Annotated in this window: 104 protein-coding genes, 2 tRNA genes and 1 pseudogene (1 of these 107 running past the window's edge); 46 read left to right on the top strand and 61 right to left on the bottom strand. The window is 63.4% G+C overall.

Annotated elements, in window-relative coordinates:
* The 14 genes from lepA to ACE3UG_RS15615 form a co-directional block, all read right to left on the bottom strand.
* A protein-coding gene (lepA, locus tag ACE3UG_RS15680) for a translation elongation factor 4 (protein ID WP_374625463.1) crosses the window boundary here: on the bottom strand, positions 1-1654 show its 5' portion. 152 nt of this gene lie to the left of the window's left edge; the window shows 1654 of its 1806 coding nt (coding positions 1-1654); the start codon lies at positions 1652-1654; its stop codon lies off the left edge, out of view.
* A 215-nt stretch (positions 1655-1869) separates the two neighbouring features.
* Positions 1870-2115: a glutaredoxin family protein gene (locus ACE3UG_RS15675; RefSeq protein ID WP_374625461.1), complete on the bottom strand. Its 246-nt coding sequence runs from the start codon at positions 2113-2115 to the stop codon at positions 1870-1872.
* 12 nt (positions 2116-2127) lie between these two features.
* Positions 2128-3639 (bottom strand): DegQ family serine endoprotease, encoded by a 1512-nt coding sequence (locus tag ACE3UG_RS15670; protein ID WP_374625459.1) that lies wholly within the window; start codon positions 3637-3639, stop codon positions 2128-2130.
* A 129-nt stretch (positions 3640-3768) separates the two neighbouring features.
* Positions 3769-4827, bottom strand: a complete 1059-nt coding sequence (locus tag ACE3UG_RS15665; RefSeq protein WP_374625457.1) for a MucB/RseB C-terminal domain-containing protein — start codon at positions 4825-4827, stop codon at positions 3769-3771.
* The gene (locus ACE3UG_RS15660) at positions 4828-5523 is read right to left on the bottom strand and encodes a sigma-E factor negative regulatory protein (protein ID WP_374625455.1); all 696 of its coding nucleotides are present in this window, start codon (positions 5521-5523) and stop codon (positions 4828-4830) included.
* Between the two features lie 38 nt (positions 5524-5561).
* Positions 5562-6161 (bottom strand): RNA polymerase sigma factor RpoE, encoded by a 600-nt coding sequence (rpoE, locus tag ACE3UG_RS15655; RefSeq protein WP_374625453.1) that lies wholly within the window; start codon positions 6159-6161, stop codon positions 5562-5564.
* A gap of 167 nt (positions 6162-6328) precedes the next feature.
* A complete protein-coding gene (gene fabF, locus ACE3UG_RS15650; protein WP_374625451.1) occupies positions 6329-7567 on the bottom strand; it encodes a beta-ketoacyl-ACP synthase II in 1239 nt (412 codons plus the stop codon).
* A gap of 144 nt (positions 7568-7711) precedes the next feature.
* Positions 7712-7951, bottom strand: a complete 240-nt coding sequence (acpP, locus tag ACE3UG_RS15645) for an acyl carrier protein (RefSeq protein WP_374625449.1) — start codon at positions 7949-7951, stop codon at positions 7712-7714.
* A gap of 136 nt (positions 7952-8087) precedes the next feature.
* On the bottom strand, positions 8088-8837 hold the full coding sequence (gene fabG / locus ACE3UG_RS15640) for a 3-oxoacyl-ACP reductase FabG (RefSeq protein ID WP_374625447.1): 750 nt from the start codon (positions 8835-8837) through the stop codon (positions 8088-8090).
* A gap of 24 nt (positions 8838-8861) precedes the next feature.
* Positions 8862-9791 (bottom strand): ACP S-malonyltransferase, encoded by a 930-nt coding sequence (gene fabD / locus ACE3UG_RS15635; protein ID WP_374625445.1) that lies wholly within the window; start codon positions 9789-9791, stop codon positions 8862-8864.
* A 139-nt stretch (positions 9792-9930) separates the two neighbouring features.
* On the bottom strand, positions 9931-10920 hold the full coding sequence (locus ACE3UG_RS15630) for a beta-ketoacyl-ACP synthase III (RefSeq protein ID WP_374625443.1): 990 nt from the start codon (positions 10918-10920) through the stop codon (positions 9931-9933).
* Positions 10921-10959: 39 nt separating this feature from the next.
* A complete protein-coding gene (plsX, locus tag ACE3UG_RS15625) occupies positions 10960-12012 on the bottom strand; it encodes a phosphate acyltransferase PlsX (RefSeq protein WP_374625441.1) in 1053 nt (350 codons plus the stop codon).
* A 118-nt stretch (positions 12013-12130) separates the two neighbouring features.
* Positions 12131-12310: a 50S ribosomal protein L32 gene (rpmF, locus tag ACE3UG_RS15620; RefSeq protein WP_374625439.1), complete on the bottom strand. Its 180-nt coding sequence runs from the start codon at positions 12308-12310 to the stop codon at positions 12131-12133.
* Between the two features lie 128 nt (positions 12311-12438).
* A complete protein-coding gene (locus ACE3UG_RS15615) occupies positions 12439-13041 on the bottom strand; it encodes a DUF177 domain-containing protein (RefSeq protein ID WP_374625437.1) in 603 nt (200 codons plus the stop codon).
* A 177-nt stretch (positions 13042-13218) separates the two neighbouring features.
* On the opposite strand from ACE3UG_RS15615, the gene ACE3UG_RS15610 reads away from it, so the two are divergent.
* Positions 13219-13839 (top strand): Maf family nucleotide pyrophosphatase, encoded by a 621-nt coding sequence (locus ACE3UG_RS15610; RefSeq protein ID WP_374625435.1) that lies wholly within the window; start codon positions 13219-13221, stop codon positions 13837-13839.
* Positions 13836-14552, top strand: a complete 717-nt coding sequence (locus tag ACE3UG_RS15605; RefSeq protein ID WP_374625433.1) for an SAM-dependent methyltransferase — start codon at positions 13836-13838, stop codon at positions 14550-14552. Before ACE3UG_RS15610 ends, ACE3UG_RS15605 begins: the two co-directional genes overlap by 4 nt.
* Positions 14553-14682: 130 nt before the next feature.
* On the opposite strand, the gene ACE3UG_RS15600 is transcribed toward ACE3UG_RS15605, so the two are convergent.
* The 4 genes from ACE3UG_RS15600 to ACE3UG_RS15585 are packed head-to-tail and all read right to left on the bottom strand — an operon-like array spanning position 14683 to position 17871.
* The gene (locus ACE3UG_RS15600; RefSeq protein ID WP_374625431.1) at positions 14683-15738 is read right to left on the bottom strand and encodes a S49 family peptidase; all 1056 of its coding nucleotides are present in this window, start codon (positions 15736-15738) and stop codon (positions 14683-14685) included.
* Between the two features lie 39 nt (positions 15739-15777).
* Positions 15778-16221, bottom strand: a complete 444-nt coding sequence (locus ACE3UG_RS15595) for a Rieske (2Fe-2S) protein (RefSeq protein ID WP_374625429.1) — start codon at positions 16219-16221, stop codon at positions 15778-15780.
* On the bottom strand, positions 16218-16880 hold the full coding sequence (locus ACE3UG_RS15590) for an HAD family hydrolase (protein WP_374625427.1): 663 nt from the start codon (positions 16878-16880) through the stop codon (positions 16218-16220). The genes ACE3UG_RS15595 and ACE3UG_RS15590 overlap by 4 nt, the downstream gene beginning before the upstream one ends.
* The gene (locus ACE3UG_RS15585; RefSeq protein WP_374625499.1) at positions 16867-17871 is read right to left on the bottom strand and encodes an RluA family pseudouridine synthase; all 1005 of its coding nucleotides are present in this window, start codon (positions 17869-17871) and stop codon (positions 16867-16869) included. The genes ACE3UG_RS15590 and ACE3UG_RS15585 overlap by 14 nt, the downstream gene beginning before the upstream one ends.
* A 622-nt stretch (positions 17872-18493) precedes the next feature.
* Between ACE3UG_RS15585 and ACE3UG_RS15580 the strand changes: the two genes are divergently transcribed.
* From ACE3UG_RS15580 to ACE3UG_RS15550, 7 genes are all read left to right on the top strand, one after another.
* The gene (locus ACE3UG_RS15580) at positions 18494-21826 is read left to right on the top strand and encodes an Rne/Rng family ribonuclease (RefSeq protein ID WP_374625425.1); all 3333 of its coding nucleotides are present in this window, start codon (positions 18494-18496) and stop codon (positions 21824-21826) included.
* 294 nt (positions 21827-22120) lie between these two features.
* Positions 22121-23248: a GTP 3',8-cyclase MoaA gene (gene moaA, locus ACE3UG_RS15575; protein ID WP_374625423.1), complete on the top strand. Its 1128-nt coding sequence runs from the start codon at positions 22121-22123 to the stop codon at positions 23246-23248.
* Between the two features lie 182 nt (positions 23249-23430).
* Entirely contained in the window at positions 23431-24204 is a 774-nt protein-coding gene (locus tag ACE3UG_RS15570; protein ID WP_374625421.1) for a hypothetical protein, read from the top strand.
* A 40-nt stretch (positions 24205-24244) separates the two neighbouring features.
* Positions 24245-24865, top strand: coding sequence for a molybdenum cofactor guanylyltransferase MobA (mobA, locus tag ACE3UG_RS15565; RefSeq protein WP_374625419.1), 621 nt, complete (start codon positions 24245-24247; stop codon positions 24863-24865).
* A gap of 98 nt (positions 24866-24963) precedes the next feature.
* Entirely contained in the window at positions 24964-26247 is a 1284-nt protein-coding gene (gene glp, locus ACE3UG_RS15560) for a gephyrin-like molybdotransferase Glp (protein WP_374625417.1), read from the top strand.
* A 111-nt stretch (positions 26248-26358) separates the two neighbouring features.
* On the top strand, positions 26359-26646 hold the full coding sequence (locus tag ACE3UG_RS15555) for a hypothetical protein (protein WP_374625415.1): 288 nt from the start codon (positions 26359-26361) through the stop codon (positions 26644-26646).
* 71 nt (positions 26647-26717) lie between these two features.
* Complete coding sequence (locus ACE3UG_RS15550) at positions 26718-27233, top strand: N-acetyltransferase family protein (protein WP_374625413.1); 516 nt, start codon at positions 26718-26720, stop codon at positions 27231-27233.
* 35 nt (positions 27234-27268) lie between these two features.
* On the opposite strand, the gene ACE3UG_RS15545 is transcribed toward ACE3UG_RS15550, so the two are convergent.
* The 5 genes from ACE3UG_RS15545 to pncB form a co-directional block, all read right to left on the bottom strand.
* Positions 27269-28729, bottom strand: a complete 1461-nt coding sequence (locus ACE3UG_RS15545; protein ID WP_374625411.1) for a DNA recombination protein RmuC — start codon at positions 28727-28729, stop codon at positions 27269-27271.
* 74 nt (positions 28730-28803) lie between these two features.
* A complete protein-coding gene (locus ACE3UG_RS15540; protein ID WP_374625497.1) occupies positions 28804-29796 on the bottom strand; it encodes a 2-hydroxyacid dehydrogenase in 993 nt (330 codons plus the stop codon).
* A 38-nt stretch (positions 29797-29834) separates the two neighbouring features.
* Positions 29835-31253, bottom strand: coding sequence for a sodium:proton antiporter (locus ACE3UG_RS15535; RefSeq protein WP_374625409.1), 1419 nt, complete (start codon positions 31251-31253; stop codon positions 29835-29837).
* A 255-nt stretch (positions 31254-31508) separates the two neighbouring features.
* Positions 31509-32171 (bottom strand): lactate utilization protein C, encoded by a 663-nt coding sequence (locus tag ACE3UG_RS15530; RefSeq protein WP_374625407.1) that lies wholly within the window; start codon positions 32169-32171, stop codon positions 31509-31511.
* A 198-nt stretch (positions 32172-32369) separates the two neighbouring features.
* Complete coding sequence (gene pncB, locus ACE3UG_RS15525; RefSeq protein WP_374625405.1) at positions 32370-33563, bottom strand: nicotinate phosphoribosyltransferase; 1194 nt, start codon at positions 33561-33563, stop codon at positions 32370-32372.
* 260 nt (positions 33564-33823) lie between these two features.
* On the opposite strand from pncB, the gene fdxA reads away from it, so the two are divergent.
* The 3 genes from fdxA to ACE3UG_RS15510 all read left to right on the top strand — a co-directional run bounded on the left by fdxA (position 33824) and on the right by ACE3UG_RS15510 (position 34488).
* Entirely contained in the window at positions 33824-34147 is a 324-nt protein-coding gene (gene fdxA, locus ACE3UG_RS15520; protein WP_150587742.1) for a ferredoxin FdxA, read from the top strand.
* Positions 34148-34248: 101 nt separating this feature from the next.
* A tRNA-Asn gene (locus tag ACE3UG_RS15515) sits at positions 34249-34324 on the top strand.
* A gap of 88 nt (positions 34325-34412) precedes the next feature.
* Positions 34413-34488, top strand: a tRNA-Asn gene (locus ACE3UG_RS15510).
* 165 nt (positions 34489-34653) lie between these two features.
* Here the strand turns inward: ACE3UG_RS15510 and oxlT are convergent.
* Positions 34654-35973: an oxalate/formate MFS antiporter gene (oxlT, locus tag ACE3UG_RS15505; protein WP_374625402.1), complete on the bottom strand. Its 1320-nt coding sequence runs from the start codon at positions 35971-35973 to the stop codon at positions 34654-34656.
* 1000 nt (positions 35974-36973) lie between these two features.
* Complete coding sequence (locus ACE3UG_RS15500; RefSeq protein WP_374625400.1) at positions 36974-37780, bottom strand: FadR/GntR family transcriptional regulator; 807 nt, start codon at positions 37778-37780, stop codon at positions 36974-36976.
* A 327-nt stretch (positions 37781-38107) separates the two neighbouring features.
* Here ACE3UG_RS15500 and ACE3UG_RS15495 point away from each other — a divergent pair, with 327 nt between their 5' ends.
* The 7 genes from ACE3UG_RS15495 (at position 38108) to ACE3UG_RS15465 (ending at position 46017) form a co-directional block, all read left to right on the top strand.
* Positions 38108-39655, top strand: coding sequence for an FAD-linked oxidase C-terminal domain-containing protein (locus ACE3UG_RS15495; protein WP_374625495.1), 1548 nt, complete (start codon positions 38108-38110; stop codon positions 39653-39655).
* Positions 39655-40779: a glycolate oxidase subunit GlcE gene (gene glcE / locus ACE3UG_RS15490; RefSeq protein WP_374625398.1), complete on the top strand. Its 1125-nt coding sequence runs from the start codon at positions 39655-39657 to the stop codon at positions 40777-40779. Before ACE3UG_RS15495 ends, glcE begins: the two co-directional genes overlap by 1 nt.
* An 8-nt stretch (positions 40780-40787) precedes the next feature.
* Positions 40788-42038 (top strand): glycolate oxidase subunit GlcF, encoded by a 1251-nt coding sequence (gene glcF, locus ACE3UG_RS15485; protein WP_374625396.1) that lies wholly within the window; start codon positions 40788-40790, stop codon positions 42036-42038.
* A 177-nt stretch (positions 42039-42215) separates the two neighbouring features.
* Complete coding sequence (locus ACE3UG_RS15480; RefSeq protein ID WP_374625394.1) at positions 42216-42620, top strand: DoxX family protein; 405 nt, start codon at positions 42216-42218, stop codon at positions 42618-42620.
* 46 nt (positions 42621-42666) lie between these two features.
* Positions 42667-43494, top strand: coding sequence for a dioxygenase (locus ACE3UG_RS15475; RefSeq protein ID WP_374625392.1), 828 nt, complete (start codon positions 42667-42669; stop codon positions 43492-43494).
* 116 nt (positions 43495-43610) lie between these two features.
* On the top strand, positions 43611-44531 hold the full coding sequence (locus ACE3UG_RS15470; RefSeq protein WP_374625390.1) for a LysR substrate-binding domain-containing protein: 921 nt from the start codon (positions 43611-43613) through the stop codon (positions 44529-44531).
* 136 nt (positions 44532-44667) lie between these two features.
* On the top strand, positions 44668-46017 hold the full coding sequence (locus ACE3UG_RS15465; RefSeq protein ID WP_374625388.1) for a hemolysin family protein: 1350 nt from the start codon (positions 44668-44670) through the stop codon (positions 46015-46017).
* A gap of 189 nt (positions 46018-46206) precedes the next feature.
* On the opposite strand, the gene ACE3UG_RS15460 is transcribed toward ACE3UG_RS15465, so the two are convergent.
* The 3 genes from ACE3UG_RS15460 to ACE3UG_RS15450 all read right to left on the bottom strand — a co-directional run bounded on the left by ACE3UG_RS15460 (position 46207) and on the right by ACE3UG_RS15450 (position 48295).
* A complete protein-coding gene (locus ACE3UG_RS15460) occupies positions 46207-46974 on the bottom strand; it encodes a flagellar brake protein (RefSeq protein WP_374625386.1) in 768 nt (255 codons plus the stop codon).
* 270 nt (positions 46975-47244) lie between these two features.
* Positions 47245-47883 (bottom strand): LysE family translocator, encoded by a 639-nt coding sequence (locus ACE3UG_RS15455; RefSeq protein ID WP_374625384.1) that lies wholly within the window; start codon positions 47881-47883, stop codon positions 47245-47247.
* A gap of 208 nt (positions 47884-48091) precedes the next feature.
* Positions 48092-48295 (bottom strand): cold-shock protein, encoded by a 204-nt coding sequence (locus ACE3UG_RS15450; RefSeq protein ID WP_010805153.1) that lies wholly within the window; start codon positions 48293-48295, stop codon positions 48092-48094.
* Between the two features lie 498 nt (positions 48296-48793).
* On the opposite strand from ACE3UG_RS15450, the gene ACE3UG_RS15445 reads away from it, so the two are divergent.
* Positions 48794-49576, top strand: coding sequence for a peptidoglycan DD-metalloendopeptidase family protein (locus ACE3UG_RS15445; protein WP_374625381.1), 783 nt, complete (start codon positions 48794-48796; stop codon positions 49574-49576).
* 140 nt (positions 49577-49716) lie between these two features.
* Here the strand turns inward: ACE3UG_RS15445 and mdoH are convergent, their stop codons facing one another.
* The 7 genes from mdoH to ACE3UG_RS15410 all read right to left on the bottom strand — a co-directional run bounded on the left by mdoH (position 49717) and on the right by ACE3UG_RS15410 (position 59966).
* Positions 49717-52275 carry a glucans biosynthesis glucosyltransferase MdoH gene (gene mdoH, locus ACE3UG_RS15440; protein WP_374625493.1) on the bottom strand — a complete coding sequence of 853 codons (2559 nt, stop codon included), beginning with the start codon at positions 52273-52275 and terminating at the stop codon, positions 49717-49719.
* A 74-nt stretch (positions 52276-52349) separates the two neighbouring features.
* Positions 52350-53873: a glucan biosynthesis protein G gene (locus ACE3UG_RS15435; protein ID WP_374625379.1), complete on the bottom strand. Its 1524-nt coding sequence runs from the start codon at positions 53871-53873 to the stop codon at positions 52350-52352.
* Positions 53874-54514: 641 nt separating this feature from the next.
* On the bottom strand, positions 54515-55465 hold the full coding sequence (locus tag ACE3UG_RS15430; RefSeq protein ID WP_374625377.1) for an alpha/beta hydrolase family protein: 951 nt from the start codon (positions 55463-55465) through the stop codon (positions 54515-54517).
* Between the two features lie 240 nt (positions 55466-55705).
* Positions 55706-56956 carry an MFS transporter gene (locus tag ACE3UG_RS15425; RefSeq protein ID WP_374625375.1) on the bottom strand — a complete coding sequence of 417 codons (1251 nt, stop codon included), beginning with the start codon at positions 56954-56956 and terminating at the stop codon, positions 55706-55708.
* Entirely contained in the window at positions 56953-58143 is a 1191-nt protein-coding gene (locus tag ACE3UG_RS15420) for an amidohydrolase family protein (protein ID WP_374625373.1), read from the bottom strand. The genes ACE3UG_RS15425 and ACE3UG_RS15420 overlap by 4 nt, the downstream gene beginning before the upstream one ends.
* 105 nt (positions 58144-58248) lie before the next feature.
* Positions 58249-59724: a sodium:solute symporter gene (locus ACE3UG_RS15415; protein WP_374625371.1), complete on the bottom strand. Its 1476-nt coding sequence runs from the start codon at positions 59722-59724 to the stop codon at positions 58249-58251.
* Entirely contained in the window at positions 59721-59966 is a 246-nt protein-coding gene (locus ACE3UG_RS15410; RefSeq protein WP_374625369.1) for a DUF3311 domain-containing protein, read from the bottom strand. The genes ACE3UG_RS15415 and ACE3UG_RS15410 overlap by 4 nt, the downstream gene beginning before the upstream one ends.
* Positions 59967-60279: 313 nt before the next feature.
* On the opposite strand from ACE3UG_RS15410, the gene ACE3UG_RS15405 reads away from it, so the two are divergent.
* Positions 60280-61086 (top strand): GntR family transcriptional regulator, encoded by an 807-nt coding sequence (locus ACE3UG_RS15405; RefSeq protein WP_374625367.1) that lies wholly within the window; start codon positions 60280-60282, stop codon positions 61084-61086.
* A gap of 213 nt (positions 61087-61299) precedes the next feature.
* Positions 61300-62601, top strand: a complete 1302-nt coding sequence (locus ACE3UG_RS15400; RefSeq protein ID WP_374625365.1) for a UDP-N-acetylglucosamine 1-carboxyvinyltransferase — start codon at positions 61300-61302, stop codon at positions 62599-62601.
* A gap of 85 nt (positions 62602-62686) precedes the next feature.
* Here ACE3UG_RS15400 and ACE3UG_RS15395 read toward each other — a convergent pair whose 3' ends face one another.
* From ACE3UG_RS15395 to ACE3UG_RS15385, 3 genes are all read right to left on the bottom strand, one after another.
* Positions 62687-64018, bottom strand: coding sequence for an MFS transporter (locus tag ACE3UG_RS15395; protein ID WP_374625363.1), 1332 nt, complete (start codon positions 64016-64018; stop codon positions 62687-62689).
* A 66-nt stretch (positions 64019-64084) separates the two neighbouring features.
* On the bottom strand, positions 64085-64738 hold the full coding sequence (locus ACE3UG_RS15390) for a hypothetical protein (protein ID WP_374625361.1): 654 nt from the start codon (positions 64736-64738) through the stop codon (positions 64085-64087).
* A 222-nt stretch (positions 64739-64960) separates the two neighbouring features.
* Positions 64961-65914: a LysR family transcriptional regulator gene (locus ACE3UG_RS15385; RefSeq protein WP_374625491.1), complete on the bottom strand. Its 954-nt coding sequence runs from the start codon at positions 65912-65914 to the stop codon at positions 64961-64963.
* Between the two features lie 302 nt (positions 65915-66216).
* Between ACE3UG_RS15385 and ACE3UG_RS15380 the strand changes: the two genes are divergently transcribed.
* The 4 genes from ACE3UG_RS15380 to ACE3UG_RS15365 all read left to right on the top strand — a co-directional run bounded on the left by ACE3UG_RS15380 (position 66217) and on the right by ACE3UG_RS15365 (position 69192).
* Complete coding sequence (locus tag ACE3UG_RS15380) at positions 66217-66429, top strand: hypothetical protein (protein ID WP_374625359.1); 213 nt, start codon at positions 66217-66219, stop codon at positions 66427-66429.
* Positions 66430-66487: 58 nt separating this feature from the next.
* A complete protein-coding gene (locus ACE3UG_RS15375) occupies positions 66488-66835 on the top strand; it encodes a hypothetical protein (protein WP_374625357.1) in 348 nt (115 codons plus the stop codon).
* Between the two features lie 342 nt (positions 66836-67177).
* Positions 67178-68284, top strand: a complete 1107-nt coding sequence (locus ACE3UG_RS15370) for an O-antigen ligase family protein (RefSeq protein ID WP_374625355.1) — start codon at positions 67178-67180, stop codon at positions 68282-68284.
* Between the two features lie 14 nt (positions 68285-68298).
* Positions 68299-69192, top strand: a complete 894-nt coding sequence (locus ACE3UG_RS15365) for a glycosyltransferase family 2 protein (RefSeq protein WP_374625353.1) — start codon at positions 68299-68301, stop codon at positions 69190-69192.
* A gap of 84 nt (positions 69193-69276) precedes the next feature.
* Here the strand turns inward: ACE3UG_RS15365 and ACE3UG_RS15360 are convergent, their stop codons facing one another.
* On the bottom strand, positions 69277-69447 hold the full coding sequence (locus ACE3UG_RS15360; protein WP_374625351.1) for a hypothetical protein: 171 nt from the start codon (positions 69445-69447) through the stop codon (positions 69277-69279).
* A gap of 121 nt (positions 69448-69568) precedes the next feature.
* Positions 69569-70621, bottom strand: coding sequence for a YeiH family protein (locus ACE3UG_RS15355; RefSeq protein ID WP_374625349.1), 1053 nt, complete (start codon positions 70619-70621; stop codon positions 69569-69571).
* Positions 70622-70870: 249 nt separating this feature from the next.
* Here ACE3UG_RS15355 and ACE3UG_RS15350 point away from each other — a divergent pair, with 249 nt between their 5' ends.
* The gene (locus ACE3UG_RS15350) at positions 70871-71533 is read left to right on the top strand and encodes a 2-hydroxychromene-2-carboxylate isomerase (RefSeq protein ID WP_374625347.1); all 663 of its coding nucleotides are present in this window, start codon (positions 70871-70873) and stop codon (positions 71531-71533) included.
* 44 nt (positions 71534-71577) lie between these two features.
* On the opposite strand, the gene ACE3UG_RS15345 is transcribed toward ACE3UG_RS15350, so the two are convergent.
* From ACE3UG_RS15345 to ACE3UG_RS15330, 4 genes are all read right to left on the bottom strand, one after another.
* Positions 71578-72885 carry an SGNH/GDSL hydrolase family protein gene (locus ACE3UG_RS15345; RefSeq protein ID WP_374625345.1) on the bottom strand — a complete coding sequence of 436 codons (1308 nt, stop codon included), beginning with the start codon at positions 72883-72885 and terminating at the stop codon, positions 71578-71580.
* A gap of 161 nt (positions 72886-73046) precedes the next feature.
* On the bottom strand, positions 73047-73532 hold the full coding sequence (locus ACE3UG_RS15340; protein WP_374625343.1) for an OmpA family protein: 486 nt from the start codon (positions 73530-73532) through the stop codon (positions 73047-73049).
* Between the two features lie 174 nt (positions 73533-73706).
* Positions 73707-74909, bottom strand: coding sequence for a diguanylate cyclase domain-containing protein (locus ACE3UG_RS15335; RefSeq protein ID WP_374625489.1), 1203 nt, complete (start codon positions 74907-74909; stop codon positions 73707-73709).
* Between the two features lie 176 nt (positions 74910-75085).
* On the bottom strand, positions 75086-75760 hold the full coding sequence (locus ACE3UG_RS15330) for a YfiR family protein (RefSeq protein WP_374625341.1): 675 nt from the start codon (positions 75758-75760) through the stop codon (positions 75086-75088).
* 454 nt (positions 75761-76214) lie between these two features.
* Between ACE3UG_RS15330 and ACE3UG_RS15325 the strand changes: the two genes are divergently transcribed.
* The 3 genes from ACE3UG_RS15325 to ACE3UG_RS15315 all read left to right on the top strand — a co-directional run bounded on the left by ACE3UG_RS15325 (position 76215) and on the right by ACE3UG_RS15315 (position 80224).
* Positions 76215-77936 (top strand): putative bifunctional diguanylate cyclase/phosphodiesterase, encoded by a 1722-nt coding sequence (locus ACE3UG_RS15325; protein WP_374625339.1) that lies wholly within the window; start codon positions 76215-76217, stop codon positions 77934-77936.
* A gap of 316 nt (positions 77937-78252) precedes the next feature.
* Positions 78253-79359, top strand: coding sequence for an S-(hydroxymethyl)glutathione dehydrogenase/class III alcohol dehydrogenase (locus ACE3UG_RS15320; RefSeq protein ID WP_374625337.1), 1107 nt, complete (start codon positions 78253-78255; stop codon positions 79357-79359).
* 172 nt (positions 79360-79531) lie between these two features.
* Positions 79532-80224: an SH3 domain-containing protein gene (locus tag ACE3UG_RS15315; RefSeq protein ID WP_374625335.1), complete on the top strand. Its 693-nt coding sequence runs from the start codon at positions 79532-79534 to the stop codon at positions 80222-80224.
* Between the two features lie 152 nt (positions 80225-80376).
* Here ACE3UG_RS15315 and ACE3UG_RS15310 read toward each other — a convergent pair whose 3' ends face one another.
* Positions 80377-80679 (bottom strand): hypothetical protein, encoded by a 303-nt coding sequence (locus ACE3UG_RS15310; RefSeq protein ID WP_374625333.1) that lies wholly within the window; start codon positions 80677-80679, stop codon positions 80377-80379.
* A 219-nt stretch (positions 80680-80898) separates the two neighbouring features.
* Between ACE3UG_RS15310 and ACE3UG_RS15305 the strand changes: the two genes are divergently transcribed.
* Both ACE3UG_RS15305 and kefC read left to right on the top strand, forming a co-directional pair.
* Entirely contained in the window at positions 80899-81639 is a 741-nt protein-coding gene (locus tag ACE3UG_RS15305; protein ID WP_374625331.1) for an NAD(P)H-dependent oxidoreductase, read from the top strand.
* Positions 81639-83552: a glutathione-regulated potassium-efflux system protein KefC gene (gene kefC, locus ACE3UG_RS15300; RefSeq protein ID WP_374625329.1), complete on the top strand. Its 1914-nt coding sequence runs from the start codon at positions 81639-81641 to the stop codon at positions 83550-83552. Before ACE3UG_RS15305 ends, kefC begins: the two co-directional genes overlap by 1 nt.
* A 14-nt stretch (positions 83553-83566) precedes the next feature.
* Here the strand turns inward: kefC and ACE3UG_RS15295 are convergent, their stop codons facing one another.
* From ACE3UG_RS15295 to ACE3UG_RS15260, 8 genes are all read right to left on the bottom strand, one after another.
* Entirely contained in the window at positions 83567-83992 is a 426-nt protein-coding gene (locus ACE3UG_RS15295; protein WP_374625327.1) for a hypothetical protein, read from the bottom strand.
* 288 nt (positions 83993-84280) lie between these two features.
* Positions 84281-84688, bottom strand: coding sequence for a DUF4148 domain-containing protein (locus tag ACE3UG_RS15290; RefSeq protein WP_374625325.1), 408 nt, complete (start codon positions 84686-84688; stop codon positions 84281-84283).
* Positions 84689-84922: 234 nt separating this feature from the next.
* Positions 84923-85870 carry an SRPBCC family protein gene (locus tag ACE3UG_RS15285; RefSeq protein ID WP_374625323.1) on the bottom strand — a complete coding sequence of 316 codons (948 nt, stop codon included), beginning with the start codon at positions 85868-85870 and terminating at the stop codon, positions 84923-84925.
* A complete protein-coding gene (locus ACE3UG_RS15280) occupies positions 85854-86210 on the bottom strand; it encodes an ArsR/SmtB family transcription factor (RefSeq protein WP_374625321.1) in 357 nt (118 codons plus the stop codon). Before ACE3UG_RS15280 ends, ACE3UG_RS15285 begins: the two co-directional genes overlap by 17 nt.
* 54 nt (positions 86211-86264) lie before the next feature.
* Positions 86265-87176 carry a bestrophin family protein gene (locus ACE3UG_RS15275; protein WP_374625319.1) on the bottom strand — a complete coding sequence of 304 codons (912 nt, stop codon included), beginning with the start codon at positions 87174-87176 and terminating at the stop codon, positions 86265-86267.
* A 204-nt stretch (positions 87177-87380) separates the two neighbouring features.
* A complete protein-coding gene (gene mmsB, locus ACE3UG_RS15270; RefSeq protein ID WP_374625317.1) occupies positions 87381-88310 on the bottom strand; it encodes a 3-hydroxyisobutyrate dehydrogenase in 930 nt (309 codons plus the stop codon).
* A gap of 32 nt (positions 88311-88342) precedes the next feature.
* Positions 88343-89842: a CoA-acylating methylmalonate-semialdehyde dehydrogenase gene (locus ACE3UG_RS15265; RefSeq protein WP_374625315.1), complete on the bottom strand. Its 1500-nt coding sequence runs from the start codon at positions 89840-89842 to the stop codon at positions 88343-88345.
* 166 nt (positions 89843-90008) lie between these two features.
* Positions 90009-91247, bottom strand: coding sequence for an ABC transporter substrate-binding protein (locus ACE3UG_RS15260; RefSeq protein WP_374625313.1), 1239 nt, complete (start codon positions 91245-91247; stop codon positions 90009-90011).
* Positions 91248-91388: 141 nt separating this feature from the next.
* On the opposite strand from ACE3UG_RS15260, the gene ACE3UG_RS15255 reads away from it, so the two are divergent.
* The gene (locus tag ACE3UG_RS15255) at positions 91389-92366 is read left to right on the top strand and encodes a LysR family transcriptional regulator (RefSeq protein WP_374625311.1); all 978 of its coding nucleotides are present in this window, start codon (positions 91389-91391) and stop codon (positions 92364-92366) included.
* On the opposite strand, the gene ACE3UG_RS15250 is transcribed toward ACE3UG_RS15255, so the two are convergent.
* Positions 92367-93347 (bottom strand): LysR family transcriptional regulator, encoded by a 981-nt coding sequence (locus tag ACE3UG_RS15250; protein ID WP_374625309.1) that lies wholly within the window; start codon positions 93345-93347, stop codon positions 92367-92369.
* A 98-nt stretch (positions 93348-93445) separates the two neighbouring features.
* Between ACE3UG_RS15250 and ACE3UG_RS15245 the strand changes: the two genes are divergently transcribed.
* Positions 93446-94702, top strand: a complete 1257-nt coding sequence (locus tag ACE3UG_RS15245; RefSeq protein ID WP_374625307.1) for an MFS transporter — start codon at positions 93446-93448, stop codon at positions 94700-94702.
* A gap of 69 nt (positions 94703-94771) precedes the next feature.
* Here the strand turns inward: ACE3UG_RS15245 and ACE3UG_RS15240 are convergent, their stop codons facing one another.
* The gene (locus ACE3UG_RS15240; RefSeq protein WP_374625304.1) at positions 94772-95635 is read right to left on the bottom strand and encodes an arylamine N-acetyltransferase; all 864 of its coding nucleotides are present in this window, start codon (positions 95633-95635) and stop codon (positions 94772-94774) included.
* Positions 95636-95939: 304 nt separating this feature from the next.
* Positions 95940-96848: a LysR family transcriptional regulator gene (locus ACE3UG_RS15235; protein WP_374625302.1), complete on the bottom strand. Its 909-nt coding sequence runs from the start codon at positions 96846-96848 to the stop codon at positions 95940-95942.
* Positions 96849-96938: 90 nt separating this feature from the next.
* Here ACE3UG_RS15235 and ACE3UG_RS15230 point away from each other — a divergent pair, with 90 nt between their 5' ends.
* From ACE3UG_RS15230 to ACE3UG_RS15205, 6 genes are all read left to right on the top strand, one after another.
* Positions 96939-97736: an NAD(P)H-dependent oxidoreductase gene (locus tag ACE3UG_RS15230; protein WP_374625300.1), complete on the top strand. Its 798-nt coding sequence runs from the start codon at positions 96939-96941 to the stop codon at positions 97734-97736.
* 393 nt (positions 97737-98129) lie between these two features.
* Positions 98130-98411: a hypothetical protein gene (locus ACE3UG_RS15225; protein WP_374625298.1), complete on the top strand. Its 282-nt coding sequence runs from the start codon at positions 98130-98132 to the stop codon at positions 98409-98411.
* Between the two features lie 399 nt (positions 98412-98810).
* Positions 98811-99005, top strand: coding sequence for a hypothetical protein (locus ACE3UG_RS15220; protein WP_374625296.1), 195 nt, complete (start codon positions 98811-98813; stop codon positions 99003-99005).
* 3 nt (positions 99006-99008) lie between these two features.
* Positions 99009-99188: a hypothetical protein gene (locus ACE3UG_RS15215; protein WP_374625294.1), complete on the top strand. Its 180-nt coding sequence runs from the start codon at positions 99009-99011 to the stop codon at positions 99186-99188.
* Between the two features lie 5 nt (positions 99189-99193).
* Positions 99194-99511 carry a hypothetical protein gene (locus tag ACE3UG_RS15210; protein ID WP_374625292.1) on the top strand — a complete coding sequence of 106 codons (318 nt, stop codon included), beginning with the start codon at positions 99194-99196 and terminating at the stop codon, positions 99509-99511.
* 392 nt (positions 99512-99903) lie between these two features.
* The gene (locus ACE3UG_RS15205; protein ID WP_374625290.1) at positions 99904-100911 is read left to right on the top strand and encodes a serine hydrolase; all 1008 of its coding nucleotides are present in this window, start codon (positions 99904-99906) and stop codon (positions 100909-100911) included.
* A 125-nt stretch (positions 100912-101036) separates the two neighbouring features.
* Here ACE3UG_RS15205 and ACE3UG_RS15200 read toward each other — a convergent pair whose 3' ends face one another.
* Positions 101037-107129 carry an autotransporter outer membrane beta-barrel domain-containing protein gene (locus tag ACE3UG_RS15200; RefSeq protein WP_374625288.1) on the bottom strand — a complete coding sequence of 2031 codons (6093 nt, stop codon included), beginning with the start codon at positions 107127-107129 and terminating at the stop codon, positions 101037-101039.
* Positions 107130-107434: 305 nt separating this feature from the next.
* Between ACE3UG_RS15200 and ACE3UG_RS15195 the strand changes: the two genes are divergently transcribed.
* The 4 genes from ACE3UG_RS15195 to ACE3UG_RS15180 all read left to right on the top strand — a co-directional run bounded on the left by ACE3UG_RS15195 (position 107435) and on the right by ACE3UG_RS15180 (position 111286).
* Positions 107435-108160 carry a response regulator gene (locus ACE3UG_RS15195; protein WP_374625286.1) on the top strand — a complete coding sequence of 242 codons (726 nt, stop codon included), beginning with the start codon at positions 107435-107437 and terminating at the stop codon, positions 108158-108160.
* A 131-nt stretch (positions 108161-108291) separates the two neighbouring features.
* Positions 108292-110112 carry a 7TM diverse intracellular signaling domain-containing protein gene (locus ACE3UG_RS15190; protein ID WP_374625284.1) on the top strand — a complete coding sequence of 607 codons (1821 nt, stop codon included), beginning with the start codon at positions 108292-108294 and terminating at the stop codon, positions 110110-110112.
* 541 nt (positions 110113-110653) lie between these two features.
* On the top strand, positions 110654-110857 hold the full coding sequence (locus ACE3UG_RS15185) for a cold-shock protein (RefSeq protein ID WP_374625282.1): 204 nt from the start codon (positions 110654-110656) through the stop codon (positions 110855-110857).
* 198 nt (positions 110858-111055) lie between these two features.
* Complete coding sequence (locus ACE3UG_RS15180) at positions 111056-111286, top strand: hypothetical protein (protein WP_374625280.1); 231 nt, start codon at positions 111056-111058, stop codon at positions 111284-111286.
* 185 nt (positions 111287-111471) lie between these two features.
* Here the strand turns inward: ACE3UG_RS15180 and ACE3UG_RS15175 are convergent.
* The 3 genes and pseudogenes from ACE3UG_RS15175 to ACE3UG_RS15165 all read right to left on the bottom strand — a co-directional run.
* Positions 111472-111687, bottom strand: a pseudogene (locus tag ACE3UG_RS15175) (recombinase family protein); the annotation flags it as partial.
* Between the two features lie 16 nt (positions 111688-111703).
* Positions 111704-111799: a T6SS immunity protein Tli4 family protein gene (locus tag ACE3UG_RS15170; protein ID WP_374625278.1), complete on the bottom strand. Its 96-nt coding sequence runs from the start codon at positions 111797-111799 to the stop codon at positions 111704-111706.
* Positions 111800-111974: 175 nt separating this feature from the next.
* The gene (locus ACE3UG_RS15165; RefSeq protein WP_374625276.1) at positions 111975-112670 is read right to left on the bottom strand and encodes a hypothetical protein; all 696 of its coding nucleotides are present in this window, start codon (positions 112668-112670) and stop codon (positions 111975-111977) included.
* A 302-nt stretch (positions 112671-112972) separates the two neighbouring features.
* On the opposite strand from ACE3UG_RS15165, the gene ACE3UG_RS15160 reads away from it, so the two are divergent.
* Positions 112973-113215, top strand: coding sequence for a helix-turn-helix domain-containing protein (locus ACE3UG_RS15160; RefSeq protein ID WP_374625274.1), 243 nt, complete (start codon positions 112973-112975; stop codon positions 113213-113215).
* Positions 113216-113219: 4 nt separating this feature from the next.
* Here ACE3UG_RS15160 and ACE3UG_RS15155 read toward each other — a convergent pair whose 3' ends face one another.
* Positions 113220-113924, bottom strand: a complete 705-nt coding sequence (locus ACE3UG_RS15155) for a lysozyme inhibitor LprI family protein (protein WP_374625272.1) — start codon at positions 113922-113924, stop codon at positions 113220-113222.
* Between the two features lie 395 nt (positions 113925-114319).
* Between ACE3UG_RS15155 and ACE3UG_RS15150 the strand changes: the two genes are divergently transcribed.
* Entirely contained in the window at positions 114320-115195 is an 876-nt protein-coding gene (locus ACE3UG_RS15150) for a hypothetical protein (protein WP_374625270.1), read from the top strand.
* The last annotated feature ends 148 nt before the right edge of the window (positions 115196-115343 follow it).

The raw sequence follows: 115343 nt of genomic DNA, 5'->3' as shown, positions 1-115343 counted from the left end.
TCTTGCGCAATGCCTTGATGTTCTCACGGGCAATGATGTTCGCGCCGATGGCCGCCTGAATCGCAACATCGTACATCTGACGCGGAATGATTTCGCGCATCTTCGATGCCACCTGCGCGCCTCGACGGCGGCTCTCCGAACGGTGCACGATGATCGACAGCGCATCGACCTTGTCGCCGTTGATGAGCATATCGACCTTGACCACGTCCGACGTGCGGTATTCCTTGAACTCGTAGTCCATCGATGCATAACCGCGCGACACCGACTTCAGCCGATCGAAGAAATCGAGCACGATCTCGGCCATCGGAATTTCGTAAATCAAGCGCACCTGACGACCGTGGTATTGCATGTCGATCTGCATGCCGCGCTTTTGTTGACAGAGCGTGACCACGGCGCCGACGTATTCCTGCGGCATATACAGGTTGACCGTGACAATCGGCTCACGAACTTCTTCGATGCGGCCCGGATCGGGCATCTTCGACGGGTTTTCCACCGAGATCAGCGTGCCGTCTCGCTCGACCACCTCATAGATCACGGTCGGCGCCGTGGTGATGAGGTCCATGTCGAACTCGCGCTCCAGGCGCTCCTGCACGATTTCCATGTGCAGCAAGCCCAGAAAGCCGCAGCGGAAACCGAAGCCCAGCGCCTGCGAGACTTCCGGTTCGTATTGCAGCGAGGCGTCGTTGAGCTTGAGCTTCTCGAGCGATTCGCGCAGCGCATCGTACTGGTTCGCCTCGACCGGGTAGAGGCCGGCGAACACCTGTGGCTTGACTTCCTTGAAGCCCGGTAGCGGCGCGGGGGCCGGCTTGGTCGTGGTCGTCAACGCGTGCGTGACCGTATCGCCCACCTTCGCGGCGCCCAGTTCCTTGATGCCAGAGATAATGAAGCCCACTTGACCGGCCGACAGCGACGGGCGTTGCTGCGATTTCGGCGTGAAGACCCCCACTTGCTCGACCGGATAAGTCGCACCCGTGGCCATCAACTGAATCTTGTCCTTCGGCTTGAGCGTGCCGTTGACAATCCGCACGAGCATGACCACGCCCACGTAGTTGTCGAACCACGAGTCGATGATCAACGCTTGCAGCAGCCCGTTGGCATCGCCCTTGGGCGGCGGTACCTTGGCGATGATTGCCTCGAGCACGTCCTCCACACCGACGCCGGTCTTGGCCGAGCACCGCACGGCATCCGTCGCCTCGATACCGATGACGTCCTCGATCTCCTGGATCGCGTTCTCCGGCTCGGCCGACGGCAGATCGATCTTGTTGAGCACCGGCACGACTTCCACGCCCAGTTCGATCGCCGTATAGCAGTTCGCCACGGTCTGGGCTTCCACGCCTTGCGACGCGTCGACCACCAGCAGTGCGCCCTCGCACGCGGACAGCGAACGGCTCACCTCGTATGAGAAGTCGACGTGTCCCGGCGTATCGATGAGGTTCAGGTTGTAGACCTTGCCGTCGCGCGCCTTGTATTGCAGCGCGGCCGTCTGTGCCTTGATGGTGATGCCCCGCTCACGCTCGAGATCCATCGAGTCGAGGACCCGGGATTCCATTTCACGATCGGACAGACCGCCGCTCAACTGGATGATGCGATCGGCCAGGGTTGATTTCCCGTGGTCGATGTGGGCGATGATCGAAAAATTGCGAATAAGGTCCATTAGGCGGGCTGTAGAAAAGTCGGTGCCATCGGATTCGGCTCGGCAGCGACTTTCGAGAGAATCGGCAAACATGACATTTTAGCCGAAAGCGCGCCGATTCCGTCCGGAATCGCGCGCATCGCGGCACTGGCTCTGTCGTGGCGGGAAGGTTCTGGCGTCGCTCAAGGAATGCGGCGGGGCATAAGGCGACCCGCAGCACCCCGAGGCAGCCCGAGTCAAGCCGATTGCAGCGCGGCAACGACTGCCGCCGCGTCGAAACGGTACCGGCACAACTCGTGATCGCCCAGCGCAAGCACCGGCACGATCTCGTCGTATTGCGCTTCGAGCGCGGGGTCGCTGTCGACGTCGACGACCGTCACCGAAAAATCCCACGTCGGGCGCATCGCTTCAAGCGCCGCAAGCATGTCATCGCATAGATGACACCACTTGCGGCCGTAAAGCGTCAGCGCCGGTGCGCTCATGAGCCGGCGACGTTACTTGCCGGGTGCGCGCGGGCGCAGCGGCACAAATTGCGTAGCGTCGCCCCGACGCACGAGAATCGGCACCAGACGCTTCGTATCGAGCCCCTTGACCACCTCCTCGAACTGCTTCGCGCTGACGATATCGGCGTCGCCCACCCGCAGGATGATGTCACCCTGCTGCAGACCTGCCCGGCCCGCCGGGCCTTCCGCCAGTTCGACCTGCACGCCGCCGCGCAGCTTCATATCCTTCTTCTGCGATTCGGTCAGGTCGGAGACCACCAGGCCGAGCGCGTTCGGGTGCGGCGTATCGGCGCTTCCGCTCTGTGCCTTGGATGCCTTCGGCGCGTCGGTATCGGCTTCCGCAACGGTCACGCGCAGGTCCTGATTCTTCCCCTTGCGCAGCACCTGCAGCGTCGCCGTCGACCCTGGCTTCGTCTCGCCGACCATACGCGGCAGGTCGGTCGCGTGATCGACGGTACGGCCTTCGAATTTCATGATGATGTCGCCCGGCTGCACGCCCGCCTTCTCGGCTGGGCTGCCCGGCTCGATGCTGCGCACGAGCGCGCCCTGCGCACGCGGCAGGCCAAGTGAGTCGGCGACGTCCTTGCTGACTTCGCTGATCGCCACCCCGATCCGGCCACGCACCACCTTGCCGCTCTTCTTGAGCTGATCGGCCACGCGCATGACTTCGTCGATCGGAATGGCAAACGAAATCCCCATGAAGCCGCCGGTCTGGCTGTAGATCATCGAGTTGATGCCGACTACCTCGCCGCGCATATTGATGAGCGGTCCGCCCGAATTGCCCGGGTTCACGGCAACGTCCGTCTGAATGAACGGCAAGTAATCGCCGGTATCGCGGCCTTTGGCCGACACGATGCCCGCCGTCACCGTGTTATCGAGGCCGAACGGCGAACCGATCGCCACCACCCATTCGCCGACACGCAGTTTGTTCGAGTCGCCCACGGGTACGGTGGGCAAGTCCTTGGCGTCGACTTTGACCACGGCGACGTCGGTACGCTTGTCTGCGCCGACGAGCTTCGCCTTGAACTCACGTTTGTCGTTAAGGGTAACGTAGATGCTGTCGGCCCCGTCAACGACGTGCGCATTGGTCAGAATGTAGCCGTCGGCCGAGACAATGAAGCCCGAGCCAACGCCACTGCTCTGCTCTTCATCCGGCTGGGGTTGGCCGCGCCGCGGGGCGCCCCCCTTAGGGTCGGGCTGCGGCAGCGGCACGCCGAAGAAACGGCGGAAAAGTTCGGCCATGTCGCCGTCCATACCGGGTGGCAGGCCACGCTGAGCGCGGCTGACGCGCTCCGTTGTCCGGATGTTCACGACGGCCGGCCCGACGCGATCGACAAGCTGGGTGAAATCGGGAAGATTGGTGACGAGCGGTGCGGGCGACGCCGTCGATCCGCTGCCCGACGTCGACGCCGAGGCCGGTGCGGCAAATGCGGCGGGAGCTCCCGCCAATTGAGCGGCAATGGCGCCGCCTACGATGACACGAAGCAGGAGAGTCTTCTTCATTGGAAGATCGTGATGCGAGAAAATCTCGGAATTCCTGAGGACAGCCCCGCACCCGACGCGGTTTCACGTCGACAGGCGCCTGGCTGCCCGGAGCGCGCCGTCACCGGTCGCGATCCACCCGACAGCCGGTCACTTCGCCGGCTGTTTGTACTCGACGCTGGAAGCAAACTGCTGCAACGTCGCCTGCGGCACTTCGCCAAGCAAGGTCAGCCAATAGTCACCGTGGCGCTTGATGAGGATATTCGTCGCCCCAGCGCTGCCGTGACCTTCCTTGCGGTCGCGTATGGCCGGCTCGATGAACACCGAAAGCCCCGCCATGCCGTCGGAATATACCACCTGCTGGACTTCCAGGGGTTTGCCGTCGGCCGTCGAGCGCATCGTGCGGCGGACTTCACGCACCGCCTTGAATCCCGGCACCTTCTTGTCGACATCGATGCGCCAACCTGCGTCGGACAGGTGCATCGGAACGATTTGCGGCTTGATGACGTGCCAACCGTGCGTTGCCTGGATAGCGTGCAAGATGCGCGCCTTCTCGCTCGGCACCCCGATCGAGATCTGCGAGAACGCCGCCTGCTCGAGCAGATGACCTTCGGCATCGATGGTTTGCGCACGCAGGAGTAGTCCGGTGTTGCGATCCGCCCAGAGCCGATAGCCGAAACGATATTCGTCCTTCGGGGTGAGCTCGATCACCATGCAGTCGAAGCCTGCCATCCGCTCGTTGGGCAGCAGTTTCGGCGCGTAGTAATCCAGCACATCGCGATTGGGCGTGGCGAGCAATGCAGGGAACGAATCCTTGCTCTCGCGCTTTTCCAGGAAGACGGTCTTGCGCTCGGGAATCAGCGTGTACACATCGTCATTCTTGCGAAGAATGCGCCGCTGACGCCCGTCCAGCGTCTCAAGCTCCTCGTACTCGTTACCCTTCTCGGCGAAGTGACTGATCTTCGACGAGCGCATGGTCGAACCACGCTGATAAACGAAGGTACCGATGTAGTTTTGCGTCTGTGCAGCGCGATGGATCTTGTTGAGCCATGCGCCGACCTCGCGCCGCTCGATCAATGGATCGGCAGACGGCGCGGAAGCCTGTGCCCACGCGTGCGATTGCAACGTGGTCGCCAACAGGAAAGCGAACAGGAAGAAGGTGCGCCCGATGGGCGCACGCGGCAAGGATTCGATACTCAGGCGCTGCATTTATTCGTCCGCTTGCGCCGAGGCTCGCATGTAAGGGGATACGCTCTGGCCGATCGGCGTCGGTGCATATTGCTGGTGCGCCGCCAGATACTGGTCGAGACGCGCATCGCGCAACACGATCAGATCGTTCGGTGCTCCAGCACTCGCACCGTTCGCCGCCACAGCGGCTTGCGGCTGCTGAGAAAGCGTGACACGCGTGAGGTTGGCGCCACCAGCGGCCGGCGCTGCGGCCTGGGCCAGTACTTGCGGTTGTGCGCCCCCCGCCGGATGATCCTGCAGACGCGGCACCACGACCCATGACAGCGCGGCAACCGCTGCGGCGGCGGCCGCCGTCGGCAGCACGCGGCGTACCCGCAGGAACGGATTGATGCGCGTGACTCGCGAGCCTGCGGACTTGACGCCCAGGGCAGCGCTTGCCTGAGCGTCTGCCAGTGCGGCCGGCGCGAGCAGGTGCGGCTCGGCATCGAGGCGCGCCGTGAAGGCCGCCATGAAGGCCGACGCCGAACGCGGCAGCGCCAGTTCATCGGATCGCAAAGCGTCTCCGATCAGATGGTAATCGTCCCACAGAGGCCGGCCAGAGGTGTCAGCCTCATCCAGCAGGGCCGCCAGCTCGTCCGAATCGAATTCCCCGTCCATCAACGCGGAAATCCGCTCGGCTTGCAGCCCCCGCTGCGTTTGCACCGTCGCTGATCCCATGATATCCCCCAACGAAATTAACTTCCCCGGCGGCGCGCTCACCAGCGCTTGCCGTCAGGCGTGTCCAGCAGTGGCCTGAGCCGGCTGGCAATCGCTTCACGCGCCCGGAAAATTCGCGAACGGACCGTTCCGATCGGGCACCCCATGGCTTCGGCGATCTCTTCGTAGCTCAACCCCTCGATTTCTCGCAGGGTAATGGCCGTTCGAAGCTCATCGGGCAAAGCCTCCATCGCTGAGTTGACCGTTTGAGCAATCTGCTTGCTCATCAGCATCGACTCAGGCGTGTTGATATCCCTTAGTTGATCGGCCTCGGCAAAAGTTTCCGCTTCTTCAGCGTTCGCTTCAGTCGAAGTCGGTGCACGGCGCCCCTGGGTAGCCAAGTGGTTCTTCGCCGTGTTGACAGCAATACGATACAGCCAGGTATAGAACGCCGACTCGCCGCGAAATTGCGGCAAGGCACGGTAGGCCTTGATAAAGGCCTCCTGCGTCACATCCTCAACCTCGGCGGAATCACGCACGAGCCGCGATACGAGGCGGATGATCTTGCGGTGATATTTCGCGACCAACAGCTCGAAGGCGGCTTTGTCGCCTTTCTGCACGCGCTCGACGAGCGCCTGGTCGATTTCTCGTTCACTCACCTGATATGGATCCGTATTTTCTCTGGCTGCCAGGCCCCGGTCGGGCCCGATGGCTCCGCGGCAGCGCATGCCGCCGCAGATGGAAGTGTCTGTGACGCCGCACGCCCGGGCACACCTACCGGAGCGTGGGTCAGCGGGTCGGGACGCCTGCGCGGCGTCCCGCGTTCTTAGACGCGCTGGAAGACCAGCGTGCCATTAGTCCCGCCGAATCCGAAAGAGTTCTTCAGTGCGACATCGATTTTCATGTCACGTGCCACGTTTGCGCAGTAATCCAGGTCGCAAGCGGGGTCCTGATTGAAAATGTTGATGGTCGGCGGCGACTTCTGATGATGCACGGCCAGCACCGTGAAGACCGACTCGAGGCCGCCGGCGCCACCCAACAAGTGACCGGTCATCGACTTGGTCGAGTTCACCACGACGCTCTTGGCCGCATCGCCCATCAGGCGCTTGACCGCGATCGTCTCGGCGATATCGCCCAACGGCGTCGACGTGCCGTGCGCGTTCACATAGTTCACGGCGTCGGCATTGAGACCGGCATCGCGCAGCGCGTTGGTCATGGCGCGCAGCGCGCCGTCGCCGTCTTCGCACGGTGCGGTCATGTGGTGCGCATCGGCGCTCATGCCGAAGCCCGTCAACTCGGCGTAAATCTTCGCGCCGCGGGCCTTGGCATGCTCATACTCCTCGACCATCATCACACCGGCACCCTCGCCCAGCACGAAGCCGTCGCGGTCCCTGTCCCACGGACGGCTCGCTGTCGCCGGATCGTCGTTGCGCGTGGAGAGCGCCGTCATCGCGGCAAAACCGCCAATGCCCAGCGGCGACACCGTCGATTCGGCGCCACCGGCCAGTACCGCGTCTGCGTCGCCGTACTGAATCATGCGCGCGGCCTGACCAATACAGTGCAAACCGGTCGTGCAGGCCGTGACGATCGCCAGGTTCGGGCCCTTCAGGCCATACTTGATCGACAAGTGGCCCGAGATCATGTTGATGATCGAGCCCGGCACGAAGAAAGGAGAGATCTTGCGCGGACCGCCATTGAGCAAATCGGTCTGCGTATCTTCGATCATCGGCAAACCGCCGATACCCGATCCGACCAGCACACCAATGCGCTCAGCATTTTCCGCAGTGACTTCCAGGCCACTGTCCACAAAGGCCTGAATGCCGGCAGCCAGGCCGAAATGGATGAACGTATCCATGCGGCGCGCTTCCTTGGCCGACAGATACTTCTCGGTCTCGAAGTTTTTGACTTCGCCTGCGAAGCGAACCTTATGCTCGCTTGCATCGAACTTCGTGATGTTGGCGATGCCCGAACGGCCTGCGACAAGATTCTCCCAACCCTCGGCAACATTGTTGCCGACCGGCGAGATCAAGCCCAGACCGGTAATGACGACGCGACGACGACTCACGATACTCCCCTTCTTCTGCTGGGTCATACAAAACAAAAGCCACAGAGGCGACAGGGTCCGCCCCTGTGCTCCCTGCGGCTGACAGGCATGCCCGGCGCCAGGAACCGGTCGGCACCCCGGCCGGCCAGGCGATCCGCCGGCCTCTTAGTCCTTGGAATGGCTTTGAACGTAATCGATGGCCTGCTGCACGGTCGTGATCTTCTCAGCGTCTTCGTCCGGAATTTCCGTTTCGAATTCTTCTTCCAGTGCCATCACCAGCTCAACCGTGTCGAGCGAGTCGGCGCCGAGATCGTTCACAAAGCTGGATTCGTTCTTGACGTCAGCTTCATTCACGCCAAGTTGTTCCGCGACGATCTTCTTGACGCGTTGCTCAAAGTTATCCATTCAAACCCTCCGGGGTAGTTAGTTCAGACAATTGCGCGCATTTTAACAGGTTTGCCAAGCAAAGTTAGCGTGCGCCAAATAATGTTCAACATCGCCTAAAATTGTGCAAATTCAGCACAATTTTCACGAACACCACTCAATTCATGTACATGCCGCCGTTCACGTGGAGCGTGGTGCCCGTGATGTAACCGGCCTGCGGGGAGGCAAGGAACGCCACCGCATTGGCAATGTCCTCCGGTGCGCCGAGGCGACCCAGCGGAATTCGCGCCTTGAGCGACGCTTGCTGTGCATCTCCCAGCGCCTTGGTCATATCGGTGTCGATGAAGCCTGGGGCGACGCAATTGACGGTGATGCCGCGGCTACCGATCTCCGCAGCCAGCGAACGGGTCAGCCCGGCAACGCCGGCCTTGGCGGCTGCGTAGTTGGCTTGCCCTGGGTTGCCCGCCGAGCCGACGACGGAAGTCACGCTGATGATTCGGCCGCTGCGCGCTTTCATCATCGGTTTGATGACCGCACGCGACAGGCGGAAGATGGCCTTGAGGTTCGTGTCGATCACGTCGTCCCACTCGTCGTCCTTCATCCGCATGGCAAGATTGTCGCGCGTGATGCCTGCGTTGTTGACGAGGATATCGAGCTTGCCATACTGCTTGAGGATGTCGTCGAGGGCTGCCGCAACGCCTTGTGCGTCGGTCACATTCAGGACGATACCCTTGCCGGCCAGGCCGGCCTCGGCGAAATAGGCGCCAATGCCTTGCGCACCGGCTTCGCTGGTGGCGGTGCCCACGACCGTCGCCCCTTGACGAGCGAGTTCGAGTGCGATGGCACGACCGATACCGCGCGAGGCGCCGGTCACCAGCGCCACGAGGTTGTCGAGTTGCTTGCTCATGAGAGAAATACCCTTGACTGTGACTTACGAGAGTTGCGCGCGCACGTCCGCGAGCGATGCCGGATCGGTCACCGCCAGCCCCGTGAGACTGCCGTCGATGCGCTTGGTCAGGCCGGTCAGCACCTTGCCCGGACCGCATTCGACGACTTGCGTCACGCCCTGTGCCGCAAGCCACTTCACCGACTCGACCCAGCGCACCGGCGCCGCTGCCTGACGTACCAATGCGTCCTTGATGCGAGCCACGTCGGTCTCGACGGCAACGTCGACGTTGTTGACGAGCGGAATCTGCGGTGCATTGAATGTGACGTTCGCCAGATAATCGCGCAGTCGATCCGACGCCGGCTTGAGCAGCGACGAGTGGAACGGCGCCGAAACCGGCAGCACCAGCGCACGCTTTGCCCCGGCGGCTTTCGCCAGTTCGCATGCCTTTTCCACGCCAGCCTTGGCACCGGCGATCACGACTTGTGCAGGCGCATTGAAGTTGACGGCCTCCACAACCCCCTCCGCCGACGCTTGCGCACACACATTGCGCACAACGTCGTCGTCCAACCCCAAAATGGCGGCCATGCCGCCTTGCCCGACCGGCACGGCGTCCTGCATGGCTTGCGCGCGAAAACGCACGAGCGGCACGGCATCCTTGAACGCGATCACGCCGGCGGCGACAAGCGCCGTGTATTCACCGAGGCTGTGACCCGCGACGAAAGCCGGTTTGGCACCGCCCTCGGCCAGCCATGCGCGGTACATCGCGTAAGCGGCAGTGAGCATGACCGGCTGGGTGTTGGTCGTGAGGTTGAGCTCTTCGGCCGGCCCAGCGGCGATCAGCTTGGCCATATCTTGCCCGAGGGCGTCCGAAGCCTCGGCGAGGGTCTCGCGCACAGCCGCATTGTCTGCGAACACGTCGAGCATGCCCACCGATTGGGATCCTTGTCCCGGGAAAACGAAAGCGAATGTCATAGCGCCTGGTTTTGCAGTCAAATTCAGAAACATTGCGGCGCATCGTCGCGCGCCGGCAAGACACACGCGGGAGCGTGACCACGCGCGGCGCCCCGAAGGCACGCCGTCAGGTACGCGCGGCGCCCCAGCGCCGGGGCGCTTACATGCGGAACAGCACCGCGCCCCAGGTAAAGCCTCCCCCCACACCTTCGATCATCACGTTCTGCCCCGGCTTGATACGTCCGTCGCGAACGGCAACGTCGAGCGCGAGCGGAATCGATGCGGCAGACGTATTGCCATGCTGATCGACGGTCACGATCATCTTTTCTTCCGGGAGCCCCAACTTGCGGGCCGTGCTCGACATGATGCGCAGATTGGCCTGATGCGGAATCAGCCAGTCGATCGCCGACGGCGCCAGCCCGGCCTTGTCGAGCGCCTCGTGGGCGACCTTTTCCAGCACCTTCACCGCGAGCTTGAACACGGCCTGGCCATCCATATAGAGGAACGCCTCGCCCTGCACCGCACCGCCGCTCACATGACCCGGCACGCACAGGATGTTCGCGTGGCTGCCGTCCGCATGCAGCGCGCTCGACAGAATGCCGGGCTCGCTCGAGGCCTGCAACACCACGGCACCCGCGCCGTCGCCAAACAGCACGCACGTCGTGCGGTCGGTGAAATCGAGAATACGCGAGAATGTCTCGGCACCGATCACAAGAACGTTGCGATACGCGCCGGAGCGAATGAAGTGATCTGCCGTCGCCATTGCGTAGGCAAAGCCCGAGCAGACCGCCTGAATGTCGAAGGCTGCGCAGCCGTTATCGATGCCGAGCTTGTTCTGCACGAGGCAAGCCGTACTCGGAAACACGAAATCCGGTGTCGACGTGGCCACCAGAATCAGATCGAGCTGATCGGCGCTCAAACCGGCCATATCGAGCGCGCGCCGCGCCGCCTCCACGGCCATGTCGCTGCTCGTCTGCTCGGGGGCGGCGAAATGGCGGGCCTTGATACCGGTACGCGCGACGATCCACTCGTCGCTTGTCTCGATGCCACGGATGGCCAACTCGTCGGCCAACTGCTGATTGGTCACGCGTCGCGCCGGCAGGTAGCTGCCGGTACCGACGACGCGGGAATAAATCGCGGACTGGGTCATCTTATGATCGGTTAGAGCGCCGGAGCGAGGCCCCCGGCGTCAAAGCGCTGGAATGGCGCTCACCGGCTTGTTGTCCTGGAGCTGGGTCTGATTCTCTTGCATGGCGTGCGACAAACGGTCGAGCACACCGTTGCGAACTGCATCATAGCCGCGTTTGATAGCCCATTCAAACGAATAGGCGTCGGCTGAACCGTGACTCTTGATAACGAGTGCACGCAAGCCGAGCAACGCAGCGCCGTTGTAACGGCGATGATCGACGCGGTTTTTGAAGCGGGTGAGAATCGGTAGCGCAACGACAGCGATCACCTTCGTCCACCACGTGCGGGTGAATTCCTCGCGGATCATGTCGCCGAGCATTTGCGCCAGGCCTTCGGAAGTCTTGAGCGCCACGTTGCCGACAAATCCGTCGCACACGACGATATCGGTCGTCCCACGGTAGATGTCGTTGCCCTCTACGTTGCCGTAGAAATTCAGCGTGGAGCCACGCAGCAACTCGCCTGCCTGCCGGATGACGTCGTTGCCCTTGATGACTTCTTCGCCAATGTTGAGCAGGCCGATCGACGGACGGTCCTTACCATCGACCGCCGCAACGAGTGCGTGCCCCATTTCGGCGAATTGCAGCAAGTGCGTTGGTTCGCAGTCCACGTTCGCGCCCAAATCGAGCATCGTGGTGTAGCCGCCCTTCTGATTCGGCAGCACCGTGGCAATCGCCGGACGCTCGATGCCGGGCAGCGTCTTCAACACATAGCGCGAGACGGCCATCAGCGCGCCGGTATTGCCGGCGGACACGCACGCCTGCGCACGCCCCTCCTTAACCAGGTTGAGGGCCACACGCATCGACGAGTCTTTCTTCCTGCGCAGGGCGGTCTCGACGGAATCGTCCATCGCAACGACTTCGGTCGCATTGACCACGGACAGGCGTGGGTGGTCCTTCACACGCAACTTCGCGAGCTGCGCGTTGATGACCTCCTGCTGTCCGACCAGCACAAGTTCGACATCGTCGGTAGATTGCACGAAGCGAACCGCGGCGGGCACCGTCACCGATGGGCCGTGATCTCCGCCCATACAATCGATCGTCAGGGTGACTGTCATGTCGACGTGATTGGCTTGCGGTACAGGTAACAAAAAAAGCGGCAGGATGAGTGCCGCTTTTGCCACATCGGACGATCAAACTGCGCCATGATGGGCGCGAATCGTCTGGAGGGCCGAATTAGTCGTTCTTGGTCTTGATGACCTTGCGACCACGGTAGAAACCATTCGGCGAGATGTGGTGACGCAGGTGCGTCTCACCCGACGTCGGCTCGACGGCGGTCGACGGTGCGCTCAGGAAATCGTGCGAACGATGCATGCCGCGCTTCGACGGCGACTTCTTGTTCTGTTGAACGGCCATGATAACTCCTCAAAATATCGCGAAATTTTAACACAGTTCGAGCGCCGCCCTACGGTGTCGGCCTGTCGGCCCGCCCTGTGCGACTAACGCAAACCTGTACTTTGATGCGCCGCAAGTCCGGCGGCACTTTACTTTCCGTCTTTATCCGGCGAGCGCTTGAGCGCTGCCAGCGCCGCGAACGGAGACGGCTTATCCTCTTCTTCGGGCACCGGGGCAGGTTCTGCCAACCCGTCGCCGCCCGTGGCCAAGCTATCGTGCACACTCGGACAAACCTCATGTTTGGGCACAATCGGCAAAGCCAACAGCAATTCTTCCTCGATCAGCTCGCGCAAATCGAAATGTTTGGAGCCGACCAGCGCCTCGAGTTCGTCGTCGTCGAGCGGGCGGGCTTCCGCCGCCGCCTCGTCGCGCACGACTTCGAAGGTCGTCTCCGAGTCGAGCGGCGCCAGGTAAGGCGTGAGACAGCGCTGACATTCGAGCCACATCGGACCTTCGACCGATAACGTCAGCAACTGCGCCACCACGGGCTTGCCATCGGCGCGCAGCACCTGCTTCTCGACGCCTTCGGCACGCCAGTGGAACACGCTTTGTTCGCGCGCCGACGCCGAGACTTCCACAGGCACTTCGGTTACCATGCGCGGCAATGCGGCAAGTTGCACGTCACCTTCCACCACTCGGCCGGTACGCGCGAATTCGAACAGATCGACAACGTATTCGCTCATCACGCTCATCCTTGCCTTGGCGCATCCCAGCGCATTATCAACGCCCCTGCCACGCGCAGCGCCTTGATCCGACGCCGTTTCCCGGCGTTTGAACCCGCGTCGCGCAGACTGGCGGGACCGAGCGCCAGATTGCAAAAGCCGTGAATTTTAATTAGTTTTTCGTTTCTCGTCAAACACTTAAACCCGATGACCGCACACTCCCCGCCGCCGCTGATCCTGGCCTCCGGATCGCGCTATCGCCGTGACCTGCTCGAGCGCCTGCGCCTGCCGTTCACGGTCGACATCCCGGACGTCGACGAGACGCCCGCCCCCGGTGAAACGCCGCACGACACCTCGCTGCGCCTGGCTTGCCAGAAGGCACAGGCGGTCGCCGCCCGTCAACCGGGCGCCATCGTCATCGGCGCCGATCAAGTGGCGACCTTCGAAGGCCGCCAAATCGGCAAACCCGGGAATTTCGAGAACGCCATGACGCAGTTGCGCGATATGCGCGGCAAGGTCGTCGAGTTTCACTCCGCACTGTGCGTTCACGACGCCCGCAATGGCCAGAGCCAAGCCAGAGACGTTGTCACGCGAGTGAAGTTCCGCGATCTGCCCGATGCCGTGCTTGCCGCCTATCTTCGCGCCGAAATGCCCTACGACTGCGCCGGCAGCGCCAAATCCGAAGGGCTCGGCATCATGCTGCTCGAAACCATCGAGAACGACGATCCGACCGCGCTCATCGGCCTGCCGCTGATCGCGCTCACGACGATGCTGATCGCAGCGGGCATCGCCCTGCCGGGCCCTGGCGCAGCGAGGGCCGCAGCATGAGCGGCACACTCTATCTGATCCCCAATACGCTTGGCGCAAACACCCGCGGCGGTCTGCCAGCGGTGCTGCCCGAAGACGTGCGCACCGTGACAGCCGGTCTGACGTATTTCGTCGGAGAACAAGCCAAGAGCACTCGGGCATTTCTGAAACTGGTCGGTGTGAGTGCGCCGATTCAGGAAATCGATATCCGCGAGTTGAACGTCAACACGCCGGAAACGGCCATCGATGCGCTCCTCGCCCCGATTCTTGCGGGCGCAGATGGCGGCCTCGTATCGGAGGCGGGCTGCCCGGCCGTGGCGGACCCAGGCGCCCTGTTGGTGCGCCGCGCCCATGAAAAAGGCGTACGCGTAGTGCCGTTCGTCGGCCCGAGTTCGATTCTTCTCGCCCTGATGGCCAGCGGCCTGAACGGGCAGAGCTTCGCCTTCCAGGGTTACCTGCCGACGGACGCAGCGGAGCGCGCCAAGCGGCTGCGAGAGCTCGAACAGCGCTCTCGCAAGGAGAAGCAAACGCAAATCTTCATCGAAACGCCCTATCGCAACAAGGCCATGCTCGACGCATTACTGCAGAACTGCGACGCCGCCACACTGCTTTGCGTGGCCGTCGACGTCACGCAAGCGGACGAGCAAATCGTCACCCACCCCATCAAGGGATGGCCGCAGGCGCGCATCGAGTTGCACAAGCGGCCCGCAATTTTCCTGTTTTTGGGCCAGTAAGCCCCCCAATACACCGCCTCTACACACCACCTCTACACACCGCCTCGACGCACCGCCTCGACACAAGCAACGAAAACGCCACGGAATCACGCACTTCCGTGGCGTTTCGTTGTCCCGCGGCGTGCCCGGATTACTTCAGCGACAGCATGGAGCCCATCATCATCGTCTTCATCGCCGCCGTGCCGACGGCCGCGCCGAAACGCCGCGCCACGCGCTCGGGCAGGTTTTCCTTCACCGTGTAGTCGACGAGGTCCGGCGCCTTGAGTACGTCGCGCGCGACCGAGTCGACCGTCCCGAGGCCGTCCGCCAATCCCAGCTCAATCGAACGCTGACCGGTCCAGAACAGGCCGCTGAACAGGTCCGGGTCATCTTTCAAGCGATTGCCCCGCCCCTTTTTGACGGCGCCGATGAACTGTTGATGCACCTGTTCGAGCATATCGAGGGCATACGCCTTCTGCTGATCGGTCTGCGGTGAGAACGGGTCCAGGAATCCTTTATTTCGGCCAGCCGTCAGCAGCCGCCGCTCGATACCGAGCTTGTCCATCAGGCCGGTGAAGCCGAAGCCGTCCATCAATACGCCGATCGAGCCGACGATGCTCGCCTTGTCGACGTAGATCTTGTCGGCCGCCGCTGCGACGTAATACCCCCCCGACGCGCAAATTTCCTCGACCACGACATACAGCGGCTTCTTCGGGTACTTGGCCCGCAAACGCGTGATGTCGTCGTAGATCATGCCGGCCTGCACCGGACTGCCGCCCGGACTGTTGATGCGCAGAATCACGCCCGCAGCGGACGAGTCTGCGAATGCCGACTCGAGCGCAGCATTGATCTTCCGAGCACTGGCCTGACTGTCGGGCGAGATCTCGCCGCTCAACGTGACCAGCGCGGTGTGCTTGCCGGTGCCGGCCCCGACCGATGTCGTGCCGCCATCAAGATCGGCGATCGACCAGACGAACAGCGCAACGATCGCCAGCGCCAGCAGTCGGAAAAATATCTTCCAGCGGCGCGCAGTGCGTTGCTCACGAATGCCGGCCATCAGCACCTTTTCCAGCATTTCGCGCTCCCAGGGCTTCACCGCACCGGGATCGCGGCCCGCGCCACCTCCCTCCGCCGAGGATGAACGCCCACCGGGCGATGGGAAACCGGGTTCAGTGCGAGGCGAATCGGGCGGCAGGGAATCGGCCATACGTTATCCAGAGAACTTTGGGAAAAAGGGCGAAAGATGTCATCGCGATTGGGGATCGGCGCACTGTCGGAGCGCCGCAGTTGCGGGCGCCTCGATATACGCATCGGGCCACCAGACGACGGTCGTACGAGCGTCGTCGCACCCCTTCGGGTTGACCGGCTGCTCCTCGACGCGTACGGCCTGCAAGGCACCACCGCGGCAGGGCCCACCGACGCAGCGCCCGGTGTCGGGCTCATAGGTCGCGCCGTGCGTTGCGCACATCAAGTATAAGCCGGACGTCTCGAAGAACTGACCTTCCGACCAGTCGAGCTCCATCGGCACGTGCGCACATTGATTGAGATAAGCGTAGACATGCCCGCCGTAGCGAATCACGAACGCCGGGGTGCGGCGCCCCCCTACGAGCACCTCGAAACGAACGCCGCGCCCACCGTCCTCGAGCGCATCGCCCGAACAGATCGGCAGCGGCACGGCGGACTCGCTCACACGCGCTCCAGCAGCCAATCGCGCAACTCGGCCACGCTTCCCGCGCAGTAGGCAGGGTCCAGCGCCACCAGTTGTTCGCGCGGGTGTGCGCCGCCGTAAGCGACGGCCACGCCGGCGGTACCGGCGCTGCGCGCCATTTGCAAGTCGTGCGTGGTGTCGCCGATCATGACCGTACGGCGCAACGACTGGCCGAGTTCGCGCGTCAACTCCTGCAGCATCGCAGGATGTGGCTTCGAGAATGTCTCATCGGCGCAACGGGTCGCGTCGAACATTCGCATCAAACCAGCCGCTTCGAGTGCGCGATTCAGGCCGACACGCGACTTGCCCGTCGCCACGGCGAGAAAACGCCCGCGCGCGCGCAATTCCTCCAACAGCTCACGGACCCCGGCAAACAACACCGTGTCCTTGTCGCCGATCAAATAGTGAAACCGATAGCGCTCCGACAAACGCGGATAGTGCGCAGGATCGAGGGACGGCACGGCCATTTGAAGGGCATCGCGCAGTCCGAGACCGATAACGTGACTCGCCATTTCATCGGGTGGCACGGGCAACCCAAGGTCGCGGCACGCTGCCTGTATACAACGGGTAATGGTGGGCGTCGAGTCCATCAACGTCCCGTCCCAGTCGAAGACGACCAGGTCGAACTCAGGGCTTTGCATCGGCGGAAACGCCTCGAAGTTGATTCAGGAATTGCTCACATTCTGGCGGCAACGCTGCTTGCAACGCAATCGGCGTATCCAAGACCGGGTGGGTGAACTTCAGTCTCCATGCGTGGAGGAACATCCGTTTGATACCCGGACGGCTACCAGGACGGGCAAGCGACTTATTCAGCGTGAAATCGCCATATTTATCGTCGCCGACGATGGGGGTGCCGCAGTGCGCCAGATGAACGCGGATTTGATGGGTTCGCCCCGTTTTCAGTTCCGCTTCGAGCAACGTATAGGGCGGCAACGATTCCACCATACGAAATACGGTGTGCGATGCCTGACCGTCCTCTTGTACACGCACGCGACGCTCCCCTTCCGCGGTAACGTACTTATATAGCGGCGCCTTGACCGCACGCTGTCGATCGTGCCACTCGCCGGTCACGCAGGCCAGATAGCGCTTGTCCATCCGGTTGTTGCGAATCTGCTCGTGCATGCCGATGAGCGCCGCGCGTTTTTTCGCGAGCAGCAAAATGCCCGACGTCTCGCGGTCCAGGCGATGTACCAGCTCCAGAAACTTCAACTGCGGCATGGCGCGACGCAACTGCTCGATGACACCGAACGAGACCCCACTGCCGCCGTGCACGGCGACCCCGGCCGGCTTATCGATCGCCATCAGGTAATCGTCCTCGAACAGCACCGGGAATGTCGCGGCGGGTACGTGAGCCGGTGCGCCAGCAGCGGGTGCGGCCACGCGAACCGGCGGAATTCGAACAATATCACCAAGAACGAGTCGATAGGCAGCGTCTATTCTGCCTTTGTTTACGCGGACTTCACCGCTACGCAGAATGCGGTAAATGTGACTTTTTGGGACGCCTTTGCACTCGCGCAAGAGGAAATTGTCGATACGCTGGCCGGCCGAACCGTCGTCAACCTCGACGAGACGGACCTGCGGTGTGGATGCCGTCGAAACCATTTTCGGCCGACTTTTGCCTAACTCATTCATTATGAATATAATTTGACCAACAGAGATGGCGGTAGCGGGAATCATGCCAAATCCCCACCTCTGTCGGTGCTTACCCCAAAACGGTATTTTACTTGCACCCCGGACAGGCTGCTCGTCCGGTGACCCTGGAGCAGCAAGCGCACGCACATCACGCAGCGTCGGCAGGAAGTGGGCCCATAGGCCGCTTCGGTCGCAGCGCGCGGGATGCGGATAGAGTTGGTGGTTATAGAATTTTTTGGCGATCAGCCCGGGTTCCATTGCCTGAGCTGATCGCTTTGTGAATATCGTTCGCGCACAAAGTCGTAGTGAGGCGCCGTCACAAGAAGAATAAGTGTCGGCAGGCGCCCCGAGAAAATGCTGATGAACTTTCTCGTCCAGTTTCTCTTGGTATGGACTGGCAAGCCCGAAGTGATTCTCGCCGGGCCGGAATTTTCCGGTGCCTCGGCGAGTCCGGGTGAGCGCGATAACGTATTTGCAGGCGCCTTTGCGTCCGTGGGCCTCATCGCCCGGACCCCCCGGCAATTCTTCCACTCCCGGCTCGAACCTCGCGTGTTGGATAACTCGAGTGATACGTGCCCGACGCACTGCGCATTGGCAACTGCGGCGGGTGGGAGTCGTTTTCATGAAACGCATGTTGTTCAACGCCACGCAGCAGGAAGAACTGCGCGTGGCAATCGTCGATGGGCAGAAACTCATCGACATCGATATCGAGACGGCCGGCCGCGAACAGCGTAAAGGCAATATCTACAAGGGTATTATTACCCGTATCGAACCCTCTCTCGAAGCCTGCTTCGTCAACTACGGCGAAGGCCGCCATGGCTTCCTGCCGTTCAAGGAAGTCGCCCGCGCGTACTTCCGCGACGGCGCCGATGTCCGCAACGCGCGCATCCAGGACGCCCTCTCGGAAGGTCAGGAACTCATCGTTCAGGTCGAAAAGGAAGAGCGCGGCAACAAGGGCGCAGCCCTCACCACGTTCATTTCGCTGGCCGGCCGTTACCTCGTGCTGATGCCGAACAACCCGCGTGGCGGTGGCGTGTCGCGCCGCATCGAGGGCGAAGACCGTCAGGAACTGCGCGAGACGATGGGTCAGCTCGAACTGCCGGAAGGCATGAGCATCATCGCCCGCACCGCAGGCATCGGCCGCTCGGCCGAAGAGCTGCAATGGGACCTGAACTACCTGCTGCAACTCTGGCACGCCGTCGAAAGCGCCGCCGCCAACATCGAACTGCCCCGCGACTCGGCGCTGATCTATCTCGAGTCGAGCCTCGTCATTCGCGCCATCCGCGACTATTTCCAGCCCGATATCGGTGAAATTCTCATCGATACGGAAGAAATTTCCGAGCAGGCACGTAATTTCATGCAGGTGGTCATGCCCGATCACCTCAATCGCGTGAAGCAATATCGCGACGACGTGCCGCTGTTCTCGCGTTTCCAGATCGAACATCAGATCGAAACGGCGTATTCGCGTCAGGTGCCGCTGCCCTCGGGCGGCGCGATCGTGATCGATCACACCGAAGCGCTGGTGTCGATCGACGTCAACTCGGCGCGCTCCACCAAGGGTGCGGACATCGAGGAGACCGCCCTTCGCACCAACCTGGAAGCCGCCGACGAAGTCGCGCGCCAGTTGCGTCTGCGTGACCTGGGTGGCCTGATCGTGATCGACTTCATCGACATGGAGTCGGCCAAGAGCCAGCGCGAAGTCGAACAACGGGTGAAGGACGCGCTCAAGCACGACCGCGCCCGTGTCCAGATGGGCAAGATCTCGCGTTTCGGCCTGATGGAGCTGTCGCGTCAGCGCCTGCGTCCGTCGTTGTCGGAAGGCACGCACGTGACCTGCCCGCGCTGCAACGGCACCGGCCACATCCGCGACGCCGAATCGTCGGCCCTGCAAGTCCTGCGCATCATCCAGGAAGAGGCGATGAAGGAGCATACGGCCGCCATTCACTGCCAGGTGCCGGTGGAAGTCTCTGCGTTCCTGCTCAACGAAAAGCGTCAGGAAATCAACAAGATCGAGGCTCGCTTCAAGGTTGGCGTACTGCTGATCCCGAACAAGCACCTCGAAACGCCGCATTACAAGCTCGAGCGCCTGCGCTTCGACGATCCGCGCCTGGATACGCCGAGGGCCAGCTACGCCCTGGCCGAAGAGGCCGCACGTGCGCTGGAAGACGACCCGGCCGCGTACAGCAAGAAGAAGGAAGACGTACGTCCGCGCCAAGAGGCGGCCGTCAAGGGCATTACGCCGGAGCAACCGGCACCGGCTGCGCAACCGCGTCCGGAACCTGTCGTTGCCACGGCCCCGGTCGCCGCAGCACCTGCGCGCAGCGGCGGCTTCATCGGTTTCGTGAAGCGCCTGCTGGGTCTCGAACCCGCCGCACCGGCGCCGGTCAAGGTCGAAGAACCGGCCAAGCCGGTCGCGCGCCCGCCGCGTGAGCGCCACGAACGTCCGCATCAGCAGAACCGCAGCCGCCGTGGCAATGCCCGCGACGAGAACAAGGCGGGTAAGGACACTGCCGCTCAGCCGGCGCGTGAAGGACGTGAAGGACGTGAAGGACGCGAAGGGCGTGAAGGGCGCGAAGGACGCGCCCCCCGTCCGGAACGTGCGGAACGAGGCGATCGCAATGAGCGCAATGAGCGTGGCGACCGTACAGAGCGTCAGGAGGGTCGTGACAAACGTGATCGCGACGCCTCCCAGCGTCAGCCGGCACAGGAAGACGTGCGTGCCGAGGAAGGTCGCGAGCCGCGCGAAGGCCGCGAACGCGGTCATCGTCGCGACCGCAATGAGCGTCGTGAGCGTCGTCAGACCGAAGGGGCCGAAGGCCAGCAAGTGCAAGTGGCACCGCAACGCGCTCCGCAAGTCGCCACACCGCTCGTTACCGAACCTGAGGATCTCGAGCAGGATCGTCTGACGGCACAAGTCGACGGCGCGCCGGTCAACGCGGGCGAGGACGGCGAGCAAAGCGGTGAAGAACGCCGCCGCAGCCGTCGCCGCGGTCGCCGCGGTGGCCGTCGCGAGCGCGAAGCCGGTGAACAGCAACTGCACGTCGACGGCGATCTCGCCGAAGGCGTAACCTTGGCTGAAGGCGACACCACGCACACCTCGGCATCGGCGGACGACGCCGTCGAGAACGACGTCACCAATGCGCCGGTTCGCGCGGTAGCACCGGAAGTCCCGGTCACCGTCGCCGCCACGGATGCCCCGGCCCCGGCCGTGTCAGTCGAGCCGGCTCCGGCTCACGCAGGGCAAGTGGAAACCTCGGCCAGCACAGCGCCGATCGCACACGTGAGCGAAGCAGCGCCGGTCGCCACGCCGGAAATGCCGTCGCACGCGATTGCCGAGCCGGTTGCCCAGGTGACCCCGGTCGTTCCGGTGACTCCGGTCGTTGTCGCGCCTTTGCCTGTGGCAGACGTTGCCGCCGCGCCGGTGATGCCGCCGGTCAGCGCGCCGTTGCCTGCCGCCACGCCGATCCCGGCACAACCCACGGTTCCCGCCGAGGCCCTTGCCGAGATCTCAGCCACAGCAGCCAGCGCCAGCGCCCCGGCAGATGTCAACCCCGCGCCGACGGCGCCTGTCGTTCCGACGCCCTCGACCGAGCGGGTCGAAACGGTCGCCAAGCCGATGCAAATGCCGGAGCCAGCACCGGCACCGGCGGTTACGTCGGAAGCCGCGCCGATCGCACCGGTAGCGGTCGCCACGGCGACGGAAGTCGTGACGCAGCAGCGTGCGCCGGCAACCGTTGCTGCGGCACCGGACAACAGCGCGCTGGAATCGACGCTGGCAAGCGCGGGTCTGGTCTGGGTCCATACGGACGCGGACAAGCACCGCACCGCCAAGGAGGCCGCCGCGCAGGCCGCACCGGCGCCGCATGTGCCGCGCGAGCGCCGTCCGGCAGCGCCGGTCAGCAGTGGTCCGATGGAGCAAGTGGAAACGCGTGGCTCGTCGAATCACGTCGCATAACCGATGTCGCCCGCGACGCTCGGGCGGATCCCAGCCTGGCTGGCGATCCATCCGATTGACGTAAAGTGATGCAAAAAAGGAGGCTCCGGCCTCCTTTTTTGCTGTTGGAGACAGCCGTTCCCCCTCGCGTTGTCCCGACTTGCGGCCGTTCATGCCAGTCCGTATCTTCTGACGTCGTCAGGGCCTGACGTCTCGCAACGAATGCGTTGGTACCGAAATCCGATGCCTGTTTCGCCGGCTTCGGCGTCCAACCGCCCAATTCGTTAGAATGGAGACGCAAGCTAAGGCCCCACCATGACCGAAACGATCATCCGACTCACCGATCTGCGCGGCGACGCACGTTATGCGACGCATTCCCCGCAGATTCCCGCACAAGTGCGCCCCCCCACCGGACATCTCGACGATGTGCTGGGGCGGCCGTTGCACGACCTGCGGATCTCGGTGACGGATCGCTGCAACTTCCGCTGCGTCTATTGCATGCCGAAGGATGTGTTCGACAAGGACTACACCTTCCTGCCGCAAACTTCCCTGCTGACTTTCGAAGAAATCGAGCGGGCTGCCCGCCTCTTCGTCGAGCATGGCGTAGAGAAGCTGCGTCTGACGGGCGGCGAGCCGCTGCTGCGCAAGCACATCGAGCGACTGATCGAGATGCTCGCCCGTCTGCATACACCATCGGGCAAACCGCTCGACATCACGCTGACGACCAACGGATCGTTGCTGGCGCGCCGGGCGCAATCGCTCAAGGACGCGGGCCTCACGCGCGTGACGGTCAGCCTGGACAGCCTCGACGATGCGATCTTTCGGCAAATGAACGACGTCGATTTCCCGGTCGCCAACGTACTCGAGGGGATTGCGCAGGCACAACTCGTCGGCCTGGGCCCGGTGAAGGTCAACATGGTTGTCAAACGCGGCACCAACGATGGCGACATCGTGCCGATGGCGCGGCATTTCCACGGTAGCGGCGTGGTGCTGCGGTTCATCGAGTACATGGACGTCGGCACGTCGAATGGCTGGCGTATGGACGAAGTCCTGCCATCGGCCGATGTCATCGCCCGTTTGAATGAGGCCCTTCCGGTCGAGCCGCTCGAACCGAACTATCCCGGCGAGACGGCGCAGCGCTGGCGGTATCGCGACGGCGGCGGTGAAGTCGGCGTCATTTCGTCGGTCACGCGCGCTTTTTGCGGCACCTGCTCGCGGGCCCGTCTGTCGACGGAAGGCAAGTTGTATCTATGTCTATTCGCGAGCGCCGGTCACGACTTGCGCACGCTACTGCGCAACGGCGCGAGCGATACTCAGATCTCGACCGTCATCGGCGATATCTGGCGCGGCCGGACCGACCGATACTCGGCATTGCGCACAGCGGCCACGGGCCTGCCCGAAGACGCCCCTCCGAAAGTGGAGATGTCCTACATCGGCGGTTGAACGTGCCGGGCGCCGCCGGCCCGCTCGTCCACACGCTTTCGAACTATCGAATTTCTTCTAGACCCATGATTTCTGCCGCCCCGGACGCCCGTCGCGCCCGAGACTCCCTGACGGTGCCCTGGCGCGCCCCATGCGCCCCACGCGCCCCACGCGCGCGCGCGCGTCGCCTCCTAGCAGCCAGCGTGAGCGCCGCGATGTTGCTGTGCGCCGCCCTCGGGCCGATGACCGCACACGCGAATTGCGACCCGTCCGAGCGCGACATCGCGAACCATTTGATGACCTACAGCGGCCAGCTCGGCAAGCGCAACCCCTTGCGGCTCGTGTTGCGCCCGTCCTCAGGCGGCAAGCTCGAAGGCCGCTATGCCAATGCTTCGTCGCTAAGCGATACCCACCTCACGGGCAAACTGGAGAACAAGTCACGGCTGCAACTGACCGAGGTTGACGCAGGCGGCATGCCGCGCGCCACGTTCGAAGGCGAATTTGCATCCGCCGATGACGCTAACCGCCAGCGCGGTATGTCGTCGAACTGCGAGGTCATTTCCGGCCAATGGCGAGATCTGCGCAGTGGCCGTTCGGTGCCGTTCGAGCTGACGCTCTCAAGCATCCAGAGCGGCAAGATCGATCATCTCTACGACGTTGCCGGTGTGAGCGACGACGAAACGCTCAATCGTGCGGCCACTCAGTTCCGCAAAGGCGTGTTGGACGACCGCCGCGATGTCGTCGCCCAATCGATTCGCTATCCGCTGCGGGTGTCGCTGCGCGGCAAGACGCTGATCCTTCGGAACCCGAAGTCGCTGCTCGCGCGTTACAACGAGATATTTACCGACGGCTACATACGCACCATCGGCGCCGCCGTACCGCGCCTGATGTTCGCCCGGGATCAAGGCGTGATGCTTGGCGACGGCGCCGTCTGGTTCGACGCCTCCGGCCACGTTATCGCGCTCAACCGGTCCTGACGCATCCGCCGCGTGCCCCACCCTCGGGAATCCAACGCCCATGACTGCTGTGACGATCCCCCGCGATGCCATCACCGGCCTGGTCCTCGCGGGCGGGCGCGGGCGCCGCATGGGGGGACGCGACAAAGGGTTGCAGTGCTTCGACGGTCAGCCGCTCGCCGCGCACGTGATCGATCGGCTGCGGCCCCAAGTCGGGGCGTTACTCATCAGTGCCAATCGGAATCGCGATGCCTATGCGGCGTTTGGCGCGGAAGTGGTCAGCGATGAAACGCAGGACTTCGCAGGACCGCTCGCCGGTATGTTGGCCGGCCTGCGAGCGATGCGAACGGACTACCTGCTTACCGCACCTTGCGACTCGCCCTATCTCCCGGACGATCTTGGCGACCGGCTGGCCGCTTCGCTGAGCGCTTCGCTCACCGGCGCGACGTCGCCGCCGCTGGCGGCCTATGCCGCTACGACGCAGGGGCCACATCCGGTCTTCGCCCTCTTGCACCGCTCGTTGGCAGACGACCTTGCCGCCACGCTGGCGGCCGGGGAGTCTCGCGTGCGAGCGTGGCTGGCGCGCCACAAGGCCGTACAAGTTCACTTCGGTGACGAGCGTCCGTTTTACAATATCAACACGCTGGACGACCTCCCTACCGATTTGCCGCGCGCCCCCTGACATTCCGGGCACCGATGCGGCCCGATCCGTCGCCACCGCTTTTACGGGATTCATGCCGGATTCATGCCGGACACGTGCCGGATGACGACGCCACACCAATGACAACATTAGACGACGCCCTGGCAGGCTTGCCGGACTACGACCCCAACCACATGACGGTCGAATTGGCACGCGCAGTCATTGCGCGCACCGCGCGTCCCGTGTCCGCCATCGAGCAGGTTGCGGTTCGCAGTGCGCTGGGCCGAGTGCTTGGCCGCGATGTCATTTCTCCGCTCGACGTTCCCGCCTTCGAAAATGCAGCCATGGATGGCTATGCCTTCGCGGGCAGCGTTCTGGCTGCCGGTGGTGAAGTCCGTCTGCGCGTAGCCGGCCGCTCCTTCGCCGGTCATCCGTTCGATGGCATTGCAGCGCCAGGCGAATGTGTACGCATCATGACCGGCGCACTGCTGCCCGGCGGCTGCGATACCGTCATTCCCCAGGAGCAGGTGCGGCGCGCCGGCGATACCGAAGTCGTCACCTTTTCCGCCAACGCCGTCACCCCCGGCCGCCATGTGCGCCATGTCGGCGAGGACCTCGCCGCTGGCCATCCGGCATTGCACGCGGGCAAACGCCTGCGACCGGCAGCGCTTGGCCTGCTTGCGTCGCTGGGCATTGCCGAAGTGCCGGTGCGTCGCCGCATCCGCGTCGCTTTCTTCTCGACGGGCGACGAACTCCGCTCGGTGGGCGAGCCGCTCGCGCCCGGAAATCTGTACGACAGCAACCGCTACACGCTTTTCGGCATGCTCCAACGGCTGGGCGTCGAGGTGCTCGACCTGGGCGTCGTGCGCGATGACCCGCAAGCGATCGAAGACACGCTACGCACGGCTTGCCATGAAGCTGATGCTGTCATCACGTCGGGCGGCGTCTCCGTCGGCGAGGCCGATTTCACCCGTGAGATGATGGCGCGCCTGGGCAACGTCGTTTTCTGGAAGATGGCCATGCGTCCGGGCCGCCCGTTCGCCTTTGGCGAGCTCGATAGCGACGGTCGGCGCGCGCTGCTCTTCGGCCTGCCGGGCAACCCGGCCGCCGTGATGGCGTCGTTCTATCATCTGGTGCGAGATGGCCTGTTCGCTCTCATGGGAGCCGAGCCGCAAGTCACGCCGAGCCTGCCGGTGCCAACGACAACGGCCATCGCGAAGCGCCCCGGCCGTACCGAGTTCCTGCGCGGCATTCTCGCCGCCAATGCACAGGGCCAATGGCAAGTCACGGTCGCCGACGCCCAGAGCGCCGGTATTCTGCGTACGATGAGCGAAGCAAACTGCTTCGTCACGCTCGGCACCGCCCGCGGCGATGTCGCAGCGGGCGAACTGGTCGACGTCATCGCGTTCGATGGACTGGTCTAGCGCGAACACTTCTTTCGATTACCCCCAAAAAAGCGAAGCAGCGTAGTTGCGATATATTTGCCGGCGTCGGCGCTTCGACGGCCTCGGCACCCAACCAAAAAGCACACGTCAATGACAACCAAAATGCAGATCACGTATATCAGTCCTGGTCAGACGGCCAAAGCGCTGGTGCTGGTCTATCTCACGTTCAGTATCCCGCTGGTGCTGCTCGCGTTCCTGGCAGCGTTCATCCGTTACGGCGAATTGCCCGGGCTCGCGTTCATTTCCGCGTTGGTCCTCAATGCGATCGTCGGTTTCGTGCTGCTCTGGATCGCCTGCCATGCCTACAACTGGGTGGCCGAACGGTTCGGCGGCATCGAAGTTGCGCTGAGCGACGCCCCCGAAGAAGAAGACGCCTGACCTTGACACTGCGGTGGCGCCCATGCGGCAACTCATGCCGATGACAGCGCCGCCTTCCCCTGCGATAGCCCATGTCCCTGACCCTGCGTACCGCCACCGCCGACGACGTCGATACAATTCACGGCCTGATGCGGGAATTGGCCGTTTATGAAAAGTTGCTGGATATCTTCGAAGCGACGCCGCAGAGCGTGCACGAGGCGCTGTTCGGGCCTGCCCCGGCAGCCGAGTGCCTGATCGCGCGCTGGGGTGGCGAGCCGATCGGCTACGCGCTGTACTTCCACAATTTCTCGACGTTCCTCGGACGGCGCGGCCTGTATCTCGAAGACGTCTACGTGCGGCCGTCGATGCGCGGCAAGGGCGTGGGACAAGCGCTGCTGCGTCAACTGGCCGGTATCGCCGTTGAACGGAATTGCGGACGCTTCGAGTGGACGGTGCTCGACTGGAATCAGCCCGCGATCGACTTCTATACGTCGCAAGGTGCGACGGTGCTGCCCGACTGGCGCGTGGTGCGCATGACGGGGGAGGCGCTTGAGCGCTTCGCCAACGGCAGCAAGGACAGCAAGAGCAGCGCAACTCCGGCGTCCTGAGCGCCTTAACGCGCCCAGGCCTAGGCCTAGTAGGCCTACGCCTCGTCGTCGGTATCCGTCTCCACGCCGAGCAGTTCGATGGCCTGCTCACCGGGCAGCGCTTCAACCGCCTTGAGTTGGCGCGCCATCGCCCGGGTGCGGACTTCGGCCTTGTCGATCGAACGCGTCACCGTCTCCAGTTGCGATTTGGTCTTGGCGAGCACATCGCCGAACTTCATGAACTCCGTCTTCACTGCACCGAGCACCTGCCAGACTTCGCTGGAGCGGCGTTCGATGGCGAGCGTGCGAAAGCCCATTTGCAGGCTGTTGAGCAATGCGGTCAGCGTTGTCGGGCCAGCCACCGTCACACGATACTCGCGCTGCAGCAAATCCGAGAGCCCGGGACGTCGCAACACTTCGGCGTAAAGCCCTTCCGTTGGCAGGAACAGTAGCGCGAAGTCGGTCGTATGCGGCGGCGCGAGATACTTGTCCGCGATGGTCTTGGCCTCCAGGCGAATACGTGTCTCCAACGCCTTCGACGCCTCCTCTACCGCCGTCGGATCGGCCCGCTCCTGCGCGTCGAGCAAACGTTCGTAATCTTCGCGCGGGAACTTGGCGTCGATGGGCAGCCAAACCGGCTTGTTGATGTCGCCGGTCTGTCCCGGCAGCACAATCGCGAACTCCACCCGTTCGGCGCTGCCCGGCTTGGTCGCGACGTTCTTGGCGAACTGCTCGGGCGTCAGCAATTGTTCGAGCAACGCCTGCAATTGCACTTCGCCCCAGATGCCTCGCGTCTTCACATTGGTCAGCACGCGCTTGAGATCGCCCACACCGGCGGCGAGCGTCTGCATCTCGCCCAGGCCGCGATGCACCTGCTCCAGACGGTCGGACACCAACTTGAACGACTCGCCGAGTCGCTGTTCAAGCGTGGCATGCAGTTTTTCGTCGACCGTGCGGCGCATCTCTTCGAGCTTCGTCGCGTTGTTGACTTCGATGTCCTTGAGCTTCTGTTCGAGCGTGGCGCGCACTTCGGCCAGCCGGCGCTCATTGCCCTCGGCCAGTTGCGAGAGTTGTTGGTGCTGGGCGTCGCCGAAACGACGCAGCGTCGATGCCTGCTCTTCGCGCATCTGCTGCCCGTTGAGCACGAGACTCTGACGCACGGCTTCGAGCTGTGCAGCGTTCGTCTCGGTGAGCTTCGCCAGTTGTTGTGCAAAGCCATCGATCTGATTGTTCTGCACGGTGGCCACACTCGTCATCTGCGCCGCCAGCGTCTGCTGGAACTGCGCCATTTGCGCGCTCTGTTCGCCACGGCCGGCCCGCGCGGTTTCCGCGAACTCCTGACGCAGCCCGCGCTCGCTTCGATCGGCAGCGTGGAGCAAGTCGTCCCGTACGTGGGTGAGCGCGTCGACCAGCGTTGCGCGCAACGACGCGTCGCCGCGCTGCCACACCTTCACCACGATCACGATCATCACCAACAGATTCAGCGCTGCCAGCGCCACCAACACCCTCTCGACCATCGCGTTGCGACTCCCGTTGACGCTTCGTGATTCTGCTGTCCCGATCCAGCTTCCTGTGAACCTGCCTTGTGCTGCTACGCCTTGCGCGAAGCGGGATTCAGCAGACAGGGCGGCTTGCCCGCTGCCGCGCCGAATCCCAATGCGGCAATCAGATTGTCGGCGGCAAGACTGGCCATGCCACGACGCGTCGCCACCGATGCGCTTGCGATATGCGGCGTAAGCACGACATTCGACACCTTGAGCAAATCGGGATGCACCTTCGGTTCGCCCTCGAAGACGTCGAGGCCTGCGGCTGCAATCTTTCCACTGGCCAGTGCGGCAGCGAGCGCGGCATCGTCGACAATGCCGCCGCGCGCCAGATTGACCAGCGTTGCCGTCGGCTTCATCACGGCCAATTCCCCGGCACCGATCGTGTGATGCGTTGCAGCGGAATAAGGCAGCACGAGAATGACGTGATCCGCCGTTCGCAGCAGCGTGTCCTTGTCCAGGTAACTCGCCTTGCATGCGGCTTCAGCTGCCGCATCCAAACGCGAACGATTGTGATACACGACGCGCATGTTGAAGCCCATCGCACGGCGCGCAATCGCTTGTCCGATACGCCCCATGCCAATGATCCCCAGCGTGCTGCCGTGCACATCGGCACCAAGGAACATGTCGTAGGCCCACTTATCCCAATGCCCTTCGCGCAACCAACGCTCGGACTCGGTCACGCGACGCGCCGTCGCCATCAACAAGGCCCAGCCGAAGTCGGCAGTCGTCTCGTTGAGTACGTCGGGCGTATTCGTCGCCATGACGCCGGCGGCGGTCATCGCGTCGATATCGAAGTTGTTGTAGCCCACGGCCATATTGGCCACCACACGCAGATGCGGCGCACCGGCGAGCACCGACGCATCGATGCGCTCGCTCGCCGTTGTCATCGCCCCAACCTTGTCGGCCAGACGCGCGCGCAATTCGTCGCTCGAATACACCGTATCGGCGTCGTTGCGCTCGACATCGAAATACTGCGTCAGACGCTCGATCACGTCGGGGAAAATGGCCCGGGCCACCAGGATCTTCGGTTTCACCAGTTGTCTCGCAGAGGTTGGCCGCGTGGCAACGTCGCGGCTCAGAAGAATATCAGGGTCGTCACCACGAACAGCGGCAGCAGAATCGCACCCGACCACAGCATATAGCCAAAGAAGCTCGGCATGCGAATACCGCGTTGCTCCGCGATGGCTTTCACCATGAAGTTCGGCGCATTTCCGATGTAGGTGTTCGCGCCCATGAAGACCGCGCCAGCCGAGATCGCCGCGAGCGTCGCGGCCCCGGTGGTCATCAGCGTTGCCGCGTCGCCGCCGGCCGTATTGAAGAACACCAGATATGTCGGTGCATTATCGAGGAATGACGATAGCAACCCCGTCGCCCAGAAATACATGACGTTGTCCGGCGTCCCCCCCGGCCCCGTCACCAGACGGATCACCCAGCCAAGCGCCCCGGCTTCGCCCGCACGCAGTATGGCAACGACCGGAATGATCGTCAGGAAGATGCCCGCGAACAGCTTGCCAACCTCCTTCATCGGCTCCCAGTTGAAACCGTTGCCCTCACGCGCCGTGCGCGGCGTGATCGCGAGCGATATCAGCGTCACGACAATCAGCCCGACGTCGCGCGCGAAATTTTGCAGGGCGACAGGCGTACCGAAAACATCGAACTCGACGCCTGGTTTCCAGACCCCACTCATCAGCACGAGCCCCACGGCAGCGGCGAGCAGCACGAAGTTGCGCTTGCCTTCGAGTCGCAGCGGCACGGAATACGGCGTTGGATCCAGTGGCTCGGCCCGACACTCCCCCTGCTGACGGAAGTAGTAGGAATCGATCAGGAAGAACAACACCAGCAGCACGGTGCAAATGAACAGCGTCTCGGGCCAGAGGTGCGCGGTCGTCCAGAAGAAATCGACGCCCTGCAGGAAACCGAGGAAGAGCGGCGGATCGCCCAGCGGCGTTAGCGAGCCCCCGGCGTTCGCCACCAGGAAGATGAAGAACACGACAACATGCACGTTGTGCTTACGATTGTCGTTCGCGCTGATGAGCGGACGGATCAGCAACATTGCCGCGCCCGTCGTCCCCATGATGCTTGCCAGCACCGTGCCCAGCGCCAGCAACCCGGTATTGAGCCAGGGGCCGCCGCGCAGGCTGCCGTGCACGCAAATGCCCCCGGCAGTGGTGAACAGCGCTGTGAGCAAAACGACAAACGGGATGTACTCCGCGACAACGGCATGCACCGCGCCGTACCACGCTGCCCCTACGCCGAACACGAGCGCGAACGGTATCAGAAACGCCGCCCCCCAGAAGGCCGTGATCTTGCCGAAATGGTGATGCCAGAACGCGGGCGCCAGCAGCGGCCCAAGCGCGATCGAGAGCAGCAGCCCCGCAAACGGCATGCCCCACCAGGCGACGAGTTGTGCGCCGTCCGGTCCGGCAGCGAATGCCGCAGGGCTTGCCAATGCCAGCCCTGCCGCAGCCAATGCGCTCAAAATCCCCTTGTGCATTGTTTCTGGTTCCTGTTGATGGATAGTCGATTACCTACGAGTCACCGTCGATGGCAGAGTGCCCAAAACGGCACAAGCTTGGGATATATCTCAAACCAAGATTGCGCGCCGACCGACAGGCCGAATACCGAAGACCGCTGTCGTTTCTCGAAAGAAATCCCACCATCGCGAATCGAAACCGCGTTGGCGACTGAAGTCTTTCCGTTTTGGCTCGCCATCGCTGGCACGCACCGGCCGTCGCGAATGGGTCGCGCTTCAGATGCCGTCGACAATGATGAGGTGAACGCGATAGGGACCATGCGCACCCAGCACCAGCGTTTGCTCGATATCCGCGGTACGCGAAGGCCCGGCAATGAAGTTGGTCGCGCGCGAGAGTTGACCGCGCTCGCTACGCATCAGCGCAAAGCCATCTTCGTGGCCTGCGACGATGCGCGACGCGGCCACTACGGCGATGTGCGTCTCGGGCAACAGGGTGGCCGACGCAAATGTGTCAGGCCCCGACATCATCATCAGCGCCCCGGTCTCCGCGATGGCGCAAAAGCAGCCGGTGATGCCCACCAGATCGTCGCCGTTCGGCTTGCGGAATTCCACGCGGCACCCCGCCCCATTCCAGTCGAGATCGCGCAACGTCGGCCACGCCACCGCCTGGGTGGGGAGGCCGTTGGCCTGCAGGTATGTCGCGGCAGCGGACGGCACGTCGGTCATTCCGGGCACGCGCGCGATCGTGGTCGAGAGTGCCTGGGCCTTGCCGATGAACGTGGCGATGAGATCGGACGACAGTGCCGGACGCGGTCCCTGCGGATGCCGCGCCAGATAATCTTCAGCCGCCGCCTGCTCGTTCGCGCGCGCAACATCGGGACGATGCTGCGCGTTGCGAATGCGGGCAAAGATGCGATTGCGGGCGTCGGAGGTATCCATGGGCTGTCCTGTGAAACCGACGTGCCGGTCTACGGCCGGTGTCGTCGCTTATCGTGTCTCGATAGGCCGCCGGAACAAGTCCGCAAGTCCGGCGGGCGATGCGCAATTATAGCGGCTGCCCCTGCGGACGCGGTGCAGGTTCGCACACTATCGGAAGGATCTGCACTGGCGCTCGGACAACGCTGCACGCGCGAATCGTCAGGTGTCGGCCGTCAGCGCCGGCGCGATGTCGAACACCTGACGCAAATAGGCCAGATACGCGTGGTCGTCGCACATATTCTTGCCCGGCGAATCCGACAGCTTCGCTACCGGCTGGCCATTGCAGCGCACCATCTTGATGACGATCTGCAGCGGTTGATAGCCCAGGTCGTTGGTGAGGTTCGTGCCGACACCGAAGGCCAGCTTGCAGCGGTCGCGGAAACGCTCGAAAAGCTGAATGACTTTCGGAATATCGAGTCCGTCCGAGAAGATCATCGTCTTGGTATGCGCGTCGACGCGGTTCTGCGCGTAATGCGCCAACAGGCGCTCGCCCCAGGCGAACGGATCGCCGGAATCATGTCGTGCGCCGTCGAAAAGCTTGCAGAAATACATATCGAAGTCGCGCAGGAACGCGGACATGCCGTAGACGTCCGAGAGCGCGATGCCCAGGTCGCCGCGATACTCCTTCGCCCACGTCTCGAAGCCGAAGATCTGCGAGTCGCGCAGTCGAGGCCCGAGCGCCTGACACGCCTGAAGATACTCGTGCGCCATCGTGCCAAGCGGCGTGAGGCCGAGCTTCAACGCATAGTAGACGTTGCTCGTGCCCGCGAACTGCTCGCCCAGTTTGTCGCGCAGCGTGAGAATCACTTCTTCGTGCCATTCCTTCGAGAAGCGGCGACGCGTGCCGTAATCGGCGATCTTGCAGTCGCGATAATCGACGCGCCCGGCAAGCATGCAGATCTTGTCCTTGAGCCGCTGGCGGCCTTCCTCATACGCCGGCGTGCGCTGCGTATTGCGGAAATACACTTCATTGACGATCGCGAGTACCGGGATCTCGAAGAGAATCGTATGCAGCCATGGCCCACGAATGGTGATATCGATCTCGCCGTTGGCCTTCGGCGACGGCTGCACCGTGATGTACTTCTCGTTCAGGTGAAACAGGTCGAGAAAATCGATGAAGTCGCTCTTGATGAAGCGCATTGCGCTGAGGTAGCGCAGCTCGGACTCGGTAAAGCGCAGCCCGCACAGGAGCCGGATCTCGTCGCGAATCTCGTCGACATAAGGCGTGAGGTCGACGCCTTCGGTGCGGCACTTGAAACGGTATTCGACCTGCGCCGCAGGAAAATGATGCAGTACCACCTGCATCATCGTGAACTTATAAAGGTCGGTATCGAGCAGCGACGTGATGATCATGACCACAGGCTTCGAGAAGAGCACTCACCAGAAAAGCAACGAACGCTGCCGATCGGCCACTTGGGCCCTCGGCAGCGCACGGGAACAGCGAACATCGTACCGCAAAGCGGCGTCATGCATGACATGCGCCCCCGAAGCGAAACGCGGGAATCGTACGCCCCAGACACCCTTCGGCTCTCGCACCTGCCGTGACGGGCTGCGTTACAATGTGCGTTTTAACGGCCGTTCGAAGCCGTTTCGCGCCCTACTCTGGAGTTGGCATGACGCACGTTGTCACCGAAAGCTGCATCAAATGTAAATTCACCGATTGTGTGGACGTTTGCCCTGTGGACTGCTTCCGCGAAGGCCCGAACTTCCTGTCCATCGATCCGGACGAGTGCATCGATTGCGCCGTCTGCGTGGCCGAGTGCCCGGTGAATGCCATTTATGCCGAAGAGGACGTGCCGGGCGATCAGCAAGCCTTCATTGCACTGAACGCGGAACTCTCGCCCAACTGGCCGAGCATCACGAAGACCAAGCCGTCCCTGCCCGATGCGGACCAGTGGAAAGACGTCACCGAGAAGCTGCACCTGCTCGAGCGCTAAGCCTCGCGGACGGGCGCGGGCGTGGCGCCCCGGCGCAGAAAAATGCGCGTCGAGTGTTGACAGTGCGCGAAGACCGCCACTATAATCGCTTTCTCTTTTGATCCCCGATAGCTCAGTTGGTAGAGCGCCGGACTGTTAATCCGTAGGTCCCTGGTTCGAGCCCAGGTCGGGGAGCCAAGAATACCGAAGCGACGGCCTCGCGCACGCGGGGCTTTTGTTTTTAGTCGATGCATCGCGGCATGCGGTGCGTGACATCCCAGTTTGATCCTCGATAGCTCAGTTGGTAGAGCGCCGGACTGTTAATCCGTAGGTCCCTGGTTCGAGCCCAGGTCGAGGAGCCAAAACGCAGAAAGCCTCGCCAATCGGCGAGGCTTTCTTGTTTTCGGCGTCGTCAACGACATTCGCGCACCTGCCCCGATCGCGCAAAACCGCTGCGGGCATCCCAACAAAAACGGGGCACCGTCTCCGGTACCCCGCTCACTTACTGCCAACCTCTAGAACAGCGCTTATTCGCTTGCAGGCGCCCCCATGACAACCGGGGTCGATGCATTGAGCACGTTGTTGTTCACGTTTTCGATCCAGCGACGGCGCATCGGCGCGAGCAGGAATTTCGCCGCCACCGCTGCCGCAATGCTGATCACCGCAGCCGCAATGAATACACGGTCCCAGTGACCACCGACCGCGAGCACCGACGCCAGCGGTACCAGCAACGATGCCGTCCCCTTGGCCGTGTACAGCGTGCCTGCGTTGGATGCCGCGTTCTTGCTACCGAACGTGTCTGCACACAGGGCCGGGAAGATCGAGAAGATTTCGCCCCAGCACAGGAAGGTCATCGCAGCGAAGAACACGAACATGTACGGGTTCTGACCGAAGTGCATCAGGCCCAGCATCGCCAGCCCCTCACCGAGGAAGATGATGAACATGGCGTTCTCGCGACCGATCTTGTCCGAGACGAAGCCGCACAGCGGACGTGTGAAGCCGTTGCACAGGTTGTCGATCGACAGCGTCATGGTGAGCAGCGGCAGCGTCGCGCCGAACAGCGTCATCGGCATCGAAGCAATACCGTAGTCCTTCGCGATCGGCCCGATCTGCGCCGTCGCCATCAGGCCACCAGCGGCCACCGCTACGAAGCAAACGTAGATCACCCAGAACACCGGCGTGCGAATCATCTGTCCCGAGGTGTAGTCCACCTTGGTCGAAAGCGTGCGGCGCGAGGCGACAACGCCCTTCGGGGTGCGCGGCTTGACCAGCAGCAGCGCGAGAATGAAGATCGCGGCCCCCTGCACGATACCGAAGTTGAAGAACGCTGCCTCGTACCCCGATCCACGGATCATGTTCGCGATCGGAATGACGGTGATTGCCGCACCGGCGCCGAAGCCGGCAGCCGTCAGGCCCGCTGCCAGACCGCGCTTGTCCGGGAACCACTTGAGGGCGTTACCCACGCAGGTGCCATACACGCAACCCGCGCCGATACCGGCGATGACGGCCGCCGTGTACAGCACGGCGAGCGTTTCAGCGTACGAATACATGATCCACGACACGCCCACGCAGACCGCGCCGGCCGCCACCACGGGACGGGGCCCGAAGCGGTCCACCAGCCAGCCTTCGATCGGCACGAGCCACGTTTCCACCACGATGAATATCGAGAACGCCACCTGAATGGCCGCGACGCCCCAGTGATGCTTGGCCTGCATCGGCTCGACGAACAACGTCCACGAATACTGCAGATTGGCCACCAGGCCCATACAAATGATGCCGATCACCAGTTGTGACCAGCGCCCCCCCAGAAAAGAGGTCTTCTCCTCCGGTTGCGCAGTTGCTTGCATGACTTGCCTCCTAATCCTGTCAGACGATTGGCGACGGTCCGCGCTTCATTTTTGCGGTGCCCGCCGTCATCGCGTGCCGTCTCGCGCCCCAACGAGGGGGAATCGCGCATACGGCACGCCTCCTGGCGTTACATGCGGCTCATGCTTGGCCGCTTGATCGCGGAACGCTGCCTGGCGGCGCGCTCGCAGGGCTTGAGCCCCGGCTGACTGACTCTCGGAAGTGCCAAAGGACACTTCCGGCCCCCGCCTCGGCGCGGCGACGTGGGCTTTGGGGCCCGCGCCGGCAAGTTGCCGGCTGCCGAAGGGTGACTGGCATACCAATTCGAGTGCAGAAACGGACTACGCTGTCAGTGGATCACGGTGGCGTCCCATGAATCACATCGCAGGCCATTTCCCATCACTCAGGCGGGCGCGCCTCGCGGACGCGTGATCGCCAGATCGCCTGCCCGAGACTGGCAGCAGGGAGATGAGGAACACCGCAGCGCCCGACCCGGAAAGTCGGACACCCGCGGCGGATGCGACAGGGCAGTCCATACGAATAAACCGTCGCACGAAAACTGCCCAAAAAGAAATGCGTGCTTACCCAATTGGTGTCTCCGGTAAATACCGCGTCGACTCGGCGCTTGCCCGGGTTCATTCACGGGTCTTGTCACCACCGATTCGTCGCCTTGAATCTGATATACAAGATTCAATATATCGAATTAAGTATTTTTATGGTTCCAAAATTAGTCGATGACCGGATCACTGTCAACCCGAGACCGTCCCCCTATCGCTTGCGCTGCGCGATCGGCCGAGCGTTTCGCACGCGTCGAGGTAAGCGTGCGATAACCAGCAAACGCAGGGAAATCAGGGCATTGCGAGGTATTGCGTCTCGGGATGAGGAGGAACGAGCCTCCATGCGGGGTCACACTGCTGGGTGCAGCGTCAGGGAAAACGATGACGTTTTAAGGGAACGTATTTGCCCGCTGACGGGGGGGTTCCCGTCAGCCAGACCATCGAATCAGATCGGATCTGCGTCGCCCGAGTGGCGACGAATGAAGGTCAGGTGTTCGCGCAGCGAACGTTGCGCGAGGGTGGCATCGTGCGAGGCCACGGCGTTGAAGATGCGACGATGCTGGTCGATCAGTTCGGCCAGATCGGCGCCGTGCCCGACAATCGCGCGATAGTTGTCGACGACCGAACCGCGCAGCAGCTCGAAGATCGCGTGCATGAGATGGACCAGCACGAGGTTGTGCGTGGCTTCCGCGAGCGCCAGATGGAAATGGGCGTCGAGTTCGGGCACACGGGTGAGCAGCGACTGCCCCCGGGCGGCGCCTACGCCATCGAGGCCATCGCGCCCCATGGCAAAAGCCGCCTCGAGCGCTTCGAGCGCCTGCGCCAGCCGTGCGATGTCCTGCGGTGTTGCGCGCTCGGCCGCCAATTCCACCGCCTTGGCTTCGAGCACTTCGCGCATCTCGAGAACGTCGTCGACGGTCTTGCTGTGCCGTGACATCAATTGCGACAGCGGTTCCGCAAGCAACGGCTGGCTGGCGTTGGCGACCAGATAGCCGCCCCCCGCACGGCCTACGATCAGGCCACGCGACTCCAGCCGCAGCAATGCTTCGCGAAGGGATGGACGTGACACGCCCATCTGTTGCGCCAGATCGCGCTCGGACGGCAGCGCCGAGCCCGGCGCGAGCCGGCCTTCGACGACCATCGTCTCCAGTTGTTCATACACCATGTCGGACAGACGCAGACGCGGCGGTGGCGTCACCGGCGCAAAGCTCGCGACGGTGCCCGGAAATTCGCTGGCAGGAAGGGAAGACATAGGCAGGGACGACTCGTTGGACGACATGTCGGCTTCGGCTCTCGACAAAAGAATCACAAACATGACGATACAGGATGGCGCTTCACTCAGGGCGGACGTACCGCCGAGCGCCCCCAATCGCCAGAGAATCGGCATCAAACAAAGGGTTAACCCTGTAGTCGAAATCGGATCATTCCCTTTACGATAACGACTGGATAGCTGGTCGACCAGTCTACCAGTAGACCAAATATCCCTTAGCCGCCATTACACGTCAACGATTGTCCGAGAGCAAGCCCGATGGCATCGAATGCTTCGCCCCCTTCCCCGCTGTTGAGCCCGCAGCGCCCAATGGCGGCGTCTGCGTCGCCTTCGTCGGCACTGGCCACGCCATCGATACCTGCCGTCAACGCCGACGAGCCAGTGTTCGCGACACTGGACGACGTTACGCGCGCGAGCCGCCTTGCGGCGCTGCGTGCCGCCGCGCCCGACGCCCAATGGCTCACCGAGCGCGAGCAGATCACACCGTATGAATGCGACGGCCTGGCCGCCTATCGCAAGCTGCCGCTTGCTGTGGTGCTGCCCGCCGACGAGGATCAGGTCTGCCGGATTCTGCGGGCGTGCCATGCTCACAACGTCCCCGTCGTGCCGCGTGGCGCCGGCACCGGCCTGTCCGGCGGCGCCATGCCGATCACCGACGGCATCGTGCTCTCGCTCGCCAGATTCAAACGCATTCTCGAAGTCGACGCTTACGCCCGCACTGCCACCGTGCAGCCCGGCGTGCGCAATCTTGCCGTCTCCGAAGCAGCCGCGCCTTATGGCTTGTACTACGCACCGGACCCGTCGTCGCAGATCGCCTGCACCATCGGCGGCAACGTCTCGGAGAACTCCGGCGGTGTGCATTGCCTGAAGTACGGCCTTACCGTTCACAACGTACTGCGTGTGCGCGCCGTGACGATGGACGGCGAGATCGTGGAATTCGGCTCGCACGCGCTCGACGCGCCGGGCCTCGATCTGCTATCCGTCTTCATCGGCAGCGAAGGAACGTTCTGCGTCGTGACCGAAATCACGGTGAAGCTCGTGCCCAAGCCGCAAGTGCAGCAGGTCGTCATGGCGAGCTTCGACGACGTAGAGGCCGGCGGCAACGCCGTCGCGGCGATTATCGCGGCGGGCATCATCCCCGCCGGGCTCGAGATGATGGACAAGCCGGCCACCCAAGCGGTGGAGGCATTCGTTCACGCCGGCTACGACCTCGACGCTGCGGCCATCCTGCTGTGCGAGTCCGACGGCACGCCCGAAGAAGTGGCGGAAGAAATCGCCCGGGTCTCGGCGGTACTGCGCGCTTCGGGGGCCACGCGCATTCAGGTATCGACGTCCGAGGCCGAGCGCCTGCGCTTTTGGTCAGGCCGCAAGAATGCCTTCCCCGCCGCTGGCCGACTCTCGCCTGACTATTACTGCATGGACGGCACCATTCCGCGACGGACCATCGGCACGTTGCTCAAGCGTATCGAAGCGATGGAAGTGCAGTACGGCCTGCGTTGCATCAACGTCTTTCACGCTGGCGACGGCAACATGCACCCGCTGATCCTGTTCAACGGCAACGATCTCGACGAGTGGCACCGCGCCGAAGCGTTCGGCAGCGACATTCTCGAGACCTGCGTCGCACTCGGCGGCACAGTGACAGGCGAGCATGGTGTCGGGATCGAGAAGATCAACGCAATGTGCGTGCAATTTTCACCGGAGGAACGCGATGCGTTCTTTGCCGTGAAGCGCGCCTTCGATCCCGCCGGTCTGCTCAACGCCGACAAGGGCATTCCGACACGCGCGCGCTGCGCCGAGTACGGCAAGATGCACGTGCGCGGCGGTCTGCTGCCCCATCCCGATTTGCCGAGGTTCTGATGTCGCCAGCCCCCCACGCCGCGTCGCACGGCGCGCACACCCAAGCAGCGGCGCACGCGCTCGCGACGATTCGCGAGCGCGTGCTCACTGCCACCGCCACCGGCACGCCGCTCGACATCCACGGCGGCGGTACCAAGCGCTGGTACGGCCAGACGCCCGTGGGCGAGCCGCTCGACATGCGCCCCTATTGCGGCATCGTCTCGTACGATCCGGCCGAGCTCGTGATGACCGCCCGTGCAGGTACGCCCCTGGCGGAGATCGAAGCAGCGCTGGCCGAGCGCGGTCAGATCCTGCCCTTCGAACCGCCGCATTTCGGCCCCGGCGCCACACTCGGTGGCTGCATTGCCGCCGGCCTGGCGGGGCCTCGACGCCCGCACGTCGGCGCACCGCGCGACTTCATCCTCGGCGCCGTGGTGATGAACGGTCAGGGTCAAGTCCTGCATTTCGGCGGACAGGTGATGAAGAACGTCGCCGGTTACGACGTCTCTCGCGTGCTTGCCGGCGCGCTCGGCACACTCGGCGTATTGCTCGAGCTGTCGATCAAGGTCCTGCCTTGCGCCGTGTCCGAGGCCACGCTGCATTTCGAACTGCCGCAGGGGCAAGCTATCGAGCAACTCAATCGCTGGGGCGCTCAGCCGCTACCGCTCATGGGCTCGGCCTGGCACGACGGCATGCTGCGCGTACGTCTCGGCGGCGCGGCGGCAGCCGTCGTCGCGGCCCGCGCCGCAATGGGCGGCGAGCACGTCGATGTCATCGAAGCGCGTAACGACTGGCAGGCCTTGCGCGAACAGACGCATCCATTCTTCGCGGCTGCCCCGTTGGCGGGAGACGGCCAGCCGCTGTGGCGTCTGGCGGTGCCGCCGACCACGCCGCCGCTCGTTCACGGCGACGAACATCTGATCGAATGGGGAGGCGCGCAGCGTTGGTGGATAACCCCGCGCGCCGCCGACGAAGTGCGAGCGATTGCCGCAGCGGTGGGCGGGCATGCTACGCTGTTTCGCCACGGCGACAAGTCGGCCGGCGTATTTACCCCGCAACCGGCCGCGCTGCACGCTATCGGCGAGCGTCTGCAGCAAGCGTTCGACCCGAGCCGCATCTTCAACCGCTATCGGCTGTACCGCTAAAGACGACGATGCAAACGAACCTCGCAGACTTCCTCCGCAACACGCCGGATGGCGACGAAGCCGAAGCCATTCTCCGCAAGTGTGTGCATTGCGGCTTTTGTACCGCAACCTGTCCGACCTATCAGTTGCTGGGCGACGAACTCGACGGGCCTCGCGGGCGCATCTATCTCATCAAGCAGATGGTCGAGGGCCAGAACGTGACGCGTGAAACGCAGCGTCACCTCGATCGCTGCCTGACCTGCCGCAGTTGCGAAACAACGTGCCCGTCGGGCGTGCAATACGGACGGCTCGCCGACATCGGCCGCCGTCTCGTGGACGAGAAGGTCTGTCGGCCGGTGAGCGAACGTGTCGTGCGGTGGACGCTCGCCCGCGTGCTGCCCAACCGCGCGCTGTTCTCTCCCGCGCTGCGCCTCGGCCAGCAATTCCGTTCGATGCTGCCGCGCGCGTTGCGCGAGAAGGTGCCCCATCGTCAGCGCTCGGGCAGTTGGCCGCAGGCCCGGCACGCACGCCGCATGCTGATGCTGGAAGGTTGTGTTCAACCGGCCATGCTGCCGAACGTCAACAAGGCCACCGCGCGTGTGCTCGACGCGCTCGGCATCGAACTGGTGCGCCCGGCGTCTGCGGGTTGTTGCGGCGCCATCCGTCTGCATCTGAACTATCAGGACGACGGCCTGGACGACGCGCGCCGCAACATCGACGCCTGGTGGCCGGAGATCGAAGCGGGTGCGCAGGCCATTGTGATCAATGCATCGGGCTGCGGCGCGACGATCAAGGAGTACGGCCACCTGCTGCGTCACGATCCGCAATATGCAGGCAAAGCACAGCGCGTCTCCGAACTCGCGCGCGATCTGTCTGAAGTGCTGCTCGACAACCTCGATATCCTCGAGCAACGTGTGCCCAATCGCAAGACGGGCAAGATCGCCTACCACCCTCCGTGCACGCTGCAACACGGCCAGCAACTCAAAGGGGGGGTGGAGAAGGTGCTCGCCAGCGTCGGCGTGAACGTCGTGTTGCCGCAGGACAGCCACATTTGCTGCGGCTCGGCCGGCACCTATTCGGTCACACAGCCGGCCCTGTCGCATCAATTGCGTGATGCGAAGTGGGAGGCGCTCGACGCGCTTGCGCCCGAACTGGTCGTGTCGGCGAACGTCGGTTGCATCTGCCACTTGCAGGCCACGGGCAAAGGCGAACATGCCCGCGCTCACGCCCCCGTGCAGCATTGGATCGAATTGCTCGACCGGATGATCGCGTCGGCATGATTGCGGGCGACGGCCCCCGAAATGGCAGCAACGATTGATTGTCCCCGCCTTAGGGACAATCAATCCCTGACACGCTCGTTTATCTAAACGATCCCGCTCCCTAGAATCGTCGGTAAGTCGGCAATTTCATGAATTGCCGAGCCATCCTCTACCTCGATTCCGTCACCGGAGCCTGTCATGATCGACACCAAAACCGCCCCTTATGCCGCGCTGCTGTTGCGCGTCTCGCTGGGTATCCTCTTCCTCGCCCATTTGTCGCTCAAGGTGTTCGTTTTCACGATCCCCGGGTTCGTGGGCTTCATGGGCTCACTGGGACTGCCGCCGTTGCTCGCCTATGTCACGATGGCGCTGGAGTTCGTCGGGGGCCTGATGCTGATCACGGGCTTCTACGCGCGCTGGGCGGCGCTGCCGCTGGCAGCGCTGATGCTCGGCACCATCGTATCGGTCCACGGCCATAACGGCTGGGTCTTCACGAGCAAGGGGGGCGGTTGGGAATTCCCGGCGTTCTGGCTGGTCGCGCTGCTGGTCGTGTCGCTGCTTGGCGACGGCGCCTGCGCAATCCGTCGTGCGCGCGCCGCCTGATCGTGCGTTCCGATTCTGTTAGCGTTGGTTAGCCGGAGTCACTGCCATGTCTGCCCTGCCTACACTCTTCGTCTCCCACGGCTCACCGCTGCTCGCGGTCGATCCGGGCCGCACCGGTCCATTATTGGCAGCGTTGGGGCGTGCGATGCCGCGTCCGCGGGAGATCCTCGTGATCTCGCCGCATTGGTCGACGCCGACGCCGCGCGTGGGCAGTCTGGCACAACAGCGCACGATCCACGACTTCGGCGGCTTCCCGCGCGAACTGTATGCATTGGAATACCCGGCCGCAGGCGCGCCTGCGCTCGCCGAGCGCACCGTTCAAATGCTGCGAGACGCGGGGCTGTCCGCCACCACCGACGACCAATGGGGCCTCGACCACGGCGCCTGGGTGCCGCTGCGCTACCTCTATCCCGACGCGGATGTTCCGGTTACACAGTTGTCGCTGCAACGTCATATGTCTCCAGCGTACCAATATCGACTCGGACAGCACCTCGCACCGCTCGCTCAGGAAGGCGTACTCATCGTCGCGTCGGGCAGCTTCACCCACAATCTGCACGAGGTGTTCCGCGCCCCGTCGGACGACCGCGCCGACGCCCCCTATCTGGCCGAGTTCGTCCAATGGTTCACCGAGCATCTCTCGGCGATGGATCTGGACGCCCTGTTCGACTATCGTGCCCGCGCGCCGCACGCCGAGCGCGCCCACCCGAGCGACGAGCACCTGTTGCCGCTCTATATCGCGCTGGGCGCGGCGGACAACGCCGCTCGCCAGACACACTTCGACACAGGCGCCACGTACGGTGCCCTGCGCATGGACGCCTTCGCGTTCGGCAGCGCCGCGCCGTCGCTCGCCGAGGTGAACGCGCTGGCACAATAGCGGCATTGGCAGTGAGGTGACGGCGCCCCCGGCACCGCACTGGCGGCTCGGCTTTTGTCCGACAACCTGCCCGATCGCGCGTCGAGCGGCGCATTTCCGAGGAGCGACACAGCGGCATGAACAAACTGCGCGAGATCGAATGCTTTATCGCCGTGGTCGAGTCGGGCAGCTTCGTGAAGGCCGCCGCAACCTTGGGCATCTCGAAGACCGCCATCTCACGTTATGTCGCCGATCTCGAAGCGCGTCTGGGCACGCGATTGCTTCAGCGCACCACGCGACGCCTGTCGCTCACCGAACCCGGTCAGCGTTACGTCGAACGCTGCCGCGAGATCCTCGCGGAACTCGATGAGGCTGATGCCATGGCCGGCGAACAGGACGGATTGCCTGCCGGGCCGCTGCGCATCAACGCGCCACATACGTTCGGTGTCCTGCATCTTGCGCCGCTCTGGCCGACGTTTCTCGCGCGCCATCCGCAGGTCTCGCTCGATATCACGCTGAGCGATCGACTCGTCGACATTGTCGACGAAGGCTACGACCTGGCCATCCGAATCACACGCCTGCCCGATTCGTCACTGGTGCATCGGCGGCTCGCGGGGACCCGGATGGTGCTGTGCGCCTCGCCCGGCTATCTCGCCCAGCACGGAACACCACATCACCCCAGCGAGCTCGCCCATCATGAGACGGTGGGCTACAGCTACTTCCTGCATCGGCGCGACTGGCGCTTCGATGGTCCCGACGGTCCGGTTTCGGTGCGCACGCACGCTCGACTCATCGCCGATAACGGCGATACCTGTCTGGCCGCCGCCATGGCCGGGGCGGGCATCATTTTGCAGCCGGCGTTTCTCGTGCAAGACGCCCTGCGCGACGGCCGCCTCGTCGAGTTCATGCCCGAGTACACCCAGGGCGAGACCGGCATCTACGCCGTCTACCCCTCGCGCAAATACCTGAGCGCCAAGGTTCGCGCGCTCATCGATTTTCTCGTCGATGCCTTCTCCATGCCCGGCTGGCGCGCCGTCGACCGTCGCCACCCGAAATAGACCTGTCGGCATCCGCCGCGAAAGCGCCGCGAATCCCTCGCAAATGACCGGCAAAATACTGGAACTTCACGCCTTATTTCTTGCTGCGGGCAATTGTCACTTATACTGACGGGCCTGTTGTCCCATTTCATACATCTTGGAAAACTTCTTACTGATCGTCGCCGCGATCCTGCTGGTGTTGCTTAACGGCTTCTTCGTGGCGGCGGAATTCGGCCTCGTCAAACTGCGCCAGACGCGCGTTCATGTCATTGCCCGCCAACGCGGTTGGCGCGGCCGTATCCTGGCCAAGGTCCATGGCCAGCTCGACACTTACCTTTCTGCGTGCCAGCTTGGCATCACGCTCGCCTCGCTCGGTCTGGGCTGGATCGGCGAGCCTGCGTTCGCCCGCATTCTCACGCCGATATTCGAGATGCTGGGGGTCCGTTCGCCGGAACTGATTCACGCGCTCGCCTTCTTCATCGCATTCTTCACGATTTCCTATCTGCACATCGTCGTGGGCGAACTCGCGCCGAAGTCGATGGCACTGCGCATGCCGGAAGCCGTCTCGGTGTGGACGGCCGCGCCGCTCTACGCCTTTTACTGGCTGATGTATCCGGTGATCTGGATCCTGAACCACAGTGCCAATCGCCTGCTGCGCTGGACCGGCCTCGACCCGTCTCACGGCACCGACGCGCATTACTCGGCCGACGAAATCAAACTGATCATGCGCCGGGGCGCGTCGAGCGAGAAGCTGTCGCGCGACGACTGGAACGTCGTGGCATACGCCATCGATTTCAGCGACCTGACGGTGTCCGATCTGATGCATCCGATGAGCGAAGTCGCCGCTTTCCGGCGCAATGTCACCTTCGCCCAGAACATGGATACGGCGTATCGTCACCGTTACAGCCGATACCCGTTTTTCGGCGACGACGGCGAAACCGTGCTCGGCGTGGTGCATCTGAAAGATCTGTTCCTCGCGGAGCACCATGGCCAGTCCATCGAGGATCTCGGCAGCATGGTGCGGCCGGTCGAGCGCGTGAAGCCCGACATGCCCGCGCGCGAGCTGTTTGGCCGAATTCGCCGAGGCGCACCGCACTTTACTATCGTTGGATGGCCCGATCAGAAACCTATCGGCTTCCTGACGCTCGACAACCTGCTCTCGGCACTGGTTGGCAAGATCCGCGACGAATTCCGTCAAACGGAAGACGACTGGACGCACATGGAAGACGGCACGCTCATCGGGCGCGGCAGCCTGCCCATCCTGACGCTGGAGCGGGCGCTGGGTCTCGTCATCCCGAGCGAGCACGCGGAATCGGTGGGCGGCTTGATCATGGACGCCCTGGGCTACCTGCCTCACGAGGGCCAGAAGGTCGACTTCGATGGCTTCTCGGTCGTCGTGAAGAAAATGCAGGGGCCGCGCATTGTGCTGGTGCGCATCTATCCCGATGGCGTCCACGAAGCAGGCGGCGAGGCATCCGACGTAGCGGTGCAACATGACCACGACTGATACGCGATCGATTCCCGTGATGCCGCTAGGCAGAAAACGCACTGCGCGTCATATGCCCGACGCGGGCAGTTGCGGGAAGCCGAGATGCCAACGGCGGGCTGATTTGCTGCGACGGCTGCACACGATACCTTAGCTGCGGATTCACGCACCGGGCTGACACCGGCGGCAACGCGAGACCGCGTCGAACGCTCAGCCGCGTGCAAATGCCTTGCGGTTGAGTTCGAGCTGGGTGATGAGCTTTTGCAGACGCGATTCGGCGGTACGCGAGAGCGCGATGAAGCGGCAGCCGATGTGATACTCGACGTCCTTCGCGAGCGGCACGGTGCGAATGGCGCAGACTTCCAGGTCCACCTGCACGGTGCCGTAGTCGCGCAATTCGATCTCGGCGTGCATGAGCATCGAGCCCTTCGGAATCTCGGTCGCCGCACCGGCCTTCGTGCGCAAGCCAAGGCCACCCAGCGAGAGGTCGAACACCGACAGGCGCATCGGCACGTCGTCGGGGAATTTGACCGTGCACTGGTACGGATCGAGAATGGGCGTCTTTACCCGGAAGTAATCTCGGCGCTGCAACCGCACGAGCGTCTCCGGGTACGACGAATAGAACGCCGGGTATCCCTCGAACTCGCGCTCTTCGACATCTCCGATGGGGAAATGCACCTGAATGCCTTCGGGTACGCCGACAAATAGTGCGCGCTTGTTGGCGAGCAGCGCCCGGTTCTCCGTCTCCACGCCGCCCCAGTCGAAATAGAAGCCGCGGGCTTGCGGCTCGACCTTGAGCAGGCGCGTGACGAGTTGACGCTGGCCGTTCGCGAAGTACACCGTCATGAAATCGCCGCGCGTCGCCAGATGACGCAGCACGCCGCCAATCTCCAGAGGATTGCCGATGCGATACGAGTCGTGCAGTTGGGATTCTTCTTCCGTGGGCGCCGGTATCACCTGCGGTTCTGTCGTTTCCATACCTGATCTTCTAATTGTCCGCGTCGCGACCGCGCCAGACGGCGCGCGCCGCACGAAATATGGCCTCTGCAACGCGTAATGCCTCACGGGCATCACCGGCGCGAACGAGCGCCCGTCGGTGCTCACTCGCCGTCGCATGCATCCGGTCATGAGCGTTAACGGTCGCTGGCCGGAAATATTGAGTGCTCCAGCGCAAGAAATGACGGCTCCCCGTGCCGTTCATTCTGCCCCCCGGCGTTCCCACACGCCGTTGCTGCGTACTTCGCCAGATCAGCGGTGCACTGCTGCCATCAGTGCGCCGAAGCCCATGAACACGCCGCCGCTGACGCGATTGAACGCCTTGAGCACGCGCGCTTCGCGCAAGTACGGTGCGATGCGCAGGCCGCCGGTGGCATAGACCATGTACCAGCTCACCTCGATCACCGCGAACGTGCCGAGCAGTATCGAGAACTGCGGCAACTTGGCGGCTGTCGGGTCGATGAACTGCGGCAGGAACGCCGCCGCGAAGAGGATGGCTTTCGGATTGCTTGCGGCGACCAGGAAGCCGGCTTTGAACAGCTTGCCGAAGCTCGAGTCGGCCGCCAATGTGGGCGCCCCGAGATCGGCTGTGGCTTGCGTCGTATCCACCGGCGAGCGCCAGCTCTTATAGCCGAGGTAGACGAGATACGCCGCGCCGGCGTAGCGCAGCGTGTCGAAGAGCATCGGCCATGCCTTGAGCACCGCGCCCAGGCCGGCCGCCGAAATCGACATCATCGCGATGAGTGCCGCCATGCAACCGGCCATCGTCCCCAGCGACGGACGCAAGCCATGACGCGCACCATGCGTCATGACGAGCAACATGTTCGGCCCCGGCGTCGCCGAGACGAAGAAAACGGTGACCACGTACAGCCACCACGTTTGCAGGCTCATGATTGCCTCGGAAGAATGCGAACGGGAATTCGATCAGGCATTGTAGCGTCGAACCGTGACGGTGACAGCGTTCGCGTGCACGTCTCATGAGAATCTACGCGAATCAAAAACAAACAGGCCCGATGACTTGCGCCATCGGGCCTGTTGTTCGCGGGGAACCGCCTTGCACTAGTGCAGAAGCGGTCTCACGTGAAAGCGAATAAGCCGCTTAGATCGGCTTGATGTTCGCAGCTTGCTTGCCCTTCGGGCCAGTCTTGACCTCGAACGACACGCGTTGGTTTTCTTGCAGCGACTTGAAGCCGTCAACCTTCACTTCCGAGAAGTGAGCGAACAGGTCTTCACCGCCGGCGTCCGGGGTGATGAAGCCGAAGCCCTTTGCGTCGTTGAACCACTTAACAATACCGGTTTCCATGTTTTTTCCTAATAAAACAATAGCCCAGGGTCGAAATGACCCCTCTAGCGCTGACAATCAAGGGAAAATGAAGGACTAGAAACCAGCGAGAAGCAGGAAAACTACGTCTGACAACAACTTCGCGGCTTGACAATCTGCAATTCGTTTTATACGTGTAGACTCGGCGCTTGTCAACAGGGGAAATGCCGCAAATCCGGTAATCATTTCCGCCATCGGCGAGGAATTTGGGCGGGCTTCGGGTGTCCGAGCGGAGGTCACTGCCCGTACAATGGGCGTTTTATCCCGCGCTCATGCTGTTGTCGCGCGTGCGGCCCGCGTTTTGTGATGTCCGAAGCCGTTTCTGGGTGTTTTCCCCTATTCGGTGCGCATTACGGTGCACATTACGGCGCGCATTACGGCGCGGACGACGGCGCGCATTTTCAAATGCACGTGTCCGCCGCACGCCACGCGACCACCATTGGGCCTCTAACCTGCCTACGGATGGAGCCTACCCGCCTCATGCGACCCTCGCCGTCGCAATCTGAAGTTCGTACGTCAAGCCAATTGCGCTGGCTCACCCGTTGGCGCACGCACGCGCTCAGCCTGGCTGTTTGTGCGACGCTCGCCGCTTGCGCCGGCTCACCGACCTACGGCCCGGTGCCGGCCGGAAGCTACCGGGTGAAGTCGGGCGACACGCTCTACGGCATCGCGCGCGCCAATAATGCCCGTGCCGCCGATCTCGTGCGCTGGAACGGTCTGACGGATCCCGACAAGATCGAGGTCGGTCAGGTGCTGCGTGTCGTTCCGCCCGCAGGGTCGTCCAGCGCCTCGTCGGGCGGGAGTTCGTCGTCTGACAGCGCCAGATCGCGGGCGCCCGATCGGACTGCGCCCAAGCGTACCCCCGTGCCCGCCGCGCCCCGCATCGCAACCAACAAAATTCCGATGGTGTGGCCCGCCAACGGCCCGGTGCTGGCGAATTTCAATGGCAGCAGCAACAAGGGTGTCGATATTGGCGGCAACGCAGGCGATCCGATCTATGCGGCGGCGGCCGGCAAGGTCGTGTATGCGGGAAGCGGTTTGCGTGGCTACGGCAACCTCGTGATGTTGCAGCACGAAAACGGGTACCTCACTGCCTACGCCCACAACCGCACGATTCTGGTCAAGGAAGGCGCGTCGGTCAGCAAGGGGCAGAAAATTGCCGAAATGGGCGACACCGACTCGCACGGCACGGTCAAGCTGCACTTCGAAGTGCGTCAGAAGGGCACGCCGTTCAATCCTCGCGACTTCCTGCCGTCGCGCTAATTGGCTCCGTATCGCAACGTATTGCAACGTTTCGCACCGTATCGGTGTGGCGAACGCGTACCGCCAAAGCAAAAGCACGGCAAGGCGCGATGCCTTGCCGTGCTTTCATTTCGTGGCGTCGGTCGCGCGTGACGGATCGCTCAGGCTGACGCGAGGAAGCCCTGCGCCAGGCCGTGGGCGCGCGCATCGCGCAAATCGCGATGCGCGCGCGGATCGGTCCACACCAGCAGATGGAGCGCAGCGAGCGCGCGCGGATCGTTGAGCAACTCCCATTTCTGCGTGTTCGTCAGTCTCGCCGGTCCCTTGAACAACGCGGTCTCGATACGGCCGGCACGCACGGCATCGCGCTTCGGATCGTCGAGGGTCGGCACCACGCTCGCGGCCATCATGGCGTTGGCCACGGGATCGACCACGGCATCGACGAAGTCGACATGTCTGCGCGACGCTTCGGTGTACTTCTGCGTCATGCGCAGTTCCTTGGGCGGCCACGACTCCTCCGGAATCAGGAACAATCGTGCACGCTTGAGGCCGCGCCCCAGCGACACCCGGCTGGAGAACACGGAGACGGGAATCGAGATCATCATGGACCCGACGATCGGCATCAGCCACCAGATAAAGTCGGGGTTGAGCCAGTAGACGAGCGCGCCCCACCCCATCCCGATCAGCGTATGCAGACCGTGACGTCGAATCGCCTCGCCCCAGTGGGTCTCGGCGTCTTCGCGCGGCGGCGATTTCCATTGAATCGCGATGCCAGTGAGTGCGGCGAGTACGAATTGCGTGTGAAAGAGCATGCGCACGGGCGCGAGAACGGCCGAGAAGACGAGCTCGATGAACATGCTCACGGTGAGCGCAAACGCGCCGCCGAAGCGCTTGGCACCTTTCGCCCAGATCAGTACGACAGCCAGGATCTTCGGCAGGAAGAGCAGCGTTGCGGTCGCCGAGAACAAGGCCAGTGCGCGTTCGGGATGCCACTCCGGCCAGACGGGGAAAAGCTGTCGAGGGGCCGTGAAATACTCGGGCACGACGAGGGTGTGCTTGGCGAGCAGGCACGTCGAGAGGATGAGGAAGATGAACCACAGCGGCGCGGAAACGTAGGCCATTGCGCCCGTGACGAACACGGCGCGGTGCACCGGATGCATGCCCTCGGCGAGGAACAGCCGGAAATTCATGAGGTTGCCGTGGCACCAGCGGCGGTCGCGCTTGAGTTCGTCGAGCAGGTTCGGCGGCATCTCTTCATAGCTGCCGGGCAGGTCGTACGCGATCCACACCCCCCAGCCGGCACGCCGCATCAACGCGGCTTCGACGAAGTCGTGGGAGAGAATCGCCCCGGACATTGCGCCTTTGCCCGGCAGCGGGGCGAGCGCGCAATGCGCCATGAACGGCTTCATGCGAATGATCGCGTTGTGGCCCCAGTAGTGCGATTCGCCCAATTGCCAGTAGTGCAGACCGGCGGTGAAAAGCGGGCCGTACACCCGTCCGGCGAACTGCTGCAAACGCGCATAGAACGTTTCGCGCCCGGCGGCGAGCGGCGCCGTCTGTATCAGGCCGGCACTCGGGTGTGCTTCCATCATGCGCACCAGCTTGGTCAGACACTCGCCGCTCATGACGCTGTCCGCGTCGAGCACGATCATGTACCGATAGTCGTTGCCCCAGCGGCGGCAGAAGTCGTCGAGGTTGCCGCTCTTGCGCTTCACGCGGCGCTTGCGACGACGGTAGAAGATACGGCCGAAGCCGTCGACCTCGCGACACAGCGCCTGCCAGGCATCGACTTCGGCCGTGCAATTGTCGGCCTCGTTCGAATCGGACAGGATGAAGAAATCGAAACGTTCGAGCGAATCGGTCTTTGCAAGCGATTCGTAGGTCGCACGCAAACCGGCGAAGACGCGGCCGACGTCTTCGTTGCAGATCGGCATGACGATGGCGGTGCGTGCATCGGGGGCGATCGGCGCGTCGCCTGCCGCCATCTTCGAGATCATGTGACGCTCGCCGCCGAAGAGCAGGACGAAGAACCCGAAGATCGCGGTCCAGAACCCCGCCGAGACCCAACCGAAGAGCAGCACGAACAGCGCCAGCACGGCAAATTCCAGCGGATCGGCGCCGTGATACGGCAGCACGGACGCCATGAAATGCGTGGCCAACGCCGTCTGCGCGATCATCAGGGTGAGCAGCATCCAGCGACGGCGCCGCCCCGCTTGCGACCATTGACCTTTGGGATCGGGTGCATCGCGCACGAGCGGTTCGGGGTCCTTGCGCCCCGTCAGGGCGCGCCACAGGCGTGCGAGCGGATTGAGCGACCAGACACGCGGAATCAGCGACGTGCGGCGCACGGGCGGCGCGACGCGCAACGTCTGCACGCCACGCACCTCGTTCAATCCGACGGCGGCGGCGAGCGATCCGCCTTCGGTCAACGCAAGCCGCGCCGGTTGCGAGGCGAGTACCGCATCGCTGTCGGATTCGATTTCGGCGATATCGGGGGCATGCCACGCTGTTGCCGTCACGGCGGCGGCGGCAGGTGCGTCGGGCTGCGAGGCGCCGCCGGGGGCTTCGGAGGCGACCGTGCTGGCAACCTCCGCAGTCGTATCGGCGGGCGCAGACACGCCATCCACCGCGCCGTTCGCGACGCGCGCGGCGAGCAGGCGTTGCAAGCGGGTGAGAACGTCGAGCGAATCGCCGCCGTCACGCCTCGCTTGCGCGAGCAGGGCGCGGCGTTTCTCGGCGGGCAGCGGCAGCCGGTCGACGTACAACTCGTCGACGGGAATGTCGGCGCGATCGCTCACTCGGGGGGTAACAGGTAGCTCCACGTTTCGGATAGGGTGTTACTGCCGTTGCGCAGGTAAGCGCGCATTTCGACGGGTTTCTCGGAATCGAGGCGGCGCATGCGAAGCATGACGCGATAGCCTCCGGTGACGTCATTGCGCTGCGTCTGGACTTCAAGCAGCTTGCCATTGCTGTCGATGGATACGTTCCCTTCGACCTTGGCATCTTCTGGCAGTTTCTTAAGCGCCGGGCCCTCGAAATCGAGCGCAAACAACAGACTGTCGTCCGGTTTTCCCCGGTAGCCATGCCCACGCCGGCTTTGCGACACCCACGCCGTCGGCGGGCGCTTGTCATTGTCTTTCTGCCACGAAAGCCGGTATTCGATCGTATAGGGCTGCTTGGGCTTGGGCGGTGCATCTGGCACCCAATAGGCGACGATATTGTCGTTGGTTTCGTCGGGCGTCGGAATTTGTACCAGTTCCACGCGGCCCTGCCCCCATTTACCCTTGGGTTCGACCCAGGCGCTCGGGTGGGATTCGTAATGATCGTCCAGATCCTGATAGTTGCCGAAGTCGCGGTCGCGCTGCACGAGCCCGAATCCCCCCGGATTCGACAATGAGAACGACGATACGAGCAAACGCTTCGGATTGACCAGCGGACGCCAGATCCATTCGCCAGTCCCCGACTGGATCGAGAGACCGTCGGAGTCATGCACTTCAGGACGGTAGTCGGGCACCGCCGCCGGCTGATTCTCACCGAAGAAGAACATGCTCGTGAGCGGCGCAATGCCCAGCTTGGTAACGTTCTCGCGCAGGAAGAGCTCGGCCTTTACGTCCACGGTAGTGTCAACGCCCGGGCGCAGCACAAACCGATACGCGCCAGTCGCACGCGGCGAATCGAGTAGCGCGTAGATGACCAGTTCCTTGGCGCCCGGCGCGGGACGTTGTATCCAGAATTCCGTGAAGCGCGGAAACTCCTCGCCGGAATTGAGCGCTGTGTCGAGCGCCAGCCCGCGCGCGGACAGGCCGTACGTCTGGTTCTTGCCCAGGGCGCGGAAATAGCTCGCGCCAAGGAAAACCATGACTTCGTCCTTGTATTTGGGCGTGTTGACCGGGAAATGGACGCGGAACCCCGCGAATCCCAGCCCACGCAGCTGCTTCGGATCGACTTTCAATGCGCCAAAATCGAACATGTCCGGGTGGTAGCGCAATTCGCGCACGCTGTTGCCCACCAGTTCGTTGATCTTGACCGGACGATCGTAGTAAGAGCCCTCGTGGAAGAACATGAGCTCGAACGGCAGCTTCTGCGCTCGCCACAATGCCTTTTCAGGCTTGAAGCGAATGTTGCGGTAACGATCGTAAGAAAGGTTCTGCAGATCTTTGGGTAGATTCGGATCTTTCGGCTTGTAGCGGCTGTTCGCAAGCGTGCGGGCCTGCTTCGCAACGTCGTCGAACGAGAAGGCATGCGCCGCGCCAGAAACCAGCGCGCAAAAACTGAGCACGCTGGCCAGCGCCAGACGCAAGGCACGTCGGGAAGTCATGCGGGAAACCGTGTTGACCAAGAATTCCATCGGCAGTGGGAAGTGGCATGTAATGCGCGTGCCAACCGTAGCCAGCGTGCGCCGAACGCGCAATTTTACCCGTTCATTTACCGATTGACTAAAGATACATCGGCAAAACCTTCGAAGCGGGCACTCACATTACCTCAATCGTCCGCCCCGACGCTGCCCCACTCCCACTACAAATTTGTGACGATTTGTGACCAACCCGCAAAATGGAAAGGTTTCACTCCATTTTCAACCCGTCTCAATCCGCCAGCCCGCGTTCTCACCCGCGTTCTCACCGGCTTCTCACCCGCTTCTCGGACCGCTTCCCCGGCCACTTTTCCAACCACCTCTCCAACCACCTCTCCAACCACTTTCCCACCCACCCCATCAGCATGCCACCGCCCCACCCACCGCCCCCCCCCCCTCCCCGATTACAACCCCGACGGACCAGAGGCCCCTTTCCGCCGCTCAGACATAAACCCAACTCGCTGCAAAAAGGGGCCTCCGGTCCGTCTCCTCAATCTCGTCAACCTCCCCCGTTCTGCCCGTGCCCCAATTCCCTATTCACAATTCCCAATTGTCTCAACCCAATTCAGCTACATTCCCGCTCACACGCCCCCCCCCGCCCACTTGCCCTACTTCGCATCAAATTTCACACCAACCTCAGGCGCCGGCGCTACACATCGATGTGCACGCAAGTTGTCAAGAAAACGCCGCACCACCGGCAACACCCTCGCCTCGATGTCCCCATGCCCATACCCGAATCCAGCAAAGTTGAAATGCGTCGCACCGTCAACCACCGCTAGCCAGTGACACCCCGCAGGCATGTCCGCATACGGCTCCGTACGCGCCTGCCATCGGCCATCAAGCGGCTCGTCACGCGTACCCGTCACCAACAACACCGGCTTGCGAATCTCACGCCACGCCCCCGCAGGAAAGATCCGCCCCGACCCCTGCGGCGAAAACGCTATGTAACCGTCGAATCGGTCACCGCTCGCAACACCCAACCTGTTCTTTGCCCCCGCTTCAATCATCACCACGGCCGCCCCCATGGAATGCCCCCCGAAAACAGCCGGCCCAGTCCGACACTGCGCCCGCGCCCAACGCAACGCCGCCCCAGTGTCCTCCAGTCGGTCAACATACGCTTCGGGATCCGTAGTGAGCACCAACAAACCATCACGCAATCCGCCGCTGCGCACCCGATCACGCAAGGAGTCATGCCCGCTTTCCTTGTGCGCCATGGTCACCGTCAACCACCCATACCCCGAAAGCGCTCGCCCCAGCCACGCAAGCGCATCGCGATCATCCCCCGCACCAGGACTCAATATCGCCACGCCACTACAATCAGACGCCGGCCGAAAAACATGAAGATCGGCGTACGCGCCATCGCCACGCAACACCCGCAAGTCATCCCCCGTCAGCGACGACGCCCTCGACTCAGGACGCGCGCTCGGCGAGGAAGCAGGGACAGACGCAGATTTCGGCACCGGATTGCCCGGCACCATCGTGTCGGCAGCCACCGCCGACAAAGGGAACAAAACGAGTAACAACGCCATTACGCTGCAGGCACCAAGCGCGGCAAGCATCGTCCCGAATGTTCGACTCACAACGCTGCGCGACTCTCCGAACATCCATTCTCCCTTGCCTTCAGGCAACCCTCAGCCACTCAGCCACTCCACCCCTTCAGCCCATGCGGCCAGGAACAACGGCCTCGCGCCGAAGTCCCGCTGCGACATCTCACGATGAACCATCTTAGCGCGGATTGCGTAGGGACTCCGCATGAATTTTGCCTGCGGCAAGGCCGTCTCTCATGCGCAGCGTGCACGTCAGACACGCTGAAGCGGGCCGCGCGATAAACCGAGTGCCAGCGCATAGCCGCCGGGATCGAAGCACCATGTCAACGCGATCAGCGCCACGTTGAGCAGGATGAGTCCAATCCACGACGCAATGAAGCTGCCCGTCTCGGCAAGCACCGCACCGGCGGCAAACGGCGCCAGCGCGGCGATGCAAAAGCCTACGCCTTGCATGAACGCGGCAAGCGCCGCCGCGTGACCCGGATGGGCATGGTGATCGAGCGCCAACACGAGCCCGAGTGAGAACGTGCCACCCAATCCGAACCCGATGGCGCCGACCCACCCCCATGCGGCGACGTCCGGCGCGACCGACAGCCCGACAAGACCACCCACCGTGGCGGCAAGCGCAAGCGTAAGCCAACGTCGGCGGTCGACATTGCGGCGCGCAAGCCACGGCAGCGTCAACGCCGCAACGACCTGACATGCCGTCATCCCCGCCAGTAAGGCGCCGCTGCGCGTCGGGCTCAGGCCATGCTGCTGATAGTACGGCGGCAGCCACGCAACCATCGTCGTATAGGTGCAGTTGATGAATCCGAAATAGACAGCGAGCGTCCACGCACGACGCTTGCGCAACAGTGCGAACATGGACGGAACGCTGCCCGCCACCGGCGCGACGCGCTCGCTCGCGGCCAGACACGCGGCCCGCAGGTGAGCCGCCGTGGTCACCGCCGATCGCGCCGCCGGAACCAACGGCGTACACCACCAAACGAGCGCGGCAGCGCATACCACGCCAAGCCATATCCCCAGCCCGGCGCGCCAATCGCCGGTCGCGGACGCCACCCACGGACTCGCCGCGGCCCCAAGCCCGCCTCCGCCCATGAGCGCGGCGGAATATAGACCCATCATCGCCGTCATGCGCGCAGCGCTGTAGTTCGCTTTCACCACGCCGGGCAACTGGGCCTGAATGATCGCGATGCCAATGCCCGACACGAGCGCTGTGGCGAGCAGCGTCGGCGTATCGTCGGCGACGAAGCGCGCCCCGCAGGCGAGCGCCAGCGCCGCCAACCCCACCAGCACGCCCCAACGCTCGCCGAAGCGGCGCGCCAGTCCGTCTGCCGCAAACGCGCCCGCGCCCATTGCAAACACCGGCAACGACGTCAGCAATGCCGCCACGGGATAGGTCATCCCGGTCGCCTCGCGGATTTGCGGCAGCAGCGGACTAATGGATGTGAGCGTCGGCCGCAGCGTCAACCCGATCGCAACGATGGCCAGCCAGAGGGTCATACGGCAACGCCCTCGCTCACTACGATATGACCGTTCGCCACCACCCATCGACGCGGCGCACGTGTGGCGATGGCCTGCGCAGCATTCACGGCATCGACCAAAACCAGATCGGCGCGAGCACCCACATGCAAGCCGTAGTCGTCAAATCCGCACACCCTCGCCCCCTGAGCGGTGACGCAATCGAGCGCAATCTCCAACGCGTCGTCGCGGCGCAGGTTGTAGCGCAGACCGATCATCATCGCGCGTTCGAGCATGTCGGGCGAACCGTACGGCGTCCACGTGTCGCGAATGCCGTCGTTGCCGCCCGCCAGCGGAACGCCCGCACGGCGGCAGGCCATGAGCGGCGGCACAGCGCGCGACGGCGGCGCGGTCGTGATGAGCGCAACGCCGGCGTCGGCCAGACGCGCGAGCATCGCATCGGCACGCGCCGGCTCCAGCTCTCCCAGGCAAAAGCCATGCGATACCACGACCTTGCCTTGCATGCCGAGCGCGTCGATGCGCTCGAGCATCAGGTCGAGCGTAAACACGCCCATTTCGCCCGGCTCGTGCAAATGGATGTCGACAGGACATCCATGCCGGTCGGCCAGCGCGAACATGGCGTCGAGCGATGCCTTCGGGTCTCGATCGATGGCGCACGGATCGAGCCAGCCGAGCACGTCGGCACCCCGCGCAAGCGCGTCGTCGAGCAACGCCACGGTGCCCGCGCGATCCAGCACCCCCGATTGCGGGAACGCTACGATCTGCATGTCGAGGGTGTCCGCCAGCCGGTCGCGCGTGGCGAGTACGCCGTCGAGGTGGCGCAGGCCCGCGTCGGTATCGATGTCGACGTGCGTGCGCAGCCGCGTGGTACCTGCCGCGAGAAACGCCCGCGCGAGGCCGAGCGACGCCGCCCCGGCGTCGTGTCCACGCTCGGCGCGCCACTGACGCTCGTTGTCGATTCGGTCGATGAGCTGCGAGCCACACGCGTTGACGTACCACGGCATGCCCCACAGGGTCTTGTCCAGATGGGTGTGCGACTCGACCAGACCGGGCAGCAGCAATGCGCCACACGCATCGATCTGACGCGCGGCATTGTTGCGCACCTCGGGCAGCGACGGCGTGAGCGCAGCGATCCGCCCATGCTCGACGCGTATGTCGATCGTCGCCCCATTCATGTCCCGCGCGTTGCGAATCTCCAGTGTTGTCATGCCTTCCTCAATTCCGTGATGAAGTGAATCGGCAGCACGCCGCGCTCGCTCGCGGGGTGCCGCCTGCCAGTGACGTTCGCAATTTCGATGTCACCGCCGCCCCGGTCAGGTGCTCTGCGCGAGGCCTGCTGCAACGTTGCGCGAACGCGTGAACACACTCACGGCCACGAACGTCACCGCATTCACGGCGAGCGCCACAAGTCCCATGTTGATCGACGCGACCGTATCCGACACGCCAGGAAGCAGCGTGCGCAGGTTGACGTCGAACCCAACGGCCGCCGCCAGCACGACAGCGCCAGCGCCGATCCCCGCGAATGCACCGTACTTGTTGCCGAAGGGACGCGGCAACAGGCTGGACACGAACGACGGGAACAGTTGCGTAAGCAGGCTCGAAGCGAAAAGCGCCAGCGCCACGAACGTCGCCCCGCCCCGCAACACGAAGCCCACCGCCACCAGCCCGAAGACCGGCAACACACGCTTGGCGAGCTTACCGACAACGGCATCGCTCGCCTGCGGCGCAATGCCGTCGCGGTAGATGTTCTTCGCAATCAGTGTCGACGCATTGAGCAGGATCATCGAACCCGGCACGAGCGCGGTCAACACCCCGACGCCGCCAATCACGCCCACGAACCACGGAGAAAATGTCTGCTTCACAATGCGCAGCAACGCGAGATCCGAATCTGCGCCGGTCAAACCAGGCACTTGCAGAATCGCGGCGAACCCCACGAAGAACATGAACGCAATGACCATCTGGTAGAGAGGCATCAGGATCGTGTTCTTGCGCACGGCACCCTCGGTCCTGGCCGCGTACACGGACGTGAACACATAGGGGTACAGGTAGTAGCCGAGCGACGTGAGCAGGATCGTCGAGTTGTACCAGGAAAGCGTCAGGCCGCTCGCAGGCATCTGCAAAAAGCCGGGACGCGACGCGTCGATACGCGCGAACATCTCGCCGAAGCCGCCAAAGTAATGCAGCGGCAGATAGACGCCAAGGAACACTGCGATCACGAGAATCAAGATGTCCTTGTATATGGCAATGCTTGCAGAACCGTGAATGCCCGACACGCTGATGTAGAGCACCATCGCAATCGCACCGCACCAGATCGCCACCGCCGGCGTAATCGTGCCGTACGACGCCTCCGACACGATGATGCCCAGTCCGCGCAACTGAATGATCAGCAGCGCGGTCATGCCGAGCACTGCCACCAGCGAGACGACGACACCGAGCGCTCGCGAGCGGTACGCACTGACAAAGAAGTCCGAGAACGAAACACAGCCGTGCCGCATCGCGTGACGCCAGACGGCCGGCAGCATCCAGTAGCCAAGCAAATACGCCAGCGCGCCGTAGGCAAGAATGTAGAACGCGGGCGGCCCCTTGCTGTAGGCCCATCCGCTCGCGCCGAGGAACGTGAAGGTCGAGAACGCCTCCCCCGCCATCAACAGAAAGACGAGCAGCGTGCCGAAGCCGCGACCGCCCACAGCCCACTGCTCCAGACTCATCGTGCGCCCGCGACGAGCGCGTAACCCCACGAAGAGCGCGAATGCGAGAAACGCAACGATAACGGCGAGCGCAGCGTTCATGACGCAGCTCCGTCAGTTCCAACGGGTGCGCGCGCCGCCTTCGCCACGTCACGCGCGGCCTCGCGCGATCCGTCGAAATGAAACATCACGCCCATGACCACTGAAGTGAGCAGCAACCAGACGATATTCCATGTCATGAGGAACGGCAGACCCGCCAGCCGAGCACCCAGATGTTCGGCCAGCCAGCCGCCGCTGTAGAAAGCCGCGACAGGAAGCGCGGCCAGGCAATGCACAGGTTTCATAACGTCTCCAGACCCAAAGGGATTTCAAGGTCGGCCGCGCGAATGGGACTGCGGCGGCCCCCAATGGCTTGACCACTTCGTTCATGCCCGGCGCGATAGCACACCCTCATCGATTTGCATATCATCAACCAAACACAACAAAATGATTAACCATTTTTGTTGACCATTATCGGCAACGATGGATCGAAATGCAAGGTCGAGATGGCGGGACGGCCGACACCGAGGGTTTTCCGGGAGGTAGCGCCGGGGGCGAAGGGGCCGGGTACAATGCGCCCCACATGTACGTGAACCGCGATTTTCAAGGAGATCGGGCTTGAGCCGCACCGCAGCACCAGCGTCGCCGCGCGACGCGTCCCGCACCGAGCCAACCCACGCTCACGATGCGGCCCAGGATCTGCCAACCGGTGGCGACGACACGCCGGGCAGCGCGGGGCAGCAGATCGAGGCACGTGTCTACCAGGCCATTTCGCAGGCGCTGCTCTCGGGCAAGCTCCGGCCAGGTATGCCGCTGCGCGAACGCAATCTGGCTCAGGCGCTCGATTGCACGCGCGGCGCGGTGCGCAAGGTGCTCGCCCGGCTCGGCTTTGAGGGCAAGCTGGTGCTCGAACCCAACCGGGGCGCTTTCGTGCCACAACCGTCGCTCGACGACATCCGTCAGACGTACCGCGCTCGGCGCGTGCTGGAATCCGGTGTGATTGCGAGTCTTTGCGGGCATTTGAGCGCGTCGCAGCTTGCGATGCTCGACGCGCATGTCGCCATGGAGGCCCGCTCCCATGCCGAAGGCACGCATGAGCGCTCGATACGTCTTGCGGGCGAGTTTCACCTGAAGTTGATCGGCATGGCGGATAGCGCCGAACTCGACACGTTTGCGCGCCAGCTCGTCGCCAAGACGGAGCTTTACAAGGCGCTATACGACCCGGCGGAGTTCATGCATTGCGCACCGACGGAGCACGCACAACTCGTGAGCCAGTTGCGTGACGGCAAAGCGCTCGCCGCGATGGCGCTCGCGACCGCGCATCTCGACGAACTCGAAGCGCGAGTGCTCGCCCGCGCCGCGGCTGCCGAAACTCCCGATTTCCGCGCCATCTTTGCCGAGGCGTTTGCGCCCGCACCACGGTGAGCGCCCTGCCCATCGGGCAACGCTGGTTGACGCGACACACTGCGCTGTCGCCCGTCAAGCCTCGCGGCAATCCCGCCACGGCGTTGGGCGTTGCGTGGCGCACATCCCCCAATCGGGGGTATATTGCGCCTGTTTGCGGTGGGCCTGCGGCCCGCCTGCCATTTTCACCCTCCCCCGCTTGACGCAAGAAAGCGCGAAGCCCGAAGGAAGCCCATGTCCGATCTGGTAGTCCACGGCGGCCAGCCGCTACGCGGCCGCATCACCCCCTCCGCCAACAAGAATGCCGTTCTCCCGGTGCTGTGCGCCACGCTGCTCACCGATCAGCCAGTGCGCCTCATCGGCGTGCCCGAGATCACCGATGTTCGCAAGATCCTCGACATCTTTCGTCAACTCGGCAGCGAGGTGAGCGTCGATTTCGATGCCGGCACGCTCGACATCCACCACCACAGTACCCAGTTCGACCCGCGCACCGACCATCTGCCGGAAGAAATGCGTTCGTCGATCATGCTCGTGCCACCGCTGCTCGCGCGTTTCGGCGTCGCACGCATCGAAGACAACGTCAAGGGCTGCACGCTGGGTGTGCGCGAGATCGATCCGCATATCGAAGTGCTGCGCCATTTCGGCGGACGCGTCGAGCGCACTGAAGGCTCGCTGCTCATTCACGCGGACGAAACACGTCCCGCCATCCATCACTGGCTCGATTACGCGTCGGTGACGACCACGGAGAATTTCGTGCTGTGCGCGGCAACCGCCAAGGGCCGGTCGCAGTTGAACAACGCGGCGTCGGAGCCGCATGTGCAGGAGTTCTGCCGCTTCATGCAGATGCTGGGAGTGCCGATCGAGGGCCTAGGCACGTCGCAACTCGCGATCGAAGGCGTCGAGCGCTTTGGCGGCGGCGAATTCCGTTTTGCGGAAGACTTCCATGAGATCACGACGTTCCTGGCGCTCGGCGCCATCACCGGCGGAGAAATCACGGTCAAGAACACCGCGCCGGACCAGTTCCCGCTCATCGACCGCACGTTCGCCAAGTTCGGCGTGAAGGTCGAACACCGCGACGGCTGGTCGACCGCCACGGCGCCAGGCAAGCTCAAGGTGCAAACGCCGTTCACGCAGAACATCCTGACGAAGGTGGAAGCCGCGCCGTGGCCGTATTTTCCGGTCGACCTGCTGCCGATCTTCATCGCACTGGGCGTGAAAGCCGAGGGCAGCGCCATGTTCTGGAACAAGGTCTATGACGGCGCAATGGGTTGGTCGACCGAATTGTCGAAGTTCGGCGCGCATGTGTTCCAGTCCGATCCGCATCGCCTGATTACGTTCGGCGGCGTGCCGCTCACGCCGGCCGTCGTCGAGAGTCCGTACATCATTCGCGTGGCAATTGCGCTGCTCATGGTGGCGGCGAGCATCGACGGTCAGTCGACGATCAAGAACGCCGACCCGATCCGGCGCGCGCATCCGCGTTTTGTGGAGAATCTGTGCTCGGTGGGTGCGAACGTCGTCTGGACGACACCCAAGTAAGCCGTCGATTTTCTGTACAACGGCTTGCTTTGCACGGCACGCCCCAACGCGTGCCGTGACGATGCAGGTACGGATACCGAGTCGCTCAGTCTCTGAGCGGCTGGTGCGCCGTCTCGCGAGCGGCGAGAAGTGCAATGGCCGTGACGGTGAGCGCCGCCGTGACATACAGCGATACGGAGAGTGTCGTGCCGTACGTCTTGTATAGGGTCACGATGATGAGCGGCGCAAATCCCCCTCCGAGAATGCCCGCGAGGGTATAGGCGAGCGACGACCCGGCGTAGCGCACGCGCGTCGGGAACTGCTCGGTGACAAAGGCCGCCTGCGGGCCGTACATGATCGCGTGGATCACCAATCCGACGATCACGGACAACACGATCAGCACCGGTTGGGACGTATCGAGCAGCACGAAGAAGCCATACGCCCAGATCACCGCACACAGCACGCCGAATCCATACACCGGACGACGGCCAAGCTTGTCCGAGAGCGCACCGAACAGCGGCACGGTCAGTGCATTGCATGCCGTGCCGAACAGCACCGCCGTAAGCGCCAGCGGACGCGACAGGTGCAGCGTGCCCGTCACATACGTCAGCGTGAAGACGACCATCAGCGCATAGAGCACGTCGGAGCCGATGCGCGAACCGCCGGCCACGAGCAGATTGCGCCAGTGCGAACGGAAGACGTCGGCGATGGGCATCTCCGCCTGACGCTCCGATTGCTGGATCGCCTCGAACATCGGCGTTTCCTCCACGCCTCGACGCACCCACAGGCCGAAGCCGACCAGCACTAGGCTCAGCAGGAACGGCAGGCGCCAGCCCCATGCGAGAAAGTCGTCGGGCGAAATCGACAGCGTGATGAGCGCAATGAGACCGGTGGCGAGCAACGTGCCGAACGACGGACCGACCTGCGTCCACGACGCGTTCAGGCCGCGCTTGCGCTGATCGCCATGCTCCACCGAGAGCAGCACCGCCCCGGCCCACTCCCCGCCGAGTGCGACCCCCTGCACGAAGCGCAATGCGACCAACAGCACCGGACTCCATATTCCGATCGACGCGTACGTCGGCAACAAGCCCATCAGGCCGGTGGTCAGCCCCATGACCACGAGCGTGAGCACCAGCACCGCACGCCGTCCGATCTTGTCGCCGAGATTGCCGAACACGAAGCCGCCCAGCGGCCGCGACACATAGCCCACGGCATAGGTCGACAAGGCAAGGATGGTGCCGACCAACGGATCGACCGACGGGAAGAACAGGTGATTGAACACCAGGGCCGCGAGCGTGTTGTACACGGTGAAGTCGTACCACTCGAGCGTGGTGCCCACCATGCTGGCCGTCGCGAGGCGGCCTTTGTTCGGGCGCTGCTGGCCGGTGGCGGTAACGGCGGCTTCACGCGCGTCGCGCGTGTCGGAATACGTGGTCATGGAGGTCTCCAGAGATATGCGCGAGACTCGCCGGATAACCGGGTCTCGCAAGAGGATGGCGAGACGTCAGTCGTCGTTGGCGCCGAGACGCCACAGCATGGCGAAGCGGGTGACTTCGCTGGCCGGCACGCCATAGGCGGCGGCCAGCGTTTGTGCGGCAGTGCCCACGGCGTCCGGATCAACGCCTTCGATCAGCACAACGGCATCGGCAGGCGGCAGCGCTGCGTCCGTGGCGGTGAGCGAGACGGACAGCGCCGGCACGGTGACCTGTAGCGTGGCACGCACGATACCGTCGCCCTGTGCAAGTTCGGCGAGCTGCGCGTGCAAACGCGAGCGGGCCTGCGCGACCGCCGTCTCGGTCAACACGAATGCGGCAAGCATGCCGCCCTGACCTTCTCCCGCCTCGATCTCGAGCGTGCCGACCCGGCGCTGCGTGCCCTGCATACGCGCGAAGTTGCGCAACGACCACGCTGTCTGATGGTGGAAGGCCCGGCGGTAAGGCTCGCTCGTAAAGACGTCGGCGTCCTGCGTGCAGTAGAGCGCCAGATATGGGCGGGCGCAGTCGTGCATGGCCTTGAAGCGACGCGCGAATCGAAAGCCCGGTATCGCCACACGCTCCTGCATGTGTTCGCGGTCGTACCAGCGGTTGAAGTCGGCTTCGAAGGCCGGATCGATACTCGTCCAGATGCAGAGTTGGGCGCGGGGGGCTGTCACAGTCATGAGGCATTCCATCGGTTTCGACAATCGGGAGGCCGAACGACACGCGATGCGCGTGGCTCGACCGATTTGCCGAGTGTGCAAAACCTGACGGGAGCGCGTCCAACAAGAAATCAAATTCGCCGCGACAGCAAATTCTTATGACTTACGCGCAGCGCTTGCCGCGCAGAGATCGACGAGGAGATGTAGGGGACATGCCGCGCACGCCATGCAACGGCCGACGGCTCAGGACTCGGCGGCGCCCCACGCCGGAGCGGTCATGGCTGCAGCGGGCGGGATGGCGATGTCCTGCCCCATGTTCAAGGCGAATTCGCTGGCGGTGCGCTGCGCAAGACGCGCCACGTTTTCGGCCAGCAACGCGCCCGTGCGGAATGATCCGACGAGCGGGAGGTTGGGGAAATTGGCGTTCACGCGCAGCAGATGCAGGCTGTGCTCGCCCAGTTCGCGCTGAATGATGGCCGGCGGGAGCATCGCCACGCCGAAGCCGTCGGCAACAAGCCGGATGATGGCGGCGACCGAGGTCATGCAGTTCACGCGCACCGGCCGATCGGCCGCGACCGAGAACATACGCTCGAGTGTTTTGTGCGGCCCGGAGTTGCGCGAAAAGCTCACCAGCGGATACACCGCCAGATCGGACACATCGAGCGTTTCGCCTTCGAGATTGAGCTTCGGGCTCGCCACCCAACGCATCGGAAACTCTGCAAGCGGCAGATTTTCGATCCCGGCGCCGTTTTGAACATCGGTCTGCAACACGAGGTCGAGCGTTCCCCCTTCGAGCTGTTTGCACAGATTGATGGTCGTCTCGCTGGTGACTTCGATCTCGAGCTGCGGATACTCACGGTGAATGCGCGCGGCCAGATCCGGAAACCAGCTGTGCACGATCGACTCGACAACGCCGATCTTGAGCACACCCGGCGGCATGTCCGGATCGCTCAGTTCGCGCTTCATCTCCTGCCCCAACATGACGATGCGCTCGGCATACGCCAGCGCCTTCTGACCCGCCGCCGTGAGCGTGACCTCGCGGGCGCTGCGATCGAACAGGCGCACCCCGAAGCTCTGCTCCAGCGACGCGATCCGGCTGGACACCCCCGCCTGCGTTGTGTGCAGACGTTCGGCCGTCAGACGGAAATTACGTAGCTTGGCAAGCCAGACGAAGGTTTCGAGAAAGCGCAGGTTCATGCGGCGTGGCGGGTGGCGGATGGCGATAAGGCGGCAAGCCATGGGGAATGCCCCATTCTAGCCGGAACAGAAATGCGACAAGGCAACGCTATTTGCGGACATCCGCAGCGACATGGGTGTTACGGGGGAACGTTCCCGCCATGTTTCGTTTTCGTAACGTTTACGGTGGGGCGCTGGCGACACGCGTTACGTGCGCCCTTGAAAATCATAGCGTTAGCCGCGTCAAGCGAACTGGCACGGGACTTGCTGAATGTTATCCAACGGCCCGCCGAGGCCGGAGGGCCGACGTTCTGGAGACTGTCATGGTAACCGCCCACTTCCGCCGACCGCATCCCACCGTGGAACTCGCGCGCTGCGTGTTCCGGCAGCATTACATCCGCATCATGCAGGCTGATCGGCCTGGCAGCTACGCGGTGCTGGTCGACGTTTGGCCCATGGATGGGCGCACATTCACGAGTATCGATCAGGCCAAGCACGCGGCGATGCTGTTCATCCGTGACATGGAAGCCGATTGAACCAGCGCAGGTGATTCCGCGCCAGGGAACCTGGCGCGGCCAACGAGACGAGATACCGATGAAACATCACCACCCGAATCGCAGCGCCGCCGAGCGCCATGTTCTGCCGGCCTTCTCGCGCCCGGCCACCTGTCAGGAGGTCGTGCTCGATCCAGCGGGCGACCCATACGCGCGGATTGCCGTCGAAGCGTACGCCGATGCGTGCGCCCACGAACAGCCTTGGCTGGCAGAAGCGTTGCAGCGTCAATATCAGTTGGTCGGCGGCACGCCGTCGAGCGCCGCAGCGCTCTGGCGCGCGTTTCACGCGGCGCAGCGGCAGGCGCGCCAAGGGGAATCGTACGATGAAGCGGCCTGGTCGCACGTGGCGCTGCATCTGTGCGGGGTATTGGGCGCGATGAACCTGTAAGCGCCCAGGCGGGCGGGCACACACGCTGATGTTGCCGCTCCGGGAGAAGTAAAATCCGGCTGCGGGGGACTGTTTCTGGCATACTTCTGGCTAAATTTCTAGCGGATTCGCCTTCAGTACCCCATGCCCCTCATTTCGACGTTGTCGTCCGACATTCGACGGCGCGCGGTTACATCGATTCTAGGTGCATTGCTTCTTCTCTTTCCCGCTGCGACGCTGGTCGTCCATCGCGGGGGAAACGCTGTGATGTTCCTTCTGCTGGCGTGCAGTCTCTACGTTCTCGTTGCAGAAACGAGAACGCCTACGCGCGAGCCGGCAGCTTCGGTCATGCCACGCCACGCCTTGCCAGCATTTACCGTGGCACTGTGCCTGCCATTTGCCGCGGTCATGCTGAGCGAGTTGGTCCACGGGCACGTCGCCGGCAACACACTCGACTCGCCGTCCCGATTCTTGATGGCGATCGTGGTCATGTTTGCGCTGCGACGCCTCGGTGACGACCTGCCCGCCTGGTTCTCTTTCGGTTTGCCGATCGGAGCGTTTGCGGCGGCGGCTACGGCTTCCTATTCCGTCATCGAGTTGTCTGCCCGGGCGGAAAGCACTTTTCTGAATCCAATCCATTTCGGCGACATTGCGCTACTGCTGGGCGTGCTGTCAGCGCTTTCCATCAACTGGCTCAAGCGCGATGGCGCGCTGGGAATCACGATTAAACTGGCAGGTGCATTGGCTGGCGGTTACGCGTCATGGGCCAGTCAATCGCGGGGGGGCTGGATTGCATTACCGGTGATGGTGATCGTTTGCGTGTGGATCGGTGGCAAAGCGCTCAATCGCAGTGCGCGCTGGGCCACAATTGTTCTGCTCTGCGCGGCCACTGTCTTGCCTGTTGCGCTATCGCAAACCGTTCGCACACGAATGTTCACCGATGTCTCGGTCGATTTGTCGAATCTTTCGAAGGGACATCCCGATTCGTCGGTCGGCATTCGGCTGGAACTCTACAAGGCGGCGCTGATCCTGATCCGTCAGAACCCCGTCACGGGATTGGGTGCACACGGCTTCCATGACGCCATGGCACCGATGGCCGAAAAGGGTATCATCACGCCGACTGCTGCGGACTTGGGCCGTGGCGAGGTCCACAATCAGATTCTGGCCTATACCGCGGACTATGGCATAGGCGGGTTCATTGCCATGCTCGCGGTGTACGTCGTGCCAGCCTGGTTCTTCATTCTGTGCATTCGCCGCGGCGACAAGCAAGCCCGCCGCACGGGCCTGCTCGGCCTGCTGACCGCCGTGTCGTTCTTCATTTTCGGACTGACCGTCGAGACGTTCAATCTCAAGGTCACGACCGCGTTCTATGCGACGATGCTGGTCACACTGGCCGCGATTGCGTACCCCGCGAGATCGCGAAGCATGCCCAGCACGCCTACCACGCCCAGCAAGCCTGAACGTAGCTAACCGCGCACGCTTCCATGCTAAGCATTCTGATCCCGACCTGGAACAACCTGCCGTTCCTCAAGCTATGCGTCGATAGCGTTCGCCGTCATTCCCGCGAGACGCACGAAATCCTCGTTCATGTGAACGATGGCAGCGACGGCACGCTGCAATGGGTGAGAGAACAAGGTCTGCGCCACACGCACAGTAGCGGCAACGTGGGCGTCTGCCTGGCGCTCAATCAGCTGGCGCCACTGGCATCGAACGATCAATTGCTTTTCCTGAACGACGACATGTTCGTGACTCCCGGCTGGGACGTCGCCCTCATCGACGCTGCCCGCTCACTGGACACGCCGATCTATTACCTCTCGTCGGTGATGATCGAACCGAACGCAGGCGTCAGCAAGCAGGTGGTGTCGCAGGACTTCGGCACGACGACCGAGACCTTCGACGAAGCCGCCCTGCTCGCCTTCGCCGCCTCGCTAGGCCGCGACGACGTGAACGGCGTGCCGACGCAGCCCACACTGGTCAGCCGCCATCTGTGGCATCTGGTCGGCGGCTACAGCATCGAATTCGGGCCGGGCATGAGCAGCGACGACGACTTCCTGATGAAGCTGTGGCTCGTCGGTTGCCGCACATTTCGCATTGTCGGCAAGAGCGTCGTGTATCACTTCGGCTGCCGATCGACGGGCCGTGTGGTGAAGAATCGCGGCAGTCGCGAGTTTCTGATGAAATGGGGCATGACGCAGGCCGAATTCAAACGCCATTATCTCGATCTGGCCGGCACACCGGCTAGCGCCACACTCCCCAACGTGCCCCGGCCCAGCGGCAAGAGCCGCATCAAACGCGCACTGCACGGTAGCACGCCGTATCCGCTCGAAGACCTCGAGCGCTGGGACGCCAACGTGCCGCGTCATCTGAAGCCGGACTGAGCCGCGCGGCAAACACCGTCCCACCGGCTGACGCATGTTGGCCGCCTTGACTGAATCTCCTCCGAGACGTTGGCGTTCCGGCGATCAATGCCGGGGGTGACGAATCTTCGCCCACGCATGCTCCAGACGCTGCACCGCCCGATGGTCCGGGTGGCGCGTCCACCACACGCCCAGCTCCCACACCATCCCAGCCAGCAACAGGATCACGGCGAGTGCGCCGATCGTGTACCAGATCTCGCCGAACGAGGTTGTCATAACGGCCTCCCAAAGGCATCACGGACGATCAACGAGCGCCCGTGATTGCATTCTAGTCGACGAAACCTGCCTTGCCCGGCCGATCTGCCCTAAGTGCGCGCGACGTCCGCCGCGCGGCGCCTCAAAGTTGGCCCATCGCGAGTTGCACCGCGAGGCTGCTGACCGACACGGCGGCCCACACCCCGAGTCCCAGCAGGATGGGACGCACGCCCGTCGACGCCATGCGGCGCAGGTTCGACGACAGGCCGATCGCCGTGAGGGCGACAATGATGAGGAACTCTGCCGCGTCGTGAATCCACGGTTGCAGCTCAGCCGGTACGAACCCTGCCGTGCGGACACCCGACGCGACCAGGAATCCGAGGATGAACCACGGGAAGATGCGGGCCAGGCTGAAGTTTCCCGCCCCGGCACGTTTGGCACGATACGCGACGATGGCAGCCAGCGTGAGGCAGATCGGGATGATCAGCGTGGCACGCGTGAGCTTGACGATGGTCGCGTAATCACCTGCGGTCTTGCTGTAGCTGTACCCCGCAGCCACCACCGACGACGTATCGTTGATCGCAGTGCCCGCCCACATGCCGAACCCCAGATCCGACAGATGCAGCATATGACCGAGCATCGGGAACAGCAGCACGGCGGCAATGTTGAACAGGAAGATGGTCGAGATGGCAAACGCCGTCTCGTGGTCGTCCGGCTTGACGATCGGTGTAATGGCCGCAATCGCCGACCCACCGCAGATCGCCGTTCCCACGCCAATGAGCAGCTTGAGCTTGCCGCCAACACCCAGCAGACGGCCCAGCCCCCAGGCGGACAGACCCGCAGCGGTGATCGTGACCGCTGTGACGGCCAGCGACTCCAACCCGGTATGCGCCACCTGCGACAGGCTCAAGCCGAAGCCGAGCGCGATGATCGACCACTGGAGCACGTACTTCGCCGCGAACCTGATCCCCGCTTCATAACGGGCACCCGGCGCGAACAGGTTGCGAACGAGAATGCCGAGCAGAATGCCGAAGACCGGCCCCCCGACAAGCGGCATCTGACGCCCAAGCAGCAGCGCAACGAACGCAATCACGGTCGCGAGAATCAGGCCCGCCCACGGATTCTGCCGATTCGGCACCAACGTGTCGGGCCGGCGAGCCATGGCAAGGTGATCGGTATCGGTTTTTGTAGCCATTGCAGACACTCCTCTGGAATGACTGCAAGTCTAAGAACTTCGATGAAATAATAAAAATCGTTATATCCAATGAAAAATATCTGAAAATCCGATATTAATCAGACTCGCACCTAACTCACTGAATCGATAGCTATTTCCATCGCACATTGCGGGAACGAGCGACACAGGCAGTCGACTCGGCCCGCTACACTTCCCGAAGCCGCCCTCGTGCCGCCAAGGCAAGTCCCCCCACACCGGAGACCGAACCTCATGTCGCAAAATGCCGACGTCCCCACCCGCCGCGCCCAGTGGTATTTCGATTTCGCCTCCCCGTTCGCATATCTGCAATTCGAGCGCTTCGATACCCTGCCGAGCGCGTTGGCGATCGACCTCAAACCGATCGTGCTGGGCGCGATCCTCGCGCATCTCCAAACGCAAGGACCCGCCGAGACGCCGTACAAGCGCATCTTCACGTACCGCATGGCGCAGTTCCGCGCACAGCAGGACGGCATCGCCTACCGAATGCCACCTGTGCACCCGTTTCACCCGATTCGGGTACTGCGATTGGCCGTGGCGCTCGGTGCGACTCATGAGGTTGTGCGTACGATTTACCGGTTCATTTGGGCGGAGGGGCGCGACGTCACCGATGCGCAGGGCTGGCAGGATCTGAGCGAACGCCTCGGGCACAGTGCCGAGGCGGCCAGCGCCCTCGCCGAGGCGCCCGCGGTCAAGGCCGCCCTGCGCGAGAACACCGAAGCGGCGATTGCGGCCGGCGTGTTCGGCGTACCGACGTTTGCGCTCGACGGCGAGCTATTTTGGGGAGACGACGCGACAGCGCTGTTCCGGCACTGCATCGAGCATCCGGAATGGTTGCGTTCGCCCGAGGTCGAGCGTCTGCAAGAGGTGACGGTCGGCGTGCGGCGCGATCGCTGACGCGCGCCGCCTGGCGCTTATCTCGATCACCTCGATCACGCCGATTATCTCGCCGCGCCGAGCAGCAGCGGAAGCGGCACGGCGTCGGCCATGGCAGCGTAGCCGGCGTCGTTGGGATGCGTGCCGTCGCCGCTATCGAGACGCGGCAAGAGCCGCGTCGGTTGGGCCGGATCGCGCAACGCGGCGTCAAAATCGATCACACCGTCGAACGCCCCGCTCGTGCGCACCCATTGATTGACGGCCTCACGCACCGCCTCGCGCTCGGGCGGCAGTCTGCCCGGCGGGATGGTCGTGCCGAGAATGCGGACGTTGCGCGAGCGCGCTGCGGCGATCAGCGACTGATAGCCCGCGATCATCTCGGGTGCGGTCACGATCACATGCGGCACGTCGCAGTCGAGCCCGGCGTGAGGCGGCACATAACCGAAATTGATGTCGTTGATGCCGATCTGCACGACCACCGTACGCACCCCCGGTTGCGCCAGCGCATCGTGCCGGAAGCGGGCAACGAGCCGCTCGCCATAGCAAGCCGAATCGTGCAGCAACCGATTGCCGCTGATGCCAAGATTGAGTACCGCGACATCGCCTCGCCCGGCACGCGCCAAACGCCGCGCCAGAACATCCGGCCAACGGCGGTTCGCATTCAGCGTGCTGCGCATGCCGTCCGTGATCGAGTCGCCGATGGCGACAATCGCCTGCGCAGGCGCATCAGGCACCACGCTGAGTCCGGCTAGCCATAGCGTGTTCGTAAAACGCTTGGGATACGCCGACGCCTGCGCGGCATCGACGAAATCCCCCGCGCCACTCAGATACGCGGTCTGCTGCGCGATCTTGTGCCAAGTCGTCGGCGGCCTGGCCTCCCGTGTAAAGAGACTGACGGCCAGCGGCGTCCCGGCTCGCACCTCGAAGGGCAGCGGATCGCTATCGAGCCAGGCGCCCGGCGCAATCCGCGCCATCGGTTGAGCGCCGAACGTCATCGCGCGCACGCTGCCGGCATCGACGGCCGCGCCACGCAGCGACACAGCAAGGCTCGCCCGCTCGATCACCAACGGCTGTGTGCCGAACGCATTGGAGAAGCGCACGCGGACTTCATTACCGGAGAGCGTCGGATAGACGATTTGCCGCACGGTGCGCCCGCCGACGGCCGGCGCTCGGTTGAAAGAAGGGGCCGCCGGATGCTGGGCGACCGCTTGCGGGGCCGTCGCCCACGTGCCGACACGTGCGTTCTGCGCCAAGGCTGGCGACGCTACGCCCGTCACTGCACATGCGAGCAGCGCACAGCGCAGGGCAACATGCAGTGCACGCTGGATTCGGGGCAAACGGTCGGGGGAAGAAGATCCGGGAATCAGAAACATCGGGAGCATCGGGCCAACGTTGGCAATTCGACCGGAATTGTCCGGAGGCAGCCGCCATTGTGCCCGATTGTGGCGGTTGGCAAAGGCCGACATCGCTGCCGGCGGCGCCAACGCAACACGAGGTTTGATGCAGCGAAACAGAACGCGCCAATACTCAACGCTCAGCGCGTCGAAATCACGATGGCGACGCGCCGGTTCTGCGCGCGACCAGCGGCCGTGCTGTTATCGGCGACCGGATTGCGCTTGCCCGCACCGATCGTCTGAATCCCCGCGCGCTGCATACCCGCGTCGACCAGCACACTGGCTACGGCCTCGGCACGGTGGGCCGAGAGCTGCTCGTTGTACGTATCGCTGCCCACGGAATCCGTATAGCCGTAGACGCGGACCTCGTTCAGGCCGACCTTCGTCAGCGTGCGGCCAATGCGTGTCACCGTCTGTCGCGCACCGTCACGCAGCACGGACTCGCCGCTATCGAACAGCACTGTGTCGGACATCCCGAACTCCCAGCCCTCGTCGGTCTGAACGAAGCCTTCCGACTTCAGGGCCGCGACCTGCTCGGCCGTCAGGCCGTGAACCGGCGTGGTCTGGCAGCCAGCCAGCGCTCCGAAGCCCAGCAAGCAGACAAGCCACAGGAAGTTGCGGGCCAATCGTTTCCCTCGGGCGACCGCGCAAACGGCGCGGGCCGCGAATCCGCGGGGCGCGGCAGGTGAAGGCGAGTCGTGTGTGTCAACAGCGAAGTCCAAGGCAAATCCCCAAGGCGGTGTGTAATCCAGTCGTCAATTATGCTTATGTTGTTTTTGTGTTCGGTGCCGCGCGCGCCCTCAACGCTCGGGGCTTTCCGCAACGTGCCAGGTGCCGACGCCGGCACGCTTGGCCTGATACATTGCCGCGTCCGCCATGCGCAGCAGCGTGGCAGCGTCATCGGCATGCGTCGGGTACAGCGCCACACCGATGCTCATCGACGTGACAAGCTCGCCCCCATCGGGCAGCGGCACCGGCTTTTCCATCGCCGCGAGCAGACTCTGCGCGAGACGCACGGCATTCGACGTTTGCCGCACCCCCGGCAGCATCACGGCGAACTCATCGCCGCCAAGACGCGCCACCAGGTCGCCCTCGCGCAACGGCTGGCGCAGACGCTCGGCAATGGCAACGAGCACCGCATCGCCTGCACCATGGCCGAGTTGATCGTTAATTTCCTTGAAGCGGTCGCTGTCAAGATAAAGCAGCGCGACGTGGGTGTCCATCTCACGCGCGTCGGCCAGCGCCTGCATGAGTCGCGATTCGAAGTACGCCCGGTTCGGCAGCCCCGTCAATCGATCGTGATTGGCCTGATGCGCGAGCGTGGCGTTCTGTGCACGCAGATGATTCTGCCAGCCCTCGAATTCGTCGAGCAGCGCGTTGAAGTCGTCGCCCAGCTCCTTCAGTTCGGCCAGCGGCGTGGCCGCCACGCGCTGATGAAACGCCCGCTCGCGACGCACCGCATGGGCCACTTCCGCCAGCGCGCGCAGCGGTTTGACGATATCGCGGTGCATTCGCTTGGCGAGCAGGTTCGCCACGGCGAACGTCACTAACAAGCAGGCGAGCACACCACCTATCCCGCTCAGCAGGAATACGAAGAACTGATGTCCCTGCCCTTGAACATCGATCCGCCCGACGACCTTTCCGTCATGACGAATCGGCATCGTCACGGGTCCGGACAACGCGAAGTCCGCAACCGCACGCTCGACCTGCGCCAGGGTGCCGCCGTCGGGACGGCGCCACAGTGCAAACTGGGCATTGTTCGCATCGAACACGCGCACCTCGACGAGATCCTCGTCGCTTGCGATGAGCGCAATGGCCTCCTGAGCCGCCGCACGGTCACCGAACACGACCGCCGCTTCCGTGGTGTAGGCGAGCGAGCGCCCGATCAACTGCAAATTGTTCTCGGCATACGCGCGCAAGGCGAGCCACGCCACGAGCGAAAGCGAGACGGCCGCGAGTACAACCGCCGAGACGGCCAGACGCAAGTGGGTACGGCGCAACATTCTCTGCAACGACGGCCGGCGCGGCCCCACCGGCGCCTGCAACGTGACGGGCTGGGCCGCGAGCGGCGACGCACGGCCGCCTTCGGCAGACGGGTCGGCCGCGAGATGGGGGGTCAAAAGACCGGATGTGGACGTGGAACCGTGAGGCATGTCGGGAGGTGGGGGGTATTGATCCTTCATGGTGTCCCCGGCTTTCGCGCCAGCTTCAGCACGTTGGGGTGGACACGTACACCACTGCGCGCGACGGTGTCGAGGTTGATGTCGAAAGTCACCCGATCGGCATCGACATTCAGGCAGAACATCATGCCGAGCGTGCACGAGTCGTTTCGCTCACTGATGGTCAACAAGGGGTGACCGGCGATGTTCGCCAGCAATTGCCGGCGTTCGGTGTCGCTCACGGCACCGAGATATAACGCGTCACACAAGGCGCCGATGGCAGGTTCATCGACGCTCACCCGCTGTGCCTCGACCGGCAAGCCGGTGCTCGGCAACGGTCCGGCGAGCAGATCGCCCGCATAGTCGGTATTGCCGCTTACGCACAGGCGCACTTTGGCCGGCGAGGTCGGCCAGCGGGTGAAGCTGATGATGCCGAGTACCACCTGCCGCACGTTGGCGTCGCGTGCGTTGAGTGCTGCGCTCGCCTGCGGCGGCTGCGGCGGCTGCGGCGATTGCGACGACTGCGGCTGCGGCTGCGACTGCGGCTGCGGCGGTTGCGCCAGCGCGTTGCCAAGCGTGGCCCACCCAACGAACAACAGGCCGAGCGCCAGACGTGCGAACGAACGATAAGGCGTCCGACGTTCCCGCCAGAGGCCCTGTACCATGCCACGCTTCGATGTCCAGACGCTATGCAACGCTATTTTCCTTTTGCCGAAATGTCTGTGGTGGCGCGGACTCGGCACAATGCCTGACCGGCATTGTGCGCAAGGCGCCGCTTGAGTCATGCCATTAGCGTCACGCCGCATGATACCGAAGTGATCGGTCTCAGGCCATACGAACGCGCAGGGTCGAGCGCCGCCACCGCCTGTGCTTCGCCCGCCCTTGCGGGAAACGTTCGTGACGCGCGTTCGGTAGATTGCAAGTCGTAGCATGCGCGTGCCGGCACGTTTTCGGAACCCCTTCGCCCCCCACGTTTTCCCTTGCCCACGCACGCTCGGGACGTGGCAGAATGGTACGCATAACCACTTGAAAATCAAAAGAAATTTGACGATCCGATCGCTCGATTTTCGAGATAAAAATCGTGACGTCAGGGAGGTATTGCATGATGGTCCTGAATACCGGCCAGGCCGGCTTTCGGGAGGCTCGGGCGTGAACGACCCTGTGCCTCGTCGGGTGCCCGACGTTCAAGCCGAGTTGAGCCGTGCCGCGCTCGACAGCGCGCCCTATGCCATGTTCGTGTGTACGGACGACGGCATGCTCGAACGCATGAACGCTGCCTTCACGCGTCTGACGGGCTATCGGCCAGACGATCTGCTGGGCAAGCGCAGCTTCCTTTCGTTGCTCGACCCGTCGGAGCTCGCGCGTCGTCGCCTGCCCGCGTTGGCCAGTCTTTCGGCCACCGAAGTCGTGCCGTATGACGATGAATGGCATCTGCTTACCCACCTGCGCAGTTGGCTGCCGGTGCGGCTAGCGCTGTCGTGCGTCGAGCATGCGCCGGGCGAGCGCCGCTGGGTGGGCATCGTGCTCGACCTCTCGCAACAGGTGCAGGTGGCGTCTCAGCTTTGGTACGTCACGCATCACGACCCGGTCACGCGTCTGCCCAACCACACGTTGCTCAACGAGCGGCTCGAACTGGCGATCCATCGCTGCGCGCGTCAGCAGACAGGACTGACGGTTTTGCTGGTCGAACTCGATCATCTGCGCAAACTGCGCAGCACGTTCGGCCCGCCGGCCGCAGAGTTGGCGCTGCGCATTGCCGCCGAGCGCCTGCGCGAAGCCAGCGGCCCCGAAGACGCGCTCGCGTGCCTCGGCGGCAGTCGGTTCGTCATCGTCACCAATGAAACGGGCGACGGCGCGCGTCTGCTGGCCGCGCGGCTTCAGGCGCGGCTCGCCCAATGGGTCGACGTCGAGCAGAATTCCGTTGCACTCGACGCGAGCATCGGTGCGGTCAGCTACCCCGATCACGGCAACACCCCCGAGACCCTCCTGCGCCGCGCCCACATCGCACTCGGCATCGCGAGCGCCGCCGGGGGCGGGCTGCGCTTCTTCAGCAGCGAGATGGATTCGCAGACGCGTCGGCGCAACGAACTCGAGAGTCTGTTGCGCGTCGCGGTGCATGAACAGGCGCATTCGCAACTGCATCTCGTGTATCAGCCGCAGGTCAGTTTGTCGGACGGCGAAATTCGCCACGCTGAGACGCTTCTGCGTTGGCGTCATCCGGCGCTGGGCGCCATCGGTCCGGCAGAGTTCGTGCCGATTGCGGAAACCTCGGGACTGATACTGCCACTGGGCGAATGGGTCTTGCAGACGGCCTGCCGCGAAGCGAGCCGTCTCCTGCGGCGATGCGGTCATCTGCCCCGTATCTCCGTGAATGTCTCGGCACAGCAGTTCGCCCGGCAGGACGTCGCCGGCATGGTTGAGCGTGCCCTGAACGCGAATGCGCTGGAACCGCGCCATCTGGAGATCGAGATCACGGAAACCGTGCTGCTCGGCGATTCGAGCGCGGCCGTCGGATGCCTGCGCTCGCTGCACGACATGGGCGTGGAGATCGCCGTCGACGACTTCGGCACGGGCTATGCCAGCCTTGCCTATCTCACGCGTTTCCCCGTCAATCGACTGAAGGTCGACCAGACGTTCGTGCGCGACATGCTCATGCATGCCCCCAGCCACGCCATCGTGAGCGCGGTCATCGCCATGGCGCACTCGCTCGGCCTGCGCGTGACGGCCGAGGGCGTGGAGACGCAGGCCCAGGCACAGCGACTCACCGAGCTGGGCTGCGACGAAGCGCAGGGCTACTGGTTCGCACGGCCCGTCGACATGCATGGCTTCTATCACATCGTGGCGCCGCTTGGCAGCAACGGCAGACGCTGACGCATGCACTAGCGCCGCACTGAATGACTCGGTCGACGCTCTGCCCTCCGTGCGCCGGGTCGGGGCCTTGTCGTCCAAGGCCGACATTCGATTCGCTCATCGCCCCCAAGCCGTGCCGACGCAAACCGCCCTGACCGTTTCGCTCGGCCGGGGATCGCGGAGTGTCGAGTGCCCGCCCCCGCAGCATAGTTGTCGCACCCAGCTTCACCTATTTCCGCTGGCCGGGTATGTCAAGACTCGCGTGCGGCGTTGGAACGCGGTAAGGTACGTCGCGAAGGGACTCCCCCGAAACGACGTTGCCACGAGGATTATCGCCATGAAGACCAAAGCCGCCATTGCCTGGGAAGCAGGCAAACCCCTGACCATCGAAGAGGTCGATCTGGAAGGGCCGCGCGCCGGCGAGGTGCTGATCGAAGTCAAGGCCACCGGCATCTGCCATACGGATTACTACACACTCTCCGGCGCCGATCCGGAAGGCATCTTCCCCGCCATCCTCGGCCACGAGGGCGCGGGCGTGGTCGTCGACGTCGGTCCGGGCGTCACCACCGTGAAGAAGGACGATCATGTCATTCCGCTTTACACGCCCGAATGCCGTCAGTGCAAGTTCTGCCTGTCTCGCAAGACCAATCTGTGCCAGGCGATTCGAAGCACGCAAGGCCGCGGCCTGATGCCGGACGCCACATCGCGCTTCTCGATCGACGGCAAACCCATCTTCCATTACATGGGCACGTCGACGTTCTCGAACTACATCGTCGTGCCGGAAATCGCCGTCGCCAAGGTGCGCTCGGACGCCCCCTTCGACAAGCTCTGCTACATCGGCTGCGGGGTGACGACCGGCGTGGGCGCCGTCGTCTATTCGGCGAAGGTCGAAGCGGGCGCGAATGTCGTGGTGTTCGGTCTCGGCGGCATCGGCCTGAATGTGATCCAGGGCGCGAAGATGGTGGGGGCCGACAAGATCATCGGTGTCGACATCAACCCGGGTCGCGTGGCGCTCGCCAAGAAGTTCGGCATGACGCACTTCATCAACCCCAACGAGGTCGAAAACGTCGTCGACGCCATTGTGCAACTGACCGACGGCGGCGCCGACTACTCGTTCGAGTGCATCGGCAACGTGACGACCATGCGTCAGGCGCTCGAGTGCTGCCACAAGGGCTGGGGCCAGTCGTTCATCATCGGTGTGGCCGCTGCGGGCCAGGAGATCAGCACGCGTCCGTTCCAACTGGTGACCGGCCGTGAGTGGAAGGGGTCGGCGTTCGGCGGCGCACGCGGTCGCACCGATGTGCCGAAGATCGTCGACTGGTACATGGAAGGCAAGATCAACATCGACGACCTCATCACGCACACGCTGCGCCTCGATCAGATCAACGAAGGCTTCGATCTGATGAAACGCGGCGAGTCGATTCGCTCGGTCGTGCTGTACTGACGTTTTGTAACGCGCGTTACACGGAAGAACACTGCGGCCCCGATTTGTTACGCGTGAGCGCAAACCATCCGGCCGTGCAGCCGGTCGAACCCACATGCAGGTGTGGATGCGCCGTGCTACCCGAGCGGCAGGCTGACCGGGTTCGTCGCATCGTCATGACAAGGAGACGAAGATGAACAAATGGACTTTGCCGCTCGTGCTCGCGGGCGCAACGACACTGGTGGCACTGCCGGAGGCGGCGTCGGCACAGTCGGGGCAGGCGGTAATCAATGCGCCTGCCAACGTGCGGGCCGGTCCGGCGACCGATTACCCGATCGTCGCCCAAGCGGGGGCGGGCATGCCGGTGGCGGTCTACGGTTGCCTGTCCAACTACGCGTGGTGCGACGTCGGCCTGCCCGGTACACGCGGCTGGGTCTACGCGGCGCTCCTCAGCTATCCCTATCAGGGCAATCCTGTGCCGGTGCTGAACTACGGCACGATGATCGGGCTACCGATCGTGACGTTCTCCATCGGTGCGTATTGGGGCAACCATTACCGCAATCGCCCGTGGTATCACGATCAGCGTTACTGGCATCGCCCGCCACCAGGGCCGCGTCCGCCATCCTGGGGCGGGCCGGGACGCCCGCCGGGGTACGCTCCAGGGCCCGGGCCCCGCCCGCCCGGCGGCCACTACCCCGGCCCAGGCCCACGTCCGCCGGGACAGGGCGCAGGCCCGAGTCCGCGTCCCCCCGGACATGGCGCAGGTCACAGGCCAGGGCCGCGCCCCCCGGATCATGGCGCCGCCCCTCGCCCACCGGGCGGCGGGCATGGCGGAGGGCACGGTGGACGCCCGGCAGGCGGCGGCCCGGGTGGGCCGAACCGCTGACGCTCCGGGCCGCATGCGACACCCCGTCACCCATTCGCGACGCGGCGGCCTGCCTGTCGCCCTGCCGCATTCGGTATGTGCCACCTCGCGCCCTGGCGCCAGCGCGCGGACTGCAGAACGATGCTCTCGATGCGTCGGCGCTCGGTCCGGGGTCAGCCGAAATTGCGATTGAGCCACACCGCGCCGTAGCCGAGCGCGAACATCGTGAGCAAGAGCGGCACCGAGATGCGCAGCACCTGAATGGCCAGCGGACGCGGCGGCAAGTCGCCGTCCTGCGGCATGCGCCCCGCTTCGCGCAAGGCGCCGGTGCACAGCGCCGCCGCCACCACGCTCACGAAGACCCAGAACGTCTGGTTGTAGAGCAACGCGACGAGCAATAGCGCGAGCGCAACGTTGCGGCCGTGATAGATCAGATTGACGGTCGTTCGAAAGGCTTGCGGCGGCATGTCGGTCAAGCGCGGGCGCGTGCATGGAGGCCACACCGGCGCGAAGGTTCTTGTCAACTTCCGTCTGACCTGCGGCATGCCGGGCGGCGCGCCGTGGCCCTCGGAGAATCTGGGCAAAGCTTAACCAGACTTAACGGCTTTCGCTACCGCAGTCTTTAACCCGGGATCGCGCGCGGGCGCCCATCGCGGCAATGTCGGACGTCAAATGAATGCGGTATCCTCACCCGCATGACTGCCCCCGCTACCTCCCGTCTGTCCACCGCTTCCGAGGACACCGATGCCGCCATGCGCGACAGCGCGCCGAGGCGTGCGATCTATGTCATCGTGGCGCATCCGCGCTGGCGCGATTCGCGCGTCAACCGTCGGCTGCTCGACGCCGCTCGCAATATCGCCGATGTGGACGTCAACGATCTGTATTCCACCTACCCCGACTTCAGCATCGATGTCGCCGCCGAACAACGGCGCGTGGCGCGCGCCGACCTGCTCGTGCTCGTCCATCCGATCTATTGGTACAGCATGCCGCCGCTGCAGAAGCTCTGGCTCGACGAAGTGCTGACCTGGGGCTGGGCTTACGGCCACGACGGCCACGCGTTGGCGAACAAGGACTTCTGGCTGGTGGCAAGCACCGGCGGGCCGCAAGACAGCTATCGTCCCGAGGGCTACAACCAGCATTACTTCTCGGCGTTTCTGCCCGCCTACGAGCAGACGGCGCACCTGTGCAGCATGCGGTTCCTGCCGCCACACGTGTTCCATGGTGCGCGTCACGGCAACCATGCCGCGCTCGACGCGCACGTGAGCGAGTTTGCGGGCCGGTTGGCGACGTACCCGCAATGGCCTGAGCTGATCTCCATGGCCGACGCGCTCGAGTGCGAGGAGATTCCGGTCACGGATCGTCCGCGTTGCGCGACGGGTATCGCGGACATGGCTACCGACGGCACCACGAACGCCAGTGCAGAGAGGGCCACCTGATGGAACACGTACCGGCCTGGTTGCTGGCCAGCCTGATTTACCTCGCGGCCGCCGTGATTGTCGTGCCACTGTCTCGTGCACTGGGACTCGGCGCGATCATCGGCTACCTCGCCGCCGGGATTGCCATCGGCCCATGGGGACTCGGTCTCGTCTCGCGAGTGGAGGACGTACTGCACTTCGCAGAATTCGGCGTGGTATTGATGCTCTTTCTGGTCGGTCTCGAACTGGAGCCGCGACGCCTGTGGAACCTGCGACGGCCGATCTTCGGGTGGGGCTCGGCACAGGTCATCGGCTGCGCGGTGCTGCTCTTCGCCGCAGGCGTCGCGCTGGGCGCATCGTGGCGCATCGCACTCGTGGCGGCCCTCGGTCTTGCTCTCTCGTCAACCGCGATCGCTTTACAGGTGATGGCCGAGCGCAATCTGCTCGGCACGCCGAGCGGTCAGGCCGGCTTCTCGATCCTGCTGTTCCAGGACGTGGCCGCCATCCCGATCCTCGCGCTGTTGCCCTTGCTGGCCAATTCGGTCGACAGCCATGTGATGACCGGCACGGAACGCGCGCTCGAAGGTCTGAAGATCGTGGGCGTGATTGCGGCCATCATCCTCGGCGGACGACTTGCGCTACGGCCGCTGCTGCGCTGGATCGCCAACAGCCGCACCCCCGAGATTTTCACGGCGGCAGCGCTGTTGCTCGTGGTCGCCATCGCAGCGTTGATGCAATGGGTCGGCCTGTCGATGGCGCTCGGCGCGTTCCTCGCTGGGGTATTGCTCGCCGAGAGCGAATACCGGCGCGAGTTGGAAACCGACATCGAGCCGTTCAAGGGTTTGCTGCTCGGCCTGTTCTTCATTGCAGTCGGCATGAGCATCGACTTCGGCGTGCTGCTCGCGCAGCCGCTGCGCATGCTCGCGGTCGTTGTCGGCTTCATGGCGCTGAAGGGACTGGTCATCTATGGCGTGTCCCGGCTGATGCAACTGCCTTATCAGGAACGGCCGATCTTCACGCTGCTGCTCGCGCAGGGCGGCGAATTCGCCTTCGTGGTCTTTCAGTCGGCGGGGCCGCAAGTGTTGCCGCCCGCAGTCTCGTCGTTCCTGATCGGCGCCGTCGCGCTCTCGATGCTGATTTCGCCCCTGCTGCTCGTGGCGATCGACAAATGGCTGCTGCCGCGCTACAGCCTGAAGGGGTCGCCCCGCATGGACGAGATTGCCGAGCCGCAGTCGGCCAATGTCGTGATCTGCGGTTTCGGACGTTACGGGCAAATCGTCGGCCGCACGCTCGTGCCGCAGGGCGTATCGGTGACCGTGCTCGATCACGACCCCGACACCATCGAGAGCCTGCGCCAATTCGGTTTTCGCGTGTTCTATGGCGACGCAACGCGGCTCGATCTGCTGCGCATCGCCGGCGTGGCGCATGCCCGCGCCGTTGTCGTTGCCGTGGACGACGTCGATCAGTCGCTGGAGATCGTCGACCTGTTGCGCGAGCACTTCCCGGACGTGCCTATCGTGGCGCGGGCGCGCAACGTCGGCCATTTGTTCCAGCTTCGCGAGCGCGGCGTGCAGCACATTGAGCGGGAAGTTTTCGAGTCGTCATTGCGAAGTGCGCGCTCGGTGCTCGAAGCATTGGGCTGGCCGGCGGCCGAAGCGAGAGAGGCGGCCATGGCATTCCGGCGCGCCAATCTGCAACTGACCGACGAAATGTACCCCGCCTACCAGGATCGCAACAAGGTCATCGCCACGGCCAAGGAAGGGCGTCGTCAATTTGAAGAACAAATGGCACGCGAGCGCGAGCAACGTCATGCACAGAGGCAGGTCACGTTCGGCTGGGACGGCGAGCGGGCGCCCGACGCGACGTCCGCCCCGGCCGGTGCGCCGGCGTCACACGCGCCGGATATGCGCGCGGGCGACGACAGCCGCACCTGAGCGACGGTGCAATATCAGTCGAACGGCTTGAAGCGACCGTCTGCCGGTGCATGGGCATCGGCACGCAAGCGCATTTCGGCGTCGTTACCCGCCAGACCGCGATAGTAAAGATGTACGGCGATGGCCGCCGAGTAACGGCGAATTTCAACGAGCGTGAGATGCGCATGCTCGGCCGACGTGAACATCAGGTAGGGCGACTCTTCTTCAATGAGTCCCGCGACCTGATGCAGGCCGTGGCGGTGTAGCACTTCCGTGAGTTCGTCCCGGCTGCGGTGCGTGGTGGCGTCGGTCGCCGGGTACATCATGCGCAGCAGAACCAGCGGATGCTCGGCGCACGCAATCGACAGCGCCTGCACGACAGCATGACTGTCGAGCGCCGTGGCGAAGGTCTCACCTTCGGGACGATGCTGCGGGAAGAGTTGCTCTAGGGTCAGCGTCATGAGAAGTTCGGTCCAAAAAAGCTGCGTAACGGCAACAGCGGACCTCACAGTTTAGTCAAAGTTGCGTGCGCGATAAACGCCAGGGCTCGATTACTTGCGTTGCTCGCGTCGCAACAATTACCAAATATTTCACACCAGGATCGATGCGTCGCGCACGTCGAAGCGCGACCGCATCGCGCAGCCCCCCCTCGTGAAGAACGGCGCGTTGCCGATGACAGCGACAAAAAAGCCGTCCCGGGCTGCGCGCTCGGGACGGCTTTCGATCTTGCGGCAAGCACCCGCGAACGATCAGCTGCCTTGGGTGACGTTCAGTTCCCCAGCCGCGCGGGCGCGGGCCAGTTCCTGCTTCACAACGGCGCGCGACGTGCTCGGACCCTGCGAGGCGACGATCGGGTAGTCGACGTCGTTTTGCGGCACCAGGCCGTCGGCGCGCGCCTGGGCCAGTTCGGCCTTCACTTCATTGCGGCTCTTGGCCGGACCCGAAGCGACATAGACCGGGTAGTCGGCGTCACCGTTCGGGATCATCCCTTGCGCGCGAGCCTGTGTCAGATCGGCCAATACGGCAGCGCGCGTGAGCGGCTGACCTTGCGCAGCGATCTCGGGATAGTTGTTACCGTTCTCTGCGGCGTGACTGGCAACGGCACCGAGGGAAGCCACGGCGGCGATAAGGGCGATAGCGATGTTCTTGTGGTTCATTTTCCAAACTCCTGTCAGTTGCGACGACTTTGTTTTGAATTGCGCCGTCGATGGAAAGAAGTCTAGATCTGGCCGTCGCGATGAAAAACGCGATATTTGTCGACGAACTATTGCGCGTTTCGATGAGAATCGATCGCACCAAGTCTGTGCATCGAAAACGAGACGAGCGCCGCTACCCTCGGAGAAGCGAGGGTAAAGCGGCGTCGTAGAAGGAAGGAACCTGGACGGAAGCGATCAGTCGGCGAGCGATGCACCGAGGGCGTCGAGCAGGAGTTGGGTGCCGCGCTCGCGCGAGCCCGCATCGTCGTAGCCGTCCAGAAAGGCGCCTTGCTCGGTCATGACGAGATGCGTGCCGCCGTCATGCGCCCGCAGATCGATCGTCGCGAGCGACGCCGAGATCTTGCGGGTATCGAGGTGCATTTCGTAGGCGTAGACGAGCCGCGTATCGGGCACGACGTCGAAATACACGGCGTCGAACGTCGACACCATGCCTCCCGCCCAGCGGCCTTTCACACGCTCGCGACCGCCCGGCCGTGCGTCCATCGATCGCTCCACCACCGTGAGACCGTCGCTTCGGGCGAACCAGCGATCCTTGGCTGCCTGATCGGTCAACGCGCGGAACACCCGTGCGGGCGACGCGGGATACTGCCGCTCGATGCGAAACGTCGAATGCACCACGCTGCGGTGCGTCGGCGCGTCCGCCTCGCGCATGACCTCGCGGGCGAGCTTGTCGAGCGTCTGCGTCCAGCCTGCGGCGGCGCCTTCGGGCATCCGGGCGAAGGCGGGATCGTGCACGGTAAAGCGTTGCTCGATGTCCAGTTGGGTGCCTTGCGCAACCTCCGTAAATCCCGCCGTCGTGAGCGCGCCGAACAGGGCCTGCCCCTTCGCGTCGGTCACTTCCATGGCGATCACGAGACGTTGCGGTGCGTCGATCTCGACGAAGCGCCCGCGAATCCAGTGCGATTCGCCTTCGGGCGACTGCATCCGAAGGTCGAAAGCGCCGCCCACGCGAGCCTCGATCTGCGCCTCCGGCACGGTGTAACCGGTCGGGCAAAACCAGCGCTTCACGGCATCGGCGGTCGTCCAGGCGCGAAACACAGCCTCCCGTGTGGCCGCGTAAGTCCGGCCGACGGTCAACGGACGCGGCTGTGCCGCAGGTTGCCCTTCACTTGCTGTCCTCATGAAGTCCTCCTTCGGGCGGCAGGCTGGCCAGATACTCGCCCAATCGGTCGAGATGACCCTCCCACTCATGACGGCGCTGGTTGATCCATCGCTCGGCAAGGCTCAGCGCCTGGGGTTCGATCCGGCACGTGCGTACACGTCCGGCCTTCTCGGTTCGCACCAGCCCCGCGCTCTCGAGCACAGTCAGGTGCTGCATGACGGCCTGCAACGACATCGCGAGCGGCTGTGCAAGCGCGCTCACCGACGCAGGCCCTTGCGCCAGCCGCACGAGCATCGCGCGGCGTGACGCGTCGGCCAGCGCCTGAAACGTCAGATCGAGGGCGATGTCATGGTCAAGCATATGCTTGAGTATAGACGCTCGGAAAAGTAAAGCAAGAACTTTAGTATAAAAACATCAGGTGATGATGTGATGGTCGCGCGGGCGCACGCGTGCCGTGTGCTGACGATGAAGGACTTCGCGTATCGATTGCTCGATGGTCTCCGACATGACATCGAGCGCGAGGTCGTTCGGCTCCAGCCCGAACGGCTCCTCGATTTCGGCGCTGACCGCTTCGAGTGCGAAGAAGGTGTACGAGATGAAGGCCACGATCACCGGGGTCATCGGGCCGATGGAATCCACCAGGCCGAAGGGGAGCAGCAGGCTGTAGAGATACGTCACACGGTGCAGAATCACGCCGTAGGTGAACGGGATCGGCGTGGTCGCAATCCGTTCGCAACCGCCGATGGCTTCACCGAGACGATCGAGATGCATTTCCATGACCTGGGCGAGCGGCGCCTCGATCTGCCCGCGCAGTCGGCGCTCGCGCAGCCATTCGCCCGCCATGAGCAGGATCATGATCGGCTTGAACTGTTTGCGCGTGAGGCACGCCAAGTCCTCCTTGTCCAGCAGGCGCTCGAAATCCGCACGCGGATCGGTGCCGCGCAACTGATGGCGCATGCTGTGCACGAAGGCGATGAGGTAGGCGACGAAGCGCGGTGAGTCCGAGGTGTCGGACACCAGCGTCATCGACTGACGCGCCAGCGCCCGCGTCTCGTTGAGCACGCTGCCCCAGAGGACTCGGGCTTCCCAATAACGGGCGTAACTCGTGGTGTTGCGAAAACCGAGGAAGATCGCGAGCGTGATCCCGATGAGCGAGAACGGCACGAACGTGAGGGGAATCTTCCATTCGAAGATACGTCCGTGCGCAACGGTGACGGCAATCGAGATGATCGTCGTGAAGATGAGCTGCGGAGCGATCTTGGGCAAGATCGAGCCGCGCACGACGAAGAGCATGCGCAGCCAGTGCAGATTGGGTCGGACGATCATGGCAACAAAGGCGCTCGCAAGCGCGGGAAGACCGGCCGTGGGGGAAGCCGTTGCGCCGGGATCATACGCCCATATTGACGCGTTTGAAATGGTTGCAACCGATTGCAGCATCGGTGCTCGCCGCACGCGCCACAGCATCGACACGCGAATGCACCCGCCGGCCACAAGGCCGACGGGCGATTCGTGGGTCATGCCCAACCGGGATTACTTCACGGCCAATGCCTGCACCAGCGTGACCGGGTCCTGGAAGATGCTCGAGAAGTCGAGCGCCCCATGACCGTTGGCCCGATGCACCTCGAAGACCCGCCGCGCCAGATCGCCAAGCGGGGTTGCCACGCCGCTGGCCTCGGCCGCGCCGTGTGCGAGCCGCAAGTCCTTCGCCATCAGATCGGTCGCAAAGCCGCCGGTGTATCCGCGCGACGACGCCGCATTCTCCATCACGCCCGGGCAAGGGTTATAGACTTCCAGCGTCCAGTTGCGCCCGGAGCTTTGTTGCATGACGGCCGAGAGCACCTTCGGATCGAGCCCGTTGGCAATACCCAGACGCAGCGCCTCGCTGGTACCGGCCATCAGAATGCCTAGCAGCATGTTGTTGCACAGCTTGAGCGTCTGCCCGGCCCCAAGGGGGCCGCCGTGATGGATCGCACGCCCCATCTGGCTCAGCAGCGCTCGCATGCGCTCAACGAGCGCCGCGTCGCCGCCCACCATGAAGGTGAGCGTGCCTGCCGCCGCGCCGGCCGTGCCGCCCGACACCGGCGCGTCGAGCAGCAACGTGCCGGGGCGCGCGAGTTTGGCCAACTGACGGGGGATCTCCGGCGGCACCGTACTGCTGTCGATCAGCACGGCGTCTGTCGCGGCGTTGGCGAGTACGCCGTCCGGGCCGTCATACGCCGCGAGCACATGCTCACCGGCAGGCAGCATCGTGATGACCACCTGCGCATCGCGCACGGCGTCGGCAATCGATGCCGCCGCCTTGCCGCCGATGGCCGCAAGTCGCTCCATCGCCGCACCGGACAAGTCGAAGCCGTGCACCGCATGCCCCGCCCTCACCAGATTGGCCGCCATCGGCCCGCCCATATTGCCGAGTCCGATGAATGCGACACGCAACGTCGCTTGTTGAATTTCCGTCGCCATCGTCTGTCTCCGATATCCGTGGGAAGGGGGCGTTACTTGAGCGTGATGGTGGTATTCACACCCGACGGGCCGGTCCCCCGCGCCTGCCAGCGCGCCGTCACGGTCTTGGTCTGCGTCCAGAACAGAATGGCCTGCTTGCCGTTCGGTCCCAGATCGCCAAGCTTCGAGCCGCGCGAGCCGGTGAAGCTGAACCATGCGACCGGCACCGGAATCGGCAGATTGATCCCGACCTGACCGACATCGATCTCGTTCTGGAATTGGCGCGCCGCCCCGCCGTCCTGGGTGAACAGCGCCACGCCGTTGCCGTTCGGGTTCGCGTTGACGAATGCAATCGCTTCGTCGAGCGTATCGACCCCCGTCATGCACAGCACCGGGCCGAAAATCTCGTCGCGATAGATCGACATATCGGCCGTGACGCCATCGAAAATGGTCGGTCCCACGAAGTTGCCTTCGGGCGCTTCCTTGACCACATGGCCGCGACCGTCGAGCAGCAGCTTCGCGCCCTCTTCCACGCCGGCGCCGATGAGCTTCTCGACGCGCGCGCGCGCCTGTTTCGACACCACCGGGCCGAGATCGGCCTTGCGATCGGTGCCGGGCCCCACCTTGAGCGCACGCGCACGTTCCACCAGCTCGGGCACCCACTCGCGCGCTTCGCCCACGAGCACTGCCACGGACGTTGCCATGCAACGCTGCCCCGCCGCGCCGAACGCGGCGCCCAGCAGGTGATTGATGGCCTGCTCGCGGTCCGCATCCGGCAGGATCACGCAGTGGTTCTTCGCGCCCATCATCGCCTGGCAACGCTTGCCGGCTTCCGACGCACGACGATAGATATGCGTGCCGACGTGCGTCGATCCGATGAACGACACAGCCTTGATGTCCGGGTGATCGCAAATGGCGTTGGCGATATCCGGGCCGCCGTGCACGACATTGAGCACACCCGGCGGCAGACCGGCTTCCAGCGCGAGTTCGGCCAGACGCAGCGATGCACTCGGGTCCTGCTCCGACGGCTTGAGCACGAACGTGTTGCCCGTCGCCACCGCCAGCGGGAACATGAAGCACGGCAGCATCACGGGGAAGTTGAACGCAGTAATCCCCGCGCACACGCCCAACGGTTCGATCAGCGTGTAGACGTCGACACCCCCCGCGGCATTCTGCGCATACTCGCCCAATTGCAGCGAGGCAATCGAGCATGCATGCTCGACGACTTCGAGACCTCGCCCGACTTCACCCTCTGCGTCGGGCAGCGTCTTGCCGTGCTCGCGCGTAATCAGTTCGGCGAGTTCGCCCGTGTGATCGCGCAGCAGTTGCTGGAAGCGCAACATCACCCGCATGCGGCTCGCTTGCGACGTATTGCGCCAACCCTTGTAAGCCGCCTTGGCCGACGCCACGGCGGCTTCGAGTTCCCCGGTCGTCGCAAACGGCACGCGGGCGATGACTTCCTGTGTGGCCGGGTTCACAACGTCGCGCCACTGCGAGGTCTTCGACTCGACACGCTTGCCGTCGATGAGCAGTGGAATGGTAGGCAGGGACATGACAGGCTCTCCAGATTCAAATGAATGCAGGCATTCGGGGCTTGCGCCACTTCGGGTTCGATGAATGACGGGCTGCAGCGAATGGGCACGCAGCACCGCCGGCAATTACAAGATAGACAAGATAGGCAATCGAGGCGACGCCTGCGTCACGGCGATCCCGCGACACTCACTTCGCCGCCGTGCTCGTCTTCACGAGCGGGCACGTCGACTTCGACAACGGCTGAAAGGCCTCCGTCGCAGGCACTGTGGCAACCTTGGTGTAGTAATCCCACGGGCCTTTCGACTCGGCGGGAGACTTCACCCGGAACAAATACATGTCGTGGATCACCCGGCCATCGGGACGGATCGAGGCGTTGTGCATGATCGGGTCGCGAATCGGCATTTCCCGCATTTTTTGCGCAACGACCTTGGCATCCACGCTCTGGGCGGCAGCCACCGCCCGCAGATAATGCAGCACGCTCGAGTACACGCCCGCCTGCACCATCGTCGGCTTCAAGTCCTTGTACCGCTTCTGGAAGCGGGCCGACCAGGCGCGCGAGGCGGCGTCGAGATCCCAGTAGAAGCCGTCGGTAAACATCAGGCCCTGCGCCGTGTTCAAGCCGAGCGCATGCACGTCGGACAGAAATACCAGCAGCGCCGCGAGCGTCTGTCCGCGTTGCACGATGCCGAATTCACGCGCCTGCTTGAGGGCGTTGACCGTGTCCTGCCCACCATTGGCAAGCGCGACGACCTGCGCCTTGGAGCTTTGCGCCTGCAACAGGAACGACGCGTAATCCGACGCATTGAGCGGATGCCGCGACTCGCCCACTACCGTGCCGCCGAGCGCCTTCACGATATCGGACGCATCCTTCTCCAGGGAATGGCCGAACGCGTAGTCGACGGTCAGGAAGTACCAGGATTTGCCGCCGTTACCCACGACGGCGCGCGCGGTCGCCGCCGACTGTGAGTACGTGTCGAACATCCAGTGAAAGCCCGTGGGCGAGCAGTCTTCGTTCGTCAGCCGCGTGGTCGCCGGCCCGGAGAACAGCGTCACGCGGTGCTTGTCCATCGCGAGCTTCTGCACGGCAAGGGCCGCCGCCGAGTTCGTCAGATCGGCAATTGCATCGACATTGTCGCGATCGAACCATTCGCGGGCCTTGTTGGCGGCGATGTCGGCCTTGTTCTGATTGTCGGCCGACACCAGCGCGATTTTCATGCCCTTGCACTCGGCCGCCAGACAGTCGTCGATGGCCATTTGCGCGGCCACGACCGAGCCCGCACCGCCCATCGCCGAATACGGGCCGGACATGTCGGTGAGCACCCCCACCTTCACCGGACGATCCGGCAACTGGGCCATGCCAGCCATCGACGTCAACCCCAAGCCCGCACCGAATCCCAGCGCGAGCAGCCACGGCTTGATCTTCATCGCTTTGTCTCCTTCAGGTCTTTTATGCTTTCGTCGCTACCGTCTATGCGCGGTGCTCATAAATTGTATTTGTGCGAATTTGCTTTACATAGCGAAAATCTGCATCTACTTTGTGCATAAATACACATAGGAGACCGCGCAATGGCTCGCACCGGCGCAGCACGACTCTCAGGCATCGCCGGCGCTTCGGGAGCGGAGCCGCGTCCCGACTGGGACGATCTTCGTTACTTCCTCGAGGTGTCGCGCACGCAGCGCGTGAGCGCGGCGGCGCAGCGTCTGGGCGTCGATCACACAACGGTTTCCCGACGCGTGCGTGCGCTGGAGCAGTCGCTCGGCACGCTGCTGTTCGACAAATCGCGCAACGCAGGCTTCGCGCTTACGCCCGAGGGTCAGCAGCTTCTCGTGTATGCGGAGCAGATGGAGACCGCGCTGCAATCGGCCTGCGAACAGGTCGCGGGACTTGGGCAGACGCTCTCGGGCCATGTGCGCATCGGCTCGACGGAAGCGTTCGGTACGTATTTCGTCACGCCCGTCCTGTCACGCTTTCAACGCGAGTACCCCGCCATCGACTTCGATGTGCTGCCGGTACCGCGCTTCGTGAGCCTCTCGAAGCGCGAAGCCGATCTTGCGATCACCATCGAACGTCCGCAGCGCGGACCATACGTGTGCAGCAAGCTTTGCGACTATCGTCTGCAGTTGTACGCGACACCCGGCTACCTCGCGCAATATGGCAACGTCGCGACGTTCGCGGATCTGGCCGGACGCCGGTTCATCAGCTACGTCGACGAACTCACCTTCAGCAAGGAGCTACGTTATCTGGAGGACATCGTGCCGGGCTGCCACGTCGTGCTGCGCAGCACGAGTGTCATCGCGCAATACCAGGCGGCATTGCAGGGCGAGGCACTGGCGATCCTGCCCTGCTTCATGGCCGCGCAGGACGCCCGCCTGGTGCCGCTACTGGTCGACGATGTGGCCGTTACGCGCAGCTTCTGGATCTATTGCCACGAGGAATTGCGCACGCTCAAGCGAATTACGGTGCTCTGGGATTATCTGCGCGACGCCGCCCAGCGCAACGACGCACTGCTACAGGGTCAATCCGGGCAACTTCGGCTGACGTGATCAGCGAATCTTGCGCTGCTCGGCATCGATGACGGCGGGGATGCCTGCGCGCATCGCTTCGATGAAGCGACGCAGGCGTGCCGGGTAGTACTTCGCGTACGGATAAATGATGTACATGGGCAAGTCCGTCGTGCGCCATTGCGGCACAAGCTGGACAAGACGCCCTTGCGCCACGTCCTCGGCCACCAACCATGCCGAACAGACGCTCACGCCGAGCCCGCGCATTGTGGCACTGCGCAACGCGTAGAGATTGTCGGTACTCATGCGTGGATCGAATGTTATGCGCGCCGCTTCATGCGTTTGCTCATGCGTGAGCGTGAGGTCGTTGCGATAAAAGGTCGTGAGCGCGAGCCACGGCAACGACGCCAGTTCCGAAGGATGCGTGGGTGTCGGCCGTCCACTCAGCAAATCGGGTGACGCCACGACGATGCGCGGCACGTCGGTCAGCGAAATCGCCACGTTCGACGGATCGCGCAGTTCACCCACGTGGATCGCACAGTCGACCCCTTCCGCGATGAAATCCGGCTCGCGGTCGTGCAGGAACCAGTGCACCTTCATGCCGGCATAACGTTCGAGAAAGTCCGCCAGCGGTCCGATCATCATTTCCTGTCCGAACGCATGCGGCACGAGCACACGCAGCGTGCCCTCCGGGTCGTCGCCGGTGCCGCGCAGATCGGCCTCGAATGCCTCCCAGCTCGTGACCAGCTCCTTCGCCCGCGCAAAGCAACGCTCGCCGTCTTCGGTGAGTTTCATGCGGTGCGTCGAGCGCTGGAGCAGCCGAAGCCCCAGCGAGCGCTCGAGCATCTGCAATCGACGGCTGACCGTCGGTTGCGTGGTGCCCAGCAACCCTGCGGCGGCTGACAGACTCCCGGACTCGACGATGCGCACAAACGTCTGCATCAGCTCGACGCGATCGGCGCCGCCGCCCCGGCCGGAGGGCGTATCGGTTGCGAAGGCAGAAGGTTGGGCAGGCTTTGTCATACGCATCACGTATAAAGGTTCTACGGATTATAGGTCTACCGCTGCACCGCACCAAGCGAGACACTACGCCCCGTACCTTCCTACTGGAGCCACACCTCATGAGTTCCGCTCAGATTTCCGATCCGGCCGACACAGTCAACCCGGCGAACGCTACGCAGGCGGCCATCCGGCCTCAGCCCGAGTTGTCTGCCCGGCTGATTCTGCTGTTGGCGACGGGCACTGGCCTGACGGTCGCATCGCTGTACTATGCCCAGCCGATGCTTGGCATCATGACCGACGACATTCACGCGGCCAACACCACCGTCGGCTGGGTGCCGACGCTCACCCAACTCGGCTACGCGCTGGGCATCCTGCTGCTGGTACCGCTTGGCGACATCATCGACCGGCGTCGCATCGTGCTGGTCAAGGGTGCCATTCTCGCGCTCGCGTTGCTGTTGGCGGCAGTCTCGCCCGGCATCGGCACGCTGCTCGCCGCGAGCCTGGCCATCGGTCTGACCGCGACGATGGCGCAGGACATCGTGCCCGCTGCGGCAGCACTCGCGCCCGAGTCGATTCGCGGGCGGGTCGTCGGCACGGTGATGACGGGGTTGTTGCTGGGTATTCTGCTCTCGCGGGTGGTGTCGGGCTTCGTCGCGCAAAACTTCGGCTGGCGAGCGATGTATGTCGTTGCGGCCATCAGCGTGGCCGGCTTCGGCGTGGTGGCATGGCGCGGCCTGCCGTCGTTCCATCCTACGACGCAAATGAGCTATCGCCAGTTGCTCGGCTCGGTGGCCAGCCTGTGGCGCCGTCACCCGGCGCTGCGCCGCGCGGCATTGGCGCAGGGCTTGCTGTCGGTCGGCTTCAGCGCGTTCTGGTCGACGCTCGCCGTGATGCTTCATGATGCACCGTTCCATCTGGGCGCCGCTGCCGCGGGGGCGTTCGGTCTGGCAGGCGCCGCCGGCGCGCTCGGCGCACCGCTGGCGGGACGCATCGCAGATCGCAGAGGCCCGCAGATCGTGACACGCCTCGGCGCAAGCCTGGTCGCCGTCTCCTTCGCAGCGATGCTGTTCGCGCCGATGCTCGGCGCCCACGCCCAACTGTGGTTGATCGGTCTGGCCGCCATCGGCTTCGACCTGGGGGTTCAGGTGGCGCTGGTCTCGCACCAGACCATCGTGTACGGGATCGAACCCGCCGCCCGCAGCCGTCTGAATGCCGTGCTTTTCGTCGGCGTTTTCATCGGCATGTCGATTGGCGCAGCGCTCGGTGCCCAGGCGCTGGCGCACTGGGGCTGGACAGGCGTCGCGTCGCTCGCCACGCTGGCGGCACTTGGCGCCCTTGCCGTGCGGATGTGGCCCGGCACAACTGCGGCACACTGAGTCGCACGCTCGGTCGCCATCGCAATGGCCGCGTCCCTCGGGAGGCGGCCATTGCGTTTGCGCCACCGCTCACACCGAGCCCGCCGCCCGTTGCGCGCACGCCTGCGCGCGGTCGTACAGTGCGTCGATATCGATGCCCTCCAGCGTCAAGCCGAAGCGCTCCAGCAAGATCTGGGCGAGTTGCGCCGACGACACGATGTCGATTTCCGCCACCACGTCGCCTTGCGCGGCGCGTTCTGTGAGCTTGGTGTTGAGCAAGGCGATGCGTCCCTGCGGCAGCACGCGACATGCGATGAGTTGATTCAGGAAGATCGAATCTGGCGCGCTCGACGTATACCAATTGCCCAGCTTGTAATCGACCCACTCTGCCGGCTTCGTCGTGAAGCGATAGACCGGCAACCATTTGTCCGCAGTGCGCACGCTCAGGCGGTACTCGCTCGACGGCGCACCGTCGCCAGCGCTCACCGATGCCAGTCGGAACGTCTCAAGCAGGGTCGATTGCGGCTGCGTCGATTCCAGACGTAGCGGTGCGGTGAGCGTCACAGAGCCGAAGCCTACGTCGGCCAGCCATGCCTCGCCGTCGAGATCGACGCGCAGCAACATGTGCGTCAGCGGCGCCTCCGCGTCGAACGTGCGTCCCCACGCAACACGTCCGATCAGTGGCGTGACGGCGAACCCGAGATGGGTCAGCGCGTTGGCAAACAGCGCGTTCTGCTCGAAACAGTAGCCACCGCGTCCGCCGTCGAGCAACTTGGTCACGATCGACGGCAGATCGACGTGAACCGGCCGACCGCGAATCGGATCGAGGTTTTCGAACGGGATCGCCAGCGGATGCAGCGCGTGCACGGCGCGCAGAACGTCGAGCGTTGCTTCGCGCGGGCCGGTATAACCGATACGCTGGAAATAGCGCTCCGGATCGAAGGGATGAGACATGCCTGACTTCCTTTTGCGGGATGAGGACATACGCGAAGCACATACGTTAGCGCATTCGCCCAGTCCGTGCGCAATTCCCCCGTGGAGGCGGGGTATTCCGACGTGCCGGGTGGCTCGCGTCGCGCAGGCGAGCGTTCGCCGCGTGCCGATGCCTGTGGTGGTTGGGGTGGAATTGAGGTCGGATTGAGGTCGGCGAGTACCCTGTCGCCGTCACAGTCGTCGCGGAAATTCGCGGCGATGCCACGGCCGTATACCACTGCGACATTCAGCGCCGATGGCGGTGTTCGACGTGCCGGCCCGATCGTCAGACAACGCTGGCAATGCATTCCCGCAGCCAGCGATGCGACGGGTCTCGATGCACGCGTTCGTGCCAGAGCATCGAGATCTCGAAACCCGGGAGGTCGACGGGCGGCGGCATCACCTGCAACGCGGGATCATTGCGAACGAGCCGTTCGGGGGCCATTGCGACCAGATTCGTACTGGCGAGCGCGGATCGCAAAAACAGAAAATGCGGTACCGACAGGACAACGCGTCGCGACATTCCCAGCCGCGCGAGCGTATCGTCGGTGCTCGCGTGGAAACCGCCGCCGTCCTGCGAGACTATGGCGTGCTCCAGTTCGCAGAACTGCTTGAGCGTCGGGCGTCGCTTGAGCTTCGGATGCCCTTGACGCCCCACGAGCACATACCGTTCCGAGAACAGCGCCTTGCGTCGCAATCCGTCCGGCGAATTATTCGTCGTGTGAAAGGCGATATCGATGATGCCCTGCTCCGCCTGCCGGGTGAGGTGCGATGGCGACAGATCGAACACGGCCAATCTCGTATGTGGCGCGTGCGCACGCATGCGATGCAGCGCTGGCAACACAATGGTCGACTCTGTGTAATCGGTCGCGGCGATGCGCCAGGTCAGATCGGCGTTCGCCGGATCGAACGGCGCGGCGGGCGCTACGGCCCGCGAGAGCGATTCGAGCGCTTCGCGCAGCGGCTCCCGCAGTGCCTCTGCGCGCGTGGTCGGGCGCATGCCGCGCGGCCCCGGCAGCAACAGCGGATCGCCAAGCAAGTCGCGCAACTTCGCCAGATGCACGCTCACCGCCGGCTGCGACATGTGCAGCCGCTCGGCGGTACGCGTCACGTTCTGCTCGGCGAGCAGAACATCGAGCGTGACTAGCAAATTGAGATCGATACGGCGCAAATTAATCATCGTTATACCTGGCATATCAGGAATTCATTTCCAATATACCTTGCGCGTGCCTAACCTGCATTCGTTCCTTGAACCGAATCGGCCGAATGGCAACGGAGTTTAAAAATGAATGTACTGATTGTGTATGCCCACCCGCAGCCCCGCTCGCTTAATGGTGCGTTACGCGACTTTGCCGTGCAGCGGCTGGAGGCGGCCGGACACCATGTGCAGGTCTCGGATCTGTACGCAATGCAATGGAAGGCCACGATCGACGAACACGATGCGCCCGAGCGCAACGCGAGCGAGCCGTTCCACGCTTCGCGCGACTCGAAGCTTGCGTACGCGAGCGGCACGCAGCGCATCGATATTGCCCGAGAGCAGGAAAAGCTGCGCTGGGCGAATACGGTCATTCTGCAATTCCCGCTGTGGTGGTTCTCGATGCCCGCGATCATGAAAGGATGGTTTGACCGGGTGTATGCCTACGGCTTCGCGTACGGTGTGGGCGAGCATTCCAATACACATTGGGGCGACCGCTACGGTGAAGGGTCGATGGCCGGCAAGCGCGCGATGCTTATCGTGACGACCGGCGGCTGGGACACCCACTACAGTGAGCGCGGCATCAATGGTCCGATCGACGACGTGCTGTTCCCGATTCAACACGGCATGTTGTTCTATCCGGGATTCGACGTTCTGCCGCCCTATGTCGCCTTTCGCACGGGTAACGTCGACGCCGAGCGTTTCGCGCAGATCAAGCGCGAACTGGGAGAGCGTCTCGACACCCTGACCACGACGCCCCCGATTCCCTATCGTCGGCAGAATCACGGGGCGTACGACATTCCGGCACTCACGCTCAAGGACGACGTCGCCGCCGGGCAGACGGGTTTTGCCGCGCATATCGACCGAGGGGCGTCGGCGTTGCAATGAGACAACTGGCCGCGCTCGACGGCGTCGCGCGCGGCTTGCGGCCCTTGAACCGCATCGCGCCGCCTGAATCCAGCACGACGCGTCGGTCGGGCTTTGCGCACAAATCATTGCGCTGCGTCCCGAAGACGCGTATAAGTGACATACCGAACCTCAAGTGTGACGCTTATCGGTATAGCGTCAATCTTCTCGATCCTGGCGAGATCAAGTCGGACGGTCCAAGCGGATTTCGATCGCTTCGCGAGCACCACCCTATGTCGTTTGATGCGGCGCGCGACCCCGATAGGTTGCAGGCATTGCATATCAAACCCAGCTAATTTGTCCATCCCTGCGCGAAACACCCGCGCCGTGCGTTTGCCCGGCACAGGGAATTGTGCACATGGAGCGGGAGGCAATATGGCCTACGTCACGCCGTTCTACAAGGGCTTCCGTTTGGAGACGCTCGTTTTTCGCGAGCACGATGCCGCGTCGGTCGAGGGGAAGCACGATCGGACGTTTGGCGTCTCGGTTCGCATCTCCCGAACTTCGCTCGACGATCTTGAGAACGCAACAGATTCGAAGCTGTATCGCCTGGATGGGCAGCCCTTCGATTCGATCGGAGAGGCCCGCCGCGCTGGGAATGCGTATGCTCAAACGTTGATCGACGACCTCGTTCGCGATCCGCGTGCGGATATCTGAGGTCCGATATGAAATCTGCGCCGAATTGGTTTCTCTATGCAGGTTACTTCCCGCCGGAGAACGCCAGAGTGTTCACCGTTCTGGCGATCGCTCAGGCCATAGGGCTACGTGAGCGCAAGGTCGCCGCAACGCTCTCCCCTCAGCACGGACGCGTCGAGTCTTGGGTGCGCCTGCCCATTGCATCCGAGCGCAAGCCCCTTCATTAGCCCCACAGGACACTCGTTGTACGGCGGCGCTCGGACATCCGATGCATCGTCGCCGCGTGTTGCCAACTCCATGGGCGCGCGGGGGGTGTCGGCGGCGCGCGCGAACGCCGTGTCTTGCGCGCGTGCGCAGTCGCAGACGACCGTTCGACACCCAAAGATTCCCGCAGTTATCTCATCAATATGAGGAGCGCAAATGCTCACCCTTTCGAAACAGGCCATCTTGGCTGCCATTTATCGCGTTATCGAGAATGGTCACAACCGTCCGTCGGACGCCATCGTCAACGCACTGCTCGCGCGCGAGCTGGTGTGTCGCGTTGGCGAGCGGCTGGAGTTGACGCCGTACGGTCGATCGTACTGCCGCTCCGCCTACGTACCGGCATGGTGCTGACCCATGAAACACCATAGAAACACCGGCACCCGAATGCTGGCATTGCAGTTGGCGGTATTGCGGGGCCAGGCGTTACGTGAGATCAACGAACGCGCGCGAGCGGCCGATCTGGACGCAGCTAACGCAGCGGACCTTGCGGATTCCCTGGGCTGCGGCCGCGGCACGCCAATGCCGTCCAAGTAGGGAACATGACATCGAATAGCATTCTTTTACGCGTGTACGGCGAGCATCGTTCAAACCGATGGGAACTCACCGCCTTGGAACTGGGTGTTACCGTTGTCGCGCTCGACATTGTGAAGGCCAAGGAGTACATGAGAACGCACGCGCGTACGCTTCTCATCGATCACGACCCATCGTTGCCGATCGACACCGACCGGGTCTTGCGCAGATCTGACCGGGACATGGTGAAGCTTCGCAGAAAGTATTGGGTATCGCGCGCTTTGCAACGTCTTGACGGACGATCGAGCCGCAGCGTGTATGAGGAACTCGTCACCACCGCGACCTGACGTACCGCCTTCACCGCAGCCCTCGGCTTTCCGGCCAGTCGGGCAAAATTGGGCAAAACGGCCCACGACACCCATCGCTGTAGCGACCGCCCCGGTCGCCTTCGCCGACGCTCGACAGCGTCCGACGCGCCAACCGAACGCAGCACCCCATGCCGGCGTGCCGCCGATCTACCGCCCCCCACTTGAGCACTTCGAGCCCCTTGGCGGCCTCTGGGTCCGGACGTCCGCGTCCTGATGATCGGGAGCCTGCGGGCCAACCGCTGCGCCACCTACCCAAAACGGGGGATCGCTAGTCCAAAAGGTGCGTGCTAAGTTCAGCCCGGCCTCGCCGCTCATGCGTGAACCTGCGGCATTGCGCTTCCCATTTCATCTCTGTACTGGAGACCCTCGCGATGACAGCCTTTCGCCCCGCTCGCCGGCATGCGTTGAAACTCACAGCGGCGTCGCTCGCTGCGCCGGTGTTACTCTCGCCGGCCGCGAATGCCGCCACGGAGCGCGCCGACCTCGATGCCGCCGTGCGCCGCTTCGCCGCGCTCGAACCGAAATCGACGAGTTGCCTTGTCGTCGCCGACGCCCCCGCAGGCAAGGGCTGGACGGCTGCATACGCGCCAGAGCGGGCGCTCTTCGTCGGTAGCTCGGTCAAGACCTACATCCTTGGTCAGTTCCTGCTCGATGTGGAAGCGGGCCGCCATCACCTCTCGGGCGCTCAACTTTGCGACGTCAACGACGCCGTGCGCACGCCGGGCAGCCCGGTGTTCATCCAACTCACCGGGCAGACGCCCTATCGCACCGCGCTCGAAGCGATGATCTCGCACAGCGACAACACGGGCACCGACATCACGCTGGCGGCCGTCGGCCCGGACCGAGTGCGCGAATTGGTTCGTCGCATGGGGCTGACCACGGCGCGCGTTCCCGACTCCACGCGCATCCTTTTCTCGTATCTGGCCGGTGCCGAGTCGGGCACCGATCTCGGCTGGAGCGGCATGCAAAAGCTGGAGCACAACGAGAACCTTGGCCTGAAACCCCGTACGGATGTCATCAACGACAAGCAAACGATGACCAGTTCTGCGGCCGATCTGGTGAAGTGGTATCGGCAAGTACTGGCCGGGCGTCTGTTCTCGACGCCGTCGTCGCTCGTCGAATTCAAGCGCATTTCCGCGATGGCGGACGCGATTTGGATGACGGTTCCGGAAGGACTGCTCGCCTACGGCAAGGGAGGCAGCCTCGATTGGGAGAACTTCCACGCCCTGTGCTTCGCCGGACAGATGCTCGTCGGCAAAACGCCTGTGACGTTCTGCTTCACGTCCAACTGGCTCAACGGCAAAACGAGTGTGGAGCGCACCGGCGAGTTCATTGCCGCAGCCAGCGACGTGCTCAAAGCCGCCGCCCAATCGGCCTAGAACGAATCTGCGATCCGCCGCGCGCGCGATGGCGGCGCGATCGCGGGCAGCCTGGGCCGCAGTCGACCTTGGCCCGGTCATCGTCAGATGGCCGGGCCGTCGCGATCGAGCGCCGATACCTACGCTCAGAAATGCTTGGCAAGCCGCAGTGCGGCACTTTGCACCGTCTGAGACGGTGCGGTGCGCAGGTTGTACTCCACACGCATTTCCAGCCCCTTGGCCGAGAGCACCTCCACCCCCGCAGCAAAGTTGCCATAGACACGCGGTTGCGATGACGTGATTCGAAACGGATCGCTCGGAAACTGCACCAGCGACACCTCGGTGCTCACATCACCCTTCGACGCGAAGCTCATCCCGGCGGACACGTAGGGCCGCACTGTCACACTGCGATAGTCGATGCGCCCGCCCACTTCGAGCGCCGGGCTCAACATCGCTGTCGTGCGCCCCTGACTTTGCACCGCAAGATCGAACACGCCCGCGCCATGCTCGCGATAGGCCGCGCTCCGATCGTACACAACGTCCAGATCCGCATACGGCTTCACGTACCCGCCGGCGAAATTCAACTGGTACGACAGTCGCGATCGCGCGCCGACGAAGTAGGCATCCGGCTCACTCGTCGCGCGCGCGACGCTCTCGGGATACGCCAACGTGCGATTCTGCGTACCGCTCTCGTACCCCCCCAGCACCGCCAGCGCGAGTTGCCACGGTCCCATCTGCCGCTTCAACGTCACGCCGCCCCGGAAGCCGTCGCTCGACACCTCGAGCGAGCGGTCCGACGAGCGTGCATGCGTCACCACATAACTGGCCGAACCGCCGACGAACCAATCTGGCGCGATCTCCTTCTGCGCCCCGAACTGGTACGTCGCCTGATGACTGCGGAAACCCACGTCGTCTGCCGTATCGAAGCGATCGGCACGCGTGCCGATCACGCGCGCCCAAACGCAACTGCCCTCGCTCAGGCGTGTCCCATCGCTCACGAACCGCGGACAGCTCATCAGCCGGTTGAGGAAGTCGTAATTTTCGTGCCCACGCGTCCCGGCGCGCATTAACGTCGCAGCGCCCGAAAGCACGTCGAGCGCCTTGCGGTACGACGCCGCGTCGCCAACGCTCGCGAAGGGCTGGAACAGGGGGCCGGCGTCAACCATGCCCTTGTCCCAGTTCGTTTGCACAAAGTTGGCAAACGAGGTCTGGTTCGCGTTGAGCGACACCCCCGCCGGCCGGAAGTTGGCATCCACCGAGATGAGTGGGTCCTGTGAGCGGCCATAGTGATCTTTCATCTGGTAGCTGAACGCGAGCGCCGTACTCCTCGCGACAGCCGCTTCTCCTGTGGGTGCCTGGTCGAAGTGCCCGATACCCAGCCAGATATTCTTGACGGGATTGTGCAGAATCGGCACCACGCTGCCGCCGAACGTCAGGGCACCGGATGTCACCAGAAAATCGCTGTTGTGGTTCGTAAAATCGAGGTCGGGCGCGTAGACGCCCGTGCCGGTCTGCGAGAGTTCGCCATTCATGTGCGTGGCCTGGAAAACACCCGCGCCGCCGGGACTGATCGTGCCGTAGTTCTGCATCTGGCCCGCAGTAAAGTTGGCGGCGGTACGCAGTTCGCCACTCGTTTGATTGACGAACGTGCTGTCGCTCGTGAGTGAGACATTGCCCTGCACGATGCCGCTGTTGCTCACGCTCGCCCGCGCCAACGATTCGATGGCCACGGCCGCCGACACCGTGCCTGCATTGTCGATGCTCACGCCATCGGTATTGATCGCCAGAATGCCGATGCCCGACGCCGCGTTCGCCGCAACGCTCGCGCCTTTGCCCACCGTCACGCTGATCGGCTTGCCTTGCGTCGTATTGTTCCCGCTGCTCCCCATGCTGATGGCGGCAATGGCCGGCGATCCCGCGCCCATCGCGCCGACGACCGCCCCCGGCTGCACCGTCACGACGATATTGCCCCCGGCGTTGCCATTCGTGCTCGGCGGAGTCTTAAGCAGCACGCGGGCGTCGCTGAACGTTGCACCGCCGCCCAGACTCATTGCGAGAATGGCCGGGGCGTTCACCCCATATGTGATGATGCTGCCCGACGCACTGACCCGCACCAGATTGCCCGCGCCCACCGCGCCGGAGACGTTGGTCGACTGCACCATGTCGAGACCGTAGGTTCCGGCGGACGCATCGCCGGCGATGCCGCCCCCGCCGCCCACGCTTTGCGCGAGCACGCCCGCGGCGCCATCGCCGGTTGTCCGAACGCTGCCGTCGACGCCCACTTCCACCGTACCGCCATCGTTGACACTGGTGCGACCGACGGTGTTGCTGACCGACGCCAGCGTGACGAGCCCAGGCGTCGTGGTGAGGCCCGCGATGCCCCCGCCCCCGCCCACGCTTTGCGCCACGATGCCGTGCGCATTCTGTCCCTGCGTTTGCACGGCTACATTGCGTTCTACGGAAACGTTGACGTCCCCGCCGGTGCCCGCCGTGTCGCCTTGCGCCCCCAACATCAGGCTCGTGACGGGCAACGTCGACGGCGCATCGCCGCGCGTGAGCGCAACGTAGCCGCCGCCGCCGCCGACGCTCTGCGCGAGCACGCCGAAGGACAGTGCTCCCTGTGTCGCCACGACTGCCGGTGCCGCAGTGGCGCTCGTCAGATCGACGCTTACGCTCCCGGCATTGGCGAGCAAGCTGGCGCTGCCGGTTTGAGATGCGCCCAGCTCGATCGTGGCCCCTGCGAGCAGCGCCGCCGTCTGTGCGCCGGCCGTCAGCCCGGCCAAACCGCCACCGCCCGCGATGGACTGCGCGAAGATGCCATGCGATAAGGCGCCGCTCGTGTACAGACTGCCCGAACTGAGCACGTTGACCTGCGCGCCGCGCATGAGGGTCGGGGGCAGGCTGCCGCTCAGGCGACTGCCCAGCGTGATGACTGGCGCGGCAGCGGTCTGATCGCTTGCCAGTCGCGTACTGGCATTGCCTTCGAGGCCGACGGCCGCGACGCCGCCACCGCCCGTGATGTTCTGCGCGACGATGCCGCTCGCGTTCACTCCCAGCGTGCTGATGACTCCGCCACTCTCGACACTCACGAGGGACGACGGCGAAGCATCGCTCGGCAGATTGCCCGTGTAGGTGCCGCCGAGGGCGAGCGACACGGCTGGCGTGGACGATGAAGTCGTCGCACCGAAGCCGCTCGGACCGAACGTATAGTCCGTCGCTGCGGCCTGCCCGCCACCACCCGCGATGCCTTGCGCGAGGATGCCGGGCGAGCTGTCCCCGATGGTGAGAATCCTGCTGGCAGGGTCGCGGGTGTCGACCGTCACGGGTCCGGAGTGCCCGGCACTGCCGCCCTGCGACCCTACGCTGACATTGACCGTGTGCTGCGAGGTCGCCAGATTCGACCCCAGCAGGTCGACGATGCGCGTCAGTTCGTCGATGACTCCCGGCGCATCGCTGGCGGCCCAACTGGGGAGAAACGCTTCGAGATTCTGCGAGGTGGCCACACCCGCACCGCCCCCACCGCCCACACTTTGCGCGACGATGGCGGGCGCGGCGAATCCCTTGGTCACCAAGGTGCCCGCATGGGTGATGCTGACGGCGCCGCCGTCGCCACCGCTACCGCCCGCCCCGCCCACGGCGACGTTCGTTCGCACGTTGGGCGAGACATCGAAGTACGTGCCGATCTTGCCGCTCATCACGCCGAACAGGCTATCGATGCTCGACATCAGGCTCGACACGCTTGTCGACATGGCCGTACCGCCTTGACCGCCGCCACCGCCGATGCTCTGCGCGACGATGGCGGCAGAACCGTCGCCGGTCGTCGTCACCAGCCCTTGGTTGATCACACTCGCGTCGGCGGCGCCACCGCCCCGGCCACCGGCGCCGCCGACACGGACGTCCGCGCCGATGCTCAACGACCCGAACGCCACGTTCAGCGTTTTGTCGGTGCGCTCCAGCCAACCGGCAAGCGTCTTCAATTGGCCGAGCGCGGTGCTCGGCGAGCCAAGTGTGGCCGCAAAGGACTGCGCGGTTTCCTGCTGCACGATGCCACCGCTGCCGCCCCCGCCGCCAATGCTCTGCGCGACGATTGCCGGCGCGTGATCGCCGCGGGTGGCAACCGAACCGGCGCGTTCGTTGGTCACGGTTGCGACACCGCCAGATCCGCCGTTCGCCCCCGAACCGCCAATCGATGCGCCAACGCTGATATTGAGCCGGCTGTTCGCCGCGGCCACCAACTGTGCGCGCAGCGCCGCAGCGGCGCTCCCCCCCGCCCCGCCTCCGCCGCCGATACTCTGCGCCAGGATTCCGATCCCCTTGTCGCCTTGGGTCCAGATGCCGCCGCTGTTGTCGACCTGCGCAAGGCCACCGTTGCCACCGCCTCCGCCGCTGCCGCCAATCGTGACGCGCGGGCTGAGCGTGCCGGTCGGCACTTCCGGGCCCAGATCCGGCGCGATCGTGATCGCTGCCGAGCTGGCCAGACCGCCGTAGCCGCCCCCACCGCCGATGCTCTGCACGACGGCACCGTCACTCGTCGCGCCTTGCGTGGTGATGCTGCTGCCGTTCTCCAGCGTCAGCTTGGCGGACTCGCCATCGCCGCCGCCGCCGCCGCTGCCGCCGTGGCTCACGGCCACCCCCAGTCCCACGCCCACCGTGATCGCGCTCGATGCGCCGCCGGCGCCGCCCCCGCCGCCAATGCTTTGCAGCGTGAGGCCGGCCGAGCCGGCGCCGGCAGTTGCGATAGCGCCCCCCAGGTCCATCGTGGCGTTGCCGCCCGCTCCACCTTCGCCACCGCGTCCGCCCGTTGCGATGCCAACGATGATGCCCGTCGTATCGGCGTCGCCGCCATGGCCACCTCCGCCGCCAATACTCTGCACCTGCGCGCCAACGCTCTGGTCGCCGGTCGTGAAAATGTTGCCGTAGCTCCCGACCTGGATGTTGCCGCCTTGTCCGCCGTTGCCACCCGCGCCGCCGCCGATGTTCATGAGGCCCTGGCTCACGTCAGCACTTCCTGCGCCACCGCCCACCGCGTGCGCCAGAATGCCGACGGCATCCTTGCCGTGGGTGGTGATCGTGCCGTCGTTTTCGATGTCGACGGCCACCGCGCCGGTATTGGCCCCTGCGCCGCCATTGCCGCCGTGGCCCGACCAGGGTCCCGAGGCGCCGCCATCGCCGCCCGCGCCGCCCACAACCGACACGCGAATGCCCATCGAGCCGATACCTTGCGTGTCGATGGTGCCCGTGTTGGAGACCGACGCCCCGCCAGGCGTCCCCCCATCCCCGCCGGTAAAGCCGCTGCCGGTCACGCCACCGCCGCCATCGCCGCCATCGCCGCCGAGGCTATAGACCGCAATCCCCGGCGCGTTAGCGCCATCGGTCGACATTGCGGCACCGTTGGAAACGGTTACCTGGCCCCCGTTGCCGCCGTTCGATCCTTTCACGTCGGTGTCTACGCCTTTTGGGCCGCTCCCGCCGACCGAGCGCGCGAGTATTCCGGCCTCACCGTTCCCATGCGCGCTCACCACGCCGTCGGCGATGGAGACGGTGACGTTGCCGGCATTTCCCCCCCATCCGGAGAGTACGTAGCCACCCTCCCAATCGTCGACGCCGAGTCCGCCTTGTCCACCCAGCGATTCCGCACGAATCGCCGCGCCACCGTTGCCACTGACCGTGATGGCCGTGGCGCCGTTCACCACCACGTGCGCTTCGCCCGCGTTGCCGCCGACACCGGCGTTGAGTCCCGCGCCCCAGGGAATTGCGCTGGCTTGACCGTTGCCACCGATCGACTGCGCGGACAGCCCATAGCCGGTCGCCGTCACCGAACTTGCGTTCACCGTCAGGCGTGCGAAGTGTCCATCGCCCCCGTCGCCGTTACCGTTACCGCGATTTCCCCAGAGTCCTCCGTCACCGCCTTTCGACAGGACCGATATCCCCGCGCCGTTGCTGACGACCATGCTCTGCGTCAGAGCGAAATCGACGATACGGCCGAATCCGCCGTTGCCGCCCCAGTGACCGCGGTCGCTGTCCTCGCCGTTGCCGCCGTTGCCACCGCTGACGTCGACGGCCACCCCCGTGGCGCCGTCGCCCGATCGGATCGTCAATCCCGTCAGCGTCTGCTCGACGTCGCGTTGTCCGGGGGCACCGTCATACCCGTTATGGGCGTGGCAGCATCCGCCGTCGGCCCCGCGATAATCGAGAAACAACGGTCCCGAAATTTGCGAAAAGGCCGGGCCGGCAAACATGACGCCCGCCACACCGCAAAGTGCCTTGAGGCGAAGCGGCGTTGCCGGAGAAGTCGATTTGTCTCGCACGCTTGCCCCCGTACCCGAATCGTGTGCCGACTGGCAGGACACGCGCCGCTCGCTTCGTGAGTGTGACGACCGGCGCAAGAAATTCGGGTGAAACTTAGCACCCCGCACCGGCGGCGCACTATCCCCTGAATTGAGTAAGCGACGCGCTCGCCTCCCCTGTTTCGGGGATGGTCGCGCGCAATGCGGATGTGCTAATTTGCGTCACTGTGCGCTCTTGCCTGCTCTCCCCCCTCGCCATGCCTGCCAGCACACCTGCCATTGCCGAACCGGTTCTGCCCGGGCCGTTGTTGCTCGTGGAAGACGACCCTGCCACGCAAACGCGCATGCGCAGTATCCTGACGTCGCTGGGCTATGCGGACGACGCCGTCTGCGTGGCGGGTAGTCTGGCGCAGGCGCGCACGCTACTGGCGGAGCAGCCGTTTGCGCTCACGCTCATCGACGTGGGCTTGCCTGACGGCAGCGGCATCGATCTGATCGGCGAGCTGCATGCCCGCGACCCGGCGCTACCGATTCTGGTAATCTCCGCCTGGAGTACGGAGCAAATCATCGTGGGCGCGCTGCGAACCGGCGCGACCGGCTATCTGCTTAAGGAACGCGACGACGCAGAGATCGCGTTATCGATTCGCAGCGCGTTACGCGGGGGCGCGCCGATCGATCCGTTCGTTGCCAGGTACATCCTCGGGCTTGTTGGCGTAATCCGGCCAGCGCGGCCCGCATCGGGGTTACCGGCTGTCGGTGTCGGCCTGTCGCCAGCGGCCGAGGCGTCACCGGCATTGAGCCCGCGAGAAATCGAGATTCTCGGGCTCGTTGCCAAAGGCATGACGAACCGCGAGATTGCAGGGTTGCTCAATATCTCCAGTCTCACGGTCGCATGCCACATCAAGAACATCTACAAGAAGTTGGCGGTCAACTCGCGCACCCAAGCCGTGTTCGAAGCGCGTACGTTCGGCTTGTTGCCCTGACCTTCGCCGCGCGGCTCGGCATTGTCGTCACCGTCTGCCTCCTAGGTTTTCTCGGCTTTCTCGGCTTTCTCGCTGGCACCGCAAGCACCGCACGCGCGCAAGGATCGGCTCCGGTTGCCGAGAATGGGCCGTTGAACTTCGATCGCATCGAAGCGGTGCGTGCTGGCGCCGATCGTCGTCCGGATCTTGCCGAGCCCCCCGACACGGGTTGGGTCGACGTTACGCTGCCGGACGTCTGGACGAGTCGCTGGCCCGGCTACGATGGCGTGGTGTGGTATCGGCTGACGTGGCACGAAACGTCGCCCGCGCAGGCGCGCGGACTGCTGTTGTCGTATCTGAACATGGCGGGCGCCGTTTATCTGAACGGCAGTCTGCTCTCGCGCGACGATTCGCTCGTCGAGCCGCTGACCCGCGCCTGGAATACGCCACGATATTGGGTCGTGGAAGCGCCTGCGCTGCGTCCGGGTGTCAATACGTTGCTCGTGCGCGTTTCAGGGCTCGCGGCATACAGCCCTGGCCTTGGGGCGGTCACCCGGGGCGCGCCAGCCGCGGTTCACGCGCGCTATGAGGTGGATCGGTGGGTGCGGCGCGATCTGCAACTCTTCAGTCTGGCCATCACGGTCACGCTCGGCGTCTTCGTCCTGACGCTCTGGCTGTACCGTCGCGACGAGACCGCCTATGGCTGGTTCAGTGCGATGTCGTTCGCGTGGTGGCTCTATGCTGTCAATCAGATCGCAACGCGACCGTGGCCGTTCGCCACAACCGACGCGTGGGAAGTTTTCGTCTCCATTGCGTTCCTTGCTTATTGCGGCTGTTTCACGATGTTCGTGCTGCGTTTCTGCGGTCGCCGCATGCCGCGCATCGAAACGTCCCTATGGACGATCTTCGGGGTTGGCGCGGGTTGGCTCGTTGTCATGCCGCATGCGAGCATCGAGACCTCGCGCGCGCTCTGGGCCGTGATTCCCGGCGTGACGTATCTGGGTAGTTGCCTGCTGCTGTTTGCGCTCACGTGGCGAGAGCGGCGGCTTGAGCAGCGCATCGTGTCGCTTTGCGCGTTGACCTTCATCGTTGCAGGCACGCATGACTTTCTCGTATTCCTCGGCGTGCTTGCGTCAAACGTGTATTACACCGCGCAGACTTCGCAGGTATTGATGATCGGTATGGCGATCGTGCTGGCGCGCCGGTTTGCTGAGAATGCGCGACGGATCGAGCAGTTCAACGACGAGTTACGCGTGCGCGTCGATGACGCGCGCGAGGAACTGGCGCTCACGCTCAGTCGCCAGCACGAGCTTGAGGTGGCCAACGCGCGCCTTGCGGAGCGCTTGAATCTTGCGCACGACTTGCACGACGGGTTAGGGGGCGCACTCGTGTCGAGCATCGCCGCGATCGAACATGCGCCGCACACGTTGCCGCCGGAGCGTTTTCTCGGCTTGCTCAAGGAATTGCGAGACGAGTTGCGGATCGTCATCGATACGGCCGCCACGCATCAACACGGCGGGCTGACGCTCGCCGAACAGATCGCGCCGTTACGGCACCGCATCACTGAGCTCTTCGAGAGCCAGAAAATCCAATGCGTCTGGCGGCTCGACGGTATCGAGCAATGCGAGGTCAGTGCGGTGCAATCGCTGGAGCTGTTGCGCATTCTTCAGGAGGCGCTCACGAATGTACTCAAGCACAGTCGTGCCAGTCAGGTGTCCATCGACCTGCAACATGACGACGGCCGCGTGACGTTGCGTGTTGAGGACAATGGTGTGGGCTTCGGTGTTGACGGCGTGCAGAGCAGCGTGAGTCCGGACGCCATGGGGCATCGCAACGGCACCGGTTTGCATAGCATGCGCCTGCGCGCGCAGCGGCTGGGCGGGTCGCTGGCGCTTCATCGCGAGAACGAGTCGACGATTGTGCTGGTGCATGTCGACTTGCGGGGTCACGGCGAGGCCCGCCGGGGCGTCTGAATCGCGTCCACGCGGGAAGGCGAACCGCCACGTCGACGACGCGCTGCGTCACGCCGTCGGGCGACGGGCTCGACACCGTGTCTACGTGTTCGACGCATGGCATGTTGAGCGCATCGCTGACTGGCCTGCTGGCACCCTTGATAGGGTGAAACAGAGATGTGACTGGTCCTGCGGGTCCGAGGGCGTTACGTCACGGTGGCCTTGGCGGCGCCGGACACGAAGCGATTGGCTCCCCCTTTTTGACTTGAGGGCGCAAGGTTCATTGAGAGATTCGGCTCGAAGTCGTATTACGCCGACCGCAATTGCGTCTTCGAAAGCGGGTGGTCAGTGGGCGCCTCGATCGATATCGGTTTCATATTGAGAAATACATTGACAGCATTGGCGTATCAGGGTATTGTCACTACAGAAATATTCAAGAAGTTCGATTGCTGATCATCATTTTGCTGCGTTGTCTGCGCGGTATTCGCTGTCCTCTCTTCCTCCTTGAAGTTTTTTGTCGCTCTGTAATGGGGCAATTTATTTTTCGTTTCAAGGAATTATTATGGATACCGGTACCGTTAAGTGGTTCAACGATAGCAAGGGTTTTGGCTTCATTACCCCGGACAATGGTGGCGACGATCTGTTCGCTCACTTCTCCGAAGTTCGAGGCGACGGTTTCAAGACGCTCGCAGAGAACCAGAAGGTGACGTACGAGACAAAGCGTGGCCCGAAGGGTATGCAAGCAGCCAATATTACCCCGCAGTAAAGTAGTTCAAGGGCCGGTTTTCCGGCCCTTTGCTTGACTAGCATCCTCGCGGAGCTTTGCGCTCCCGATCTGATCGCACGTTTTCCAGGTGCGCATCATTTGTCTTTCAGACACGATCCGTCTCGCCTCCTCCCAGTTTTTCCAATGATTTTGTTTGTATGGCATTCATGCCATGCAGCTGTCGTTCGGCTATTGCACATGAAAAATAATAATCATATTCACCGATACAACGGTTATTCAGTCTCCCCTTCCGCATTTCAGTTACCGGATGGCCGGTTCGCCGCCAATCTGCTGCTGGAAAGAAGCGACGGCGTTGGCACTGAACCGGCCGCATATACGTTCCACGCGCTCGAATATTTCGATAATGAAAAGCAAGCCGTGGGGCACGCGTCCACTTGGGCCCGCGACTGGATCGATAGCCGCGGTTGATCGGCAACGATCAACATTGCTAACTGAATGACTATTTTTGTGCTCGTGGCTGCCTGGAGATTTCACGGCGCCGGAGATATCTTCGAAAGGGCGCCTGTGATGGGGATTGGTGCCAGAACGCTTACCCCAGAGTTGTCCCCACCGCCAATGCGGGTGGCCGTCGCGCGGCCTGACCTTGCCTATGCCGAGCCCGCGCCGATGAAGGTCAGGCACGCTTTGACGAACTCGATACGCACACTACTCTGGGTGAGACACTGCACTAAGCGACGCAGATCATCCAGATTGCGCGCCAGGCGGTCCATGCTGTGTACCACCACCGCGTCGCCTTCGCGCACGAATGTCAGCGCGACGTCGAGTTGTGGTTGCCGCGTATCTTTGCCCGACGCATTGTCGGTGATTCGGCTGAGCAACGCAGAATCACATCGCCCCCGGCCTGAGTCTTATGGTTCGCGAGACGGCATCCCAGAGGGCGACGGCTTCGCTCGGGCTTAACGAGCCATTTGCGAGCTTCACCAGATGGTCGTGTAATGCCCCCGGATCCCGCCTAAGATTCAAGCGACACGACAACTATTCTGACGCCGGGGGCTACCAGCAACCTTCGCGTCTTGCTCCGTCCACACACATCAAGCGAGAACGCGCGATGAGGGAGAACTTAGGCATTCCGGGGCAAGTACAAATTTTCACCGCCTCATGACTCTAGGGTCTTTCGGCAAGATTCGATGAACTTCCACTTTGAGTCGCAGTTGGATGGTACCTTGAGCTCGATAAATCCAGGGGACGGCCAGAGTTTCTCGCCGGGAATTTTCCATTCATCGTAGATATCGAATCCTCGGTATCTCCACGAGCGCCGCGCTGTCGGACCGTATTGACGCCCGTCTTCAAAGGCTTCTTCAACGCTGATTCGAACGACCCCCGACACCTGAAACCTCCCGCCCCCATCAAAGCTACCGTACTGGATGTCCCCCCCGACAGAATCAACTGTCGCATCGTCGATAACAGCATTCAACGTCGAGAGCACCTTTAACGTCTGCGCGCACTGCCCATCAAAAAGCGTGTCGAATCTCTCTGCGCCGGATCCCAATGCAACATACTCACCTTCTGCTTGGGCAACTTCATCAAACGTTACTACGGTTCTGCCTGAGTTTTGAGTTAGGCTGAATCTTGCCCCATGTAACTTGCCGCTCTGAGGGCACAGGCCCGCGACGAAAAACGTGTACCCGCCCTTCTCTTCGAGCTTTGACATGATTTCCGAGGAAACCATGCCGCAGAAGCGACAAAAAAATTGGCACAGATCATTGAAGGTTAGCGGATCGTTCGCTGGTAGATACTGGACGTCAACTAACAGATCCTCAACAAGCTGCTTAAATGTCGCAGCATTGGACATGTTCCCCGCGTAGCAAAAGCCATATGTTTGCTCGAAGAGGATCTCAAAGCCCCCCCTCTCGTCCATCCCCGTCCCCATTACCCGAATCGGTAATCGCATCACCTTGATCCCTACGTCGGCAAACCCAGCAGGCCCGAACGAAATTCTCGAGTCGGATGCAAGATGTAGCCGCCCCTCATTCCGCCACAAGACGCTCAAAGTCATATTGTCCCCCTACGTTCGAATCTCGATCAGCAACGGGCTTCGCTTGTTGCGCGTCCCGAAGAACGCATAGAGCGTGCGATTTTTGGAGATCACACCTCATGAACTTCTTCCCACACCATCAGCACCGCATCGACGTTCTCGCTGAAATTCTCGTCACGCTCCGACGCGAGAAACGCTTGACAACAAAACAGCTTGCCACCCGACTTGGCAAACCTGAGGTCTTCGTTCTCGACTACGAATCCGGCAAGTGCCGGCTTGACCTTCCCGAACTTGTGGATATCGCAGATGCCATTGGGATCGACATGGTCGAACTCATCAATCTCTACCAACGGCGAGCGTAGCTCGCTAGGGCTTTTCTACGAGGCGAGGTCCCGAAGTGTCGGGAGCAGTCGAACTCATAGAACCTCGGAACTGCCCCAACCTCTCACCGTAGATTCTCCGAAGGCAATCAAGATCGTCGCCGCACTCGCTTCGCTCACTCAACCACGCTCGTTGAGCGACACGCAGCGCATCAACATTCGCGCCCGCACTTGAAAGCGCAGCACGGTACGCGGCAGCAAGTTCGACATCCATAGCCGCCAGGCCCGGATCACTGCAGATCGTGAGTTCGTCCCGAGCCTTAGCAACATAGCAATCGAAACTGGTCGTGAACGACCTTGTAGCCGTCCCAGCAGAAGTTCCCGGTCCCGCAGCAGGCCCGACCCCACGTTGCCCCTCGTCTTCCGAAGGGGATGTTGGCAAGGCTTGAGGAGGAGACGGAGTCTCGATCTGCTGGGTCGACTCGCTCGTCGTATTGGACTCTGCCCGCGTCAGCGCTGGAGATGTTTCATCCTTCTTACTGAAAATCCCGACGATGACAAGTATCAGGAAGGCAGCTCCTACCAACACAACTAGACAGCCGCCTAACCCTGAGCTTTTGACCGGAACGATCTGAACGTCTGAACTACCGCACCGCTGGCATTTCAGCGATAAATCCTTACCCCTTGGATACCAAGTGTATTGGCACGCACCACATATATTTTGTGGGCGCTGTGTTCCACGACTCCCCATTTATCTGGCCTCGGAATTTTGATTTTTTGCTTTATCTCGCAGTTAGCGAATTTATCACCTTTTGAGATCAATTCCTTAACACCCGTCTCACCGAGCATCCGCAAGTACGGCACCGCCTTGCCCTGCCGCAAAAAGATAACGGATTACATAATAATTATATTTTTCTCTTCTCGTTATCCCGCAGGGCAGGACCACATACGAAAACCACCGGTCGTGGTCACCGTAATCGCCAGTTGAGGTACGTCCTTAGATAGATTAGCTGCAAGCCTAGATCGATAGATCCGCGTATTCAGTGGTGTTTTCTTCGGACCGACATCTCCGGGGTATGATTACTGGGGCATGTTGTCGCCCAGATTTCGTGTTTTCGCTTCGCAACCCTGAAACGAGAATCATCGATGAGCACATCTCCCGATCCGACCTCGCAGCCATCGTCTATCGTAGACGTGGACAGCTTGCGATCTGAGCTTGAAAAGCTTAACCCCAGCGCACAACGACGAATCCTTGAGAAGTTTGCCCTTGCTGCGCTTGGAGCGATTCCGTGGGTCGGTGGATTTCTTAGCGCCCTCGCTAACTACAAGACGGAAGAAGGCACGCTCAAGACCGACTCACTGCAAACGCAGTGGATTGAAGAGCATGAACGACGCATGGGAGATCTGAGCCGAACCATGATTCAGATCGGGCAGCGGTTCGAGGCGCTAGGAGAAGAAATCAACGAGCGTATAGCGAGTGATCAGTATCTCGATATTGTGAGGAAAGCGTTTCGGACATGGGACGAAGCTGACACTGAAGAAAAGCGACGCTACGTCGCGAACCTCGTGACGAACGCCGCAGGCACGGGCCTGTGTTCAGACGACGTGATTCGTCTCTTCATCGACTGGCTTCACACCTATCACGAAGCACACTTCGCTGTAATTCGCGAGATCTACACCAACCCCGGCTCCACTCGATATGACATCTGGGTAGCCATACGTGGGCAGCTTGTCCGCGAGGACTCGGCGGATGCGGATCTGTACAAGCTGCTTATTCGGGATCTAAGCACTGGTGGCGTAATTCGCCAAGCACGGGATACCACGGATGACGGGCAATATTTGAAGAAACGCCCGACCCCAACCCCTCGGGGGCAGGCATCCTCCACGATGGAATCGGCGTTCGAGCAAACAAAGCCGTATGTTCTGACCGAATTGGGTAAGCAGTTCGTACACTACACCATGAACGAGGTGGTCACCCGCGTTGGGGGAAACGGCGACCAAGGAAGCTCCAAAACCGCCTGAAATCGGACCAAAGGGAACCCGGAAAAGCGCCTGCGATGGGAATCGATCCCAAGGCTCTCATCCCAGAATCGTACCCACCTACGAAACGCACGGATTGCCAAAATCCCCCAACCCCGCGTAAAATGGCGCTCTTCGCGGGCGTCGTATA

It is taken from the genome of Pandoraea sp., from assembly GCF_041919235.1.
In the GTDB taxonomy this organism is placed as follows: Bacteria; Pseudomonadota; Gammaproteobacteria; order Burkholderiales; family Burkholderiaceae; genus Pandoraea.
Note: the sequence above shows the minus strand (reverse complement) of the source record. Positions and strands in the feature narration are given on the sequence as shown.

Coding starts and splice junctions, on each gene's coding strand:
- glcE (WP_374625398.1), top strand. CDS start 39,655: ATGTCGCCAGCCCCCCACGCCGCGTCGCACGGCGCGCACACCCAAGCA.
- kefC (WP_374625329.1), top strand. CDS start 81,639: ATGGAACACGTACCGGCCTGGTTGCTGGCCAGCCTGATTTACCTCGCG.
- ACE3UG_RS15660 (WP_374625455.1), bottom strand. CDS start 5,523: ATGGGATCAGCGACGGTGCAAACGCAGCGGGGGCTGCAAGCCGAGCGG.
- ACE3UG_RS15335 (WP_374625489.1), bottom strand. CDS start 74,909: ATGTTGCGCCGTACCCACTTGCGTCTGGCCGTCTCGGCGGTTGTACTC.
- ACE3UG_RS15365 (WP_374625353.1), top strand. CDS start 68,299: ATGCTAAGCATTCTGATCCCGACCTGGAACAACCTGCCGTTCCTCAAG.
- ACE3UG_RS15590 (WP_374625427.1), bottom strand. CDS start 16,880: ATGCAAAGCCCTGAGTTCGACCTGGTCGTCTTCGACTGGGACGGGACG.
- ACE3UG_RS15455 (WP_374625384.1), bottom strand. CDS start 47,883: ATGAGCCTGCAAACGTGGTGGCTGTACGTGGTCACCGTTTTCTTCGTC.
- ACE3UG_RS15380 (WP_374625359.1), top strand. CDS start 66,217: ATGGTAACCGCCCACTTCCGCCGACCGCATCCCACCGTGGAACTCGCG.
- ACE3UG_RS15610 (WP_374625435.1), top strand. CDS start 13,219: ATGACCGCACACTCCCCGCCGCCGCTGATCCTGGCCTCCGGATCGCGC.
- ACE3UG_RS15410 (WP_374625369.1), bottom strand. CDS start 59,966: ATGAAACCTGTGCATTGCCTGGCCGCGCTTCCTGTCGCGGCTTTCTAC.
- ACE3UG_RS15255 (WP_374625311.1), top strand. CDS start 91,389: ATGGCTCGCACCGGCGCAGCACGACTCTCAGGCATCGCCGGCGCTTCG.
- ACE3UG_RS15395 (WP_374625363.1), bottom strand. CDS start 64,018: ATGACCACGTATTCCGACACGCGCGACGCGCGTGAAGCCGCCGTTACC.
- ACE3UG_RS15425 (WP_374625375.1), bottom strand. CDS start 56,956: ATGACCCTCTGGCTGGCCATCGTTGCGATCGGGTTGACGCTGCGGCCG.
- ACE3UG_RS15320 (WP_374625337.1), top strand. CDS start 78,253: ATGAAGACCAAAGCCGCCATTGCCTGGGAAGCAGGCAAACCCCTGACC.
- ACE3UG_RS15265 (WP_374625315.1), bottom strand. CDS start 89,842: ATGTCCCTGCCTACCATTCCACTGCTCATCGACGGCAAGCGTGTCGAG.
- ACE3UG_RS15295 (WP_374625327.1), bottom strand. CDS start 83,992: ATGACGCTGACCCTAGAGCAACTCTTCCCGCAGCATCGTCCCGAAGGT.
- ACE3UG_RS15250 (WP_374625309.1), bottom strand. CDS start 93,347: ATGACAAAGCCTGCCCAACCTTCTGCCTTCGCAACCGATACGCCCTCC.
- ACE3UG_RS15350 (WP_374625347.1), top strand. CDS start 70,871: ATGTCGCAAAATGCCGACGTCCCCACCCGCCGCGCCCAGTGGTATTTC.
- ACE3UG_RS15205 (WP_374625290.1), top strand. CDS start 99,904: ATGACAGCCTTTCGCCCCGCTCGCCGGCATGCGTTGAAACTCACAGCG.
- ACE3UG_RS15235 (WP_374625302.1), bottom strand. CDS start 96,848: ATGCCAGGTATAACGATGATTAATTTGCGCCGTATCGATCTCAATTTG.
- ACE3UG_RS15390 (WP_374625361.1), bottom strand. CDS start 64,738: ATGACTGTGACAGCCCCCCGCGCCCAACTCTGCATCTGGACGAGTATC.
- mobA (WP_374625419.1), top strand. CDS start 24,245: ATGACTGCTGTGACGATCCCCCGCGATGCCATCACCGGCCTGGTCCTC.
- ACE3UG_RS15375 (WP_374625357.1), top strand. CDS start 66,488: ATGAAACATCACCACCCGAATCGCAGCGCCGCCGAGCGCCATGTTCTG.
- ACE3UG_RS15555 (WP_374625415.1), top strand. CDS start 26,359: ATGACAACCAAAATGCAGATCACGTATATCAGTCCTGGTCAGACGGCC.
- ACE3UG_RS15435 (WP_374625379.1), bottom strand. CDS start 53,873: ATGACTTCCCGACGTGCCTTGCGTCTGGCGCTGGCCAGCGTGCTCAGT.
- ACE3UG_RS15630 (WP_374625443.1), bottom strand. CDS start 10,920: ATGACCCAGTCCGCGATTTATTCCCGCGTCGTCGGTACCGGCAGCTAC.
- ACE3UG_RS15580 (WP_374625425.1), top strand. CDS start 18,494: ATGAAACGCATGTTGTTCAACGCCACGCAGCAGGAAGAACTGCGCGTG.
- ACE3UG_RS15585 (WP_374625499.1), bottom strand. CDS start 17,871: ATGAATGAGTTAGGCAAAAGTCGGCCGAAAATGGTTTCGACGGCATCC.
- ACE3UG_RS15345 (WP_374625345.1), bottom strand. CDS start 72,885: ATGTTTCTGATTCCCGGATCTTCTTCCCCCGACCGTTTGCCCCGAATC.
- moaA (WP_374625423.1), top strand. CDS start 22,121: ATGACCGAAACGATCATCCGACTCACCGATCTGCGCGGCGACGCACGT.
- ACE3UG_RS15305 (WP_374625331.1), top strand. CDS start 80,899: ATGACTGCCCCCGCTACCTCCCGTCTGTCCACCGCTTCCGAGGACACC.
- ACE3UG_RS15360 (WP_374625351.1), bottom strand. CDS start 69,447: ATGACAACCTCGTTCGGCGAGATCTGGTACACGATCGGCGCACTCGCC.
- ACE3UG_RS15285 (WP_374625323.1), bottom strand. CDS start 85,870: ATGAGGACAGCAAGTGAAGGGCAACCTGCGGCACAGCCGCGTCCGTTG.
- glcF (WP_374625396.1), top strand. CDS start 40,788: ATGCAAACGAACCTCGCAGACTTCCTCCGCAACACGCCGGATGGCGAC.
- ACE3UG_RS15415 (WP_374625371.1), bottom strand. CDS start 59,724: ATGAACGCTGCGCTCGCCGTTATCGTTGCGTTTCTCGCATTCGCGCTC.
- ACE3UG_RS15470 (WP_374625390.1), top strand. CDS start 43,611: ATGAACAAACTGCGCGAGATCGAATGCTTTATCGCCGTGGTCGAGTCG.
- ACE3UG_RS15450 (WP_010805153.1), bottom strand. CDS start 48,295: ATGGAAACCGGTATTGTTAAGTGGTTCAACGACGCAAAGGGCTTCGGC.
- ACE3UG_RS15280 (WP_374625321.1), bottom strand. CDS start 86,210: ATGCTTGACCATGACATCGCCCTCGATCTGACGTTTCAGGCGCTGGCC.
- ACE3UG_RS15185 (WP_374625282.1), top strand. CDS start 110,654: ATGGATACCGGTACCGTTAAGTGGTTCAACGATAGCAAGGGTTTTGGC.
- mmsB (WP_374625317.1), bottom strand. CDS start 88,310: ATGGCGACGGAAATTCAACAAGCGACGTTGCGTGTCGCATTCATCGGA.
- ACE3UG_RS15475 (WP_374625392.1), top strand. CDS start 42,667: ATGTCTGCCCTGCCTACACTCTTCGTCTCCCACGGCTCACCGCTGCTC.
- fabD (WP_374625445.1), bottom strand. CDS start 9,791: ATGACATTCGCTTTCGTTTTCCCGGGACAAGGATCCCAATCGGTGGGC.
- ACE3UG_RS15225 (WP_374625298.1), top strand. CDS start 98,130: ATGGCCTACGTCACGCCGTTCTACAAGGGCTTCCGTTTGGAGACGCTC.
- ACE3UG_RS15535 (WP_374625409.1), bottom strand. CDS start 31,253: ATGCACAAGGGGATTTTGAGCGCATTGGCTGCGGCAGGGCTGGCATTG.
- ACE3UG_RS15480 (WP_374625394.1), top strand. CDS start 42,216: ATGATCGACACCAAAACCGCCCCTTATGCCGCGCTGCTGTTGCGCGTC.
- ACE3UG_RS15495 (WP_374625495.1), top strand. CDS start 38,108: ATGGCGGCGTCTGCGTCGCCTTCGTCGGCACTGGCCACGCCATCGATA.
- ACE3UG_RS15150 (WP_374625270.1), top strand. CDS start 114,320: ATGAGCACATCTCCCGATCCGACCTCGCAGCCATCGTCTATCGTAGAC.
- ACE3UG_RS15315 (WP_374625335.1), top strand. CDS start 79,532: ATGAACAAATGGACTTTGCCGCTCGTGCTCGCGGGCGCAACGACACTG.
- ACE3UG_RS15260 (WP_374625313.1), bottom strand. CDS start 91,247: ATGAAGATCAAGCCGTGGCTGCTCGCGCTGGGATTCGGTGCGGGCTTG.
- ACE3UG_RS15530 (WP_374625407.1), bottom strand. CDS start 32,171: ATGGATACCTCCGACGCCCGCAATCGCATCTTTGCCCGCATTCGCAAC.
- ACE3UG_RS15545 (WP_374625411.1), bottom strand. CDS start 28,729: ATGGTCGAGAGGGTGTTGGTGGCGCTGGCAGCGCTGAATCTGTTGGTG.
- ACE3UG_RS15385 (WP_374625491.1), bottom strand. CDS start 65,914: ATGAACCTGCGCTTTCTCGAAACCTTCGTCTGGCTTGCCAAGCTACGT.
- pncB (WP_374625405.1), bottom strand. CDS start 33,563: ATGATCATCACGTCGCTGCTCGATACCGACCTTTATAAGTTCACGATG.
- ACE3UG_RS15605 (WP_374625433.1), top strand. CDS start 13,836: ATGAGCGGCACACTCTATCTGATCCCCAATACGCTTGGCGCAAACACC.
- ACE3UG_RS15665 (WP_374625457.1), bottom strand. CDS start 4,827: ATGCAGCGCCTGAGTATCGAATCCTTGCCGCGTGCGCCCATCGGGCGC.
- ACE3UG_RS15275 (WP_374625319.1), bottom strand. CDS start 87,176: ATGATCGTCCGACCCAATCTGCACTGGCTGCGCATGCTCTTCGTCGTG.
- ACE3UG_RS15200 (WP_374625288.1), bottom strand. CDS start 107,129: ATGTTTGCCGGCCCGGCCTTTTCGCAAATTTCGGGACCGTTGTTTCTC.
- ACE3UG_RS15600 (WP_374625431.1), bottom strand. CDS start 15,738: ATGGCCGATTCCCTGCCGCCCGATTCGCCTCGCACTGAACCCGGTTTC.
- ACE3UG_RS15165 (WP_374625276.1), bottom strand. CDS start 112,670: ATGTCCAATGCTGCGACATTTAAGCAGCTTGTTGAGGATCTGTTAGTT.
- ACE3UG_RS15420 (WP_374625373.1), bottom strand. CDS start 58,143: ATGACAACACTGGAGATTCGCAACGCGCGGGACATGAATGGGGCGACG.
- ACE3UG_RS15240 (WP_374625304.1), bottom strand. CDS start 95,635: ATGTCTCATCCCTTCGATCCGGAGCGCTATTTCCAGCGTATCGGTTAT.
- ACE3UG_RS15210 (WP_374625292.1), top strand. CDS start 99,194: ATGACATCGAATAGCATTCTTTTACGCGTGTACGGCGAGCATCGTTCA.
- ACE3UG_RS15670 (WP_374625459.1), bottom strand. CDS start 3,639: ATGAAGAAGACTCTCCTGCTTCGTGTCATCGTAGGCGGCGCCATTGCC.
- plsX (WP_374625441.1), bottom strand. CDS start 12,012: ATGACAGTCACCCTGACGATCGATTGTATGGGCGGAGATCACGGCCCA.
- ACE3UG_RS15615 (WP_374625437.1), bottom strand. CDS start 13,041: ATGAGCGTGATGAGCGAATACGTTGTCGATCTGTTCGAATTCGCGCGT.
- fabG (WP_374625447.1), bottom strand. CDS start 8,837: ATGAGCAAGCAACTCGACAACCTCGTGGCGCTGGTGACCGGCGCCTCG.
- ACE3UG_RS15195 (WP_374625286.1), top strand. CDS start 107,435: ATGCCTGCCAGCACACCTGCCATTGCCGAACCGGTTCTGCCCGGGCCG.
- oxlT (WP_374625402.1), bottom strand. CDS start 35,973: ATGCAAGCAACTGCGCAACCGGAGGAGAAGACCTCTTTTCTGGGGGGG.
- fdxA (WP_150587742.1), top strand. CDS start 33,824: ATGACGCACGTTGTCACCGAAAGCTGCATCAAATGTAAATTCACCGAT.
- ACE3UG_RS15230 (WP_374625300.1), top strand. CDS start 96,939: ATGAATGTACTGATTGTGTATGCCCACCCGCAGCCCCGCTCGCTTAAT.
- ACE3UG_RS15400 (WP_374625365.1), top strand. CDS start 61,300: ATGTCCGATCTGGTAGTCCACGGCGGCCAGCCGCTACGCGGCCGCATC.
- ACE3UG_RS15220 (WP_374625296.1), top strand. CDS start 98,811: ATGCTCACCCTTTCGAAACAGGCCATCTTGGCTGCCATTTATCGCGTT.
- rpmF (WP_374625439.1), bottom strand. CDS start 12,310: ATGGCCGTTCAACAGAACAAGAAGTCGCCGTCGAAGCGCGGCATGCAT.
- ACE3UG_RS15180 (WP_374625280.1), top strand. CDS start 111,056: ATGAAAAATAATAATCATATTCACCGATACAACGGTTATTCAGTCTCC.
- ACE3UG_RS15290 (WP_374625325.1), bottom strand. CDS start 84,688: ATGAACCACAAGAACATCGCTATCGCCCTTATCGCCGCCGTGGCTTCC.
- ACE3UG_RS15675 (WP_374625461.1), bottom strand. CDS start 2,115: ATGAGCGCACCGGCGCTGACGCTTTACGGCCGCAAGTGGTGTCATCTA.
- ACE3UG_RS15500 (WP_374625400.1), bottom strand. CDS start 37,780: ATGTCTTCCCTTCCTGCCAGCGAATTTCCGGGCACCGTCGCGAGCTTT.
- ACE3UG_RS15430 (WP_374625377.1), bottom strand. CDS start 55,465: ATGCTTGCCGCGCTTGGTGCCTGCAGCGTAATGGCGTTGTTACTCGTT.
- ACE3UG_RS15550 (WP_374625413.1), top strand. CDS start 26,718: ATGTCCCTGACCCTGCGTACCGCCACCGCCGACGACGTCGATACAATT.
- acpP (WP_374625449.1), bottom strand. CDS start 7,951: ATGGATAACTTTGAGCAACGCGTCAAGAAGATCGTCGCGGAACAACTT.
- ACE3UG_RS15355 (WP_374625349.1), bottom strand. CDS start 70,621: ATGGCTACAAAAACCGATACCGATCACCTTGCCATGGCTCGCCGGCCC.
- ACE3UG_RS15215 (WP_374625294.1), top strand. CDS start 99,009: ATGAAACACCATAGAAACACCGGCACCCGAATGCTGGCATTGCAGTTG.
- ACE3UG_RS15245 (WP_374625307.1), top strand. CDS start 93,446: ATGAGTTCCGCTCAGATTTCCGATCCGGCCGACACAGTCAACCCGGCG.
- ACE3UG_RS15460 (WP_374625386.1), bottom strand. CDS start 46,974: ATGGAAACGACAGAACCGCAGGTGATACCGGCGCCCACGGAAGAAGAA.
- ACE3UG_RS15155 (WP_374625272.1), bottom strand. CDS start 113,924: ATGGGGAGTCGTGGAACACAGCGCCCACAAAATATATGTGGTGCGTGC.
- glp (WP_374625417.1), top strand. CDS start 24,964: ATGACAACATTAGACGACGCCCTGGCAGGCTTGCCGGACTACGACCCC.
- ACE3UG_RS15445 (WP_374625381.1), top strand. CDS start 48,794: ATGCGACCCTCGCCGTCGCAATCTGAAGTTCGTACGTCAAGCCAATTG.
- ACE3UG_RS15160 (WP_374625274.1), top strand. CDS start 112,973: ATGAACTTCTTCCCACACCATCAGCACCGCATCGACGTTCTCGCTGAA.